Source organism: Alcaligenes sp. Me129 (assembly GCF_050487245.1).
GTDB classification, from domain to species: Bacteria; Pseudomonadota; Gammaproteobacteria; order Burkholderiales; family Burkholderiaceae_B; genus Alcaligenes; species Alcaligenes phenolicus.
This window is the reverse complement of the sequence record NZ_JBKQGX010000006.1, coordinates 1-115,343: the sequence shown is the minus strand read 5'-3', so window position 1 is coordinate 115,343 and position 115,343 is coordinate 1. Positions and strand designations below refer to the sequence as shown.

Here is a 115,343-nt window from a genome sequence, read left to right as displayed (position 1 = left end):
TGATCAAAAATCGCGGTATTGATGCCTTGTGCAATCAGCTTGTCAGCCACCAGTTTCGCCATACCCAGCTTGGCCAGATCGGTGTCAGTAATGATCAGGGCTTTTTTGAAGCCCATTTTCCCGACAATCGGCATGGCCTGGTCCAGTGCGCCGGGGCCAAGAATATTGTGCGAGGGGATAAAGAATTCGGAGACTGTCATGGTGCGTATTCCTTATTAATGATCGAAGAGAATCCCTGCGACCTCGGGGGTATACGAACTGAGAGCGCGCAAGGAGGGACTCCCCCCATATTGCATGGGGGGAGGTCTTACAACACTACGAATAGATCAAAGGATCAGAAGAAGCCCAGGGCGTTCGGGCTGTAGCTGACCAGCAGGCACTTGGTTTGCTGGTAGTTATTGAGGGCCATCTTGTGAGTTTCACGGCCAATGCCGGATTGCTTGTAGCCACCGAAGGCGGCGTGAGCGGGGTACAGGTGATAGCAGTTGGTCCAGACGCGGCCAGCTTCAACGCCACGGCCTACGCGGTAGGCACGCGAGCCGTCGCGGCTCCAGACTCCAGCACCCAGGCCAAACTCGGTGTCGTTGGCGATGGCGATGGCTTCTTCTTCGTCCTTGAAAGTGGTCACAGCGGCCACCGGTCCGAAGATTTCTTCCTGGAAGGTACGCATGCTGTTTTTACCCAGCAGCATGGTGGGACTGATGTAGTAGCCATTATCCAGACCCTGGCCCAGACGATTGCGTTCACCGCCAGTCAAGGCTTGTGCGCCCTCTTCCCGACCGATATTGATGTAGCCCAGGATGCGCTCCATCTGTTTCTCGGACACCTGCGCGCCCACCATTGTCCCGGCGTTGAGGGGGTTGCCGGTCTGGATACGTTTGACTCGCTCTACGGCACGCTCGATAAAGCGCTCGTAGATGGATTCCTGAATCAGGATACGCGATGGACATGTGCAAATCTCGCCCTGGTTCAGAGCAAACATGCTCAAACCTTCCAGGGCTTTGTCCAGGAAGGCATCATCAGCCTGCATCACATCTTCAAAGAAGATGTTGGGGCTCTTGCCGCCCAGCTCTACCGTAGCGGGGATCAGGCGGTCGGCAGCCGCGTGCAGGATTTCACGGCCGACGGGGGTGGAGCCAGTAAAGGCGATTTTGGCGATGCGCTTGGAGTTGGCCAAGGCATGGCCTGCTTCTTTACCGTAGCCGGTGACGACGTTCAGTACGCCAGCGGGCAGCAAGTCACCGATGATTTCCATCAGCAGCAGGATGGAAGCGGGAGTTTGCTCGGCGGGTTTCAGGACGATGGGGCAACCGGCCGCCAGGGCGGGGGCCAGTTTCCAGGCGGCCATCAGCAGCGGGAAGTTCCAGGGGATGATCTGGCCCACCACGCCGATAGGCTCGTGGAAGTGGTAAGCAACCGTGGTGCTGTCCACATCCGAGATGCTGCCCTCTTGTGCGCGCAAGCAACCGGCAAAGTAGCGGAAATGGTCGACGGCCAAAGGCAAGTCAGCCGCGCGGGTTTCACGGATGGGTTTGCCGTTGTCGATGGTCTCTGCCACCGCCAGACGTTCCAGGTTTTGTTCGATACGGTCCGCAATGCGCAGCAAAACGGCGGAGCGCTCGGCAGGCGGGGTATTGGCCCACTGGTGGCGCACCTTGTGCGCGGCGTCCAGAGCCAGGTCAATGTCCGCTGCACCCGAGCGGGCTACCTGGCAAAACACCTGCCCTGTGACGGGCGAGACGTTATCAAAATACTCGCCTTCGACCGGCGGCACCCAACGTCCACCAATGTAGTTGTCGTAACGGGATTTGAACGGGAATTCCAGATCCAGGCCCATGGATTTGAGATCGGACAGATTCATGATGTCTCCTTATTGATTTAGTTCGGTGCCACAAGACGTGCACCGCAGGGAAAGGTTAGGGGTGCCTTTATCCTGATTTAACTAAAGCAAATAACGTGCCAAACTAGCTAGCGATTGTCCCGACTCGATCCTGAGCTCGCCCGCCTCCATAATGGAACGACCTCCAGTCGCAGGCTGCGACAGCTACTGTCGCAAAAAGCGAGCACTGTCGCAGAATGCGACACCCCTCCCGGAGCACACTCATGACTTCTCTACACTCGTTTTGCCCGCAGACCAACGAAACCATGTGGCGTCAGTCCTGGGAGCGCTGTCAGACGATGGAGTCGGAGTTAAGCGCGGAACCTCGGGACATGAGCCAAGGTGCGCTGCGACAGTTGCTGGAACAACAGCATCACTTGTTGCATCACTCCTCGGCAGCGGTACAGGATCTGGCGGCGCTGGTGCACCCGCATCGCAGTCTGGTTTTATTGTGCGACGCACAAGGCACGGTGTTGCAACAGGCGGGGGACCCACACTTTCTGCAGCGGGCCGAACAGGTTGCCTTGCGTGCGGGTGTGAGTTGGGCGGAGAACCATCGCGGCACCAATGCTATCGGTACGGCTCTGGTCTGCGCACAGCCCATCAAGATTCACGGCAGCCAGCACTATCTGCCTGACAACCGGATTCTTAGCTGCCACGCCGCCCCCATTTACGACCCTTACGGCCAGATTATTGGAGTGCTGGATATCTCCGGGCCTTCGGAACTGGAACATCACTACGCGCTGGATTTGGCACAGCTGTACGCCCGCCAGATCAGCCGCCAGATGCTGGAGTCACTGTGCACGCCATCGCGCCGCCTGCTGCATCTGCATACAGACCCCAGCCTGCTCAATAGTGCTTTTAGTGGTCGACTGGTTCTGGAGGACGACACCATTGTGGCTGCCGATGAGTTGGCCGCCCGCATGTTGCGCCAGGACTGGCAGGAGTTGCCCGGCCAGGATTTAAGTTCGGTACTGGAACAGGCAAAAAGCACGAGTCGGCCCGTAACGCTGCACCTGAGCACGGCCGCTAAAACCCCGGCTCCGGCCCGTGCGGTACAGACTCGGACCAAGACAGCAGAAACGACACAACTGTCCCCTCAACAGGAAAAGGCGCTGGAACCGGCGTTGCGCGCCATGCAGATGGGCTTGTCCATCTTGCTCAGCGGTCCTAGCGGATCGGGCAAGGAGCGTATGGCGCGTGAGCTGCATCGTCGTCACAAGTCGCAGTCCGGTCCTTTTGTAGCGATTAACTGCGCCGCCCTGCCCGAAACCCTGATCGAAGCCGAGCTGTTTGGTTATGAAGCCGGTGCGTTTACAGGTGCACGCCGTCAGGGCTATGCAGGCAAATTGCGTCAGGCCCATGGCGGCGTGCTGTTTCTGGATGAGATTGGCGATATGCCTGTAGGCTTGCAAAGCCGTCTGCTGCGAGTCCTACAAGAGCGCGAGGTGCAGGCACTGGGCTCGGAACGCACACACAGGCTGGACTTCCAGCTGATCAGCGCCAGCCATCAACCGCTGGAAAAACTGGTGCGTGATGGCCGCTTCCGTGCCGACCTGTACTTCCGACTGCAAGACTATATCTGCACAGTCCCCAGCCTTAGGGAACGCAACGATCTGGGCGACTACATTTCCAAAGAACTGGCTATTCTGGCACAAGGCCAGGCTGCGCCCCAGCTACATCCCGAAGCCCTGCAAATACTGCAGGACTACGACTGGCCAGGCAATTACCGCCAGTTGCGATCGGTGCTGCTGCAAATCATTGTGCAAGATTCTCCGGGGCGGCTCTGGTTGGCCCAGGACCTGCCTGCCTTGCCATGCTTGAATGCAGAACACCCGGTGCTGGCTCAAGAACCTGCCATCCAGAAGGTCCGGGGCATTACGGAAGCCAGCTCCCTTGACTCCCCCAAGCCACAAACCCTGAAGGAACAGGAATACGCTGCCGTGCAGCAGGCTTTGAAACAGCATCAGGGAAATATTTCACAAGCGGCGCGCGCCTTGGGACTGCATCGCAGTACCTTGCACCGCAGGCTGAAAGAAATGTCGCAGTTATTTACTGCAGGCGGTCATCATCCAGAAAGTCCGGAATCGGCATGGCAATAATGCCGTCGTCGGCCAGTTCCTGATACTCCTGCACCGTGGCCTGACCACGGATTGCGCGCGGCTCAATGTCGCCCTCGTGCATGCGGCGTGCTTCCTGGGCAAACTGGGTGCCCACATTGTCTGACTTGCGTATCACCGAACGCAGCTCTTGTAAAAGCTGACCTTGAATCGCCCGCATTTGCGCTTCGGTAGGCATGGTTGAAGGCAAGGGAGGCGGAACTGGAGCACTGGCAGGAGCGCCAAGGCTTTCCTGCGCACCTACATTGATACGTGGAGCCGAAAGTTTGCGTTTGACCTCGTGGCTGTCGCAGACGGGGCAACACAAAAGCCCACGACTGATCTGCTCATCGTAACTTTCGCGTGAGCTAAACCAACCCTCGAACACATGGCCGTGTTCGCATTCAAGATCAAAAACCTTCAGACTCATAATGTGTTTATCAATGGGCGGACAGACCGCCGTATTGTGACATAGAAGTGCCGGACTAATTATGGCAAATCCGGCATGTGGCGCGGCTTAACGGGGAACAGCGGCCAGCAGACGCTGTGTCAATTCTTCCTGCGGATGGAACAGAACGTGCTGTGCGCTGCCCTGCTCCACGATGCGTCCCTTGGCCATGATAGCAATTCGATCGGCCAGATACTCCACAACCCCGAAATTATGGGTAATGAACAAATAAGCCAGACCCAGTTCCATTTGTAACTCACGCATCAAATCCAGAATCTGCGCTTGTACGGACACGTCCAGGGCCGAGGTGGGTTCATCACAAATCAGAACGGCGGGTTCGACTGCCAAAGCCCGCGCAATGGCGATGCGCTGACGTTGCCCACCAGAGAACTCATGCGCGTAACGATCCAGGGCATTCTTGGGTAGACCGACTTGGTCCACTAAAGTTTCAATTCGTTTGCGACGCGCCTTGGTGTCCAGCTCGGGACGCAGCGCGGTCAGGCCTTCCAGGAGAATATCCCCCACCATCATGCGCGGATCCAGCGACCCATAGGGATCCTGAAAAATGATCTGCAAACGTGAGCGCAGTTGCCGCAAGGCCTTGCCTTTCACTTGCAAGACGTTCTGCCCCTGCATCTGCACCTGCCCGCTAATCTGAGCCTGATGATCCAGCAAGCGCATCAAAGTACGTGCGACCGTGCTTTTACCGCAGCCCGACTCGCCGACCAAAGCCAGGGTTTCGCCCTTGTGCAGTTGCAGGCTCAAGTCTTTGACCACGGGAATGACAGGCAGGCGTCGCCACCAGGAGCCAGCCTGCTTATAGGAAACAGACAAGCCCTGAATATCCAGCACCAGCTCTTTGCCGCTATTGCGCGGTGGGACTGCTTCAATGGGCGCAGGGGCACGGGACAAGGGACGCCCACGTTTCTCAAAAGTGGGAATGACATTGAGCAATTCACGAGCATAAGGATGGCTAGGGCGTAAAAAGAACTGGCTTGCCAGCCCGGCTTCCACTATTTGTCCGTGCCGCATCAAGGCCACATAGTCGGCATACTGTTTGACCAGCAGCAAATCGTGCGTAATCAGCAAGATAGCCAGGCCCATCTCTTTCTGTATATCGGCCAACAACTGCAGAATCTGCGCCTGAACCGTTACATCCAGCGCGGTAGTTGGTTCGTCAGCCACCAGCAAATCAGGTTCCGCCGCCAAGGCAATGGCAATCATGATGCGTTGCTTCTGGCCGCCGGAGAACTGGAATGGAAAGTCATCGTAACGCTGTGCGGCACCGGGGATGCCGACACGTTCCAGCCATTTGATGGCCCTTGCCCTTTCCTGCCCCGCAGGAGCCACACCATGACGACGAATCACCTCGCTGATCTGCCGGCCAATGGACATGACCGGATTCAGGCTGGTGGACGGCTCCTGAAAAATCACGCTGATGCGTTTACCGCGCACATCCTGCATTTGCTGTTCAGGCAAAGGCGGCAGTTCCAACCCGTCCAAGGCAATTTGACCAGATTGCATCCAGGCGGCTTCGGGCAAGAGGCGTAGGATCGCCATGGCCGTCATGCTTTTGCCGCAGCCGGACTCCCCCACCAAGGCAAAGGTTTCACCGCGCTGCACGGCCAAAGACAGATTACGCACCACACTTTGCACACCGGCATCGGACTGTACACGCAGTTCCAGACCCTCGATATTCAGCACGGCAGGCGTGGCGGAGGGCTTTACGGCGGAGACATTTTCAAGCTCGCTCATACCTTGGCTCCTCCTGGACGACGTACTCGCAAAGCCTTGAAGCGGCGGGTGCGAGGATCAAACGCCGTTTGCACCGCATCGGCAAAAATGTTCGCAGACAGTACCAAACCCAGCATCATCACAAACGCCCCGGCCAGGCCCCACCAGATGATCGGGTCGCGGGACAGCTCGCTACGGGCGGCGTCAATCATGCGCCCAAAGGATGGCATGCTGGGGTCCACACCAATACCCAGATAAGACAACACAGCCTCGTACAGCACCAGGCCGGAGAACTCCAGAATCAGGGTGATCAGCACAATATGCATGACGTTAGGCAGCAGGTGACGGAACATGATGCGCAGATGACCGACACCAAAGGCTTGGGCTGCCTGAACGTAGTCCAGCTCGCGCAGCTTTAACACCTCGGCCCGCAGCAGGCGACACAGGCCCGCCCAGCCCGTTAAACCCAGAATCAGGCACAGCATGAACAAACGCAGATCTGCGCGAGCGGCCACGGTGTCGAAGCTGTCGGGATGGGTGTCGATATAGACCTGCATCATCAACACGCAAGCGGCGATCAGCAGCACGCCAGGGATGGAAGTCAGCGTGGTGTAAATGTATTGAATGACATCATCCACCCAGCCCCGGAAGTATCCAGCGGCCAAGCCCAGAATGATGGCAGGTGGCAGCATGGCGAAGGTGGTCAAAGTGCCAATCACCAAAGCCGTGCGTACACTTTTCAAGGCTTGCCAGATGATGTCGTTACCCGTGCGATCCGTGCCCAGCACGTAGTAATTCGCGCTCAGGCTCAGCACCAGGCATAACAGTATCACCAGCACGCAGGCACTGAACCAGACCAATCGCCAATTCACCAAACCCTGCCCTTGCCACCAATAACGCCAGGCCGCGCCCCAACCCGGCTCCATGGATTGCTTGCGCCCCCAAAGCGTCAGCAGAACAGCCAGTAGCACGCTGCCCAGCACACCCCAGGCCAAACCTTTGGCGCCTAGCTGCAAAATATCGTGTCTATGCGCGGCAGGCGTATCCATACCCACCCCGGCATTGACCAGACGCGGAAAGTCCCGCACGGGCTTGCCATCTATCAGCATGCTTTCTTTGGTCAGTTGAAAGCGGGCCAAGGGAGCAGAATAGGTTTTTTCCACCTCGGCCAGCCCGGCTTTCTTCAGAATATCGTCCAGCGCAGAGCGGGCGACGGGGGCATAGCTGGCTGTGCTGGCTTCCTGCCCAGGGGCAGCCGGCAATAAAGGCCGGTAGTGAATGGAGTCCAGTAAACCGATCAGCAGGAAAAAGACCAGAAAAACAGCAGCGCACATGGCCGAGGGCGTACGTGCCACACTGGCCCAGGCCGAGCGCAAGGCAGGCCGCTTGACGACGCGCCAGGTGTAGAGCGCCATGGCCAGAAACAGTGCCAGCACAAAGGTATCGGTCCAGAGAAAGACGAACTGTGGCATGGCGGGCTCAACTAAAACGAATGCGGGGGTCAACCAGGGTGTAGGAGATATCGGCCAGAATCAAACCGGCGATATAAAGCATTGATCCTAAAAACACCATGGCACGCACAATGGAGAAGTCCTGGGCATTGATGGCATCAATGGTGAAGCTGCCCAGACCCGGAATACCAAAAAAAGACTCCGAAATCAGGCTGCCCATGAACAGCAGGGGCAAAGCCGATACGGTGCCCGTCAGAATGGGCAAGAGCGCATTGGGCAAGACATGGCGGAACAAAACGGTAGATTCCGCCAGCCCCTTGGAGCGCGCCGTACGCACATAATCACGGCTGGCCTCTTCCAGAAACAGGCTGCGATAAAAGCGCGATTCCGCCCCGATACGCGACAAAATCCCCACCAGCACCGGCAAGACCAGAAAGCGCCAGTTATCCATCCCTTCCACCCAGCCCGAAAACGGCACCCAGCGCAGCACCCGTGCAAACAGCCATTGCCCGGCAATGATGTAGAACAGGCCCGAAATGGACATCAACACGACGCACAGCACAACGGCTGAAAAATCCAGTCGGGTTCCCCGAAAGAACACCATCAGCAAGGCAAAACTGATGCACACCCATAAGCCCAAAAAGAAGGTCGGCAAGGCCAGCGCCAAACTGGGCCCCATGCGTTGCTTGATCTGATAGGCAATATCCTGCCCCTGGTCGGACAAGCCAAAATCCAGGCGCAACAAAGGAACCGAGCGCTCGTAGAAAATCGTGTCGGTAAAGGTTTTGGAACCTTCCGCCTGCGCGTTATAAAACAGCGGCTTGTTATAACCGCGCTCTGCCTTCCAGTTTTCAATGGCCGTCTGACTGACGCGCTGTCCGCCAATGGACAAACGGGCCATATCGTCAGGCGTGTTCACGGCAAAGAACAACACAAAGGTCAGCAGATTGACCCCTATCAGAATCAGCACGCCATACAGAATGCGCCGCAGCATATAGGAAAACATCAGTCTTTCTCCTTGCGCAGAGCCACATGGCGACGACGCGCCTGAGCCTGCGAGCGCACCACCCACACCAGAATCAAGGCCAGCAAGCCCAGCGGAATGGCGGGCCACCAGACGGGGCGGTTCCAGCGATCAATGCGCTCCACACGCTGTTCGGGGTCGATACGGTAATACTGGATGCTGTCGCGCACCATCATGGACGGCTTGGCATTGCGCACCCAGCTTTGGTAGGCACCACCCGCATTGGGCACATAGCCAAACATCCAGGGGGCATCATGCTGGACCAGATGGATCATCTGCTGCACCACCGCCTGCTTGTCCGGGCCGTCGTTCAGAAAGCGCATTTGCTCGTACAGGCGATCAAACTCCGCGCTTTGGTAATTGGCGGCGTTCTCACCACCAAAATCCTTCTTGGCCTGGGGGCCATACAGCAAGGTGAAGAAGTTTTCGGCATCCGGGTAGTCGGCTACCCAGCCCCACAGAAATAGCTGTGCCGCGCCCCGCTTCATCTTGTCCTGAAAGCGGTTGTAATCGGTAGCGCGCACCTCCAGCTGCAAGCCTACCTGGGCCAGCTGACGGCGCATCCAGTCCACCGTGGCATCCGAGCCCATACCCATCATGGAGTCGTAATACAGAATCAAGGGCTTGCCGGTACGGCTGTCCCGTCCATCGGGATAGCCCGCCTGTCGCAGCAAATCACGCGCTTCGTCCAGACTGCGGCGTTTCACCACGCCATTGTCCTTGGTGTAGACATAAGGGTTGGCACCCTGGGGCAGCGGCTGATAGCCCGGCACGCCAGGCGGCAAAGGGCTATGCGCGGCTTCTCCTTGGTCATTCATGAAAATGGAAACGTACTGCTCCCAGTCGAACACAATGCTGATGGCCAGGCGCAGCTTGCGGTTTTTCTCGAACTGCTCGGGCGTATCGCCCTGACCGACCACCGGGTCGTGCCAGTTAAAGCCCATATAAAACAATTGCGCTTCAGGTGCCGTGCGCAATTGCAGGCCGCGCTCCTGATACAGATTGGCTTTGTCGACCGAGTCCTGCGCGGCCACTGTCATGGCGACACCGTACTCGCCCCGCTCCACCTGCGGAATGTCGTAATAGCCCTGCAGGAACTTGCCCATCAAGGGGACGCCCTCTTTTTCCAGAGAGAACACCACTTTGTCCAGAAAAGGCATGGGTTTGCCGCAATCTTCCAGTAAACCAGCAGCCTGGTCGCCGGGCTCGCCCACACAAGGGTATGGCTCCCCCCGGTAATTGGGGTTACGGCTCAGAACGTGACGACGATTGGTCAGGGATTCCGTCAGCATGAATGGGCCTGTACCCACGGGCCAGCTATCCAGTGTCAGATTGTGCTGCGCCATGCGCGGCTGGCTATAAAAACGCTCGGCCTCCCAGGCCATGGGCGCGGTAAAGGTCATGGCCAGCCAATACTTGAACTGTGGGTACTTGCCATTCACCTCGATGCGCAAGGTATGTTTATCCAGCGCTCGCACACCCGGCAAGGTGTAGGGCCGTAAATCCAGCCATTGTGGACGCGGCTCCTGCTTGTCGATACGGGCCAGTTCTTCGCTGAACTCCTTGAAGCCCCGGATGTGCTCGGCCATCACACCCAGCACAGGAGAGGCCAGGCGCGGGCTGGCCAAACGCTTGAAGGCGTAAACGTAATCGTGAGCCGTCAGCTCGCGCGAGCCGGTATGGGCGAAGTCGGCAATGCTGAAAGCATCGTTCAGGTCCGGCGCCCGCATGGGGTAATAGCGGTACTCGCCCTGCTCATCCAAGGCAAAGGCCGGATGCGGCTGAAAGCGAATGCCTTGCTTGATGGGAATATCGTAACGGCTGACTGCCACCTGTTCGCCCGGCACATCAGCAGGCAAACGATTACCCTGCTCATCAAGGTATACAGGCTCTACCAGCTCGGCCGCCGCCTTGGGAATCAGGCGGTAGGGACGGTCCAGATAGTGATAGCCGTACAGCGGCTCATAAATCGAATACGTAAACGGTGTCTCGTCACCGGAGTAGGACAAGGCCGGGTCCAGGTGATTGGGGGAGCGGGTCGTGAACGCGCTGTAGAGCGTGTTTTCTGCTGCGCTGCCTTCCTGATAAGGGCTGTTAACGGGTTTGGAGCAAGCTGCCAATCCGACGCACAACAAGGCCAGCCCCATCCGCCGCAAAGGGCTTAGCATTGCCCTTGCTGCCAGCAGTCATAACGCCATTTCCATGGCGGGACAGGACTGGGCTCTGACCAGATGCCTACACCGGCTTCCTTGGCTTCGCGCTCCAGCTGATCAATACGAGGGTCGCGCAGGAAGCGGCCGCGTTTTTCACGATTGGCCATGGCCATTCCAGCCCGTACCAGTTTCTGGTTGGCGGTTTCGCCATCGGCCAAAGGCACATCGCATACAGCGAGACCGTGGCGGTCGCGCTCATAGCAAGACAGGGTCAAATGTTTACCGGAAACCAAATCCGACAGGAAGCGCCGCGAGGCCACCGCAAAGGGCTGACCAGGGCGACGGCTGTCTTTGGTGGTTTCGGGGGCATCAATACTGGCCAGACGCACGCGCACCTGCCTGTTATTGCTGGGCAAAATCGTCAGCGTATCGCCGTCGGCCACCCGCACCACCCGCCCTGTCAGCTCGAAGTCTTGAGCCTGAACAGGCAAGGCCCAGACAGCCATCACAGCCGTCAAGCCAGCACAAACGGCTGTGCGCCGCGTCAAAGAAGAAAAGCCGGACAGGGAAAACACAGTCATGATGCGGACAACACTCCAGGCGGGTAGCAGAAACTAGGCTAACAAATTATAGATACTGCGCACCGCCTGTCCAGAGCAATGTCCCTAGTAGGCAAGACTGCGTCAAGACGCCTGCAGGCGGGGCCAGATGCGATGCAAATACCAGGAAGCCTGCTCCACACCTTCCAGCCCGAATACGGTAGCCGGACCTTGTTGCAGACGATGGGTCGCGAACAGATCCGCGACGGCATCGGGAGTCACCTGGCGCATCAGGCAGGCTTGGTACAGAAGGGCCAGTTTCTGCGTCCAGGCACGGCCTCCCGCCTGGGAAACCGTGCTCAACAAATCCTGTGCAACCTGACCCAGTTCCGCATCATCTCCCGTACGGGCACGCAAGTCTGCCTGCAAGGCCTCCAGGACACCTTCCTGACTCAAGGCGCGCTGCACATCCAGGCACATCACATTGCCGGAGCCTTCCCAAATCGAATTGACAGGAGCTTCGCGCAGCAAGCGCGGCATGGGGCCATCCTCGATATAGCCGTTGCCGCCCCAGGTTTCCATGGCTTCGGCACACAGGGCGATGGCCCGACGGCATACCCAGAACTTGGCAGCTGGAGCCAGCACGCGTAGCACCGCCTGCGCCACGGGATCATCAGCCCGCTCCTGCAAGTCCACCAGGAACAGGGCCAGATGGGTGGCCGCTTCGCTTTCCAGGCTCATATCCAGCAGTACTGCCTGCATCAAGGGCTGCTCGATCAATTGTTTGCCAAAGCAGCGTCGGTGCTGACAGTAATGCAGGGACTGCACCAAAGCCTGCCGCATCAGGGCGGCACTGCCCAGCACGCAATCAATACGGGTACGGGCCGCCATTCCGGCCAGCAAAGCAATACCGCGACCGGCTTGGCCCACGCGCCAGGCCAGCGCACCATCAAAATCAATTTCGGCACTGGCGTTGGAGCGGTTGCCCAATTTGTCTTTCAGCCTGCGTATATACCGGCGATTCAAGCCATATTCGGTATAGCGCGGCATCAGGAAACAAGAAAACTGCTCGTGCTCACGAGCCAGTACCAGATGCCCGTCCGCCTGCGGCACGGAGAAAAACCATTTGTGCCCGTAAAGACGAAACGCCTGAGCCTGAGGATGCGCTTCAGTGGAGCAGCCGCGCAGATCAGAGCCGCCCTGCATTTCCGTCATGCCCATGCCCAGCAGCACGCTGCTTTTTTCTGTCATCAACTGATCAGAAGAGTCGTACTGATTGATGTCCAGCTTGGCCGCCCATTCCTGAAACGGATCAGCCTGCAATAAGGGCGCAGCGGCGCGCGTCATGGTCAAGGGACACAAGGTGCCCGCCTCAATCTGACCATGCATGTAAAAGCCCATGGCTCGTTGCAGGTGCTGGCCAGATTCGGACTGATGGGGCCAGATATGCAGGCCCTGCTCCATGCCCAGGCTCATCAATTGATGCCATGCCGGATGAAAATCCACCTGATCGACTCGTTGCCCTTGAGCAGACCAGCCTCGCCATTGCGGCGGCTGGCGATTGGCCAAGGCACCTTGTTCGCGCCAATGGGCAGAGCCCAGTTTCTGGCCGTAGTCCGCCAGCGCTTGCCGGACCTCCTGGGAGGCCAGCTTGCTTTGCCAATGTTGTAAAGCCGGATCTTCGCCAAACAGATCGTCATTCATCAAATCCGGCACCTGATTCTGTAACTGCTGTTCCAGACCCATCTCGCCTCCTTGATTCCGGCCGTCTTGCCCCGTCTCTTAATCTAGAGCCATTTGGCCTTTTTGAATTTCCAGTACAAAAATCCGCACACGCTGCCCATCAGGCCCAAGGCCAGGGGGTAGCCCAGCGTCCATTCCAGCTCGGGCATGAATTTGAAGTTCATGCCGTAAATCCCCGCCACCGCGGTCGGCACGGCCAAAATGGCCGCCCAGGCCGCCAGCTTGCGGGTAGTGTCAGTCTGCTGCATCTGCCCTATCATCAAGCCACCTTCAAAGGCGAAGGCCAGGGCTTGCCGCAGGCTGTTAATAAATTCGGAAGTGCGGGCAATGCGGTCTGCCACTTCACCGAAATATGCCCGACTTTCCGCATCCACATACGCCAGCTCGATGCGCGACAAACGACGGCTTAGCTCCGCCAATGGCGTTACCGCGTTATACACGCGCAGCAAATCGCGCCGTAAACGGTAAATACGCCGTACATCGTTTTCCTTGAAGCCCCGAATCAGAAATTGCTGTTCAATGGCCTCTACCGCCTTTTCGGTTTGTTCCAGGCAAGTCTGGTACTGGTCCACAATCAGATCCAGCAACTCCGAGGCGACAAAATCACTGCCCCGCTCCAGCAAGGCCGGTGTGCTTTCCAGACGGGCACGCAGCTCTAAATAGCTGCTGTTGGAACCACGCCGCACCGTCAGCAACAAGCCGTGGGCAATCAGAATCTGCGTAGTACCAAAAAGTGGGCGCAGATCTTTCAGGCCCAAGGTTACCGCCACCACAATCAGGCAATTGCTGAACTCCAGCAATTTGGGACGACGATGAGGGGCAATCAATTCTTCAACGGCATTGTCTGGCAGACCCAGTTGCGCCCCTACTTCGCGCAAGGTCGCCTCGCTGGGGTCTTTCAAACCAATCCAGATAAAGCCGTCCTTCAAGGGATCGTGTACAGGCAGGTGATGAATATCCAAAGCCTGTGCTGGCTGGCCAGACTGATAGCGATACGCGGCCACCACAACGTCTTGTGCATCAGGGGCGACCGGAGCTATTTCTTGCATGCTGTCTCCTTGCAGACAAAGCCAATTTTTTTGTTCGATAATAGCACTGGCCTCCCTCCGCGCTGCGACCGCAGCGACTTGCAAGGAACGACATGAAATCACGATCCATTCTGTGCCTGGGCACACTGATTATGGCCTTGGGCGTAGGCCTGGGCGCGTTTGGTGCCCACGCCCTGCGCGCCATGGTTGACGCTTCGGCATTGGCAACCTGGCACACGGCCGTACTGTATCAATTGCTGCATGGTCTGGGCTTGCTGCTGATTGCCGCGTTGGGCTCGCAATTGAATGCGACCTGGCAGTCGCGCAGCGCAATTCTGATGCTGGCTGGCGTACTGATTTTCAGCGGCAGCCTGTACATTCTGGTGCTTAGCGGCGTGAAATGGCTGGGCGCGATTACCCCTATTGGCGGAGTAGCCATGATTCTGGCCTGGCTCTTTCTGGCCATTGCCGCCCTGCGTGGCAAGGACGCCTGACCCCAGGCCTTTGCCTTCGTATAATGGGGCGCATATTCTGCCTACCAGGAGCGCCCCGTGTCTGATTCCGCCTTTTCCCTACGCGAATTTACCCGCCAACTGCCCAAGGCTGAACTGCACCTTCATATCGAAGGCACGCTGGAACCGGACTTGATCTTCAAGCTGGCCCAGCGCAATCACATTACGCTGCCCTATCCCGATCAGGCCAGCCTGCACGCCGCCTATCAGTTCACCGACTTGCAGTCCTTTCTGGACCTGTACTACGCCGGGGCGGGGGTTCTGATCACCGAGCAGGATTTCTTTGACATGACCTGGGCCTACTTTCTGCGCGCCCAGGCCGATGGCATTGTCCACACGGAAATCATGTTTGACCCGCAGACGCACACGGCACGCGGGATCGCCATGGAAACCGTGTTTGCCGGGATTGCCCGCGCCGCCCGCCAGGCCAGATCCGAGTTGGGGATCAGCAGCTATCTGATCTTGAGCTTCCTGCGCCACCTGAGCGAAGCCGAGGCGTTTGACACCCTGGAAGCCGCCTTGCCCTTGCGCAATCAGTATTCCGACCTGTGGATTGCCATTGGCCTGGACTCCTCGGAAAAGGGCAACCCGCCCGCCAAATTCGAGAAGGTTTATGCCCGTTGCCGAGAGCTGGGTTTCCGACTGGTCGCCCACGCGGGTGAGGAAGGCCCGGCCAGCTATGTACGCGATGCCCTTCAGCTTCTGAAAGTAGAACGCATCGACCATGGCGTGCGCAGCCAGGACGACCCGGCCCTGATGCAGTATTTGGCCGACCACGCCATTTCCTTGACAGTCTGTCCGCTGTCCAACATCAAGCTCAAGGTTTTTGATAGCCTGCACCAGCACAATCTGAAGCATTTGCTGGATCGCGGCCTGAATGTCTGCGTGAACTCGGACGACCCAGCCTATTTTGGCGGCTATCTGCTGGACAACTACCTGCAAACCGCCCAGGCCCTGAATCTGCAGGAGGCCGATTTACGCACTCTGGCAGCCAATAGCTTGCGCTCCTCCTTTTTACCCAAGGAGCAAAAGCAGGCCTGGTTGAACAAGCTGGAGCAGACTCCCGGAAATGACTGAATCCGCGCTGTACCTGCCACGTGCGTTCTTTGCCCGTGATCCGCGTTACGTTGCCCTGGAATTGCTGGGCAAAACCCTGGTTTTGAATGACGAGCGCGGGGAGCGCTGCGCCACCATTGTAGAAACCGAAGCCTATCTGGGTCCCCAGGATCAGGCCGCCCACAGCCGACGCGGTATCACCGAGCGCACGCGACTGATGTTCGGCCCGGCAGGCTACGCCTATGTGTATTTGATCTACGGCCTGCACCACTGCATGAATATCGTCAGCGGTGTTGAAGGCGATGGTACGGCGGTCTTGCTGCGGGCGGCGCAATGGACGTCGCCCGAGGATGGCCCGTCCCTGTCAGGCCCCGGACGATTGTGCAAAGGGATGGGTATAGACAAAGCTTATAACGGTGCAGATGCCTGCGCCCCTGCCATGCATTGGCTGGACGCCCCCGCCCTGCCGCCGGAGCAAATTCTGATCAGCCCACGCATCGGCGTAGAGTACGCGGGCGCCTGGGCCAAGGCCCCCTTGCGCTACTCGATTGCCCAGCACCCCGAGGTGTCCGTCAAGCCGGGCAAAACCACCACAAAACGCAGTGTCAAAGGCCTTAAACGCCCCGCCTAGAACAGGTATTATTAATCCTTCAAGCTGAATGCTTCCCAGCTGCTTTTAAGGATTTCCCATGCGACTCTCCGTACTACTTAGCGTCCTTCCCGCCGTTTTGCTGGCTGCTTGCACGGCCACGGGCAATAGCGCGCAAACAAGCTCGACTTCTTCGTTCAGCGACTCTTCTGGTGGTCTGTGCAATGCGGACGCCTTGAATCCAGCCGGTCAAACCGCCAGCCAAAGCCAAGTTGAACGTCTGGTCAAACAGGCCGGTGCGGCAAAAGCCCGCGTCCTGGCTCCGGACCGCATGTACACCACGGACTACGACCCCACCCGTTTGAACATCCGCGTGGACGAACAAAACAAAATTACCTCTGTTTACTGCGGCTGATCCCTAATGACTCTTGAGCAAAGCCAACACTTGCTGGACACGCTATTTGCCCCTTGGGTGCAAGCCCTGAAATTGCGTGTAGAAAGCATGAATGAAGACGGCGTGGTTCTACGCCTGCCTTTTTCAGATCAATTGACGCACGTGGCCGGTGTGGTCTGCGGTCAGGTGTATATGGCGGCAGCCGATACCGCCATGGTGCTGGCCGTCAGTCAAAGTCTGGGGGAGTTTCGCCCCATGACTACAGTTTCACTGAACACCAGCTTTGTACGCCCGGTTAGCCAGGGGGATGTGCTGGTACACGCCCAAGTGCTGAAGCGTGGCAAAAGCATGGTCTTTGGCGACATCAAGCTGCTGGACGAGCAAGGTCGACTGGCCGCCCACGCCACCACCACCTACGCCCTGCTGCCAGGCTGATGCTCCTCGGGACGGCCACCCGCTTTGCAAGACAGACTCTGACACAAAACAATCCGTCCAGGGGTTTGGCAGAGCGGGCGTGGCACGACTATCATCGTCATAGCAGCTGCGCCCCGGCTTAGCCCTGTGGCCGCTGCCCCGTCCGATTCCTTGTTGATCGCTTTTCTGGAGAAGTTCAAATGGCAAAAGTCCTGGTTCTCTATTACTCCGCCTATGGCCACGTAGAAAAAATGGCCCAAGCGGTTGCCGAAGGTGCACAAAGCGCTGGCGCGACGGTGGACATCAAGCGTGTCCCCGAACTGGTCCCGGAAGCCGTGGCCCAGAAAGCGAATTTCAAGCTGGATCAAGCCGCCCCGGTCGCCACTATTGGCGACCTGGAAAACTACGACGCCATCATTGTCGGCACCGGCACCCGTTTCGGGCGCATCAGCTCGCAAATGGCCAGTTTTCTGGATCAGGCCGGTGGCCTGTGGGCGCGCGGCGCACTCAATGGCAAGGTAGGCGGTGCCTTTACCTCTACCGCCACCCAACACGGTGGGCAGGAGCTGACGCTACTGTCCATTATTCATAACCTGATGCACTTTGGCATGATTGTGGTGGGCCTGCCTTACAGCTTTGCAGGCCAGACACTGCTGAACGAAGTCACTGGCGGCAGCCCTTACGGCGCATCCACCATTGCCGGTGGCGACGGTTCACGTCAGCCCAGCCAGAACGAGCTGGACGGCGCCCGCTACCAGGGCCGTCATATCGCTGAAATTGCAATCAAGCTGAAAGGCTAAAACGGAGTACACAGATGGGCATGATGATAGATGGACAATGGCATAGCAAAGAGCCTGTCAGCAGCACCCAGTCCGATACATTTCAACGTGCCCAGTCTGCCTTCCGGGACTGGATTACCGCCGACGGCGGCCCCGGCCCGGACGGCCAGGCAGCGCAGCCTGCCCAGGCCAATCGCTATCATCTGTATGTCTCGCTGGCCTGCCCCTGGGCGCATCGCACCTTGATCATGCGCGAATTAAAGGGGCTGCAAAAGCTGATTTCAGTGTCGGTGGTGAACCCCATCATGGGCGATCAGGGCTGGACCTTTGAACCGGCGGAGGGCGTGGTGCCGGACCCGGTCATGGATGCGCAGTTCCTGCATCAGCTCTATGCCAAGGCGGACCCGCAATTTACGGGGCGCATTACCGTGCCCGTACTGTGGGACAAGCAGCGCGGCACAATCCTCAATAACGAGTCGGCCGAGATCATGCGTATTTTCAATAGCGCCTTTGATACTTTGGGCGCGCGCAGCCTGGATATGGCACCTGCCGAGCTGCTGGGCGAAATCGACCAGATCAATGCCCATGTATATGACACCGTCAATAACGGGGTATACAAAGCAGGTTTTGCCCGCTCACAAGCCGCCTACGACACAGCAGTTCATGCCCTGTTTGACAGCCTGGACGGGCTGGAGGCTCGCCTGAGCCAGCAGCGCTACCTGACTGGCACGCAACTGACCGAGGCCGACTGGCGCTTGTTCACTACCCTGATTCGCTTTGATCCGGTCTATGTTGGCCATTTCAAATGCAATCTGCGCCGTCTGATTGATTATCCGAATCTGTGGAACTACATGCTGGAGCTGTACCAAATGCCTGGCGTGGCCAGCACGGTCAGCCTGGATCACATCAAGACCCATTACTACAGCAGCCATCGTCATCTGAACCCGACGGGCATTGTTCCGGCTGGCCCTGTACTGGATCTGAACGGGCCCCACGGACGAGGTCATTTACCCGTCCAGCCAGGGCCCTTGCATATCGGTCTTCAGTAACCGGGGCGATCGAAAATATCGGGATTGAGCAAGATGGAGCGGTCTACCTGATTGATATCGGTACGACCGCAAAACGCCATGGACACGTCCAGCTCATTCGCCATCAGTTTCAGCAAACGGGCCACACCGGCCTGCCCCGCCGCACCCAAGGCATACAGGAAAGCACGGCCAATCATGGCACCTTGAGCGCCCAAGGCGCGGGCACGCAACACATCCTGACCGCTGCGAATACCGCCATCGACCAGCACTTCGATCTTGTCACCTACCGCCTTGCTGATCGCAGGCAGGCAGGAAATTGAGGATGGCGCGCCATCCAGCTGACGGCCACCGTGATTGGACACGATCAAGGCATCAGCCCCGCTATCCACGGCGTAACGAGCATCGTCGGCATCCATAATGCCTTTAACAATCAGCTTGCCGCCCCAGGCATTCTTGATCCACTCGATATCTTTCCAGTTCAGGCTCGGGTCGAACTGCTCGGCCGTCCAGGTAGACAAGGAGCGCAGATCCGACACCCCCTTGGCGTGGCCGACGATATTGCCAAAGCTACGACGGTGCGTGCGCAACATATTTCGGCACCAGTACGGCTTGGTCGCCAGATTCAGCAGATTAGGAATGGTGAGGCGCGGAGGTGTGGTCAGGCCATTTTTAATATCTTTGTGACGCTGCCCCAAAACCTGCAAGTCCAGGGTCAGGACCAGCGCCGAACAATTAGCCGCCTTGGCACGCGCAATCAGGTTTTCAATAAAGCTGCGATCACGCATCACATACAGCTGGAACCAGAACGGGGCACGGGTCGCCTGGGCAACGTCTTCCAGCGAGCACACGCTCATGGTGGACAGGGTGAAAGGAATACCAAAATCCCGTGCGGCCAAAGCCGCCAGCATTTCACCATCGGCGTGCTGCATGCCGGTCAGGCCGGTAGGGGCAATAGCCACGGGCATGGCAACATCCTGGCCCAGAAGCTTGGTCTTCAGACTGCGATGGTCAATGTCCACGGCCACGCGCTGTTTGAATTTCAGCTTGTGAAAATCCTGCTCGTTCGCATGATACGTGCCCTGCGTCCAGGAGCCGGAGTCGGCGTAGTCATAAAACATCTTGGGCACGCGGCGTTTGGCCGCCAGGCGGAAATCTTCAGTGCAGGTAATTTTCGACAGATCCATTACATTGGGCTCCAAAACAATGGCGTAATAATGCGACTTTGTGCCCTGTGGGGCAAGTCATCCGGGGCAGACTGTTCGAAGTTTCTGTCTGGCGCGCCTAAAGGACCACCAAGACGAGCCCCCAAGACCAAAAATAAAGAGATTCACTGTTGTCCCGCTGCATGCCTTGCCATCTCTGGCTTTAGAGCCTGCCCGCCGACCCCGAAAAACATAAAAAAAGACGATTTCAGTAAAATTTGTTGATATTTTGGTGACAAGTAAAAATAGCCGTGCTATATTTCTACTTCTTTAGCGGCTGTAGCTCAGTTGGATAGAGTACTTGGCTACGAACCAAGGGGTCGTGGGTTCGAATCCTGCCAGCCGCGCCATATTCAGTAAAAAAGCCATTTCTTCGGAAATGGCTTTTTTGCTTTCTGCTCTCGGACAACAGGCAGGGAAAAGACCCACTACCCCGCCAGGCACCACCCAAACCCCACCCACAATAGCAATACGAGCAGGCTGGAACGAAGAAATAGAATGAGCAGTAGTGGCTTTTTATGTAGACAGGAATAACTCCTGCACGACCTTATCGCCTTTCTGACAACTCAATACCCTCACCGTCCCCAAAGCCATCATGCACCCACACCGCCACGGGGACGGCATAGCTCCATCCACCCGCTTTCCACCAGCATTCTGCAAACCACGCTTTGGTGGTGTTAGCCGCGATACTCAGTCCATCCAAGCCTTCATCCAGGAAATAGTCTTCGTGGAAGGCGTCCATCTTGTCCAAACCCAGAGACAGTTCCAGGGCTCTACCGGGAAAGATGGAAGGGTCGCTGCTATCTACTTTATTATTTTCACCGCTGTAGTAAATCCATGCCGACGGGGTTTCCAGGCCATCTTCACCAAAAAAAATTTGCACCTGGGCATCCGCAACGCTATCTGGCACAGGCAAGGCGAACAAGGTACGTAACTCGGTAATGAGATGCTTTGAAGCTCGTTCCAGACACCGCCTGTAACGCTGCTGAAACTGTGCCGGACTTAAGCCGAATGGGACCATACCTGTAACTCCTGGGGCTTTGAAACTGCAACTAATTGACTTGGGGCTGCGTCATCATCACGCTTGATGTTGACGCAGCCGCCACGAAGAATAATAGTTCCTCTCCCCAGTCAGCAAGCCACTCTTGCATTGGCAAGACTCTGAATGCCACTGCTCACTCCTGATCTCGGCTATAGCTCAAATCACTCAGGTACCTGGCGACGAATCGGAGACCTGGGGTCACGTCCTGCCAGATGGACTATCCCTACAAACAAATAACAGACGTGCAAAAGCGGCGCTACCTGTTAGCGCCGCTTTTTTACAACCCAAAGCAGACGCGCTTAGAAGCGGGCTTGCACATTCACCATAAAGTTACGTGGCTCGCCATAAATCAGGCCGTTATAGAAACCGAACTCTCGATAGTATTCCTTATCGAACAGATTATTGACGCGTGCCGTCACGCTCAGATTCTTGTTCACGTCATAACGCGCCATCACGTGGGCCAGCATGTAGCCGGACTGACGAATCGGGCTGTTATCAAAGCCGCCGCCCGTCAAGGGACGACCGGGCATAGGCGTGGATGTCGTGGAGCTGTCATAGCTGATACTGGTCCCCAACGTCAGCTTGTCGGCCAGCACGTTCGGACGATACGTGGTGCTAACACGGAAGCTGTGACGCGGGTCCTGACGTGGACTGCTATTGGGACTGGAATCCACCACATTCATATAGGTGTAGCCAGCATACACATTCCAGCGATTGGTCAGCGCCCCCGCCAGTTGCAAATCCACACCCGTGGATTTGATACCCGTAGCATTGGCCACATACGCCTGATCGCCGGTATCCAGCACGGTGCGATCATCATCGGCCTTGGCGACGTTGGTCTGCTTGGCATGGAACACGGCCACGGTGCTGGACAAGCGATCATCCAGCCAGGAGCTCTTGATACCCGCCTCGTAGCTGGCCCCCGTAATTGGCTTGATGATATTGCCTGCCACATCGCGCTGGCTTTGCGGTTTGAACACGTCGGTATAGCTGGTGTAGAGCGTGTGATTCGGCGTGACATCAAAGGTCAGGCCTAGATAGGGTGTCCATACCTTCTTGTCCAGCTCGGAGCGACGGGCGCTTTTGAGATTGTCCTTGTCGTAATCGTAGGCATAGGTTTTGTAGTAGCTATAGCGCGAACCCAGAATGACTTTCAGATTGTCAGCCAGCTCCAGACGGGTGGCGATGTACGGGCCGTAATTAGTCGTCCGTGTCACACCGCGCGCATCGGTACGGAAAGTCTGCGGCGCACCGTACTCATTACCATTCCAGGTCTGCCAGTTGGCCGGCAGATCCAGACGGTACTGACATCCACGAGCAGGCACATGACCATCAATATGGCAGTTCCCCAAGGCCCCACTGAACTGATAGGAAGTCTCCTCTGAGCGCTGGCCGTTAAAACCCAGAATCAACTCATGCTCGCGACCCAATAGTTTGAATGGCCCGGTGACATTCAAGGAAAAGGCATGCTGCGTGCCCTCGCTCTCCGAATGCAGGCTGTTCAAATACGCCAGGCCCGTTTCCCTATCAAACAGGCCCCATTTGGAACCGGCGCTATTGGCTTTCAACACCCCAAAGCTGTTGATGCTTTCCAGGTCGCTATAGCTGTAGTTGGCGTCGGCATGCCAGCCACCGCCCAGGTTCTGCTCCAGGTTTGCAAACCAGGTGTGATTCTTGCGCTGGGTGTAGCTCCAGTCCGCAACCGGGTGATAGCTGCGATCGAAATCCGTACGAGTGCCGTCCGAGAACCAGATAGGCACGTTCGTGCCCCAGGATGTGCCCTTGTGCTTTTTATAGGTGTACTCGTAACCCGCCGTCACGCTGGTGTCGGGCGAGAAGTCGTAAGTCACGGTAGCCAGCAGGCCAAAGCTCCTGGGGTTTTCATTGTCGCGGAAGGTGTGGCTGTCATCCCCGCTGAGCACCAGGCGTGCCCGCAAATCCCCATCTTTGCTCAGGGGAGTATTGATATCCCCCATCAGGCGTCGTTTGCGCCAGCTGCCCAGCTCGACATTGCCCTGCAGGCCAAATTCCCGGTACGCCTTTTTACGGGACAGGGAAATACTGGCCGACGGATCACCCGTACCGCCCAGCAAGCCGTTGGCCCCGCGCAAGACGCTGACGTCTTCGTACAGGTCCATATTCACCGCCCCGCCTATGCCGGAAAAACCGGACTCGCCATTGAACTCCAGGCCATCAATCTTGTAGTTATTGATGTTGAAGCCACGCGCCCGGTAGGTTGTACGCGAACCAATATCCACCTCATTGACACTGATACCCGACACCGAGGTCAAGGCATCGTCCAGCGACTGAATGTTTTGATCCTCCATTTGCTGGCGCGTAATGTTGGTGATGGCCTGCGGCGTATCTTTTTCTTCCATGCGCAGCCCGGTCGAGCTTTTGCTGTAAATCTTTTGGTAGCTGTCTTCGGGCTCTGCCTGCTCGTGCCCCTTGACCGTAATGGGCTTGAGCATGGCGGGCGCATCTTGTGCCCAGGCTGCCTGCCCACTCAGGGCAAGAAGAATCAAGGCCGCAAGAGGCTTGAGTGGTGGACGGGATGAAGGGAACGGCAAAACATGACTCCTGTTTAATAATGAGAACAATTCTTGTTCGCCGTAAGATTAGCGTGTATGGTTTCAGGCGATGTTTCGCCTTATGTTCCCGCCCAATCGCAATGTAATGGTATGTAATGACAGGTTTTTCCAGCCCCCAACGCCGTGTATTAATCATTGAAGATGATGTAGAACTTGCCGAGCTGACTGCCCAGGAATTGAGCTTTGGCGGATTCACCACGTACATCGCCGAAAGCGGTGCTCAAGCGTTTGAACTGCTCAAGCGCCACCCGATTTCTCTGGTCTTGCTGGACCTGATGCTGCCCGGCGAGGATGGCCTGGAACTGTGCAAACAATTGCGCGGCATCGACGATCCTCCAGCCATCATCATGGTGACAGCCCGTAATGAACTGGCCGACAAGGTGGCGGGTCTGGAGCTGGGCGCGGATGATTACGTGGTCAAACCCTTTGAATCCCGAGAACTATTGGCACGCTGCAAGGCGGTGATTCGGCGCCATGCAGCTCCACAGGCCCAGGCAGAAACCGCCATCGCGGATGCTCCGCCCTCGCGCTATCACTTTCTGGGCTGGCAGCTGGACCTGAATGCACGCCAGTTGTATTCGCCCCAAGGCGTCACCATCTCCCTGCCCAATTCAGACTTCCATGTGCTGCTGTCCTTGCTGGAAGCCCCCAATAAAGTACTGTCACGCGCCCTGCTGCTGCGCCGCGCCTTTGGCCGCAATCTGAACTACGAAGACAGGGCTATTGATGTGTGCATCAGCCGTATCCGCCATTACATAGAAAAGGATCGTTCCAAGCCGGAGATCGTGCGCACCGTCCGCAACGAGGGCTATATCCTGTACATAGACCCGCAATCCCTGCACGCTGAATAAAGCATGGCTGTTTCACCCTCAAGCAGGTGGCCGGAGAAACTGCGCCGCAGCTTCTGTTTTTTCTACCCCGAACGATTACGCAGCAAGATCACTCTGGTCGTAGTCGTGGGGCTGCTGGTGGCCCAGATTCTGACCGGCACCATGTGGTCGCAAATGCGCCGGCAGGTCTTGATAGAAACCCCGGCCCGTATTGCTGCCGTGCGTTTTTCAGACTGGTATCTATATGCCGAGTCCCAGCTGGCCCATGGCGCGGACATTGACCCCAGCCTTCTGTCAGGCGTATCCGCCACACCCGTCAGCGCAGATCTGCCACTGGATTACCAGTCCAATATGGGGGAGGACTTTGGGCTGTTCTTTGAAAAAGTCATTCAAGAGCGCACCGGAGCCTGCAAGAATTTTCATCTGCTGTCGGTGAACAAGGCCAGACCTACAGACAAGGAGGCGGGCATTCCTTTGCTGGACACCTTTTCGCGCGAACTGAATCTGGTGGATGTGTCTTTCTCCGCCGTATTCAAGCTGTCCAATGGCCAGCACTGGCGACTGCATGTGGTGGAAAACCAGGGCTGGAGTTCCATCGGCAATCTGAAATTCACCTACGACTATTTCCTGCGCATCTATTTCTTCCGCCTGATTCTGGTGGTCATCGCCCTGACCCTGTGCCTGAACTTCATTTTTCGGCCACTGAAAAAGCTGGAAAAAAGCGTGCTGGAAATGGATGTGAACCGTAATCAGGAAAAGATACAGCTGGGCGGCTCCAAAGAGTTCAAGCGGCTGGGCGTGGCCTTTAACAATATGGTGGAGCGCGTACAAAAACATATTGAAGAGCGCGCCTATTTCTTCTCGGCCGTATCCCATGATTTGCGCACACCCATCACACGCCTGAAGCTGCGCGTACAGAAAGTGCAGGACGAGGCCTTGCGCCTGAGCCTGAAGCGGGATGTGGAACAGCTCAATGAACTGGTCAACTCCACGCTGGAACTGATGAGCTTTCAGACCTCTGACGAAGCCTTTGCCGAAGTCGATCTTGCCGCCCTGCTGACGGCAGTCAGCGTGAATCGTCAGGACCTGGGAGAAAGCATCGCGCTGGCAGAATTGGAACCGGCCATTCTGAACATACAGATTCAGCGCTTTCGCCGTTGCCTTGAAAACCTGATCTCCAATGGCTTGCGCTACGGGCAGCACGTATACATCTCCGCACATAAAGCAGCGACGGAATACATCATTACCGTGGCCGACGATGGCCCCGGCATTCCTCTGGACGAGCAAGCCAAGGTCCTGCGCCCTTACTACCGCCTGGAGACCTCCCGCAATCGCTCCACCGGGGGCTATGGTTTGGGCTTGAGTATTTGCGATGAAGCCCTGCGCGCCCATGGTGGACGGCTGGAGTTTGGACACCAGGAACAGCGTTTTTGTGTACGCATCCATTTGCCCTTGCAGCCAGCAGGATAAAGACATTACAAAGTGCCGGGTTAAATCTGTGCCACAAGGGGCTCCGGCCCCTCTCCAAGCCTGATTTTTAGTGCTTTTCCAAACTATTTTGCATTTATTTCTAGAAAAATGCTTTTTAGGCTTGCCATGCAGATAAATAGTCTGCTATAGTTTCACTTCTTTAGCGGCTGTAGCTCAGTTGGATAGAGTACTTGGCTACGAACCAAGGGGTCGTGAGTTCGAATCTTGCCAGCCGCGCCATATTCAAGTTGATTTCTTCACGGAAATCAGCGACCAGAGTTAGAACTCGTGGGGTCAAACCCAATGGATGAGACTCTGAAAAGATCAGCCCTGATGACGATGTCATCAGGGCTTTTTCTTTGCCTGCTGCTTTTACCCTGCATACCGCCGCTTACCTGCAAACAGATCAAAACTCCACGACTGCAGACCGGGCACAATGTCTGTTGCACTTTCCTGCCCCTGCGCCCTCAACCGCCACGGGACAAGCGGTGTAAAGTAGCGACTTCCGCCCAGACAGAGCCTGCCTGCTCTTGCTAGACCACAGCGTCTGCGCGGACCTCTTCTTAATCGACAGGATTGACCATGTTTGAGCGCACAAAACTTCTTTTGCCTTTAGCGGCCCTCCTTCTGGCCAGCGCCAATAGCTACGCCCAGGATAGCGGCCCTGCCATTCAACTGGCGCAAATGGGCGGAGCCATGCACGCTGCCGCCGAAGTTTGCGGTGACTACAGCCAGACCCAGCTTGATGAGATGAAAAAACAGCAGAAGTCTTCCATTCAAAGCATGGGCCTGAACGACGAGGACTTTGATAAAGCCTTTGAGCAAGGCCTGGACCGTGGCCGTCAGGATCTGCAAAAAGCCACTGCCGAGCAGCGCAAGCAGATGTGCGAGCAATTGCGCTCCGGCCCCAAGTTCTAAATTCGCTCTACTCAACAAGAAAGCGCTCTGGCCCGCAAGGAACCAGAGCGCTTTTTACTGCCAGCGCGAAGACGGACTCGTCTTACAGCGCTTTGACCATATCTTCGATGGTCTTTTTGGCATCGCCAAACACCATCATGGTCTTGTCCATATAGAACAGCTCGTTATCCAGACCAGCATAACCAGCAGCCATGGAGCGCTTGTTCACGATCACGGTTCGGGCTTTGTAGGCTTCCAGAATCGGCATGCCCGCAATCGGCGAAGCCGGATCGTTCTTGGCGGCCGGGTTGACCACGTCGTTGGCCCCCAACACCAGCACCACATCGGTCTGAGCAAACTCGCTATTGATGTCGTCCATTTCAAAGACCTGCTCGTAAGGCATTTCGGCCTCGGCCAGCAAGACATTCATATGGCCAGGCATACGACCGGCGACCGGGTGAATGGCGTAGCGCACATTCACACCCTGGCTGGTCAGCTTGTCCGACAGCTCTTTCAAGGCGTGTTGAGCACGGGCCACGGCCAAACCATAACCAGGCACAATCACCACGGACTCGGCATTGCTCATCATGAACGCGGCATCTTCAGCACTGCCGGATTTCACCGAACGATTGCCCTGATCTGCACCACCCGCAGCCGCTTCCGGATTGGCACCAAAACCGCCCAGAATCACGTTGAAGAAGGCGCGGTTCATGGCCTTGCACATGATGTAAGACAGAATCGCACCGGAGGAACCCACCAGCGAACCGGCAATGATCAGCATGGAGTTGTTCAGGGAAAAACCAATCCCTGCTGCCGCCCAACCCGAATAGCTGTTCAGCATGGACACCACCACGGGCATGTCTGCGCCGCCAATCGGGATGATCAGCATCACGCCCAACAGGAAGGACAAGGCCAACAGCACGCCAAAAGCCCACCATGCTTGCGTCATCACAAAAACCACGCCGCAGGCCAGGGCCAGCAGACCCAGCAGCAGGTTCAGCATGTGCTGACCTTTGAAGGTGACGGGGGCACCCTGGAACAGTCGGAACTTGTACTTGCCCGACAGCTTGCCAAACGCAATGACCGAACCGGAGAAGGTAATGGCACCGACCAGCGCGCCCAAAGCCAGCTCCACACGGTTACCCATGGGCAGAGCCACCTCGGCCGAACCAATCCCGAAGGCCACGGGTTCCAGCACCACGGCAATCGCAATGGCCACCGCCGCCAGACCAATCATGCTGTGCATGAAGGCCACCAGTTCCGGCATCTTGGTCATCTCGACACGGCGTGCCATGACGGTACCCAGCACGCCACCAATCACCAGACCAATCAGAACCCGCAGCAGGCCAGAGAGCTCCTTGCCTTCGGGAGCCAGGCTATAGATCAGCACGGCTGTGGTCGCAATGGCCAAGGCCATCCCCACCATGCCGAACAGATTGCCACGACGCGAACTGGCTGGATGCGACAAGCCTTTCAGGGCCTGAATGAAACACACCGAGGCCAGCAAATAGCACAAGGTAACGGTATTCATGGAAATCATGACTGCCCTTCCTTGGGCGTATTTTTAGCGCCCTTCTTTTTGAACATTTCCAACATGCGGCGGGTTACCAGGAAACCACCAAACACGTTTACCGAGGCCAGCGCGGTGGCAATAATGCCCATCGCCTGCGCCCAAGGGCTTTCGGTCAGGGCCGCTGCCAGCATCCCGCCCACAATAATGATGGCCGAAATCGCGTTGGTCACCGCCATCAAGGGCGTGTGCAAAGCGGGCGTTACTGTCCAGACCACGTGGTAACCCACGTAAATGGCCAACACAAAGATGATCAGGTTAATGACCAGGGGAGAAATAATATCCATGGCGTCAGGCTCCCTGCTGTGGAAAGAGTCGTTTGCCACCCTGCACAACACGGCTGGCATTCACAATGTCGTCGTCCGCAGGGATATGCAGCTCGTCAGACTGATCCTTGAGCATCAAGCCCAGGAACTGTTGAATATTGCGTGCATACAAGGCAGACGCATCCGCAGCCACACGGGCCGGGAAGTTGGTCTCGCCCACCAGGGTCACGCCATATTTCTCCACAATCTGGTCGGCTTCGGTCAAGGCGCAGTTGCCGCCACGGGCCGCAGCCAGGTCAACAATGACCGAACCTGCCCGCATGGACTGCACCACTTCCTCGGCAATCAGACGCGGGGCGGGCCGCCCCGGAATCAAGGCCGTAGTAATGATGACGTCAGCCTGGGCGCAACGCGCCGCCACCACCGCCGCCTGCCGTTGCAACCAGGAAGCGGGCATGGGACGGGCATAACCGCCTACCCCTTGTGCCGCTTCGCGCTCTTCATCGGTCTCGTAGGGCACATCAATAAACTTGCCGCCCAAGGACTCGATCTGCTCACGCGCGGCAGGACGCACATCAGAGGCTTCTACCACCGCCCCCAGACGACGTGCCGTGGCAATCGCCTGCAAACCGGCCACACCCGCGCCCAGCACCACGACACGGGCCGCTTTGACGGTACCCGCCGCGGTCATCATCATGGGAAAGAATCGGGGATATAAGGTGGCTGCTTTCAGCACAGCGGCATAACCCGCGATATTGGCCTGCGAGGACAGAACGTCCATGCTTTGCGCCCGCGTGGTACGCGGGATCAGCTCCAGGGCGAACGCCTGGCAGCCCGAAGAAGCCAGCCTGTCCAAACCCTGACTTTCGTAAGGGTCCAGCATACCGACGACCACATGCTCGGCACGCAAACGCGCCGAATCCACATCAGCCGGGCCCACTACCAGCAGCACGGTGGCTTGATAGGGATCTCCTATCGTTGCCCCTGCTGCCTCGTAATCGGCATCCGAGCTGGCAATCCCCTGTCCGGCACCCGCCTCGATAATCACATCATGGCCCGCCTTGCGGTAAGCCTTGATGGTATCGGGCGTGGCCGCTACCCTCTTTTCCCCGGTCCCCCGGGGGCTTAGTACACCCAGTCGCATCTTCAATCTCCAGTTAATTAACTAACTTCTACGATCTCTGACGACGTGCAGTACCCGGATGGGTGAGTCTGTCACCACGTGGACACGACCCAACAACCTCTCCGGCCCGGTGTGTGTTTGCCCTCAACACCGGAACACCATCTATAAATTCGGATGTGCAAAAAACAGGCCTGGTGCAGACCGGCCTGAACAGGATAGAAACCTACCCTTTAGTGTCCCTCTCCCACTCCTGCCCCTTGCAGGAAACTGTCATTCTTTTTGAACTCACTATAAGGGCCTTTATTTGACACAAGAAACCCCGACCCGCACTAGACCGCTTTAGACGAAAAAGCAAGACACATTACTACCACCTGATTATCGCAATATGATGCCTGTTCGACGGGATTTTTTTTGCTTGCCCACTGGGTAACACTGAGTAGATCAGCCTTTGCTACGGACTTAGACGCCTGATAATTAAAACTACAAGCATTGGCCTGCTGCTAAGATAGCAACTTCCTATAAAACTTGTCACTAACTTGTAATTAATGTTCGTGTTCACGCCCCGGTGATGTTTGCGTCGCTACTGGCCGCTGAACCACTTCTTTTTAAAGCCTAGGCAACCGCCCCCTTGATGCGCGGTTTACCTGCACTACTCAGTCCCAGGCTGATCTATCCCCATGGCAGACATCCACATCGATCACGTAGTGAAACGCTACGGCAACAATACCATCATCAATGAACTGAGCCTGCAAATCCGGCATGGCGAGTTCTTCACTTTATTAGGGCCCAGCGGCTGCGGCAAAACAACCTTGCTGCGCATGATTGCCGGTTTCATCATCCCCGATGAAGGCCGCCTGTTTCTGGACAAGGAAGACATTACCTACCTGCCCGCGCACAAGCGCGAGACCGGCATGGTGTTCCAGGACTATGCATTGTTCCCCGATAAAACCGTGTTTGACAATGTGGCTTACGGCTTGCGGGTACGCAAAGTCAGCAGCAGCGAGATCAAGAAAAAAGTCGCCTACATTCTGGAGCGTGTGGAACTGGGTGGCATGGGCGAGCGTTACCTGGCTGAGCTATCCGGAGGCCAACGCCAGCGTGTAGCCCTGGCCCGCGCCCTGGTGATCGAACCCCGTGTTCTGCTGATGGATGAACCTTTGTCCAACCTGGATGCCAAGCTGCGTATTCAAATGCGCCAGGTCATCCGCGAATTGCAGCAGGAATCCAATATCACGGCTATTTTCGTGACGCATGATCAGGAAGAAGCCCTGTCCATGTCGGACCGTATTGCCTTGCTGCGTCAGGGCCGTATCGACCAGCTCGATACCCCCGAAGCCATGTACTCCACACCACGCACTGCCTATGCTGCCGACTTTATTGGTGCGGCCAACCTGATCGACACCCTGGGCGTGCATGTGGAAGCTGATCACACCACCGTCAGCATTGCCGGTGGACACATCATGGTGAACAACCCGCCGCCTGCCGGCCAGGTACTGCTGGCAGTGCGCCCTGAAAACATCACTTTGCATACCGAAGCCCAGGCTAGCAGCATTCCGGCCCAGGTTGTGGCTCGCCAATATCTGGGAACCAAAACGGCCTACAGCCTGAAACTGAGCGATGGTAAGCAAATTATTGCCGACGTTGCCGCTGCCCAGGACCCGCATCTGTCTGCAGGTGCTTCGGTGAACCTGAGCTTTAGCCCTGAATGTCGACTGGTCGAGGCGTAAGACCCATGGCTATTGCTGCAAGACCCCTGGCCCTTCGTTCTCCCTGGTTCCTGCCCGCCCTGGTCTGTCTGGTGGTGCTGGTGTTCTGGGTTGTATGGCCACTCGCCTCCCTGTTCTATCAAAGCGTGATCGACCCGGCAACGGGCATGCCCAGCCTGCACGGCTTTGAAACCTTCTTTAGCGACCCTCGCTATGTTGAGGCCTTCTTCAACACCATCAAGCTGGGGCTGATCTCCACGATAGGGACGCTGCTGCTGGGTGCGCCGCTGGCCTATGTGGTGGCTCGCTACGACTTCCCCGGCAAGGCCATTGTGGCCATCCTGCCCCTGACCACCATTGTGCTGCCGGACATCATCGTCTCGCAGGCCTGGCTGATGCTGCTGGGCAATAACGGAGTGGTGCGTCTGGCCCTGGAAAGCATTGGTATTGACCTGCCCAGTTTCTACGGCTGGTTTGGCATGTCCTATGTGCTGATCCTGAACGATTACACCTATGTGTATATCGGCATGCTGGCTGCGCTCAAGGCCATTGACGGCACGCTGGAAGAAGCCGCCGTGAACCTGGGTGCCAGCAATTTCAAGCGCGCGCTCAGCGTCACCTTCCCGGTACTGATGCCTGCCCTGCTGGTCAATGCCATGATTGTGTTCACGCTGGCCGTGGACAACTTCTCCATCCCCATGATTCTGGGCGGTCAGGTCGATGTGCTGTCCTCGCTGACCTACACCACCTTCCTGTCCGAGATGAGCGGTAACCCCACCATGCAAGGTGTGCTGGCCGTGGTGTCCGTGATTCTGGTCGGTGCGGTGCTATTCATTCAGAAACGGGTACTGGAACGCAAGACCTTCCAGATGCAGCAAGGCCGCGCCCCACGTCCGGTTCGTGCTCAAGGGCTGGCCGGCATCTTGCTGACCGTTGGTGCGGTGCTGTTTGTGACCTTCTCGCTGATTCCGGCCTTTATCGTGCTGATTGGTGCCTTCACCAAAGCCAGCGGCCCGGTCATGCAATACGGCACCTTCACGCTGGACAATATGGAGCGTGCCCTGCGCTACGCTCCCGAGCCCATCTTGAACTCACTGATGCTGGCCAGTGTCGCCACTATTGCAGGCACCTGCTTTGCCACGATCTGCAGTTACCTGATCGTGAAAAAGCGCCTGTTCGTGGTCACCGCGCTGGACTATATGGTGATGCTGCCTTTGGCCATTTCCGGCACCGTGCTGGGTATTGCCCTGATCCAGACCTACAACAGCGGCATGCTGGTGCTGACTGGCACCTGGGTGATCATGGCCGGTGCGTACTTTGTGCGTAAAGTGCCCTTCTCCATTCGCTCGGCCTCGGCCTCGCTCTACAACATTCCCGACTCTATCGAAGAGGCCTCCATCAACCTGGGTGTCAGCCCCTTCAAGAGTTTCTTCAAAGTGGTTCTGCCCTTGATGAAGCCCGCCATTCTGGGTGCGGCCATCCTGATGTGGGTCACTTCGCTGGCTGAAATTTCCGCCACTATCGTGCTGTATTACGGTGGTATGGAGACCATGCCCATCCAGATGTTCCGTCAGATCGACGCCGGCTTCCTGGCCCGCGCTTCGGCTTACGGGGTGATCTTGATGGTCGTGATTCTGGTGCCGATTTATCTGGCTATCCGTTTTCTCAAGCTGGATCTGTTTTCCAGCCGCTAATCTAAAAAGGCTCACTATGCTGACTACACGTTTTCTGAAAACTGGTCTGGCACTCTCCCTCAGTGTCGGCGCCCTGTCCCTGTCCGGTGCCGCCATGGCCGCCAATGCCGTGATGTACACGCCTAACAATGTGCAAACCATTGATACGGCGCTGGAAATTGCTCGCAAGACCGCGTCTGACCTGTCCATTCAACAAGTGACCTCCGGCGCTGGTGCCTTGATGAAGCGTATCGAAGCCGAAGCACAGAACCCGCTGGGTGACGTGGTATGGGGCACTGGCTACGGCACCATGGCCGCTTTCCAGCAGAACTTCGAAGCCTACGAATCGCCCGAGAACAAGGCCATTCCTGAAGCTTTTCATGGCAAGGACAGCCTGTGGACCAGCTCCAACGCCCACGTCATGGTCATCATGGCCAACGAACGTCAACTGAAAGGCCAGGCCGCTCCCAAAACCTGGTCCGATCTGTTCGATCCTCAGTGGAAAGGCAAGGTCATTATTGGTGACCCAGCATCATCGGGCAGCGCCTACGACCAGGTCTATGGCATCTACCAACTGTACGGTGCTGAAGGCCTGCAAAAGCTGGCGGCCAATGTGATCGTGTCCAAGAGCTCGGGCCAGGTCTACAAAAGCGTGGCTAACGGCGAGTACCCCTTGGGCGTGACCATGGAATACGCGGCCTACGCCTACGTGGCCGGTGGTCAGAAAGGCATTGAGCTGATCTACCCTGAAGACGGTACCTTCATTGCTCCTGAAGGCGTGGCCGTGATCAAGAACCCCAAGAACGGCCAGGAAGCGGCTCGCAAACTGGTCGACGTTCTGCTCTCCAAAGAAGTACAGGAAGCTGAACTGGTGGAGAACTTCCGCCGTCCTACTCGCAGCGACATCAATGTGGCCGAGCTGACCAAGTTGCCTAACCTGGATCAGATCAAAGTGGCCAACATCGATCCTTTGAAGGCTGCTGCCGAGTACGAAACGGTCATCGAAGCCTGGAAACAGGCTTTGGCTGCAGCTGGCAAATAAGCCGGAGAAATTCAGAGCGCAACAGCAATGCGTGGTGGGCCTGCCCCACCCGCCTGCTGGTCCGCACTGAATGGACAAACCCCTTGATGCTGGATTCTCATCCGGCCCTCAAGGGGTTTTTTATTGCCTGAAATACGTGAGCAAAAACGGCTGCTGGGTGACGTATCCCAAGCACTCTCAGACCGGCTCCGAAACTGCGTTGCGCTCGGCAAGCAACAAGCCTGGAGAAAGACAGAGCTGCCTCATTTATCCACTGGATAAATCTGATCTTCACGCAGGCGTGGGCGATCGGCTTCCACTTCGGTCAAAGGCTCCACACGCTGCATGGTTGCCAGTGAACGCTGGGCCAGACGCTGGTACATACGTGTACCGAAAAACTTGCCATCAATGGCTTTCTGATCCAGTTCTTTGACCACCGTCGCGGGAGACCCGGCCACCAGACTGCGTGGCGGCACTTGCATCCCTTTCTTCACAAAGGCCATGGCGCCAATAATGCTGTCTGCACCAATATCCGCCGCGTCCATGACGACCGCATTCATGCCCACCAGCACGTTGCGGCCAATGACGCAGCCATGCAGCACGGCACCGTGCCCGACGTGGCCATCCTCATGCACCACCGTGTCCTGATAAGGCGTGCCATGAATAACACAGGTGTCCTGAATATTGGAACCGGCCTTCATGATGATGCGCCCGAAGTCTCCGCGCAAACTGGCCAAAGGACCGATATACACGCCCTCGCCAATAATGACGTCACCAATCAGTACAGCGGTAGGATGAACATAGGCCGTGGGGTGAACCACTGGCACCAGCCCATCAATAGAATAAATATTTTGCATACCTGCCTCGTACAAAAAGCCTGCACCCACAGCCGGCCCAAGGTCCGGCCAAAAATACGATCATAGCTGCTGCAGACCGATATAATGCGCCGTACTCTTTCTTTTTGCATCCTATGAGCATGTTGTATTACTGGCTGGCCTTTTCCCTGGGCATGGTGTTTTACGCCGCCTACTTGTCGCAGTCCTTTTTGCTGTCGCAAGGCATTATCTATATGAAGGAAAAAGATCAATCGCCGCCCCTGCTCTGGCTGTTCACCCGCCTGATCGGCTTTATCCTGCGTGCCATTCCCGGCCTGCTGATGCGCCCTGTCCCCCTGATTTTGTGGGTCGTGGGCCTGGGGTTGACGGTGCAATACAGTTTCGCGCTTTAAGCCAGACGAGCCGCACTTTTCTCGTTCACTGCACGGACATCCGGGTCAGGATTGAGGGCTTCCTGCCCCCCACGTCTGCGACTCTCAGTCAAGCCTTCTGCGCCTGTCAGTCAATTCAGCACTGCCCTCCCCTCCTAAACTGACACAAAACAGGATGGCCGGGCTCTGTAAGCAGCACGGCCTGGCGATCAAGATCGCGGATACCGCGACAAGGAGGATGTATGCAGACAAGGAAAATCGTCCGGGCAGCCGCCGTACAGGCCGCCTCTCCCAACTACGACCTGGCAGCAGGTGTTGATAAAACCATTGAACTGGCTCGACAAGCGCGTGATGAAGGCTGCGACCTGATCGTATTTGGTGAAACCTGGTTGCCAGGCTATCCCTTCCACGTCTGGCTAGGTGCGCCGGCCTGGTCACTGAAATACAGTGCTCGTTACTATGCCAATTCACTCTCGCTGGACAGTGCAGAGTTTCAGCGCATTGCCCAGGCTGCGCGAACCTTGGGCATTTTCATCGCATTGGGCTATAGCGAACGCAGCGGTGGCAGCCTGTATCTGGGCCAATGCCTGATCGACGACAAAGGCGAGATGCTATGGTCACGTCGCAAACTCAAACCCACGCATGTAGAGCGCACCGTATTTGGTGAGGGTTATGCCCGCGATCTGATTGTGTCCGACACAGAACTGGGACGCGTCGGCGCTCTATGCTGCTGGGAGCATTTGTCACCCTTGAGCAAGTACGCGCTGTACTCCCAGCATGAAGCCATTCACATTGCTGCCTGGCCGTCGTTTTCGCTATACAGCGAACAGGCCCACGCCCTCAGTGCCAAGGTGAACATGGCCGCCTCGCAAATCTATTCGGTGGAAGGCCAGTGCTTTACCATCGCCGCCAGCAGTGTGGTTACTCAAGAGACGCTAGACATGCTGGAAGTGGGTGAGCACAACGCCTCTTTGCTGAAAGTGGGCGGTGGCAGCTCCATGATTTTTGCACCGGACGGACGTACACTGGCTCCCTACCTGCCTCACGATGCCGAGGGCTTGATCATTGCCGATCTGGATATGGAGGAGATTGCCTTCGCCAAGGCGATCAATGACCCCGTGGGCCACTATTCCAAACCTGAAGCCACCCGTCTGGTGCTGGACTTGGGGCACCGAGAACCCATGACTCGGGTGCACTCCAAAAGCGTGACCAAGGCAGAGGCTTCCGAGCCAGGTGTGCAAAGTACGGCTACCTCAGTCGCTATCAGCCATCCCCAGGACTCGGACACACTGCTCGTGCAAGAGCCGTCCTGATCCCAAGAGATGACAAGGCCCGGACAGCTTGCCCGGGCCGTGATTCCTTCTGCTCCCCGGTCCTGCATCCGCGTCGTCCTGGTCGGAAATTATCGTCCCCCGCCACTCTTTCTGGTCTGGCTCAAACCAAAGATCTTGCCTGATACTTAGTCAGTCCAGTTGATCGCAGTCCCTGCCGTCAGCCTTTGGACCCACGACGGAGAGATCATCAATGGAGCAATGGTCCACCACGGCAGTTCCCGCTACCCGGCGCGCCCCCTATTGGATGGAGGCCGTCAACAAAGCTTATGTGCAGCTGGAATGCGCCGTCCCCTCCCGTTCCGCTACCCCTTTCTTCGGGGCCATTACGCGACGTGAACTGGCAGAGGTCAGCCTATCTCGTATCTCCTCGACCACCCAGACCGTGCTGCGCACGCCACTGCAAATTTCCAGAGCGTCCGAGGATATTTTTCTGCTCAGTATTCAAGTGGCAGGAGCGGGACAACTAGTTCAGGATGAAAAGATCGCCAAGCTGAAACCCGGCGATCTGGCCCTGTACGACTCCACCCGCCCCTATCAACTCCTGTTTGACCAGGACTTTGAGCAGTATGTCCTGTCTTTGCCCGGCTCCATCCTGCGCAAGCGTTTGCGCAATGCCGAAGATATGACAGCCTGCAAAATAACCAGCGCCCAATCCGGCACGGCACGCCTGCTCGCCTATATGGTGAGCGAACTGATGGCCTGCCCGCCAACCGGCGGACCTATTGTGGATCTATCACTTGCCGACAGCCTGGTCGGTATTCTGGTGGCAGCGCTGGCCGAGAATCTGGGCAGCCCGTCCTTAAAGGACGATACGGGAACCGTGCGGCGCGACCGGATCAAAGCCTATGTATTGGAGAATCTGCGCGACCCCGAGCTGAATATAGGCAAGATTGCCAATCGCCTGGGCCTGACAGCCAGCACTGTGCATCGCGCCTGGGAAGGCGAGGCCGATTCACTGACAAACTGGATTTGGTCCATGCGCCTGCAAGGCGCTGAACAGGATTTGCGCCGTCTAGCCCATCACCACAAGACCATCACTGAAATTGCGTATCACTGGGGCTTCAGCAGCTCTGCCCATTTCAGCCGGGCATTTCGGCAGCGCTTTGGTGTGCCGCCTAAAGAGGCCCGCGAAAGTATGCGGGCCCAGGTCCAAACAAACACGATGCCTATCTGATCCGGCGGTCCGGCGGTCCGGCGATCCGGCGATCAGGCAATCGCCTTGCCGTCATTCAGAGCCAGCAGGCCCTTGATCAGCCGATACAGAATCCACACGCTGACAATTACGATGGTCACAAAACCAACCAGAATCGCCATCAACAAGAAAGACAGCACCACGCCGACCAATCCCCACCAGAACGTACGGATTTGCCAATCAAAGTGCGATTCCAGATAGGTGCCGCGCACTTCATCGCGCTTGATGTAGTTGATGATGATGGCGACCAGGGCGGTGATGCCGCCAAACATGGACAAGATGTACAGCGCGTAATTGATCAGAGTCAGATTACGCAGACTGACCAACTGGTTTGTACCGTCGCCTTGTGGGACCGGGTTCCTTTCCTCATTCATCCGTAACTCCTTGGAAAAATAAACGGTAGCGTTACCTATCCCGTAACGCTACCGAAGAAAACCTGTTCAGGTCAGTGACTGCCTGGAGATTAACGCAGTCCAATAAATGGCATGGCGGAACCGGGAACCAGACTTTCTGGCAACTTACCGTCCCATTTTTCCACAGCATTCAAATTGACCAGATTGGTATTCTGAGCCAATGCCTGGGCCCTGGCTGAAATGGCCTTGGCTTCGGCGTCACCACGCAGGCGAATACCGTCAGCTTCAGCCATGTAGCGTTCGCGCTGAGCGCGGGCTTCTGCTTCAGCCTGAACCACTTTGATTTCAGCCTGAATGGAAGCAGTTTCTTTTTGCTGGCGGGTGGTTTCAATTTGAACCTGGGCCAACATGCGGTTTTCAATCGATTGCTCGTAGGCTTTGGAGAACGACACTTCCTCAACCTGCACACCCATCATTTGCAATGGAGCGGACTCCAGGGTCACGCGCATGGCTTCGTTGATGTCAGCACCCAGCTTCTCGCGATTCTGAATCGACTGAGCAGCAGTGTACTTACCAAACACGTTCTTGATCACGTCCAGAGCCTTACGTTCCAGCAAGCGAGCTTCCAGGGCATCGAGTGAACCGTACTCGGAGTACAGCTGAGCCACATCAGTTTCAGGCACGCGATACGTTACCGAAGCCACCATGGAGGCGGACTGCTGGTCAAAACTGTACGCCTCAAGCTGCATGCGAACCGTGTGATCACGTACCGAAATGGTACGTACCGTGTCAAAGAACGGAACCTTGAAGTCCAGGCCAGGTTCGGCCACGCGAACCAGCTTACCGTTACGCAGCACCACGCCACGTTCACCCTGGTCTACCTGCAAGAACGAGCCCATGGAGGCCACGATCAGGATCAGGAAAATAACAACCGCCGCTCCCAGGAAACCCAGTCCCTTGGAGTAGTTGGCAGTGCCACCTTCTGGCTTTGTTTTAGCAGCCAGTTTCGTAAATGGATTTTTATCAGTGCTCATCACGGCTTCCTTTATGTGGCTGACGCGTCTGGTCTTTTAATTGACGACGTTCCACCATAAGTTGCCGTATGCCTTTGGCAATCAGGTAGGCCAGCACAGCGGCCCCCAACAAAATCAAGATGATACGCATGACGCTTCAGTCTTCCCACTAGATTTCAGTCAGAGCGCAATTATCCCCGATTCCTTCTGTCACGCTCAGAAAAGAAGCGTCAAAATATGACAAATGGACAGTATTGCTGGTAACAAATCTTGAACAGACGCCATTGCGACGCCCGAGAAAATGGAAAAAAGCAGATTAGTTGCTTATTCGAGAGAAGCCAGGGCAGCGTCCAGTTCAGCCAGATGAGCCTGTACCGGCGGTACATCGCTACGGGTTGCAACCAGGCGCAGAATATGGTTTTTACTGATCTGGAAGGTGCGCATCAACTGCTCCAGTTCAGCCGTGGAGTATTGGCGTGCGTTATCGCGCAAGGCCGCTTCCAGCGCATCCAGCTGCTCGTAAACCGAGTCCAGATCTTCACGCTCCTGGATATAGAGACGAGTCAGCCAGATATGGCGTCCCACGCTATCCCATTGCTCCAGTCCGGCAAAGCCATACTTTTGCGTCAGACTGTTCAATTGACGGTAAATGTCGGAACCGCGCTCGACCTGATCCACCTCCAGCATGGGTGGGAAACCGTCTGGCAGACCGCCATCCCAAACCGGCTCGCTACGCTCCACGGTTTGCAGCACCGGCAAGATTTCACCCAGGCTTTGCACATAACGAGTCACGACCTGGTCATCCAATGCCAGCTCAGTTGACGATGCCAAAAAAGGCAGGCCCATCAAGGCCATGCTACAGATACAGAGGACTCGTTTAATCATCGCTCGCCCTAAAAAACAAGACCACCCGTCTTGAACGACGTAAAACACATTGGTCGATTGTAAGCACGGGAATGACTGCTTTTCTTTGCCTGTGCCAAAAACGACACAGCCTTTTCAATCCTCAACAGTCTTGGACTGAAAAGCCTTGCGCTTTAACAATCCATGCTGTTTGAAACGCTGCTGCCAAGGACACTCTACCGTTTCACTTCGCCTGAGTGGGCAAAATAAAAAAGTAACAATTATTTTTTGTTCTTGTGTTTGGAAAAGTGTGATGCCCGTCTTGTTGTCGCCATTACTGCCTGAACCAGGACCGGGTTTGCACAAAGACAAGCTTGAGCGTGGGTCCGAACATTGGCGACACTATGCGTCAGACAATAAAAAAAGCCCTTGAAAACAAGGGCTTAATTTAATTCCAGCTGGCGGAGACGGAGGGATTCGAACCCTCGATACGGGTATAAGCCGTATGCTCCCTTAGCAGGGGAGTACCTTCAACCTCTCGGCCACGTCTCCAGCTCTAGGAAAGAAGTAACTATAGCATTTTTAAAAAACCAATGCAAATAGCTAAAGGGATTATTTTTCCTGATCCAGCTCGAACGTCTTGTGCAGAGCACGCACCGCCAATTCCATGTACTTGTCGGCAATAATCACCGAGGTCTTGATCTCGCTGGTGCTGATCATCTGGATGTTGATGCCCTCTTCGGACAAGGCGCGGAACATGGAGCTGGCAATACCAGCGTGGTTACGCATGCCGATACCAACGATGGACACTTTGCACACGGCTTCATCAAACACGATTTCGCCAGCGCCCACAGCCGGGCCGACCTGGTTCATCAGCAGTTCCTTGGTACGCAGCGCGTCGTTGCGGCTGACGGTAAAGGAAAAGTCTGTGGTGCCCTGAACCGACAGGTTCTGCAAAATCATGTCGACTTCGATGTTGGCCGCTGCGATGGGGCCCAGAATGGAATAGGCCACGCCGGGGGTGTCGGGAACGGCACGCAGGGTGAACTTGGCTTCATCACGGCTGAAGGCGATGCCAGAGACAACGGCAGCTTCCATTTTTTGGTCTTCCTCGAAAGTAATCAGCGTACCCGAAGACATTTCTTCTTCGAGCGAAATCATGGGGTCGGTCATGGAGGACAAGACGCGCACAGGCACCTTGTACTTGCCAGCAAATTCCACAGACCGGATTTGAAGAACTTTGGAGCCCAAAGAGGCCATTTCCAGCATTTCTTCAAAGGACAGCACTTTCATGCGACGTGCTTCGGGCACGACGCGCGGGTCGGTGGTGTAGACACCATCCACATCGGTAAAGATCAGGCATTCGCTGGCCTTCATGGCAGCGGCAACAGCCACCGCGGAAGTATCCGAGCCACCACGACCCAGGGTCGTGATATTGCCTTCATCATCCACCCCCTGGAAGCCGGTCACAACGACCACACGGCCTGCGTCCAGATCCTGGCGAATGCGGGTGTCATCAATAGAACTAATGCGGGCACGAGTGTAGGCATTGTCGGTCTTGACGGGAACTTGCCAACCGGCGTAGCTGCGGGCGGGAACGCCCTGGGCAGCCAAGGCCATGGCCAACAAAGCGCTACTGGCTTGTTCGCCCGTAGCGGCCAGCATATCCAGCTCGCGTGGATCAGGCTGAATACTCAGTTCTTTGGCCAGGCCTAGCAAACGGTTGGTTTCACCGGACATGGCCGAAGGAACCACCACAACTTGGTGCCCGGCGGCATGCCATTTGGCAACCCGACGCGCCACATTCTGGATGCGCTCGATCGAGCCCATCGACGTGCCGCCATATTTATGTACGATCAGGGACATCTTTTACTCTGCATCAAAGGGCTAAGGTCTGGGATAGACACAAAACCCAACTATTCTAACGACTTTCTGTGCCCCAAGCGCAGGCTCTACCACATACACACGCAAAAAAACACATACTTTGTCGACTCAACACCATAGCCCACGCTCCTGCCACAGGCCACCCCAAACTACTTACTTGCTTGATCGGCCACCCGGCCTGCTTGCTGGTCGCCTGGACCGGCAGATTCGATCTGCACCCGGCCTCGCACACAGCGCACCAGGTTCTGTCCATGCTTCCACATCAAATTCCTGTCGTGCCCCCGGGCATGCAGCCCGCGCAGTTGCTTGAGCAGTTCTGCCAGACGCGCTTGCGTAGGCAAGCCAGCGCCCTGCTCCTGCAACCAATAACGGAGCACCAGGCTTTGCCGCGCTGGCTCCAGGCTACGCCAGGCCACCAAACTGAAACTACGTCCTGCTTCATCAGGTTCCAGTGTCAGCCAGTCCTGGCTGGCCACACTATCCAATACTTCCTGTGTTTCGCGGCTTAGCTGGGCTTGACGCTGCAAACGGCTTTGCCAGCCCGGCCAGCGCGCGTCGAGCACAGGCGTGAGCAAATCGCGCACTGCGCCACGGGTGTAATCAGGATTGATATTGGTGGGATCTTGTACCGCATGCCAGCCTGTGGCTGCGGCAAACGCATCACTGGCTTGAAGAATAAGTGCCCTGGGCTGCTCCAGCCAGGGTCGCCAGTACTGCAATTGATCGCGCTGCATACGGGGTGCCATCGCCCCCAGACCGGTTATACCCGTGCCACGCAGCAAACGCATCAGAACCGTTTCGGCCTGATCATCTTGATGATGAGCCAGCAGTACATGCTGCAAGCCAACAAAATGCGCCAGTTCAGCCAGGCCCTGATAACGGGCATCACGCGCGGCAGATTCCATGCCATCAGCGCTTAGACGGTGGGACTGCACCTGGACCCGCAAGCTGTGACAGGGTCGCTGCAAACGCGCAGCCAGGTCATGCACATGCGCTTGCCACTGATCGGCAATGGCTTGCAGGCCGTGATGAATATGGAAAAAATGAAGTGTGACTTTGCGGCGGCTGGCCCAAAGATGGGCATGTACCGCCAGCATTGCCGAGTCCGCACCACCACTCAAGGCTACCGCGACTGTGTCGCCGCTTTTAAAACTTAGGTGATGGTTAAGCGCCTCCAGCAGCGGGGGTGAGGGGCTAAAGCCCCCCAGCTGACTGGAAGGCAATGGATCAGGCACGAACTTCCTGATAACGGCCGTAGGCCAGGAGACGTTCCATACGCTGCGCCAGCAGTTGTTCGGTGCTCAGGCCCGAGACCTGACGCAAGGCATCAGCCAGGGCACGGCCCAATTGGCGCGCCATCATGGTGGGATCGCGATGTGCGCCACCAATGGGCTCGTTGATCACGCGATCGACCAGGCCCAGTTCTTTCAGACGGGGAGCGGTAATGGCCAGGGCCTCAGCCGCTACGGGAGCCTTGTCCGCACTACGCCACAGAATCGAGGCACAACCTTCGGGCGAGATCACGGCGTAGGTGGAGTATTGCAGCATGGAGACCACGTCACCCACGGCAATCGCCAACGCACCACCCGAACCGCCTTCACCAATAATGGTGGAGATGATAGGTACACGCAGTTTGGCCATGGCAAACAGGTTATGACCGATTGCCTCGGACTGGCCACGCTCTTCAGCGCCAATACCAGGGTAGGCGCCGGGAGTATCAATGAAGGTAAAGACAGGGATACCAAATTTTTCCGCCAACCTCATCAAGCGCAGGGCTTTACGGTAGCCTTCGGGGCGCGGCATGCCAAAGTTGCGACGGGCGCGCTCTTTGGTATCACGACCTTTCTGGTGACCAATCACCATGCAAGGCGTACCGTTGAAACGGGCCAGACCACCCACAATAGCCAGGTCGTCCGCATACATACGATCGCCATGCAGTTCGTGAAAGTCCGAGAAGATCTGGTTTACATAGTCCAGGGTGTATGGACGTTGTGGATGGCGAGCAACCAGGGCCGTTTGCCAAGGCGTGAGCTTGGCGTAAATGTTCTTGGCCAGCGTCTGGCTTTTTTGCTGCAGACGGCTGAGTTCCTCTGAAATATCCACAGCGGAATCAGATTGCACATAGCGGAGCTCTTCGATTTTGCCTTCGAGCTCGGCCAAAGGCTGCTCAAATTCCAGGAATGTATTTCGCATGTCGGTTCTTAAGGTTTAGGCCTAATTTAATATCGTACCGCAACTGTGTTCAGACTGCGCCACAGATGCCAGGTAGCCACCGTGCACCACGGTGCCCACGCTTGAGCAACTTCACGCGCCTCGAACCGGGATACCGGCTCGCCGCTGAAATAGTGCTGAGAGATTGCCTTGAGCAGGCCCGCATCATCCAAGGGGAGAACATCGGGTCTGTGCAAGTTGAAAATCAGAAACATATCTGCCGTCCAGCGGCCTACACCACGAATGGCGCACAGGTCCGCAATAACGGCTTCGTCAGACAGGGACTGCCATGCCTGGGGGTCGATTTTACGAGCATCAAAGTGAGTCGCCAAATCAACAATATATTCGGCCTTGCGTTTGGGCAAACCCAAACCATGCAGGGCCTCGTAACCCAGTTCCAAAATAAGTTCAGGCGAGAGCGCCTGGCCACAGCCGTCCAGCAGTTTGCGCCACAGCTGGTCCGCCGTACGCGAGGCCAGTTGCTGGCCCACGATGGAACGCACCAAAGTGGTGAAAGCCGGAGCCTGATGTTGCAGCCAGTAGTCGCCATGCTGGGGGATGAGCTTGCGCAAGATACGATCGCGCTTCATCAGCTGGGCGCAGGCGTCGTCCCAGTAATCAGGTTTGCCCACCAAACGAACTTGAGGGCCGGATTGAACGCCGCTTAGGCCCTGCGCCATTGTGTTGCTCCACCTGGCCGATCTTCCAGCTCTACGCCCTGCTCTTTAAGCTGCTCACGGATGACGTCGGCGCGCGCAAAGTCGCGATTCTGTTTAGCCTGGCCGCGTTCCGCCAGAAGCTCGTCAATCTGGGCGTCGCTCAAGGAGTCGGCACCGGCCACGCTGGCCGCCTGACCAAAGCGTGTGCTGGCGCGCCAGTAGACGGCGGGGTCCACCTGCAAAAGACCAATCACGCCACCCAGAGCACGCATCAAACCAGCGGCCTGCGCATCCTTGTCGCGGTTGGCTTGGCCAGCCAGCTCAAACAGAACGGCAATAGCACCGGCAGTATTGAAATCGTCATTCATGGCTTCGGCAAAAGCCAAAGCGGGGCCTTGAGTCCAGTCAATTTGGACGTCGGCGGCAGGAACATGTTGAAGGGTCTGGTACAGACGGTCCAAAGCCTGCTGAGCATCGCGCAGATTATCTGGTGCGTAGTTTTGCAGGCTGCGGTAATGGTTGCGCACAATAAAGAAGCGCAACATTTCAGCTTCACGCGGGTTGGCGATGTAGCTGCTTTCTTCGTCGGCCAGACCTTCGGGCGCCACGGTATCGCGGATGCGACGGAAGTTGCCCAGGGACTTGGACATTTTCTCCGAGTCCACCATCAGGGGGCCGCAGTGCATCCAGACATTGGCCAACTGACCGCCAAAAGCGCCTTCCGTTTGGGCAATTTCGTTTTCGTGGTGAGGGAACTTCAAGTCCGGGCCACCGCCGTGAATATCCAGGGGCAGGCCCAGCAGCGCCTTGCTCATGGCCGAACATTCGATGTGCCAGCCCGGACGGCCCAGACCGTAGGAGGACTCCCATTTGGATTCGGCGGGTTCGTCTTCTTTAGCCGACTTCCACAGCACAAAATCCAGAGGGTCACGCTTGGCCGAGTTCAGGGCAACACGCTCACCGGCACGCAGATCATCCAAAGAGCGACCCGACAATTTGCCGTAGCCGGGGAACTGACGCACGGCGTAGTTCACATCACCGTCTTCGGACTGATAGGCCAGGCCGTTTTCTTCCAGCTTGGCAATAATGCCCAGCATATCGGGCACGTGCTGCGTGGCGCGTGGTTCCGAGTCAGGGCTTTGCACACCCAGGGCCTTTTCGTCGGCATGCATGGCGGCAATATAGAAGTCCGTTACCTGAGACATCAGTTGCTTGCGCTCGACGGCACGGCGGATGATCTTGTCATCAATATCGGTAATATTGCGCACATAGGAGACGCGATAGCCGCTTGCTCGCAACCAGCGCTGCACGATGTCAAAGCTGACCAGCATACGAGCGTGTCCCAGGTGACAGAAGTCGTACACCGTCATGCCACAGACGTACATACGCACGTGGCCCGGTTCAACCGGAGAAAACACCTCTTTAGAGCGTGACAACGAGTTATAAATGCGCAACATGGCCTGTAATCGTCATAAAATCGGAACCTTGTGCCAGAACAATTGCCCTTGGATCAGGTTCCGTATTTCCCGCCCGGCAAGAGGCAAGGTTAGAATGATGGTCAATAAGTATAGCAAGCAGACCTCGTTAAAGGCAGCAATCTACCAACCTTCCTGGTCTTCAAGCCAGATTTTATAGGCGCCCCCTCTGTGTTCAGTACACCTAGACGGACTCGGTTTCTCGCTCCTTGCACCCTGGCCCTTTTTCTGGCCCTGGGTCAAAACGTGAGCGCCCAATCCCTGCCCGATTTGCCCCCGCCCAGTGCGCGGGTGAACGATCCCTTGCTGGATATCGCTCCCGAACCTGAACGTGGCTGGAAGGGTCTGGCCCGTGCTCTGGACGTGCTGGCCCCCAGCGTCGATACCTCTTTGCCGCTTAGCGCCGCTGAAGTCAGCCAGCGCATCAGCACCTTGATTGCCCAGGGCCGTCATGCCGACGCCTTGCAGGCGATCGAAAAACAGCTGGAGCAACGCAAGGACCGGGGCGAGCCCGGTGCCAATGTGCAGTTGCTGTTTTTGAAGGCACGCGCCCTGTCGGCCAGTGGTGACCACAATGGCGCCATCAGCCTTTACCAGAACATGACTACCTATTACCCGGAGTTGCCCGAGCCCTGGAATAATCTGGCGGCCGAGTACATTGCGCAGGACAAACTGGACCTGGCCCTGGAAGCCCTGAAAATGGCTCTGACCGCCGATCCCTCCTATGCACTGGCCCGCGCCAATATGGGTGAAGTCCAACTGATGCTGGCCAATGACACCTACCGTCAGGCCGCCGCCAATGGTGTGCCCAAAGCAGCCCAGCGTGCGCAACAAACTGGCCAAATTCTGCAACAATAAGATTTTTCTTTGACTGGGTTGTCCCTATCTTATGTTTGCAAGCACATTTCAATGGTGTGATCAGGCTCGCAGCTTGCGCACCCTGCTTATTGCTGCCTGTATGGCTATGCCTATGATGAGCAGTCCGGCTATGGCAGCAGATTCTTCCACTTCTTCTGAAGGCACTTCTATGAGCACCTCTCCACGCGTCCAACTGCAGACGAACCAGGGCACCATCCTGATCGAACTGAACGCAGAAAAAGCCCCCAACACCGTAGCCAACTTTGTGGACTACGTGTCCAGCGGTTTTTACGACGGCACCGTGTTTCACCGTGTGATCAACAACTTCATGATCCAGGGCGGCGGCTTTGAGGCCGACATGAAGCAAAAAGCCACCAACGCTCCTGTCAAGAACGAAGCCGACAACGGTTTGAAGAACGACAAGTACACCCTGGCCATGGCTCGCACCTCCGACCCACACTCGGCTACGGCTCAGTTCTTCATCAACGTGGCTGACAACGACTTCCTGAACTTCACCGCTCCTACCGCCAATGGCTGGGGCTACGCCGTATTTGGCCGCGTGATCGAAGGCATGGACGTGGTCGACAAGATCAAGACCGTGCGCACCGGCAACAAGGGCTTCCACCAAGACGTGCCCGTTGAGGACGTCGTTCTGGAAAAAGCCACGCTTGTCGAATAAGCTCACGCTTGCGGGCAACATCTGGATTGCTGCGGACCTGCATCTGGGTCCGGACAATCCAGACACCGTCCAGGATTTCCTGCAGTTTCTGCACTCCGCCCAGCATCAAGCTCATGCCTTGATCCTGGGCGGTGATATTTTCAATGCCTGGATTGGTGACGATCAAATCGCCCACCCTGCTCCCTGGCTTGCTCAAGTCAGTGAGGCGCTGCGCACATTCGCGCAGCAGCATCCGCTGTATCTGATGCGCGGCAATCGCGATTTCCTGCTGGGCCAAACCTACGCCCGCCATGTTCACGCCACGCTATTGCCCGATCAAGTCGTTCTGGACACTTCTGCCGGCCTGATTCTGATGTCGCACGGCGACGAGTACTGCCTGGACGATCTGGGCTATCAACGCTTTCGCCATTGGGTACGCAAACCCTGGCTCCAGAAACTCTATCTGGCCTGCCCTTTAAGCTTGCGTCAGCGTATTGCCGATTCAGCCCGCGCCGGTAGCCAGCGCGGCAAGCAATACAAGTCCAAAGACATCATGGATGTGCAGCCTGCAGCTATTGTGGCAGCCTGCGAGGCGCATCCTGTGCAGGCCATGGTTCATGGCCATACACATCGCCCTGCAGTACATGACATTCCTGGCTTTGAGCCGGTACGCCGCTGGGTACTCCCGGATTGGGAATCTGACTCCTCGGAAGGAGGACGACGGGGCGGCTATATCAGCATTGAAGGTGTACAGCTCTGCCTGCACCAGTGGGGGCAAGAGGATCAGTGTCAGACACTGGGACCTCAGTAAGAGTGACTTCACCTACAGCCAGCTAGGTTTAAGCTCCACGTCTTTTTATACCTTCTTGCGATAAAACCTGTTTTTCTTCACACGGTGCTGGTGGCAGGAATCAAGGTGGCTGCATAAGCATTTTTGAGGGGGCAATTGGGCTCGACTTGGCGGGTCTCCGGCCCGTGCTGCGCACGGGTTCCCTGGTCTCTTGCAGTATCCAGGCGCCCTGTGAACTCGCGGGGTGGCTCGTCCCCCGGACGAACCACAAGCGCCCCGCTCAAACAACACAGGGCTTGCATCCTGGATACTGCAAGAGCCTGCGGCCAGAGCCCTGACTCGCCCGTCGAGCCCAATTGCCCCCTCAAAAACGCAAAAAAGACCGTGATTTTTGCCAACAAGATACTTTCGCTCGCGGCAACCAAAGCGGACCACCGAAGGCTGGTCTCGTGCCCGACCACCGACTCTTGGCGCCATGAGCAGCAAGGCTGCTTGTCCCTTCCTCACTTTGAACCTCTCGGTTCGTCTGCCCCGGTATCCAGGCGGTTCAGACTGCTTGCCGCAGGCGGTGTTCGGATACGGGATGCAAGCGCCCTTCTGTTTGAGCGGGGCGCTTGTGTCTTGTCCGGTGGACAAGACACCCCGCGAGTTAAGGGCGCGCCCGTATCCGAACACCGACCAGGGTACCGGTGCGCAGCACCGGCAAGTAGTCAGCCCGGATACCGGGGCAGACGAACCGAGAGGCGTCTTGCTGAGACCAAGCTCCCTTCAATAAGCAGCAGCGTCTCGAAGCCAAGCCAGACCAAATGACGGGCGACAAACCCGCTATTTGCCAACAAACCCTTGAACACAATAATCACCAAAAAAGTCCCTATCAAATTGGTACATCGCTAGATACGCGGACAGACAGACGGATAGACAGCTAGACAGATAAGTAGATAGATATATAGATAGATAGGTAGGTAGGTAGGTAGGTAGGTAGGTAGGTAGGTAGGTAGGTAAAGTATGTGCGTGAAAAGACGACATTTACCGAGCCTCCCTGAAAAGAAAAATCCCCGCTGGCAGATCAAGCAAGCGGGGATTTCAAAACATCTTAGGCGGCAAAGGTCTAAGTCATCAGCCACACAAACAATACTCCGCCCAACGCAATCCGATACCAGGCAAAAGGACGATAGGTGCGACTGGACACAAAGCGCAGCACGGCCTTCACCAGGAACAAGGCGCTAAAGAAAGCAGCAACAAAGCCCACAATAATCGCGGTGCTTTGATCTGCACTCAAGGACGCACCGTTGCGATACAGGTCATAAACCGTAGCAGCCAGCATGGTTGGCATGGCCAGGAAGAAAGAAAACTCCGTGGCGGTCTTGCGCTGAATACCGGCCAGCATGCCGCCGATAATAGTGGCCCCCGAACGTGAAGTACCTGGCACCATGGCAATACATTGGGCAAACCCAACCACCAAAGCCTGCTTCCAGGTGATCTCTTCCAAGGCAAAGGCGGTAGCCTTTTGCGAGGTGGCGGTTTCACCCTGATCCAGCTCTGACGTGTTCTTCGCGTACTGCGGTTTGCGCTCGACCCACAGCATCAACAAACCACCCAATACCAGCGTGAACACAAACACAATCTGGTGATGGAACAAGGCTTTAACGTACTGAATCGTCAAGGCACCAATAACGGCAGCGGGCAAAAAGGCAATCAGTAGATTGCGAGTGAACATCAGCTCGGTACGATCTCCGCGCAAGACCCCGGTGATCAGCTGAATCAAACGGGCGCGAAAAATCCAGATCACGGCCAGAATCGAACCGAACTGAATCACGACCTCAAACACCTTGGCATCGCCCGAGGAAAAATCGATCCACGAACCCAGAATCAGCAAATGTGCCGTACTGGAGACAGGAATAAACTCCGTAATACCTTCGACAATCCCCAGGAACAGGGCCTTCAACAAATAAATGGTTTGCTCGGTCATGTTGTGTGAATCAAAGCCAATAAAAATTAAGACGCCAGGAAGGGATCGATTTGTTCATCATCATAGGGTGCACGTTCCAGACTGACCTGGGAAATACGACGCCCTTCCAGTTCTTCCACCTTGAAGCGATATACCGCATCGCTCTGTTCAAGAACACACACATCCCCCACCTTGGGCAACTGTCCGAAACGCGTCAGAAGATAGCCCGCCAACGTTGCATATTCTTCGTCCTCATCGACCAAACCATCCACACCCAGCATCTGTTCAAGATGGTGCAAGTCCGTCGAACCATCCAACAGCCAATGGTCTTGAGATTCCTGAACAATATCGGGTGTCTCATCCTCACTGGGAAAGTCGCCCGCAATCGCCTCGAAAATATCCAAAGGCGTCACCAAACCTTCAATAGTGCCGAACTCGTCCGTCACCATGACCAACTGCCCGCGGCTTTGCTTGATGGTTTCCATCAGGTCCAAAATCCCGATGGACTCATACACAAAAACCGGCTGACGCAATTGGTCCAGACGGATATGACCATGAATCAGCAGGTCTGCCAGTAACTCTTTGCTTCGACCAATGCCAATAACCTCATCGAGCGAACCGCGACACACTGGCACCATGCTATGGGGTTCATGTGTCATCTTTTCGCGCAGGACCTCAGGATCGTCCTGCACATTCACCCAGGTAATCGCATTGCGCGGCGTCATCACCGAATGCACGGTACGCTCGGACAAAGTCAGCACACCACTGACCATATTGCGTTCTTCCTGACCGAACACCATTTGCGCCGCCGCACCGGGCAGATCCGGCCCGATGGCCGTTTCACCGGAAGCGGGACGCTTGCCCAACATGCGCAGCACAGCCTCAGCCGTACGCTCACGCATGGGACGACCAGCCTGCAGCATACGCAACTTGCGACGCGCCAGCTGATTGAACATTTCGATCAGGATGGAGAAGGAAATGGCCGCATACAGGTAACCCTTGGGTACATGTACGCCAAAGCCTTCCACCAGCAAGGAGAAGCCGATCATCAACAAAAAGCCCAGGCACAGGATCACCACCGTGGGGCGACTATTGATATAAGCCGTCAAGGGTTTGGAAGCAACCAGCATGATGCCAATGGCAATGACCACCGCCGCCATCATGATGGGCAGGTGCTCGACCATACCCACCGCAGTAATGACCGCGTCGATGGAGAACACGGCATCCAGCACCACGATCTGCGCCACGATGACCCAGAAGCTGGCATACATGCGCGATCCGGAAGCATGAGCGCTGCGGTTCTCAATACGTTCGTGCAGCTCCAGTGTGCCCTTGAACAGCAGGAAAAAACCGCCCACGATCATGATCAGATCGCGACCTGAGAAATCCAGGCTGAATATGGAGAACAAAGGATCGGTCAGCTGCACCAGATGAGACATGACCGTCAGTAAGCCAAGGCGCATCAGCAAGGCCAGTGACAGGCCCAGCACACGAGCCCGGTCGCGCTGCGCCGGAGGCAGCTTGTCGACCAAAATTGCAATGAACACCAGGTTATCGATGCCCAGCACAATTTCCAGAACTACCAGTGTGAGTAACCCAACCCAGGCGGTCGGGTCCATCAACCACTCCATCTCAGCTCCTTGGCGCTGTGATTAAAAGAACACCCCGGCAATGCCGGGGTCTAGGTTCTTAATCTTGCAGGTGCGACAGCATCTGAATAAAGATCTTCGGACTGGCGGCAATCACATTGCCAGTCTCTTTCCAGGTTTGTTCGCCTTCAAAGTCGCCCACCAGACCGCCGGCTTCGGTCACCAGCAAGGTGCCGGCAGCCAGATCCCAGGGTTTAAGGTTAACGGCGCAGAAGCCATCCAGACGACCTGCAGCCACATAAGCCAGATCCAAAACCGTTGCACCCACGCGACGCACGGCAGCACATTCGGCCAGCATATCGGCAAATGGGGAGGTGGGTTTCACGCCTGCACCCGAATCCGGCACGTGTGCACCGATCAAGGCATCGTGGTAACGGGTCTGGCCCGACACACGAATACGACGGTCGTTCAGGAAGGCACCACCGCCCCGGCTGGCCGTGAACATTTCATTGCGGTTGGTGTCGTAAATGACGGCATGGGCAGCCTGGCCACGGTGCATCAAGGCAATCGAAATTGCGTAGCACGGAAAGCCGTGGATAAAGTTGGTGGTGCCATCCAGAGGATCAATGACCCACTGGTATTCGGGAGTACCTTCGCCTGCGGGTTCCAGCGGTGGGCGCTCGCCCGTTTCCTCGCCGATAAAACCGTGGTCGGGGTAGGCTTCGCTCAACACTTCAATGATGGCTTCCTCTGCTGCGCGATCCACTTCCGTGACATAATCTTTAGGGCCTTTACGCGCAACCGACAGGTGCTGGAGGTCCAGACTGGCGCGAGAGATAATGGTGCCGGCACGGCGAGCCGCCTTGATGGCGGTATTGAGCATCGGGTGCATGGAAATTCCGTTTTTTTAACAATAATTGAGCCTGCCTGGCGTGCCCTGTTGCAGGGCAAAATCGCGTGAGCAGACACAGGAAGCGTAGCTTCAAAGTAGCTATTTTAAATGACTCAGACGCAAGCATCGGCATTTGATGATAATTTTCACCGGGTTCGCTTCATTATGGTGCAACCCAGCCACCCTGGAAACGTGGGCGCAGCAGCGCGAGCGATCAAAACCATGGGCTTTGGCGACTTATGTCTGGTCGACCCGCTAGACCCGGACGTTGCACAAAACCCTCAGGCAATCTCGCTGGCCAGCGGTGCCGTCGACGTTTTGGAGCAAGCAACTATTGTTCCCACTCTGGCACATGCACTGGAACCGGTCACTCTGGCTTTTGCCCTGACGGCCCGCCCCCGCTATTTAGGACCGCCAGCCGCCGATATACGTCAGACTGCCGAACTGAGCCGTGAGCATCTGCGCCAGCACGCCGGAACCGTCGCCATTGTGCTGGGGACCGAACGCGTGGGCCTGACCAATGATCACATCAGCCAGTGCCAATACGTCTGCCATATTCCGGCCAATCCTGAATACAGTTCCCTGAATGTCGCCCAGGCTTTGCAACTGGCTGCCTGGGAATTGCGCTATGCCTTGCTGGCTGAAAGCGGTGCCAGCCTGCTGCCCAATACGGATGGCAAGGCAGACCCTGGCAAGGAGCTGGCTCCCCAAGCCAAGGTGCAAGCCTTGCTGCAGCACTGGGAACAGGCCATTGAAAGCGTCAAGTTCCTGGACCCCAAACACCCCAAGAAGCTGGTGCCCCGCATGCAGCACCTGTTCGGGCGCGCCCAGCTTAGTTTGGACGAAGTGGATATGTTGCGCGGCCTGTGTACCGCCATGATCAAGACCGCTAAAACAGCGGGCCACCCCATCCCTGAACAACGTAAAGACGAATCGGCAGGCCCGGAACATCGCTAAAACCTGCGTTCAAACGCGCTACCCCTCTTGCCCGCTGCACCCAGCGGGCACTGTCTTTTATGAGCGATCACACAGTGGACACTTTCTTGGCTGGCGTATATTCTTACTGAGTTACTTTTTCGGTAAGCAATAGCTGTTTTCAAGCATGAACACTCCCGAGACCGTAGAACCGCAGGATCAGGCCGGGCCGCGCACCTTGCAACGCGGCCTGCTGGTGCTCAAGACTTTGCAGAATCATCAAGGCAAAGGACTGAGCGTCACCGACCTGTCGCGCGCCACGCAATTACAGCGCCCCACCATCTACCGGCTGCTGGCCGCCCTGATCGATCACGGTCTGGTCCAGAACAGTAGCCATAGCCGTCGCTACAGCGCCACGCGCCAGGATCAGGGCCTGTTTGGACTGGACCCGCGTGTCACCATCATGCAGCCCATCATGCAAGAGCTGGCTCAACAGACTGGCGACGCGGTCTTTCTGGTGGGCCGCGATGGCGACGACTCCGTTAGCCTGTGGCGCGAAATTGGCCCCTACCCGGTACAGATTCTGGCCACTTATGTAGGCAAGCGTCAGCCTTTGGGCGTGGGTTCGGGTGGCATGGCCTATCTGGCCACACTTGGGGACGAAGCGATCGAGCAGATTATCGAACGCAATGCCAATCAGCTGGATCAGTACGGTGGCATGACCCAGCGCGAGATGCGCCAGCTGGTCACCAACACCCGTATCCGGGGCTACTCGGTTGTAGGCAATTACGCCGTACGAGGTGCTTTGGGTGTGGGCTGCGCGTTGTGCGATCACAAAGGCCGCCCCATTCTGGCCATGAGTGTCACGGCCATTACCGAGCGCATGCCTGCGCCACGGCAAAAAGAAATTGCCGGTTTGCTGCGCGACGCGCTGGATTCGGTCGCCGACAAGTTTTAAATCTGGGCGGATTTCTCCCCCTGAAGGGTGTCGGGATCGTTAACACCCTCATCCGCACACAGCCTGCCCTGTGTGCTTTTTTACGTCTCGAAGTTCATTCCCTCTGTCTGCTTTTCCAATCAACGCAGGTGGCTCCTCCAGGCTCAGCCTGTCAAAAAAAGAGAAACTACGCCGACGATAAGCCTGCGCCCTTCCCCAGCCGCATTCATCCCAGCTTGGCTTCTGAAAAAACAGCTCCATTTCAAACAGCGCCCTATCCACCATTCAAACTGATCCTCTAATCAGTTCGTTTTAGCTAAATATCCCCATCTCCCGTAAAACACACGGCTTTATACCCAAAGCCGCGTGTCGCAGCATTCGCAAGCCCTTTCCCCCTAGGGTTAACGCGTCATCGTTTCGCCGCGCGTAAATAAAACGACATTTGCTTTATTGATCCACGCACTAGCCTGTCGCTATCTTGTGGGCACAACGATAAGCCCCCTAAGGGGCACACCATAAAAAAGGAAGGCGAGATACAGGCAACAGTCATTACCGAGGAGTACGCGCTAGCGGGACTGTGTATCCAGCATCCACATCCATCAGCCGACCCACTAGCCAGGTCGGGGAGACAAAAACAAGGATAAGTTCATCATGAACACCACTGCTACCCTCTCGGCCAAACCCAGGCCAAACTTGCTGACCCGCTTTACCAATATCTGCGTGCGTTACGTAGAAAAGTGGATGCCGGACCCGTATCTGTTCGCCGTCATCCTGAGCTTGCTGGTTGTAGGACTGATTGCCCTGTTTGTCGATGGCGCCACCCCCGGAGGAATGGTGGATGCCTGGTATCGCGGGGTGTGGGGCCCCAAAAGCATTTTCACCTTTGCCCTGCAAATGGTGCTGATTCTGGTAACGGGCTACACCCTGGCCGAAGCACCGCCCTTGAAACGCGCCATCATCTGGTTGGCCTCCCGTGCCCGCACACAAGTTGAAGGTGCCCTGTTGTGCTTTGCCGTGGGCGCTATCTTCTGCCTGCTGAACTGGGGCCTGGGTCTGGTGGCCGGTGCCCTGGTTGCACGCCAGGTTGCCCGCCGTCTGCCCAATGTGCACTTTGGTTATCTGATTGCCTCGGGTTATATGGGTTACCTGCTCTGGACTCAAGGTCTGTCCAGCTCGATTGCCCTGGCCAATACCGATCCCAACAGCCCCATTAACGTCATCCATCAACTGACCAGCATGACGGTGCCGTTCAGCCTGACCATTTTCCAGCCCTATAGCTGGATTCCAGTTGTGGCCCTGATCATCCTGCTGTTTCTGACGATCTGGCGCATGGAGCCTGACTACGCCTTGCCGCCTGACCCCGCCGTCTTTGCTGACATTGAAAAAGACCTGCCCAAAACCAAGCCCAGCACCCCGGCTGAAAAGCTGGAAAACCTGTGGATTCTGAATGTGCTGTTCTTTGCCGCGGGTATGTACTACTTCGTGCGCAGCGGTTTTGCGCTGAACATCTCATCCATGATCATGCTGTTTACCGTCACCGGTGCCCTGCTGCACTGGACGCCTATCCGCTTTATCAAATCCTTTGTCGAGTCCGCCAAAACGGCAGGCCCGCTGATTCTGCAGTACCCGCTGTACGGCGGCATCATGGGCTTGCTGGCCTATATCCCCATGGAAGGCGGTCGCGCCCTGGAAGAAATTCTGTCCTCCGCGCTGGTGACTGGGGCCAATGAATACACTCTGCCCTTCCTGACCTTTATCGCCTCCATCATCATCTCGCTGTTTGTTCCTTCCGGTGGCGGACACTGGGGTGTGCAAGGCCCCATCGCCGTGCAGTCAGCCCTGGCCATTGGTCAGGACAGCCCCGCCTATCTGGGCCTGATGTCCATGGCCGTGGCTTTTGGTGAAGCGGTGGCCAATATGATTCAGCCCTTCTGGCTCCTGCCTGTGCTGGCCATTGCGCGCCTGAATGTACGGCAGGTCATGGGCTTTACCGTCGTGGCCTTTCTGATTGGCACCGTCATTTTGACGATTGCTATTCTTATCGCACCCTTCACGATCTAAGGACGCGCCATGTCTGTGAATGATTTCGCTACCCGAAACAGGACATCTAGCCAGGAGGCAGCAGAGGCAGCAATTGCCCGCTACGAACAAACCGAGGATCTGATTCAGGCCTTTGCCCATCTGGACAAGGAGCAGGTACGGCGTATCGCCCAAGAACAGGAGAACAACACCGGCCCTTTAAAGGGGCTGGTCATCGGCATCAAGGATTTGATCAATACGGCGGACGCTCCAGCCACCTATGGTTCGCCCATTTATCGCGACAACCGCCCCACCCAGGACGCTGCCATTGTGCAGGCCCTGCGTGCGGCCGGTGCCGTGCCTTTTGGCAAAACCGTCACCACGGAATTTGCGCTGTTCAGCCCTCCCAAGACACGCAACCCCTGGAATCTGGAACACACACCGGGTGGTTCGTCGTCCGGCTCGGCCGCTGCCGTGGCCGCCAATGTGGTGCCGGTAGCTTTGGGCACCCAGACAGCGGGGTCCGTGGTGCGCCCCGCCACGTTCTGCGGAATTTACGGCTTCAAACCCAGCTTCGGCGCCCTGCCCAGCAGCGGCTTGAAAACCATCAGTCCCTCTTTGGACACTTTGGGAATCCTGGGCCAGCGGCTGGAGGATGTGCGCCGTGTGTTCAACGCACTGCGCAGCACGCCGGAAGTATCGCAAGTCCTGCAGCAAGCCCCTTTGCGCCTGAGCTTTTTGCACACACCCTGGTGGGAGGACATTGCCGAGGATTTGCGTGATCGGCTGGAAGCGACCGTAACTCACCTGAAAACGGATGACGGCCAGTTTGAAGTTCAGCTTAGCGACAGGGACAGTCTGTTTGGTGAACTGACCCACGCGCAGCAAGCCATCATGGGAGCTGAAGTACTGGCCCATTTAAGCCATGAACGCCAGCAACACCTGGAACTGCTCTCGCCTGCTTTGCAGACTTATCTGGATAAATGCGCACAGACTCAACCTGCCGAACTGATTCAGGCTCAAGGCCTGATCAATCAGGTCAAGCGCCAACCCGAGCTGATCTTCGGCGACGCAGACCTGATCCTGAGCGCAGCCGCCTTGGGCGAGGCTCCCACACGCGACACCACGGGCGATCCCGTGCTGTGCCGTGCCTGGACGGCATTGGGCATTCCATGCATCAACTTGCCCATCGGCTTTGGCAGCCACGGGCTTCCTTTAGGACTGCAAGTGGCTGCCCGCCCTGGGCAAGATGACCTGCTACTGGAAGCGGCCACCCGCATTGCCCATCGCCTGGGCACATTAACTATCGCGCTGCCTGAACTCCGATCCTGAAGGGTCGGGCAGCTTACTCAACGGATCACATCGACAGAGGTAGGACAGGGAAACCCAATGACGGACAGCAACTGGAATCTTAAGAATCAAGCCCGCCAGCAAAGACTGCAACGTGCCAGCCGCGCACTGGGAGACTCTTTGCAAGGCAAGATATGCAGCACGGATAAAGCCAGCAGCTTGCTGGAAGCCGTATTACAAGTAGGAGATCGAGTATGTCTGGAAGGCAATAACCAGAAGCAGGCCGACTTTCTGGCCGACGCACTGGTGGGCGTCGACCCAGCGCAGATTCATGACCTGCACATGGTGCAATCCGTGCTGGCCTTGCCCCAGCATCTGGATGTGTTTGAAAAAGGCATTGCCAACCGCCTGGACTTCAGCTTTTCAGGCCCGCAAGGTGCGCGCCTGGCCAGGCTGGCCTCGGCAGGACGACTGAACATCGGTGCCATTCATACCTATCTGGAGTTGTTTGCCCGTTACTTTGTAGATTTGACCCCGAATGTCGCGCTCATCGCGGCCCAGGCCGCCGATGAGCACGGCAATCTGTACACCGGCCCCAATACCGAGGACACCCCGGCTATTGTGGAAGCCACCGCTTTTTCCGGCGGCATTGTCATCGCCCAGGTCAACGAGCTGGTCGACAGCAAGACCACCCGCCTGCCGCGTGTGGACATTCCCGCCGACTGGGTGAACTTTGTCGTGCCCGCTCCCCGCCCGCACTTTATCGAACCGCTGTTTACCCGCGACCCAGCCCAGATCAGCGAAATCCAGGTCTTGATGGCCATGATGGCGATCAAGGGCATCTACGCGGAATACGGTGTGCAACGCCTGAACCACGGCATCGGTTTTGATACCGCCGCCATTGAATTGTTGCTGCCCACTTACGGCGAATCACTGGGCCTGAAAGGCAAGATTTGCCAGCACTGGGCCTTGAATCCGCATCCTGCCCTGATCCCGGCCATCGAAGCCGGTTGGGTGCAATCGGTGCACTCCTTCGGCTCCGAGCTGGGCATGGAAAACTATCTGCGCGCCCGCTCCGATGTGTTCTTCACCGGCCCGGATGGCAGCATGCGCAGCAACCGCGCGTTCTGTCAGGCGGCTGGTCACTACGCCTGTGACCTGTTCATCGGCTCCACCTTGCAGATCGACCTGCATGGCAATAGCTCCACCGCCACGCTGGGCCGTATTGCCGGTTTTGGTGGCGCACCCAATATGGGCGCGGATGCACGTGGTCGTCGCCACGCCAGCCCCGCCTGGTTGAAAGCCGGGCAAGAGGCACGCCAAGGACGCCAAGGTGCAGCCGGTACGCCACGTGGTCAGAAGCTGGTGGTGCAGATTGTGGAAACCTTCCGCGAACACATGACGCCCGCCTTTGTGGACACCCTGGATGCCTGGACCCTGCAGGAGCAGACCGGCATGGATCTGCCGCCCATCATGGTGTACGGCGACGATGTCACTCACATCCTGACAGAAGAAGGCATCGCCAATCTCTTGCTGTGCCGTACCGACGAAGAGCGCGAACAAGCCATACGGGGTGTTGCCGGCTATACGCAAGTGGGCCTGGGCCGAGATGCCCGCATGGTGGAGAACCTGCGTGATCGCGGCATCATCCGTCGCCCTCAAGATTTGGGCATAGACCCACGCCAGGCCACCCGTAATTTATTGGCCGCACGCAGCATGCGGGATCTGGTTCAAGCCTCCCGCGGGCTGTATCAACCTCCGGCACGCTTCCGTAACTGGTAATGGCCCGTCACGCTATTTGCATTAGGAGATCACGATGACAAACATTCCTCACGGCCTGGAAACCCTGGCCTATAGCTTCAAAGGACAAGAGCCTATTGGCACCTTCCAGCCTGTGCTGGTGGGCGTGGTAGGTTCGGGCAATCTGGAAGTGCTGGCCGAGCCCAAGGACAGCGCCGAATGCACCATCCATATTCATACCTCGGCACGTGGTTTCTCCACGATCTGGGATGCGGTGGTGCGGGACTTTCACCAGCGCCATCCGCTGGCCGGTATTCACTTTGACATTAACGATATGGGGGCCACCCCTGCCGTGGTCAGTCTGCGTCTGGACCAGGCCGCCAGCGAAGCCCTGGCACGCAGCCAAGCACAAGGAACACAGTCATGAGCAGTTATCTGGAATGTTCTGCCCGCCAGCGCGTCCAGGCTCTGTTTGACGCCAACAGCTTTCACGAATGGCTGCCCCCTGCACAACGCTTGAGCAGCCCCCATCTGGCCCAGTTGGGAGTGCCTTCTTCCTTTGATGATGGCGTGGCTATCGGCCGTGCCTTGCTGGAGGGGCAGACCGTGTATGTGGCGGCGCAAGAAGGCGAATTCATGGGCGGTGGTGTGGGCGAAGTCCACGGCGCCAAGCTGGTGGGCCTGCTGCGTCGAGCCATGATCGACCGCCCTGCAGGCGTAGTGCTGCTGCTGGAGTCCGGTGGTGTGCGTCTGCACGAAGCTAACGCCGGTTTGATAGCCGTCTCGGAGGTGATGCGCGCCCTGCTGGACACGCGTAATGCCGGAGTGCCTGTGATTGCTTTGGTAGGCGGGCAAAACGGTTGCTTTGGGGGTATGGGCATTGTGGCCCGCTGCACCAACCACCTGATCATGAGCGACGTCGGCCGTCTGGCCATGTCCGGCCCGGAAGTGATTGAAGCCTCCCACGGAGTCGAAGAATACGACTCCAAGGACCGCGCTTTGGTCTGGCAAACCAGTGGCGGAAAACACCGCTGGCTGACCGCCGATTGCGACGACCTTGTATCGGACACCGTGGCCGCTTTCCGCGCCGCTGCCGTACAAGGCTTGAAGAATCCAGCTCGTGGTCCCGTCACCCTGGAAGAGCTGGAACAGGAACATCAGCTGCTGGCACACCGCGCAGCCCTGCTGCCTGTGGAGCAATGGGACCAAACTGAAAATCAGGCCCAAGCCTTGTGGCAAGCACTGGGGCTGGAACAAAGTGATCAAGTCGGGCAGATGGATGCTGCAGCCGTCAAAGCATTACGCAGCCAGGAGGCGCTGTCATGAAATGGGAAACACTGGTGCAATCGCTGTTCGATACGCAGCACAGCATTAGCGAACAGGATTTGTTCTTGCAGGGCGATGCCCAGTTTGATGGCGAGACCTTGGCCGTGATCGGCACGACGGAACACGCCCCCATCGGCGTGTCCCTGGCCTTGACCCAGGCACAGGCCGTGCTGGACACCATCAAGAACCATCCTGGCCGTAGCCTGCTGCTTTTGGTCGATACCCAGGGCCAGCAACTGCGCCGCCGCGATGAGCTGCTTGGCATCAACCGCGCCATGGCTCACTTGGGTATGTGCCTGGATCTGGCCCGACGCAAAGGCCACAAGGTCATTGGGTTGGTGTACGACCAGGCCCTGTCCGGTGGCTTCATCACCTCCGGTCTGATTGCCGATGCCTGCTATGCCGTGCCCGAAGCCGAAATTCGCGTCATGCGCATTCCTGCCATGGCCCGCGTGACCAAGCTGCCCGAAGCCATGCTGGAAGAGCTGGCGCAGTCCAATCCGGTCTTTGCGCCCGGCGTAGGCAACTACGTGGCCATGGGAGGCATTCAGTCTGTCTGGGACAGCAGTTCGCCAGAGCAACTGCGTGCTTCCTTGCGGGCAGCACTGGCTCAATCCAATGATCAGGATCGCCGCGCCAGCGATGGTGCCGAACGTGGTGGCCGCCGCCTGGCTGCCCAGATCATTGAACAGGTCTTGCAGGCATCCTGATGAACGCCCAGCTGCCCGCTCGCCGTCACCACCTGATCACGCTGGACAACACAGCCTGGGATCAGGTGTTGGCTGATCTGGAGCCGACCAGCCACGTCTGCCAGAGCCTGCGTCAATGGCAGGCTCGAGGCTGGCCGCTGGTCGTCAGCCGTCAGCCAGGCGAACTGCGTAGCGGACAGTTGCAAGTGGGCATTCCTTTACCGAGCGATTGGGGGCGGCAACGTCTGTCCCTGATCGTTTCCCAAAACCAGAGCCTGTCTTGGGGCAGTTTCCCCCCCGCCCATGAAGCCCAAACCTTATTGCCAGCCTCCTTGGCGCAAGACTGGCTGAGCTTATGTCAGCGTATGCAAGCACATGGCTGCACGGCTCAGGTCTATGGCAGTTATGGCTGGGAGCTGATCACAGGACAGGGCTATGTGCGTGAAGGTTCAGACCTGGATTTGCTGCTACCCGTGCAGAGCGCCACGCAAGCAGATCGTCTGGTGGAGCTATTAAGTGCAATCAGCGAATTGTCCGGTTTGCCCCGCCTGGATGGCGAGCTGCTGTTCCCCGATGACGCCGCCATTGCCTGGCGTGAATGGCAGCAATGGCGCAGCGGTGCCAGCAGCAAAGTGATGATCAAACGCACTCATGGTGTACGTATTCAGGCGCACTCGGACTGGCCCGAGCACGCTCCTGCTCCGGAGTCCTCTCATGCTGCTTGATGCAATTGAAACCAGAACATTGGCGCCTCGCCCCACTGCCGCCGACTTCATGGATCCATCCCGTTCCTGGAGTTGTGCGGCCATAGGCCGTGCGGCGGTTCTGGCGCTGTATGACGAGCTGATTCTGGCTCCCAAACCGGGGCTGGTTTCCTTGCTCGACAGCGGCAGCCATGACGATATGGATGCCAGCACTTTTTATCGCAGTCTGTTTGCCCTGCGCCATTATTTTTCTGACATGGCGGCTCTGGGCCAACAGCGTGTTCCATTCAGCCAGCTGCAAACTCGCGGGATTGCAGCGGAGGCTCGCATGCAGGCGGCAACCGGGGGCATCAATACCCACCGTGGCGCCATCTTCATGCTGGGCCTGCTGTGCGCAGCCGCAGGCGCTTGCCTACCTTTTCGCACCCTGACTCCCGCCACGATTCGGGACCAACTTCAAACATTATGGGGGGCGGCTTTACAGGCCCGCAGCCTGCAAGCTTCGTCCGCACTGCCGGGCGGACGGGCGGTACGCCGCTATGGCTTGCAAGGCGCGAACCAGGAAGCAGCCCAGGGCTTTCCCACCTTGTTTGAAACGGCCTGGCCCGCCTGGCAAGTCGCTGTCAAAACTTCGTCTCCGCACAGCACACCAGTGGCAGAACAGCAGTTGCAAACCGTAGGTCTGCATACCTTCTTTTCTGTTATGGCGGTCCTTGACGATAGTAATCTGGCCCATCGTGGCGGACTGGAGGGGCTACACTACGCGCGCCGCTGCGCCATGCACTACCTGCAAGCAGGCAGTGCATTCAGCCCCGATGCGGTGCAACGCGCGCAAGCCTTGCATCAAGCCTTCATGAAGCGTCGCCTGTCCCCCGGCGGCGCAGCCGACACCCTGTCGGCCTGCTGCTGGCTGGATCGCTTGCAAGCCTATGCACCCGGCAGTGCCAGCCAGCGTCGCCCTACTGGAGCCTGACTATGAAAATCGCCCTGCTGTTTTCCGGGCAAGGCATGCAATACGCAGACATGCTGCCCTGGATGAACCCGGCAAACCCCTTGCTGCTGCAAATGCAGGAACAGTTGCACGTTCCCGATTGGCGCGCTGCCATGCGCGATACCCGTTGGGCCAGCACCAATGCCCATGCCCAAGTTGTGCTGACAGCTTGCGCCTTGGCCGCTTGGCAGGAATTGCAGGAGCACGTCCCTGCCCTGCAAACCTCCAGGCGATCTTTGGTGGCCGTGGCGGGCTACAGCATTGGTGAACTGGCAGCCGCTTGTGTAGCGGGTGTGTCATCTGCCAGCAATACCATCCAGCTCGCCGGACAAAGAGCCGCCTTGATGGATCAAGCCGGGGCCGGACAGGACAGCAGCATGCTGGCGATAAGTGGGGTTTCAATTCGCACGATTGAACAATGGTGCCAAGCGCACGGCGCTGCCCTGGCCATACGCAATGGTCCTGATAGTGCTGTCTGTGCGGGACCACGTGACAAGCTTGCTGCCCTGGAAAAATTCGCTCAAGAAAAAGGGGCACGTTGCACACCCCTGGCCGTGAATATTGCCTCCCATACCCATTGGATGAGCAGCGCATCCCAGGCCTTTCAAGAGCAACTGAATCAAAGCGAACTGACTGCCCCGACCTTGCCTTGGCCCACCAATGCCGGTCTATGGGTGCATAACGCCACTACCGCTGCCCAGGCCTTATCAGCGCAGTTGATGCAAACCGTGCAATGGGATTCGTGCATGGAGCAGATTGAAGAGCGACAGCCCAATGTGGTGCTGGAGATTGGTCCGGGCCGCAGTCTGGCGACCATGTGGAATCAACGCTATCCGGAGATTCCTGCGCGCGGTGTGGATGAGTTCCAAACCCTGGATGGCTTGCAGCGCTGGCTGTCTCGCTGGGCTGGATAAACGCAAGACAGCGGCTTGCGCAGACCCGCATCAGCCCGACGTCGGCCCTTCTTTTTCCAACTGAGTACGCACGATCCGGCAGGCCCGTAACAAGCTCAAAACATTCGGGCTGCGCTCGCGCGACTTCATGCACACCAGGCCGATACGCTGTGAATGTCGATACTTCGGCTCCAGGCTCAGCCACTGAATCTTGTCAGAAAAAACCGCTTTGGCTCGCGCAGGTAAAAGGGAGCATCCCACACCACCACTGACCAGGCTCATCAAGGAAAAGATGTCTCCGGTGCGCATCACAATATCGGCATCAAACCCGGCTTTGGCCAACATGCGCTGCATGTCCCGCCCCGTTGCAAAATCATCGGTCAGCGACACAAAACGTTCCTTGGAACAACGCTCCAGATCCACCACGGACGAGTCCGATCCTCGCCAATCCATGGGAGCGGCAAACATCAGTTCATCATCAAAAATGGGCAATACTTCCAGATCATCCGGTTGCTCCTGCGGCAACTCGATCAGGGCTGCGTCAATATGACCACCCCGCAACTTTTGCAGCAGCTTCTCGTTGGAGTCCAGCACCAAATCAATCTGCAATAAAGGCTTGTGAACCTTCAGCTCTACCAAAAGGCGCGGCACCAAACGTATCGTCAGCGAATACATGGAGCCTATGCGCAACTGATCCGACGAATACCCCCCGGCTTCGCGGGCAGCATCAATGCCATGCTGCAAGGTACGTATGGTTTCCTTGGCCGCTTCGGCCAGCTCGCGCGCCGACTCCTGTGGCACCAGATTGCGGCCTTCCTGCAAGAACAGCGGGCAGCGCAACCCTTCCTCCAGGCTTTTCAAGGCCCGATGCACGCTCACCGCACTGGTGCCCAATTGTTCTGCGGCACGGGCAATCGTGCCGGCTTCCAGAAAAGCCAGCAGAACTTCCAGGCGTCGTACCGTGATTTTTTCGTCGATCAGAAACATCGTGAGGGCAGGTGGAAAAACAGCGCCAGAGCAAAGAGTACAGTATGGGAGAAGCCCGCAGTAAGTCCAATGCAGGCTAACCCGAAAAAAATGCCCCAAGCCGCTAAAAGCAAGGCTTGGGGCATTCATAACTTCTATCGGAACCGCATGGGCTTGAAGCCTGCAGGACACGGTTCAAAGCCGGAATCAGGCCTTGAACCCATCATGTTCACGCAGCCTTTTTCTCGCCAACCGACTGCACGATTTCACGTACTGGAACGGGCGTCTGCAAACCAGCCTGATTCAGCACTTGGACCGCACGGCGGAACAGATCAAAACGGGCATCCCAGAAGTCAGCAGCATTGATCCACGCACGCAGATTGACGGTGATTACGCTGTCCTTGTACTCCATGACCATGACCAGAGGAGCCGGGTCTTTCAGCACCTGAGGATGTTCATTGAGCAGGTCTTGCAGCAGCTTGATGGCCAGGTCCAGATCATCGCCATAACGTACGCCCACCCCGAAGTCCAAACGACGAGTGGTGTTACGGCTGTAGTTGATGATAGGGTTGCCCCAGATCAGGCTGTTGGGCAGCGTAAATTGAATGCCATCCACTTGCTCAAAGCGGGTCAGGAACAAACCCACTTCCTGCACGGTGCCGTCACCTTTACCAACAACCGACACAAACTCGCCCGCACGCAAGGGACGCAGCATCAGCAACATGATGCCGGCGGCGATATTTTGCAGTGTGTTCTGCAAGGCCAAGCCCACCGCCAAACCGGCGGCACCCAGTACCGCGATAATGCTGGCGGTCTGCACACCAAAACGGGCCAACACGGCAATCAGCACAAAGATGCGGATTGTCCAGACCGTTACGGACTGGGCCATAGGCACAATCGTCGGATCCACTCGAGGCGAGCGGGCTGCCATGCGCTTGATGGCACGACCGGCGACGGCAGACAGCCACCAGCCAATAATCAGAATCAACAAAGCAATCACGACGTTGAGCGCAATCGCGACAACGGCTGGAAACTCTGTCATCCAGGCTTGCAATTTTTCCACGTTTCAATCTCCTCAATTAAAAGGCAAAGCACCGAAGGGACTGGCCGCCAAGGGTAAACATTGCTAGTGCGCATCATAGCCTTGGGACGGGTCTGAACCCAAGTTGAGCAAGCCCACCATCTTATCCCCGAAAACTGTGGATAGCTCATAGGAAAAACTGGGCAAATCAGAAAAACCCTCCGTAGTATCAGCCACTTGAAAACCACGAACAGAAAACATCCAAATCCGGAAACAGACGCCAGCTTATCCCCATAAAATGTGGACAAGTCACAGGATAAACCGTGAATCACTGCACTTATCCCCGTGCAATCAAGCACTTAGAAATGGCGAGCAGAGAATCGACAATTCTTTACCATTTTTTTCCTCGGGCAAGCCTCTGCTTGTTGAAAACCGGCTTATCCACAAAAGATGTGCATAAAAATAGGGAAAACCCCTGTATTAGCAAAAAATAGGCTTATAAAACAATCACCTAAGTAGCCAGGTCAGGGATTCACCATTTTGCACCTGTTCAAGCCGGTACGCGCCACAGGGAAGCCAGCCAATGCTGCTCCTGCGGCGGCCTGTCTGTGGGGCGATAAAAGTGATCGATATAGTCAAAGCCCGCTTGCTCCAGACGCTCTGACCACTGCTCCCAACTGTAGTAGCAACCATAGCGCTGACCATTCCAGCCTTCTTGCCCCTGACCGCGCGGATTGGAGGAGAACAGCACGCCGCCCGGTCGCAGACTGTGCCGCAAAGCGGTCAAAACTGCAGGCAGCTCCGCGCTGGGTATATGGAATAGAACCGCATTGGCAAACACACCATCAAAAGCCGCAGCGGGCAAATTCAAATCCAGAAAGTCCTGATGCAGCACCGGCAAGCCTGTTTGCTGACGAGCCATCTCCACGAAAGCCGCACAGCCATCCAGGCCCATCGGGCGGTGACCCATGGCCTGAAACGCGACCAGATCCCGCCCCGGTCCACAGCCCAGATCCAGAATATCCACAGGCCCCGGCAAGCCGATGGCCGCCAGCAAAGCATCGCGATTCTGGCTGACATCATGGTCCCACGTGCCGTCCCGATAAGCCTGCGCATGGTCCTGGTAATGATTGACGGTGCGACGACTGGTTTCTTTCATCTGAACATCCTTGCCTATGCTATGGGTTTACTTGACGCTGCCTAACGATGGATCGACTATATCCTGAGTCCAATTTGAATCTGATGCCATGAAGCCAAGCTATCCGCTCTCCGTCCTAGACCTGTCCCCTATTGTTCAGGGCTCCACACCGGCCCAGTCCTTTCGCTGTTCGGCGGACATTGCCCGTCATGCCGAGCAGTGGGGCTATCACCGTTACTGGCTGGCCGAACACCACGGCATGCCCGGTATTGCCAGTGCTGCCACTTCAGTTCTGATCGGGTACATTGCCGGTCAAACCAGCCGCATTCGTGTAGGCGCGGGCGGCATCATGTTGCCCAACCACTCCCCGCTGGTAATTGCCGAGCAGTTTGGGACACTGGCCTCCCTGTACCCCGGCCGCATCGACCTGGGCCTGGGGCGTGCTCCTGGTTCCGACCCCGAAACGGCCCGCGCCTTGCGCCGCAATCTGAACAGCGATCCCGACCAGTTTCCACGCGATGTGCTGGAGCTGATGGACTACATGTCCGACGAGCCGCGTAACCGCATCATGGCCGTACCCGGTCGTGGTCTGAATGTGCCGGTCTGGATTCTGGGCTCCAGCCTGTTTGGTGCTCAACTGGCCGCTGCGCTGGGCTTGCCCTATGCCTTTGCTTCGCATTTTGCGCCTGCTCAGCTGATGGATGCTATTGAGGTTTACCGCCGTCAGTTCCAGCCTTCCGTGCATCTGGAAAAACCGTACGTCATGCTGGGCTACAACGTCTTTGCCGCCGACACGGAAGACGAAGCCAAACTACTGGCCTCCTCCTGGCAACAGTCTTTTGTGAACCTGCGCAGCGGTCGTCCCGGCCAACTGCCACCGCCCGTACGCGACTACTACGAGCAATGCAGCCCACCCGCCCAGCATTTGCTGGACTCCCTGCTCAGCTGTACGGCCATTGGCAATCCGGAGCAAGTGCTTGAGCAGATGAAAGGCTTCATTCAACTGACCGGCGCCAACGAACTGATGCTGAACGCCAATATCTTTGACCATAACAAGCGCTTGCGCTCCTACGAGATTGCCGCCGAGCTGCGCGGCAGTCTGGTATGAACCCACGCCATCTTCAGGAGACCGCACTGCGCTACTTCCAGGAAGTAGCGCGTTGTGGCTCTATCTCGCAGGCGGCCAGCAATCTGCATGTGGCCACATCGGCCATCAGCCGCCAGATCAGCGGACTGGAAGAAAACCTGGGCATGGCCTTGTTCGAGCGCCATGCCCGTGGCATGAACCTGACCGCTGCGGGAGAGCTGCTGCTGGCCCATGCTCGTCGCAGCGCCATGGATGCCGAGCGCACCCTGCACGATATTGCCGCCTTGCAAGGACTGCAAACCGGCCTGATACGCATCGCCTCTTCTGAAGGTTTGGCCGCCCAGCTACTGCCGCAATGCATTGCACAGTTTCGTGAAAAGCATCAGGGCATCCGCTTTCAGCTGGACGTACTGCCACCACACCGCATCACCATGCTGCTGCTAAGCGGCCAGATTGATATAGGCATCAAATTCACCCAGACGGCTGAAAAAGACATCAAGACCTTGTTCCGCCGCGATGCGCCCGTCATGGCTCTGGCGGTTCCCGGCCACCCGGTCACCCGTACCGAACGCATCAGCCTGAAAAGCCTTCTGGCACACCCTCTGGCCTTGCCCGGCCCCGACACCACCGTGCGGCAAATGATGGATGTGGCCTGCAGCGCACAGAACCTGAGTCTGGACCCGGTATTCAGCAGCAATCACATGCAGTCTCTGCATCAATTTGCCTTGTCCGGCGCAGGCGTGACGGTGTCGGCCCTGCTCTCGGCTCGTCACCTGATTGAGCAAGGTTTGCTGCAAGCCAGTTTCATTCATGAACGCGGCTTGCTGAATCGTCAAATTGAAGTGCAGGCCCTGGCTGGCCGCCGCTTGCCCTCTATTGTTCGCCGCTTTCTGGACGAGTTGCTGCCGCAGCTTGAAGTCGACCCGCAAGCCTTGCCAAAATAGCAACGCTGTCCTGCTTATTTGTTGCTGGTTCGGCATCATCGCCTTTCCTATCATCTCTTGATTGAGGAGATAGCCATGACAAGACCCAGCAACGCCGCAAGCAACGCGCAGCCCCCATCGACCCGTCGCCCCTGGCGGCGTCTTGCCCAAACCTTATTAGGTGCTGTTCTGGCCGTCAGTAGCGTGGCGGCCCATGCCAGCGATTGGCCTGATCGTCCCATTCGCCTGATCGTACCCTTCCCCACTGGCGGTGCCACCGACGTCATCAGCCGCCTGATTGCCGAAAGCGCGGCCAAAGCGATGAACGCCAACATCATTGTGGACAACCGCACGGGCGCGGGCGGCACGATCGGTTCAGGCGAAGTCGCTCGCAGCAAGCCTGATGGCTACACCCTCCTGTTCACCACCAGCAGCACCCACGCGATTGCTCCGCACCTGTACAAGTCCCTGCCCTACGATGCAGACAAAGACTTCACCCCTATCGCCCATTTGGGCGATGCCGCCAGCGTCCTGCTGGTGAACCCGTCCGTACCCGCACAAACGCTGCCAGAGCTGATTGACTATGCTCGCGCCCATCCTGATGAGTTGAACTACGCCAGCAGTGGCAATGGCACCATCGTGCACCTGGGCACCGAAGCCTTTTTGAATCAGGCCAATATCGTCATGTCCCACGTTCCATACCGCGGAACTGGTCAGGCCATTAACGATATGCTGGGCGGCTCCATTCATGTTTTACTGGACGCCATCCCCACCGGGATGCCCTATGTGAACAGCGGCCAGTTGCGCGCCCTGGCAGTAACCGGCCAGCAGCGCTCGCCGCTGGCACCCGATTTGCCCACCTTTCAGGAGTCCGGCCTGCCGGGCTATGAGTCGGTGACCTGGTTTGGCCTGTACGCCCCTGCAGGCTTGCCCGACGAAATTCGTGACAAGGCTTATGAGGCTTTTTCACATGCCGTTCAGGACCCCAAAGTACGCTCGCGCCTGCAAACATTGGGCGTGGACCAACCCCGCAGCACCAGCCGAGAAGAGTTTATCTCTTTGGTCCGCGAGGACAGCGCACGCTGGCAAGGCCTGATCCAACTGACTGGAATACAGATTCAATGAACAAGACTGACACCTGTATGGACTGGAACAACCCCTACCCGTCCGCCCGCTCTGCGGTACTTGGCCAGAACATGGTCAGCACCTCCCACCCCTTGGCCGCGCAAGCGGGCCTGCGCATGTTGCAGGCCGGTGGCAATGCCGTCGATGCCGCCCTGGCGGCCGCCATCACACTGACTGTGGTCGAACCCACGGGTTGCGGGATAGGCAGTGATGCCTTTGCCATTGTCTGGGACGGCAAAGAACTGCATGGCTTGAACGCCTCCGGGCGCTCGCCCCGTGGCTGGTCGCCGGATCGTTTCAAAGGTCACGATGCCATCCCCGACAAGGGTTGGGAAAGTGTCTCCGTTCCCGGTGCGGTCTCTGCCTGGGCCGAGCTATCCAGCAAGCTGGGCCGTCTGAGTCTGGAGCAAGTGGCCGCCCCCGCGATTCATTACGCCCGAGAAGGCTTCCCGGTCTCGCCCGTAATCGCGCGCTTGTGGGAGCTAGGTCGTCAGCGTCTGGGCGATCAACCCGGTTTTGCCGAAGCCTTTTTACGTGATGGCAAAGCCCCAGTCGCTGGCCAGTGGTATCAGAACCAGGACCAGGCCAATACGCTGGAACGCATTGCGGCCACCCAAGGACAGGACTTTTATACCGGCGAGCTGGCCAAACGCATTGCCGACTTCTCCCGCCAGCATGGCGGCGCCATGGACGAGCAGGATCTGGCCGAGCACCGCGCGAACTGGTGCGGCACCATCAGCCATCCTTTTGCCCAGTCCGTGATTCACGAAATCCCGCCCAATGGACAAGGTCTGGCGGCCTTGATGGCCTTGGGCATCATGGAACAAGCTGGTGTGGGCCAGCAGCCGCTGGACCATATCGACACGGTGCATTTGAGCATTGAAGCCATGAAGCTGGCTTTTGCCGATCTGTACGAGCACCACGCAGATCTGGAGCACATGATTCATCATCCCGAGCATTTGCTGGACCCGGCCTATCTGCGCGAGCGCGCCGCCCTGATTCAGATGGACAAGGCAGGCGACCCCAAGCACGGCCTGCCTGGCCCCTCCGGCACGGTCTATGTCACCGCCGCCGACTCCAGCGGCATGATGGTGTCCCTGATCCAGTCCAACTACATGGGTTTTGGTTCCGGCGTGGTCGTTCCCGGCACCGGCATCAGCATGCAGAACCGTGGTCATGGCTTTACCCTGCGCCCCGGCCATGTGAATGAAGTGGCCGGTGGCAAGCGCCCTTCGCACACCATCATTCCGGCCTTTGCCATGAATGCCGATGGCACCCCTCAAATGTCTTTTGGTGTGATGGGTGGCCCATTCCAGTCACAAGGCCACATGCAAATGGCACTGCGTGTTCTGCTGTACGGTCAGAACCCGCAGGCCGCTGCCGATGCCCCACGCTGGCGCGTGACGGGTGGCCGTGGGGTGGCAGTAGAACCCACTTTCGATCCGGCGCTGGTTCAGGCCTTGCGCGAGCGCGGTCATGAAGTCGTCGTTGAACCCGGCAGCGGTGTGTTCGCCTTTGGCGGTGCACAACTGATTCTGCGTCAGGGCAATCATTACGTGGGCGGCTCCGACCCACGTAAAGATGGTCAGGTGGTGGCTTACTAAGCCTATTTGCCTTCCAGAGATCACTGCCACTTTCTGATTGGGGTCTGGATAAGAACATCCAGACCCCAAATACCTTTGGGCCTCCCTATCTCTATTCAGACAAACCACTCGACGAAACAAAGACACGCTCACCAAGGCCCCATCCCTTCAGCCCCCTTCAAGGCTCAGCCCGGTCCACCAAAGAGCCAGGCACAGCCCCCAAAGCAGACTCCAGCATCGACTTGGCTCACTAAACGTACACCGTGGTCAATATCTGACACTTTCCCTACACAAAGACTGTGTTTTTATCAGGTTTTCTTCAGCCAGACAGAATGACTGCTGTACCATCAAAAATTGCCGCTTCATACCCCGGAAGCGGTTTTCTATTTGTCTAAACGGCCCTGTCATCCAGAGGGCCGTACGCTGGAGCCCATTCGGTGCTGTCATTCTTTGAACGTCGATTAGATCCCTATCCCGAACAACACGTCGCCCCTCCTCCCAAAGGATTTTTCCCCTTCATCTGGGCCTGTACGAAAAATTCACGCGGCTGGATTGGCTTGATGACCGTAACCTCGATTGGCCTGTCGGCCTACGAGGCCATGCTGTTTGCCCTGCTCAGCTATATCGTGGACTGGCTGCCCTCGATTGAACCTGCCCAGTTCTGGAGCCAGCAGGGTGGCACGCTGTTGACCATTGCCGCTGTTCTGCTGGGCAGCGTCGTGCTGATCAGCCTGCATACGCTGGTCATGCACCAGGTACTGGCCATCAACTTCCCCATGCGCCTGCGTTGGCTGTTTCACAAGCTGATGCTGAATCAGAGCATGTCCTTTTACGCGGACGAGTTTGCCGGTCGCATCACCACCAAGATCATGCAAACCGCTCTGGCGGTGCGTGAAACTCTGTTCATGGCCGTGGAAGTGGTCGTGGGCATGAGCGCCTACCTGATCGGTATTCTGATTCTGGCAGGCAGCTTTGACCGCCTGCTGATCCTGCCCTTCCTGCTCTGGCTGGTAGGCTACGCTTTGGCCTGCGTGTACTTTGTGCCCCGTCTGGGCAAAGTCGGGGCTGAACAGGCCGACGCCCGTGCGCTGATGACGGGCCGTATTACCGACGCCTACACCAATATCAATACGGTCAAGCTGTTTGCCCACACACGCCGTGAAGCTGACCATGCCAAGAACGCGATGCGCCGCTTCCAGGAAACCGGCCATGCCCAGATGCGTCTGATCAGCATGTTTGAAGTGACCAACCATGTGCTGGCTACTGTCTTGCTGATCAGTTCGGCAGGCCTGGCCTTGTACTTGTGGTCGATTGATCAATCCACAGCCGGTGTAGTGGCGGCCGTCATTGCCATGGCACTGCGTCTGTCCGGCCATTCCCATTGGCTGATGTGGGAGCTGACCAATCTGTTCGAGAACGTAGGCACGATTCAGGACGGCATCAATACCTTGACGCAAAAACCCACGGTGGTAGATGCTCCCGATGCCAAGCCCCTGCAAATCGAGCAAGGTCGCATCGAATTCCAGGACGTGAGCTTTGCCTACCGCGATAAAAGCCGTCAGGTGATCGACAAGCTCAATCTGGTGATCAAACCGGGCGAGCGTGTTGGTCTGATTGGCCGTTCTGGCGCGGGCAAGTCCACGTTGGTCAACCTGCTGCTGCGTTTCCATGATGTGGATAGCGGCACCATCCGCATTGATGGCCAGGACATTGCCCACGTCACGCAGGACAGTTTGCGTGCCGCCATTGGCATGGTGACGCAGGATACCTCCTTGCTGCACCGTTCCATGCGCGACAACATTCTGTATGGCCGCCCGGATGCCAACGACGAGCTGCTGCATATGGCGGTAGAACGTGCCGCTGCTGCCGACTTCATCCCGCAACTGCATGACCGCCAGGGCCGTGAGGGCCTGGAAGCACATGTGGGCGAGCGCGGTGTGAAACTGTCTGGCGGCCAGCGTCAGCGTGTGGCAATTGCCCGCGTCATGCTGAAAGACGCCCCCATCCTGTTACTGGATGAAGCCACCAGCGCGCTGGACTCCGAAGTGGAAGCCGCCATCCAGGAAAGCCTCAACACCCTGATGCACGGCAAGACGGTAATTGCCATTGCCCACCGCCTGTCCACCATTGCGGCACTGGACCGCTTGATTGTGCTGGATCAGGGCCGCATCATCGAGCAAGGCAGCCACCAGGAATTGCTGGAAAAAGGTGGTTTGTATGCTCGTTTGTGGGCACGTCAAAGTGGTGGCTTCCTGGGAGAGACTGGCAAACAAGATAGTTAAAACGTGTCACTTGCTTGCAAAAAAAAACTGACGTTACATCTTTGTCCCATTAGAATTTCGAAAGATCAAACTTCGCCGTGCTTGCGGCGAAGTTTTTTTTCAACTTATTCAGCCCATACATAGAACAAGATTATGTTTTTAGTCTTCCCCGATTCCGCCGCCATTGCGGCACACCTGAGCGCCCGTCTTCAGGAAATTATTCGTCAGGATCCACAAGCGACTCTGGGTCTGGCAACCGGGGGGACCATGGAACCCGTCTACGCCCGTTTCGTACAGGACGTACGTGCCAATGGGCTGGATGTCTCCAAGATCAACAGCTTCAATCTGGATGAGTATGTGGGTCTGGCGGCAGCGCACGAGCAAAGTTACGCCTACTACATGCGCCAGCACCTGTTCGGCCAACTGCCTTTTGATGCCGCTCGTTTGCATCTGCCCAATGGCCTGACCCAAGAGCTGGAGCAGCACTGCCAGGACTACTCCGCCGCGATTGCGGCCAGTGGGGGTGTCGCCTTGCAATTGCTGGGCGTAGGCACCAACGGCCACATCGGCTTTAACGAACCGGGCACCCCTTTTGACAGCCGCACCCATGTGGTGGCCCTGTCCGAGCGCACCCGTATCGACAACAGCCGCTTTTTTGATTCCATGGACGAAGTGCCTGCATCGGCCATCACCATGGGGATTGCCGATATTCTGAGCGCCCGTGAAATTGCCCTGGTGGTCACCGGCGAGCACAAGGCTCGCACCATGCTCAATTACCAGGAAGGCGGTGTCACGCCCGAGCTGCCTTTCACAGCCTTGAAGCAGCACGCCAACACCCACATCCTGCTGGATGAGGCGGCTGCCAGCCTGCTAGACCCCAGCCTCTGCCACCGTCCCCTGATCAGCCAGGCTGCCTGAGCCAGCTTGCCAGCCCCCGCCCAGTGCTCGGAAGAGCGCCGCGCGGGATTGCAGACGTGCCTGCATCAAACTGACGCGCACATCCTGAGCGGCGTACAAGGTACGCTGCGCATCCAGTAAAGACAGCAAGGTTTCCGAGCCAGAGCGATAACGTGCTTCGGCCAGTTGAAACGCCAGCCTGGCTTGCTCCCACTCCAGCTCCATAGTCTGCGCCTGGGCATCCAGGCTATGCAGTTGTGCCAGCACGCCTTCCACATCCATATAAGCTTGCACAATGGTCTGCCGATACTGCGCCAGCCATTCCTGCAAACGGGCGTCGCTCAAATCCTTGCCCGCCTCCAGACGACCGGCATTGAAGATAGGCGCCACCAGCCCGCTGATCAGACTGTAAACCGGATGGCGCAAGCTTTCTTCCCAATGATTGCCCGATGCCCCTGCCCGCGCCCCCAAGGTCAGGCTGGGATACAGGGCAGCGCGCGCCACATGCACATCGGCATGAGCCGCTGACAACTGGGCCTCGATGCGCGCAATATCAGGGCGCTGCGACAAGATCTGTGAAGGCAGACCTGCTTCCAGCTCTGGTACCTGCAAGCTGGCAATATCCTCCTGCGGCTCGGGCATGATTTCAGTACGGCCCAACAAGGTCGCCAGCTCCACCCGCGTGCGAATGGCCTGTTCTTCAATCACAAACAATTTGCGCTGTTGCGAAGCCAGCAATTGGCGTTGCTGTGCCAGCTCCAAAGGCGAAGCTGCCCCCGCCTGCAAGCGTGCTTCCAGCAGGCTCAACAAGCGTTGCGCAACGGCCAGGTTTTGACGGGCAATGGCCACGCGCTGTTTGTCGCCCAAGGCTTGCAGGCTTAAATGCACCACCTGCGCCTGCACGCTGACACGCAGCACATCCAGCTCGTAATTCGCCGCCTGAGCCAGGAACACGGCACTGTTGGCCTGGGCACGATTGCGTCCCCACACATCCAGCTCGTAGCTCATGAACACACCGGCCACATATTGCGAGCGAGAGTCTCCATGCGAGGAAGAAAACGGCGCATCTCTTTGCGCAGACAGATTGCCCTGCAATTCCGGCAGCAAACTGGCTCCGGCCATGCGTGCCTGAGCCTGCGCCTGCAAGACCCGGGCCTGTGCCTGACGCAGCACCGCCACATCCATCAAGGCTTCCTGCATCAGGCTGTTCAAGGCGGGGCTGTTATAAGCACGCCACCACTCCGGCTCTACCTGGGCCAGTACAGGACTGGGTGTCGCCTTGGCTTGCTGTTGATACGCCTGGGGCAGCGTCGGCGGGGTCTTGTCCAGATCAGAGGACAAGGAGCCGCACGCTTGCAGCACAAGCGTGCTCATGGCCCCTGCTATCCATCGGTAATGAGCCATGCTTACTCCCCTGCCAAAGCCTGAACGGGGTCCAGCGCGGCCGCCGTTCGTGCTGGCATATAGCCAAAAACCATGCCCGTCACCACGGCGCAGCCAAAGGCGCCCAAGGCCGCCCGCAAGGAAAACACCACATCCACCCCACCAAAAATCAGGCCAATACCCACCACAGCACCAGCCAGCACGCCCAGGCAACCGCCTGTAATCGTCAACAAAACCGCCTCAGTCAGAAACTGGCGCATGATGTCACTTTGCCGTGCACCGGTTGCCATGCGTATGCCAATTTCCCGCGTGCGTTCACGCACCGTCATCAACATTACGTTCATGACCCCGATGCCGCCCACCACCAAAGACACGGCGGCAATCAGGCCCAGCATCATGCTCATGGCCTGACGCGTGGAAGCCTCTGCCTGCAAGCGAGCCGCTGCATTCCCGATTGAAAAGTCTTCTCGCCCACCATGACGCTGTGTCAGCAACTGACGCATGTCTTGTTCCGCTTCCAGAACGGTGGAACTGTCCTGCGCATCAATCACCACATAGTCGGGCTGCGTCTGGGCCTGATACACACGGGCACGCGCCGCATGATAAGGCACAAACACCATATCGTCGTAAGCCTGCGCGCCCGAATCGGCACCGCGCTCCTGCATTACCCCGACCACCTCAAAAGGTGAATTGCCGATCAGGAGCTGCTGCCCCAACGGCACGTCCATATCGGGGAAGAATTGCTTGGCGGCACGATGTCCCAACACAACCAGGGGAGCCAGATCCCGGTCCTCGGCATCGGTGTAGTAGCGACCTTGTGCCAGCTGCCAGCGATGAATATCCGGCATGGTTTCATTGGCGGCAAACACATACACCTGGCGGTCCACGCTGCCACGCCGCACGGTAATCGGATCTCCAATCACCGGCATGACACGCCGTATCAATGGCAGCTCGCCAATCGCCTCCAGATCCTCTTCTGTCAGTTGTCCCTTGGCGACCCCATTGGGCGGTGATGAACTGCTCAAGTAAATGATCGTGGTCCCCATCGTGCCCATCTGATCCATGACACGTTGGCGGGCACCTTCACCCACCGCCAGCATCACGATGACCGAGGCCACCCCGATGATCACGCCTAACAAGGTCAAGGCCGTGCGATGACGGTTAATGAACATGCTGCGCAAGGCGCTGCGGGTAGCATCCTTGATCTCCGAAACCCAGGGCGAGCGGCGGTGCTCGGGCGGTGGTAAAGGCTGTTCAAGCTTGGGCTCGGTAGCCGTTTCTGGGCGGCTATCCGAGAGGATGCAGCCGTCACGAATTTCAATAATCCGGTCTGCCATCGCCGCGACTTCATGATCGTGCGTAATCAGGATAATGGTGTGACCAGAGTTCGAGAGCTTGCGCAGCAAGGCCATCACTTCTGCACCACTGCGCGAGTCCAGCGCACCCGTGGGTTCGTCGGCCAGAATGACACGGCCACCGTTCATCAAGGCACGAGCAATAGACACCCGCTGCTGCTGGCCGCCGGACAACTGATTGGGCCGGTTATCCAGCTTGTCCGCCAGACCTAGGCTACTGAGCAACTCTGCGGCACGTGCCGCACGCGCGCCCTCATCCATTCCCGCGTAAATGGCAGGCATCTGGACATTTTCACTGGCGCTTTCAGTCGGAATCAGGTGATAGCCCTGAAAGACAAAACCAAAGGTCTCACGGCGCAACTGGGCCAGTTCATCAGAACTGAGCTGTGCGACATCCCGACCTTGAAAAAGATAGGTGCCGCTGCTGGGTTTATCCAGACAACCCAGCAGATTCATCAGTGTCGATTTACCGGACCCCGAGGCCCCCACAATCGCCACAAACTCGCCCGGCTCAATACTCAAGCTGACATCGAACAGAACCTGCACAGCAGGCTTAGTGCTGGGCGGGCCGCCATAGATACGGTTAATGTCCCGCAGTTCAATCAAAGGAGGTGCAACCCCTACCATTGCAGCCACCGCCAGCCACGCTCAGGAGTGAGCACCGCCAGAACAACGTGCTCCCCTTTAGCCAGCCCGTTCACGACTTGTACCTGGTGACGATTACGCACTCCCAGGTCGACCGGCTTTTCCTGCACCTTGCCCCGCTCCAGCACCGGCACCGTAAAAGCATCAGGACCACGATCAGGGTCTGGGCGTAAAGCCACCAGGGGTATCAGTAAGGCCTGGTCGGCACGATCAATCTCAAACAGCACCTGCGCCGTCATCTGCGGCATCAATTCGCCGTCTTCATTGGCCACATCAAACAGCACCGTATACATGATGGCCTGTGTGGCAGTCGGTGCCGCCGCCGTGCTTTCATCCTGAGTGCTGCCCTCTGGCGCAGGCATGATTTGGCGAACCTTGGCCTGCCATTGACGCGCCCGCGTTTCGCCCTGCTCCCCCAAGGTTGTAAAGGTAACGCTCATACCGGGCTTGATACGACGAATGTCAGCCTCAGACACGCTGGTCCACACCGTCATGGTGCTCAGGTCTGCAATGCGCAGAATATTGGGAGTTTGATACGTGGCATTCAGCGTCTGACCTTCACGAGCCTGCACGCCAATGACCGTGCCACTCATGGGCGCGTAAATGCGCGTATAGCCCAAGCGTGCCTCATCGGCTTTCAGCGTGGCCTGAGTCTGCTCCATCTGCGCTTGTACATGCGCTACCCGAGCCTGCGCAGTCGCCAGATTGGCTTGGGCAATCTGAATATCTTCCTGACGGCTGGCCTGCTGGCGCTCCAGTTGACGCTGGCGAGCCAATTGCTGACGCGCCAATAAAAGCTGAGCCTGCTGCTCGGCCAACTGGGCCCGGAACGCAGCCAAGGAAGCTCGGCCTGCATCGACGGTGGCTTGCTGCACACTGGGATCGATTTCCACCAGCAACTGGCCCTGCTCAACCTGATCGCCCGGCGCAACCGGCAAAGCCGTAATCTGCCCGGACACCTGCGCACCCACGTCCACATAGCGACTGGGCTTCAAAGTTCCCACCGCAGCAACGGTAGCGCGTATATCACTTTGCTCCACGGCCACCGTTTCAAACTGCTCTGAAGAACGCCCGGCCTGTGCGGCAAGCGCCCCCAGCACCAGCACCGCCACCAGGGCCAACGCCCAGCGGCGCTTTACTGCTTTGGACTTCATAACTAATCCCAAAAAACCGTAGATCTGCACCCGCCGTATCATGCGCGGCAGGTGATCAAAAAAACAAAAGTGGTCAAGAAGGCAGGTACTTGCTTAGACCAAAACCGGCTCCACGCTACTTAGCAGACAAGGAGGTTCCCACCTAAACGGTGCAGTCAAGCGGACAGGGCAAGAGGTCCTTTTTCAGGCCTTCCTTATAAAGACGTTTGAGAGCCCACTTTCCGGACATTTATTTTGTAAAAGTTATAGCGATGGGCTTGAGATAAGGGCGTCAAACACTTGCTGGACGCCCTATGTGGTGGAGAACAGGCAGGACTGTGCCCCCTGCCCGGTCCTTTCCTTAAAACTCCGCCGAGACACTCAGCATGAACGTGCGTGGCTGCGACAAGACCAGATAGCCATTATTGGGATAGCCACCGACCGAAGCCCAATACGCCGTATCGGCCACATTCTCGACACTGGCCCTGAACGTCATGGGCACACCGGAAATCTTGCGCTGATAGCTGGCCCCCAGATCCCAACGCACCCAACCTGGCACACGGATCGCATTGGCCGAATCCGCGTAACGGGCACCGGTTGCCAGCAACTGCGTATCCAGCGACAAGCCTGTCACCTGCGGCACATCCCAGGTTAGGCCCAGACTGCCTTGCCAACGCGGCACGCCAATCACGCGCTGACCTTCGCTCAGCGGGTCACCCGTGTTTTTCTGCTTGGTGTCCAAGGCGGTCACCCCACCCAGAATGCGCAGGGAGTCCGTCAACTGGCCGTAGAAGCTCAGCTCCAACCCGTTATGGCGATCCTTGCCCGCTTCCACAAAGCGCAGATCGTCGTTCACCACACCACGCGGTTTGGTCGTGGTAAAGAAGGTCAGCCCACCCCCCAAGGAACCGTTGTCGTACTTGATCCCCAGCTCTTTTTGCTTGGCCACAAAAGCCGACAAGCGCTGCCCGGCGTTTTGAACCGGCTGATTGTTAAAGCGAGTCGGTGCCAGATCGCCTTGCGCCAGGCTTTCCGTGTAGTTGCCGTACAAAGCCCATTCATCTGTCAGCTTGAACACCACACCCGCAGCAGGGCTGGTATGTTGCTGACGATCTTTGCGCTGCAAGGCCTGGGTGCCATAGTCATAGCTGCGCGTTTCCATGATTTGATGGCGCAGCCCCAACATGACTTCCAGCCTGTCGTCCCAGAGATACATCAGGTCGCCCAGGGTATAACTGGTCAGTTTGGTGCGTCCCACCAAAGCGGGTGAACCCAAATCTCCCCCGGTATAAGCGAAGGGTGACAAGGCGTGATTCACAGGATCATAAAGATTACTTTCCTGCACGCTACCCATAGCCCAGGCATTTTTCTCTTTGTGGTCATACAAAGAAGCAGCAGCGACCAGCTCATGCAACACAGGCCCGGTCTCAAAACTGGCTCGCAAACCCAACTCGCCTGTTTTCACGTCATCACGTCGGGAATTGTTGAAACGCGAGAAGGTGGTTTTTCCAGAAACGGCATCCGTTACCGTCTGAGTCGCAAGCTGATTTTTTTCCTTGCCATCTTTCATACCGAAAGCAGCCCACAGGGTCATGGAATCATTCAGATCATATTCCCCGCGTACCGTCCCAAAAATGGTTTTCTCATTAGAGTAGGTCCAGGGCTGGGCGAAGTTGCGCGTGTGCGAAGGCAAGCCCGGCAAAGCGGACAAGCCCGCCTTTAAAGCCACATTAGGCCGGACTTCACGCAGCTTATGTTCTTGATAGCCCAAGTCCGCCGACAAACGTACACGCTCACCACGCCAATCCACCCCTACTGTGTACAGGTCCAGACTGGTGTGCTCATTGTCGACCGCCGTATCACCACTGCGTTTGATGGCATTGATACGAATGCCTGCCGCATCATCGGCAAAACGACGCGCAATATCCGCCTTGATCTGGCTTTGCCCGCCACTACCATAACCTGCACTGATCTTGGTCAGCGGGCTCTCGCCAGCCCGTTTGGGCAGCACATTGATCGTGCCCCCAATACCACCGCCGGAAGGCGCGGCACCGTACAGAAAGCCACCTGCGCCATGCAGCACTTCAATACGCTCGGCCAGTTCGGCAGCCGTCGCTTGCCGGGGCAGCAAACCAAACAAACCGTTGTAGGCAATATCATCGGACGCCGTCAAAAAGCCCCGAATGAAAAAACTTTCCTGAAAATTGCCAAAACCACGGGCCACGCGCACGGAAGGATCATGGCGCACCACATCGGCTACGGTCGACGCCTGCAATTGCTCGATATAGCGGCTGGTGTAGCTATTGACGCTGAAAGGCGAGTCCATGTTTTCAAGAGAACCCAATATCCCCACTCGCCCGCCGCTGGCGACCTGACCGCCCGCATACTCCGGCAACAAGCCCTGACGCGACGCATCCGCACTGGCATTAACGGTAATGGTGGACAACTCCTGCGGCTGGGCAACATCCCTCTGGTCTTGCGCCTGAGCCTGACAATGAAGAGCAAACAGAGACAGGACAAGAGAGCGTCCCAGGCAAGGCTTGAATAAGCTGGTCATCACGATTACCTATCAAGCCTTGATGTTCTTCAGGTCAATACGCACCACACTTTCGCGCTTGCTGGCTTTGTACTGCGGAGTGGAAGGAGCTTTAACGGTGACGTACAACTGGCTATCCGGGCCCAGCTCCAGGCTGTTGGGGTTATCAGGCAAGTTGTATTGCGCCTTGATCGCATAGCTGCCGCCATCCAGCACAGACACTTTGCCTTGCTCGCGGTGAGTCAAATACAGCTCGTCGCGATCAGCGTTATACAAGACATCCATGGCATCCCCCACCGGCAGTTCCTGCAGCAATTTGCCGTTGCGGGCATCCAGCACATACACGGTTTTCTGGTCTTTGGTCTCGGTCACGTACAGACGATTGCGCCTGGAATCCAGCGCAAAATTCAAGAGCAAGGCGGGTTTGGCGCCAGCCGGTTTCCAGCGCTGTTCGATCTTGTTGGTTTGGGTATTGATCACCATCACTTCGCCGTCGCCATTGGCGGCATACAGACGATGCGATCCCGAATCTATCAGCAGACCGGTCACCCATTTTCCTGCGTTTTCAATGGTGTCGATCAGTTCCAGATTACGATCATCCAGCACCCAGATCACGGCCGGCGCACCTACGGCCCCCACATACACACGGCCTTGCTGGGGGTCGTGACGAATCGTGCGTGGCCCCATTTTGGTGTCATCAAAACTGGTATTGCTAAAGCGGACTCGCTCCAGGCTCCCGTCCTCTTTCAGCTCAACTTTGGAGACGGCAGCAGCCAGACTATTGGTGACGTACAGGGTGTCGCCCGACGCGTTCGTCGCCAGGCCGAAGTTACTTTCATCGGTATAAATCGTCCCCTTCACATCCAGGGTGATGGGGTCCAGTTTATAGATCACACCACCCCGAACCGAAGGCGCACGCTCTGCCGAAGCCACATACAAGGACTTATCAAACGGGCTGTAAACCGTTTGATAAACCCCGTAAGCCAGATCCTTGCGCAAAGCCCCTTCTGCCGTAATTGACGTCTTTTGCGCCAGCTCCGGCGTCAAGGGCAGCGAGATCACCTCGGACGACTGGGCGTGGGCAAGAGATCCGGCACTTAGCAAAGCGGCAGACAAGACAGACAAAGCAAGGCGACGTGTGAACATTTCAATATCCCGTGTTAGAAATAGAAGTGATTATCATTTGTATTATTACATTAAGCACTTCCATGCTCAAAATCGGGATATCCCTGCACCTTAAGGAGAAACACGCGGGACTAAATCAGCCGCTTCCCTATCCCCCACTTGACTGCCCTCGCTACAATATCGACTCAGCCGCCTCCTGGGCGGCCTTGTTGTTGAATTCCCTGACCTGTACTGCGCTATGACTTCTGCTGCCGATCTGTCCGCCCACACGCCCATGATGCGTCAATACCTTCAGCTCAAAGCGGAGGCTGGCTCGCATCTGCTGTTCTATCGGATGGGGGACTTCTATGAGATGTTCTACGCCGATGCCGAACGCGGCGCTCGCCTGCTGAACCTGACGCTGACCAAGCGCGGTTCCTCCAACGGCGAGCCTATCCCCATGGCCGGTGTGCCTTTTCACGCCATGGAAGGTTATCTGGCGCGTTTGGTGGCCTTGGGCGAATCCGTCGCCATCTGTGAGCAGGTCGGTGACCCGGCTGCCAGCAAAGGTCCGGTCGAGCGCAAGATCATGCGTGTGGTCACCCCCGGCACACTGACGGATGACGCCTTGTTGCCTCCCAAGGCAGACCGCCTGATTGCCGCCTGCACACTGATCAAGGTGCAACGTCAGGAAATGGTGGGGCTGGCCTGGATGAACCTGGCCAGTGGCGAGTTTCTGGTCAGCCAGTGCGAACCCGACATGCTGGATACGGAGCTGAATCGTATCGGCCCGGTAGAACTGGTCTATCCCGAATCGCTGCGCCCTGCCCCGGAACTGCCGCAAGCCAGCTGCCACACCCTGCCGGATTGGCACTTTGCACAGGACGGTTCACGCGAAACCTTGCTGGACCATTTTGACCTGGATTCTTTAGCCAGCTTTGGTCTGGACGATCTGCCTGCGGCGACGGCGGCAGCCGGAGCCTTGCTGCGTTACGTCGGCAGCACACAATCTCAGTCCCTGGTCCACATCACCGCTATCCGCGTTCAGCACAGCTCGGACTTTCTGGTGCTGGATGCCGTCACGCGCAAGAATCTGGAAATTACCGAAACCATTAGCGGTGAAACCAGCCCAACCCTGTTCTCCACGCTGGATCATTGCCAGACCCCCATGGGCAGCCGTTTGCTGCGCCGCTGGCTGCATCACCCCTTGCGCTTGAACCACGCCGTTCAACAGCGTCAGGATGTGGTGTCCCTGTTCTTCCAAACCCAGCAAAGCGCCAGCTTGAATGCAGGCGATCCTTTGGGTGTGCTGCGCCATGCCCTGCGCCGCTTCCCGGACCTGGAGCGTATTGCCACGCGTATTTCGCTACGCAGCGTGCGTCCTCGGGAGCTGGCCAGCTTGCGCGATGCGCTGGTGACACTGCCTGAACTACGTCGGGAGCTGGAACAGAACTTTGCTCAGTCTGAACACTTGCATGGGCATTTGTTAAGTCTGGCTCTGGACCCGGAGCTGGCTTCCTTGCTGCAGTCTGCCATCGCCTCCGAGCCCGCCTTGCTGATACGCGATGGTGGTGTCATTGCCGATGGCTACGATGCGGATCTGGACGAGCTACGCAGCCTGGCCAGCGATAGCGGCGATGTGCTGGTAAAGATCGAAGCTCGCGAACGCGAACGCACCGGCATTGCTACCTTGCGCGTCGAATATAACCGTGTGCATGGCTTCTTTATTGAAGTCAGTCGCGGTCAGGCCGACAAGGTCCCCGACGACTACCGCCGCCGCCAGACACTGAAAAATGCCGAGCGCTTCATCACGCCTGAATTGAAAGAGTGGGAGGACAAGGTCCTGTCCGCCAAGGACCGCAGTCTGAGCCGCGAGAAGTTCCTGTTCGATGAATTGCTGGACAAGCTGCAAAGCTATGCAGGCCCCTTGGCCTTGTGCTCCAGCGCCCTGGCCGAACTGGATACCCTGTCCTCCCTGGCCTTGCACGCACTGGACAATAATTGGGTCGCCCCCGAGCTGACCGAGCAGGCTGGTATCTGGATTGAAGCAGGCCGTCACCCTGTGGTGGAGCACAGCATCGAGCGCTTCACGCCCAACCATTGTGAAATGCACGCACAACGTCGCATGTTGCTGATTACCGGCCCGAATATGGGCGGTAAATCCACCTATATGCGTCAGGTTGCCCTGATTGCCTTGCTGGCCCGCATCGGTAGCTTTGTACCGGCAAGCACAGCCCGTATTGGTCAGATCGACCGCATCTTTACCCGTATCGGTGCAGCGGATGATCTGGCCGGTGGCCGCTCTACCTTCATGATGGAAATGACCGAAGCAGCAGCCATTCTGGCCGGTGCCACCCCCTACAGTCTGGTGCTGATGGATGAAATTGGTCGCGGCACCTCCACCTATGATGGTCTGGCCCTGGCCTGGTCCATCGCGCATCGCTTGCTCAGCCACAATCAGGCACTGACCCTGTTTGCCACGCACTATTTCGAAATCACGCGCCTGCCCAACGAGCTGCCTGCCGCTGCCAACGTGCACTTGGCCGCCGCAGAATCGGCCTCCGGCATTGTGTTCCTGCACGAAGTTCAGGAAGGCCCCGCCAGCCGCAGCTACGGGATTCAGGTTGCACAACGTGCCGGCATTCCCTCTGCGGTCATCCGTCAGGCCAGTCGCGAGCTAAGCCGTCTGGAAGCACAAAACGATCCTAGCGCACAGTTGGATTTGTTCAATGCAGGCAGCGCTCCGGAAGCCACGGTCGCCGAGCCTGATCCGACCACAGAAAAAGCACTGGACCTGCTGGATCAGTTCAAGCAACTGGATGTGGATGACCTGAGCGCACGCGACGCCCTGGATTTGCTGTACCGCTGGAAAAAAGAGATGAAGGCGGCGGGTTAAACAGTCCTGAAGGGAGCCCAAGAGGCTCCTTTTTTTATGTGGTTTTCCGAGGACCGTTGGCGAGCAGATCGACAATCAATCATTCTTAGACTCCTACCGTGAGTCAATCACTCGATATCGCGAGTATTTCTCTGGATTCTTTGCGCTGGATACGCCTGATACGCAGGCTAGCCATACACCGGGACAGGCCGGATCAGTTAAGCTACGGGCTAATTTAATTCTTGTTCGGGCAGTCCATGACTATCGACCAGCCATTGACCCTTTTGGGCGGCATCAGCGCGCATGAGTTCATGCAAACCTACTGGCAACGCAAACCTTTATTGATACGCGGCGCCATCCCTAATTTCAAGCACTCGCTGAGCATAGACAATATCCGCGAGCTGGTAACGCGTGAAGAAGTCGAGTCGCGCCTGATCATCCATGACGGCGAAGACTGGGAAATGGAAACCGGGCCTTTTGACGAGCTGCCGCCCGCCTCGCAGCCCAACTGGACCGCCCTGGCACAAAGCGTGGATCTGCACGACGACAACACCGCCGCCCTGATGCGTCAGTTCCGCTTCATTGGCGATGCCCGTCTGGACGACGCCATGATCAGCATTGCTTCTGACGGCGGTGGCGTAGGCCCACACTTCGACAGCTACGATGTGTTCCTGCTGCAAGCCCACGGCAAGCGTCACTGGCGTATCAGCCAGCAAAAAGACCTGAGCCTGGTGCCCGACTTGCCCTTGAAGATTCTGCGCAATTTCCAGGTAGAAGAAGAGTTCACGCTGGAACCCGGCGACATGCTGTATCTGCCCCCGCACGTGGCACATGACGGGATTGCAATTGGCGACTGCATGACGATTTCCATCGGCTTTCGCTCGCCTACCCAGGCAACGCTGGCCCGTGGTTTGATGGATGCCGCCTCGGATCAGTTGGCCGCCGCCAGTGGCGAAGGCTTTGGCTTGTATGCCGACCCACCGATGCCCATGCCCGAGAGCCTGCAGCAGCGCTACACCGACCCGGATGCCCAGGCCAGCACCACACCTGCCGCCTTGCCGGAGAAGCTTGTTCAGAAGTCGCTGGATGCCTTGAACGCCATTCGTTTTGACGAAGCATTGGCCTCACGGTTCCTGGGCGTCTGGCTGACCGAATTGCCCAGTAATAGCTGGTTCGACATTGCCGAAGACCCGGTTGATCTGCATGACCCCGAGCTGCCTGCAGGCCGCTTGGCTTTGGATCGCTGCTCGCGCATGATGTATCGCGGCGATGAGCTGTATATCAACGGTGAGGTCGCCCCCTGCCCCGCCAGCCCGGCCCTGAAACAATTGGCTGACCAACGTGAACTCTTGATCCCCGGCGACAGTTTCGAAGCCCTGGATGAAGATGAGCGCGAAATGCTGAATGCCTGGCTGGATGACGGCTGGCTGCAGTTCAAGGAAAACTGAGCACTGAGCCACTAACTCTGGCGAGTTCAGAAAAGAAGCGGAGCAGCTTGCAAGCTGCTTCGCTTTTTTATTGCTAACACCTCAGGAATCGAAAAACCGATACATTTGCTGGTTGCAGTTGCAGTTGCAGTTGCAGTTGCAGTTGCAGTTGCAGTTGCAGTTGCAGTTGCAGTTGCCACAGTATTTTATTCACGCCATCCAGCAAGAAAAAGCACTATCATGAACAACGCGATGCACAAGACGAGCAATTCGTCATAAAGCCACCATTAGTGGCTTTGCAGCCGAGCTTCAATCCAGCTCGGGCCACATTCAAAATCACGTAGCCACCCCGCTCAATCTAGTCAGGCACCTACCCAACTCAAAAGTGGTCTGCCCTACATCCAGAAAGCGTCCTATCTGGCCAGTCCATTTAATCGCTATAAATAGTGCTCGTTTGTCATCTCTCCTTTTGGAAAGCGCAGAGCACTATGTCTACCTCCCGATCGACCTCATCCTCTCTAGTCAGCGACCTGATCCCGCCTATCGTGGCCGGTCTGATCTCGGTCATCGTCAACTACGGCGGCACCTTTATTCTGGTTTTCCAGGCCGCCAAAGTAGCCGGCCTCAGCCCTGAGCTGACCGCCTCCTGGGTCTGGTCAATTTCCATTGGTGTGGGTGTTACCGGTTTGCTCTTGAGCTGGGTTTCGCGCGAACCCATCATCACCGCCTGGTCCACGCCCGCCGCTGCATTTCTGGTTACGGCTCTGGCCACCACGCCATATGAAGAAGCCGTCGGCGCCTACCTGATCTCGGCAGCGGCCTTTGTGGTCCTGGGCCTGTCCTCCTACTTCGAGCGCCTGATCCGTCTGATCCCCAACGGCATCGCTGCCGGTCTGCTGGCCGGCATTCTGCTGCAATTTGGCATTGGCGCATTTGGCAGCATGACACTGGACCCGAAACTGGCAGGTCTGCTGATTCTGGCCTACCTGATCATCAAACGCTTTTCCGCACGCTACGCAGTGGTCGGCATTCTGATCCTGGGCCTGAGCTTTCTGCTGCTGGAGCATCGCGTAGACCTGAGTGGTCTGAAACTGGAACTGGCCGCGCCGGTATTCACCATGCCAGTATTCACCCTGAATGCCTTGCTAAGCGTCGCCTTGCCTTTATTCCTGATCACGCTGACCGGCCAATACATGCCCGGCATGCTGGTCCTGCGTAACGACGGTTTTCGTACCAGTGCCAACCCAATTGTCTGGGTGACAGGACTGGGTTCGTTGATCATGGCTCCTTTTGGCTCCCATGCCATGAACGTAGCCGCCATTACCGCCGCTATCTGCACCGGGCCGGAGGCGCACCAGGATCCTTCCAAACGCTGGGTTGCCGGGATTGCCGCCGGTGTGTTCTACATTCTGGTCGGCGTTTTTGGAGTAACCCTGGCCGCTGTGTTCATGGCCTTCCCTGCAAGCTTTATTACCACGCTGGCGGGCTTGGCTTTGTTGGGCACCATTGGCGGCAGCCTGGCGGGAGCCATGGCAGACGTCAAATCGCGTGAAGCAGCCTTGATTACCTTTTTGGCATCAGCCGCCAATATCACCCTGTTCGGGATTGGCGGGGCTTTCTGGGGCCTGGTGATCGGTCTGCTGGCGTACTTTATTTTGAATGGAAAGTTGCCGCAGCGTAAAACGGAAAAGCTGGGTACTGAGGGGCTTCCGGCGGCGTCTGATGCGCGGTAACTCATAAAAACCTATTCAGGCCAGAACAGAGTTTCTGGCCTGAATGGCAAAAACATTCCCCTTGCCCATGCAGGATTACTGCCTTGAATACCACTGATTTTATTGTAAAAACTAGTCACAAAAAACCCATCAATAAGCACTATAAACCTGCAACTTAGCCCTACTGCAGGCAAAAAACCCTGTAAGAATTAATAGACACAATCTATTGACTGCCTCTTCCACGCTCAAGTGCTAGCCTGCGCTGGCTTTGATCTTCAGGAAACGGTGTCATGTTTGGCGATTTCGATCTTGCGTCACCCTATGCGGCTTATGCCCGTCTTCGTCAGGGGCCGCCTTTGGTTTGGGATGCGGATTTCTGCGGTGGGGCGTGGTTAGTTCATAGACACAGCGATGTACAAGCCGCCCTGCGCAATCCCGATTTAAGTGTGCGGCGTGTTGGCGGGTGGGTGGCCCAGGCTGGCGCTGATCCTTCCCCTCGTTTGCAAGCCTTCAAGGGCTTGATGGCCAGGACACTGGTCTTTCTGGACCGCCCCCGTCACACACGCGTCAGACGAGTAGTGAATGCGGCTTTTAGTGCGAAGGCTTTGGAAACCCTGCACAGCACGATTGAAAAGCGCGTTACGCACATCCACCTGGAGTTAAAAGACAAGCTGCGGCACGGTTCAGTGGATCTGGTTGATGAGGTCTGTCGCCCGCTCCCCGCCTTGGTCATGATGGACGTGCTCGGTTTGCAGCACCTGCCTTTATCGGTGTTTCAGGCCTGGTCGGAGCAACTGGCAGGTTTTATCGGACAAGCCACGCCGGATATGCCTTTGCTAAGAAGCACTCAGGACGCCTTGCTGGATATGGCTGACTTTCTAGGCAACGGTGCCAATCTGCAAGAAGGCGGGTTGGCCTGGCGGCTTTTGCATGATGAGCAGCTTTCCCTTCAAGGCAGGCGCGAGCGCCTGGCACAGTCCTGTATGTTGCTCTTTGCAGGTTATGAAACCTCCCGGCATCTGCTTAGCTCCCTGTTTCAAGCACTGCTGGCCGACTCCACAACGCTGCAGGACTTGCTATCGAATCCGCAGAAAATTCCTGCCGCGATCAAAGAGGTGCTGCGTCACGACAGCCCGATTCAGTACACAGCCAGACGTTTGATGCATGACCAGCACTGGCATGGTCAGCATTTGCGCAAGGGGCAGTTGCTGCTTTTGCTCTTGGGCGCTGCCAACCGCGATCCGGCGGTGTTTGCCAATCCTGACACTCTGGACTTCAGCCGCAACAATCAGGCCGAGCTATCCATGGGACACGGAATTCATCATTGCCTGGGAGCCGGTTTGGTGCAGCTGGAAGCCAAGCTCGTACTTGAGCAATTCCTGCCTTTGCTCCCTCGCCTGCAATGGACGCAAGGTGAGCGTATTCGGCTCCCCGCCTATCGGGGCTGGAACCGCTTGCCGGTTCAATACCGGGCAGCACAGTCATGAGTGCTTTTCTCGTTCATCTGGATCAACAACTGGAGACTTTGAAGACCAGGAAACTGTGGCGCCAAAGAGCAATCAGCCGCCCCTTGTCAATCGCCCATATCGAACGCAATGGCCAGGTCTTGCTGAATTTCGCCAGCAATGACTATCTGGGCCTTAGTCAGCATCCACAACTCAAACTGCTTAAAACACAAGACGTCGCCGGAGCGACGGCATCCCCGCTGATTTGTGGGCATCATGCGCTGGCTGAAGCACTGGAGCAGGAGCTGGCAGAATGGAGTGGCTTCGAGGCCAGCCGTCTTTTTGTCAGCGGTTATCAAGCCAGCCTGGGCGTGATTCCCGCGCTGGTCGGAACGGGCGACACGATCTTTTGTGACAGGCTTAACCACGCCAGCCTGATTGACGCCAGCCGCCTATCCGGCGCTCGTTTACGTGTCTATCCCCATAGGGATATGGCACGGCTGGATGATTTGCTCGACAGGCCAACACCAGGCTTCAAACTGGTGATCTCGGACAGCCTGTTCAGCATGGACGGGACAATAGCCCCGGTCGATGAGCTGATCGCCTTATGCGAACGCCACGATGCCTTGCTGTATCTGGACGATGCACATGGCCTGGGAATTTTGGGTGAAAACGGACGTGGAGCGCCTGAGCTATTCCAGCTCACGACCACACAGCGTCGGCGTCTTATTTACCTGGGGACTTTTGGCAAGGCGGCCGGTCAAGGCGGTGCATTTATTGCCTGCTCCCACAAGCTGGCCGACTGGTTCACGCAATCCGCCCGCAGCTATGTGTACAGCACCGGCTTGGCCCCGGCGCATTGTGCGTCCTTGCTGGCCTGTCTGCAGCTGATCAAACAAGCCCAGCCCCAGCGGACCCTGTTGAAAGAGCATATCCAGACGCTGCAAACCTTGAGCCAGGATCTGCCCTGGCGTCTAGCTCCCTCCGATACGCCCGTGCAAAGCCTGTTGATTGGCGAGGTAGAACCTGCTTTGCAACTGGCCGAAACCCTCCTGCAAAAAGGTATTTGGGCACCGGCCATACGTCCGCCTACCGTTCCCCGCCATCAAGCCCGATTACGCATATCCCTGTCTGCCGCCCACCGGCAACAGGACATTGAAAAACTAGTCCAGGCACTACATGAAGCCGCCCACTCTTTACGGTGATTTGCCATGAACTCAAACTCCTTTCCCCCTTTGGCCCAACGCAGCCTGCAAGCGGTCTGGCATCCTTGCACTCAAATGCAGCATCACGATCAAGGCGTGCCGCTACTGGCAATCAAACGCGCCCAAGGCGCCTGGCTTCATGATGCCGACGGCAACGCCTATCTGGACGCTATCAGCTCCTGGTGGGTGAATCTGTTTGGCCATAGCCACCCGCATCTAGTGCAAGCCATTAGCGATCAGGTTCAGCAACTGGATCACATCATGCTCTGCGGACTGACCCATGAGCCGGTTGTGCAGCTTTCCGAACGATTGGCCGCCTTGAGCAGCCATCGTTTAGGCCATGCTTTTTATGCCAGCGACGGTGCTTCCGCGGTTGAGATTGCCCTGAAGCTGAGCGTGCACTACTGGCGCAACCAAGGCCAGGAACACAAGCACCGCTTTGTAGGCATCGCGCAGGGATACCACGGCGAAACACTGGGTGCTCTGGCCGTGACCGACGTGCCCTTGTTTCGGGAAAACTACGGCACACAACTGGGCCAGCAATACACCGCAGCCAGCCCCGATCTGCGTCAAGCCACTAGCCCGGACGAACACACGCAGGTCACCGAAAACGCATTGCGCTCGCTGGAGCAGATTCTGGCTGGTCATCAGGACATTGCCGCCGTCATTCTGGAGCCGCTAGTGCAATGTGCGGCTGGCATGCACATGCACTCCCCCGACTATCTACGCGGCGTGCGCGAGCTGTGTGACCGCTATCAGGTGCATTTGATCCTGGACGAGATTGCCGTGGGTTGCGGCCGTACCGGCACGTTCTTTGCCTGCGAGCAGGCCGGTATCTGGCCTGACCTGCTGTGCTTGTCCAAGGGAATTACCGGCGGCACGTTACCCTTGTCCGTAGTGCTATCCAGCCCCTCGATTTATCAAGGGTTTTATGACCAGGACTTGCGCCGAGGCTTTCTGCATTCCCATTCTTATACCGGCAATCCCCTGGCCTGCCGAGCCGCGCTGGCCACGCTGGACTTGTTCCAGCAATACCCCGTCTACGAGCTGCAAAAAACGCTGGGACAAGCACTTGATGAAGGTTTGCATAGACTGAACCGGCACTATCCCAAGATGCAGCATCTGCGCCGCTGCGGGGTAATCTGGGCCTTTGATCTGGACACGGGCCCAGCTCGCTACGATCACCAGGGCTTCGCCCGGCGCTTTTACCGCTCTGCTTTGCAACAGGGACTGATGCTGCGCCCTATCGGCAATACGGTGTACCTGATGCCCGGCTATCTCTGGGGCACAAAAGAGGTGGAGCATTGCCTGCATGGGCTGGGTCGTCTGCTGAAGGAATACGCATGAGGGCCTGCTTTGTGACGGGCACCGATACGGAAATTGGCAAAACGCTGATCAGCTCGGCTTTACTTCATTTACTAAGCCAAAGCGGCGCGCGCACGCTCGGCATCAAACCCATTGCTTCGGGGGCCGCAGAGGTAGAAGGACGTTTACAGAACGAAGATGTGGATGCACTGGCGCGGCATTCCAGCCTGAAGCTCGCTCCCGAAACCCTGACACCGTACTTGTTTAAGCCCGCTGCGGCACCCCATATTCTGGCTGAACAAGCAGGAATCGAAATAGACCCGACTCTGATCAAAAAAACGATTCAAACAGTGGCGAAGCAGGCCGATTATGCAATCGTTGAAGGAGTAGGAGGCTTCATGCTGCCCTTGGGGCAAGGGCGGACAGGCGTAGATTTAGCGCAAGTCTTGCAACTACCTGTGGTGCTGGTTATCGGTCTACGTTTGGGTGCCTTGAATCACGCTTTGCTGACGGCTCAAGCCATACGCGCCAGCGGCTTGAACTTGCTGGGCTGGGTCGCCAACCACATAGCGCCGGAGATGAGTTATGCCCAGGAGAACCTGCAAACGCTGCATGACTATCTGCCGAGCCCTTGCCTGGGTGTCATTCCCAGATTGGAAGCCACAACACTGGATGAGCGTATCCAGCAAGCTGCGCAATATTTACGCTCGCCATGGGGAGATAAGAACTAGGCGCTTTGCACAAGGCTTATAGAAAGTAGCTACCTACACTCCCCAGAAACGCCACGCCTAGCAGTAGACACACGGCGCCACCCAAGGCAAAGCGCAAGGCCGGGTTGGTGGACCAGGCGTCCAAACAGCTATTTAGCAAACGTTGACGCCATGTCCCCGACCCTGCCGCGCCTGCGGCTTGCCGGGAGTTTGCACGCAAACGACTCAGATGCTCCTCGCTGATTCCATCCATGGCTTCCCACTCCAGCTTCCAGCGCAAGAAGGCGGCCTGATGCTCGGGATCAATGGATAACCAGGCCCGGAAAGCAGACTGGCTGCGGGCATCGTTCTGATGTTTGGGGTCGTGCTGTTTGAGCAGCCAGTTCAAGGCCTGCTCATCAATGTGCTGCATGTGCTCGTCCTTAGACATACGAACCAGCCGGACGCGGCACTGCCCCGTCCGCCCGATTGAGCGGCGCCGGATTATGGCGGCACGCCAACATGGCCATGCGGATATAGTGCTCAACCACTCGGGGGCTGGTACCCATGCGTGTCGCAATTTCTTTGTAGTTCAGGCCCTCGAAGCGATGCAGCACAAAGGCTTCACGACGACGACGAGGCAAGGCCTCGATCATGGCCAGCATACGAGCACCCGGTTCTGAAGGAGCGTGAGCAGAGGCTTGTGTGCCACGCAGCATACGCAGGCAAAAACTTAAACCGTTACGGCAAAACGATTTCAGCATGGGCCACTCCCTAAAACACATTAAATGATAATGGTTCCTATTATCTTTACAGTTTTAGAGAAAGTCCAGCCCTGCTCAAGAAAGATTAACTCTGCTCACAAAATAAAAGATGGCCCCTCTCAAGTCTCTGCCAAAGAAAGGCTTTGCACCATTTCAGGGAGCACCGCAATACAGGCGCTACAAACAGAGCGCAGCGTAGCCTGGAAATGAGACTGTGTCCTTTCAGGAAATGCTCTCAACGACCTCTTCTTCTGTAGAGGAAAAGCCAGTGCTAATCGCGCTGACCTCGCCAGATTCCTGGGCCCTATTGGCTCCTCTTTGACAAGAGAAAAAGAGCCGAGGTAATTCAGAACAGGGCTAGGACATAAAAAAAGCCCTGGCATGAAACCAGGGCTTTTTCCAGACGGCCCGCAGGCCGACTCAAAACAATCAGTTGCCGGGGCGCAGATTGGTAGACAGCACATTGATGATGCGCTTGGCTGTCGGCGTGGTCTGCTCCTGACCTTGCTGATCCAGCACCGTTACGCGAGTGCCAGCACCTTGAGCGCTCAGCTTGATGCGGAAGGGTGTGGCTTCGGCGGTGTTGCGGCTGCCGAAGATGCGGCCAATGATGTTTTGCTGCTCAATCTTCTCGCCGGTATCCGAATCCAGATAGCGGATGAAGAACTCGCCAGCGGAACGGTCACGATCCTCAACCGAGAAACCGGCGGAGTCGATGGCTACGCCAACACGACGCCATGCACGATCAAAGGACTCGTTCAGCATCAACTCAGCCTGATCGCCCTTGTCCGACGCCTGGACCTGAACGCTGGAAGGATCCTTGGAAGCGTTGGCTACTTGTTCACGTGCTGTTTCAATATCCGAGCCCAGGAAGACCATCATGCGAGCCAGCATGGCCGCATTCAGACCTGGATCTTCTTTGGCGAACACCCATTTAAAGGCGGAACCGTCTGCCGTGGGTGTTTCTTCCATGTGCTGGTGGGACACATAGATTTCGGTCTTGTTGCCGACGCGCTCAAAGCGGGTACGGAAGCGGTCACGTTCGCCGCTATCAAAGACCTGGTCAATGATGGAACCCAAGGCACTGCGTATCCAGCTTTCTGGAATCTTGGCGCGGTTTTCAGCCCAGTCGGTCTGAATCAAGCCGGCACGGGGATCCTGGGACTGAATGGTAAAACCATGCTCACCCCAGAAATCGACGATGCGGGGGAACAGGTCTTCCACGGGGCGGTCTACGACCAGCCAGCGCAGATCGCCATCGCGCATCACCTTGATGGCATCAGACTGAGGCAGGATCGTATCGGCACCGCCCTTGGCCTGCTGCGCGGTTTGACCTTGCGAGTAGACCGAGTAAGACGTGGCACCTTCTGGCGCACGGTAATGTGCGTCGCGGTTGGCCTGGGTCAGATCCGGCGGAATGCTCAAGGGATCGCCTGCTACCGTACTCTTGTAATTAACCGACTCGCCCTGGCCCATAATCTGGTCCATCGTCGAGCAGCCCGACAGCACCAACAGGCTCAAAGACAGCCCGATCAGGCTTTTATTAACTGGCTTTGCAATCATGGAAGAAGATCCGCAAGTTTCAAAGATTGACGCAGCAACTCGTGATGCTGTGCATTTAACGGCGTCAATGGTAAACGATATCCCAGCTGAGTAAGGCCCATTTCTGCAACTGCCCATTTCACGGGGATGGGGTTAGCCTCAACAAACAGGTTCTTGTTCAGACCTGCCAGATAGGCATTCAAACGGCGTACCGTCGGTACGTCCATATCCAAAGCGGCCTGGCACAACTGGCTCATCAGACGTGGGGCCACGTTGGCTGTCACGGAGATATTGCCTTTGGCGCCCAGCAAGATATACGAAGCAGCGGTAGGATCATCGCCGCTGACCACTATGAAATCTTCGGGGGCATCACGCAGCAGCAAGCCGCCACGAGCCAGATCGCCCGTTGCGTCCTTGATACCGATGATGTTGGGGATTTGAGCCAGACGCAACACGGTGTCGTTCTGCAGATCAGCCACGGTACGACCCGGCACGTTGTACAGGAACTGCGGCAGATCCACCGCTTCTGCAATGGCGCGGAAGTGCTGGTACATGCCTTCCTGAGTAGGACGGTTGTAGTAAGGCACCACCGACAAACCGGCGTCTGCACCCACTTCCTGGGCGTGACGCGACAGTTCGATGGCCTCGCGAGTGGAGTTGCCACCCACACCGGCAATCACGGGCACACGGCCAGCCGCGTGTTCAACGGCTACCTTGATCAGTTCAGCGTGCTCATCAACCGACACCGTGGGCGATTCGCCCGAGGTTCCAACGACCACCAGCACACGCGTTCCTTCCTGAATGTGCCAGTCGATCAGCTTTCGGTAAGCGGCAAAATCCAGACCCCCATTGGGATCCATGGGTGTAACAAGGGCAACCATGCTGCCCTGAAAATTGGAAATAGCAGAGTCCGAACTTGCCATGATGAGATGAATCTCCGGGTTTAAGGCCCTATAGCCGAAAAAAAATATGACTCACAAGTTTAACGGATAAGCCGTTAAATCATAAGAACCATTTCAATATGCCTTCGCCCAGCGCAATCAAGGGACTCATCAGGGTCCACAGTACGCCGGTAAACATCAGCAGGATCAAAATGACCATGCCATAAGGCTCGATACGAGAATAATGATAGGCCAAACGATTAGGCAATAGACTAAATACAATGCGCCCGCCATCCAAAGGCGGCAAAGGCAGCAGATTCAGTGCCATCAGAACCAGGTTGACCTGCACACCGGCCACCGCCATGCCCATCCAGAAGCGGCTGTCACCCTGCCCGATCTTGACCATCAGATGGGCATACAGAACCCACAAAATAGCCATCAGCATATTGGAGGCCGGTCCGGCCAGAGCAACCCAGAGCATGTCGCGCTTGGGATTGCGCAGGCGGCCCCAATCCACAGGGACGGGTTTGGCCCAGCCAAACAGAATGCCGCCCATGCCCATCATGGCGCTGGACAGCAACAGCACCGCCGGCACCACAATCGTGCCGATAGGGTCGATATGACGCAGTGGGTTCAGGCTGATGCGACCGGCCAGCATGGCCGTCGGGTCGCCAAACATACGGGCGACGTAGCCGTGGGCAGCTTCATGCAGCGTAATACCGAAAATGACTGGTAAAGCATAGACCGTCAAGGTCTGTATAAAAGAGTCCATGGTGATCCTTGGTCCAGGCCGGGGACTTATCTCCTACTTTTTCAAGACGATAAGTCGCCTGTCATCAGCCTGTCTGATTGGGACAGCGAGTGCTGCCCCAAGGTTCAGAATTGAAACACGGATAGGCACCTGGACGCGAGTTTTGTGCAAGCCCGCAGATCAGGACAGGCCCAAAGTGGCAGGATCACCCGAGCCACGACGCAACACCTCCGGCGTAGGCCCGGTCAGATCGATCACGGTAGTGGCCTGCAAGGGGCAAGGCCCACCATCGACAACCGCCGCCAACTGATGGGCATAACGGTCCAGAATTTCCTGGGCGTCGTTCAAGGGTTCGTCTTCGCCCTCAGGAATCAGCGTGGTGGAAATCAAGGGGCTGCCGACTTCTTCCATCAGGGCCAGGGCCACTTTCTGGTCGGGCACCCGAATACCAATGGTTTTGCGCGAAGGGTGCGACACGCGGCGCGGCACTTCCTTGGTAGCTTCCAAAATGAACGTCCACGGGCCAGGGGTGGCCATCTTCAACAAGCGATACTGCGGGTTATCCACTTTGGCAAAGTGGCTGATCTCGGCCAGATCACGACACAGCAAGGTCAGATGATGACGATCATCCAAGCCACGCAAACGACGCAGGTTGTCAGCGGCGGACTTGTCATCCAGGCGGGCGACAACGGCATAACTGGAATCGGTAGGAATGGCGAGCAGCCCTCCTTTAGCCAATAGTTCGGCTGCTTGAGCCAATGCGCGGGGTTGAGGATTTTCGGGATGAACGACGAATAATTGAGACATTTCGCGCTTCCTTGCTATTACGAGGGGAAATCATTAAACCTGAGTCACGCTCTAACCGGCAAGACCGGAGCAAGACTCAGGGTCGAAGTATTCTTGCACGAGTGTTGCATTCTTTAAAAAAAGCATGCTAGAATACATTTTTTACTTCACAGCCCACCTTGATGTAGGCCGGAAGCAAAAAAGCAGTAAACAGTGGTGACCGTAGCTCAGTTGGTAGAGTCCCGGATTGTGATTCCGGTTGTCGTGGGTTCGAGCCCCATCGGTCACCCCAGAATTTTTTAATTTTCATGTGTAAAAACTACCAGCATGTGAAAATTAGAGTAAAAACACCCTTTTAGGACAGAGACCGCTGCTAGCGGTCTTTTTTCGTTTTCAATAGCAAGAACTAATATTACAGGGACTTGCTGACCCAAAATGCACCCTATACTATTATGACTAACTGGGTGTATTGGAGCAGTCGATTTAGCATCGACTTCCAAAAAACTCGAAACCTCACCCCAAAAAGCTAGCATTGCCAACGCACTACCGTCTTGGTTGAGAGCATACCAGTCTGGCCTGCGAGCAACTTATGATTAGGAGCGCGTATGGCATACGACTACAGCAAAACGCTAAACCCTCAAAAAGCCCTTATTTGGCGTATTGTGCACCGAGACAACATACCGTGGATCCTTGGGAATAATTTACATTGCGGCAACAGTTCAGCACAAGCCACTAGCTGGGTAACCATCGGTAATACTGAGCTTATTGGTAAGCGTGGTGAGCGCGAGGTACCTATAGCCCCAGGTGGTGTTTTGAATGACTATATTCCATTCTATTTCACCCCGTTCTCACCAATGATGATAAATATTCATAGCGGAAGGGGTGGAGTTCAACGCCGACCCAATGAGGAAATCGTAATTCTTGTTTCCGACTTGCACCGCATCAGTGCACAAAAAATACCTTTCGTTTATACCGACAAGCATGCTTATTATGGATGGGCTAATTTTTATACTGACATTCAACACCTTCATAATATTGATTGGAAAATTCTACAAACCAGAGACTTTAGGCGAGATCCTAATGACTTAGAGAAGTTTGAACGCTATCAAGCAGAAGCTTTGATTCATCAAATGCTGCCAGTATCCGCATTATTGGGAATGATTTGCTATACAGACGATACTAAAACCACCATAGAAAGATGGCTTCAAAAGCAGAAAATTAACATACCAGTTCACACTCGACCAGGATGGTACTTCTAATGATTAACTACACCAAAGGCAATTTACTTACCGCCGATGTTGAGGCGTTAGTCAATACAGTTAATACTGTCGGCGTAATGGGAAAAGGTATTGCCCTAATGTTTAAAGAGCGCTTCCCTAAAAACATGGCTGAATATGCACTTGCATGTAAAGAAAACCGTGTCACAACAGGGAAAATGTTTATCACTAGCACTGGGGAACTGAGCGGCGTAAAGTGGATTGTTAACTTCCCAACTAAGCAACATTGGCGCGCCAAGTCGAAAATCGAGTGGATAATCGATGGCTTAAAGGATCTACGCCTGTTTATAGAACAGAATGACATTAAATCTATCGCTATCCCTCCTCTTGGGGCTGGTAATGGGGGTTTAGATTGGAATGATGTTAAACCCCTTATAGAAAAAACCCTTGGTGACCTTCAAAACACTGAAATTCAAGTCTATGAACCAACGTCTAAATATCAAAATATCGCCAAAAATACAGGGGTAAAAAAACTAACGCCAGCAAGAGCAATGATTGCAGAGCTCATCCGCCGATACTGGATTCTTGGCATGGAATGCAGCCTGCTTGAAATTCAAAAACTATCCTGGTTCCTGCAGCGCGTTATCGAAGTTAACAATTTAAAAAATGAGCTCAATTTAAGATTTCAAGCCAAAAACTATGGCCCTTATGCTAGTAATTTGGGGCATCTATTAAATGCGCTTGATGGAAGCTACCTATCCTCTGACAAAAGGATTCCTGACTGCGACCCACTTGATGTCATAGCTTTCAATGACCCACAAAAAGAATATATACAAGCCTACCTTGCAAGTGAAGGAAAAATTTATTTACCTGCAATAGAAAAAGCAAGCGAAATAATCAACGGATTTGAATCACCTTTTGGTATGGAGCTACTGTCTACTGTTGACTGGTTACTTAGCACGGGAAGTAGTGAACCATCTCTTGATTCGATTAAAGAAGGCATAAAAAACTGGCCTGCGGGTGAACGATGGGCTCAGCGAAAACTAGTCATTTTCAATGATGAAAGCTTAAGCCTTGCTTTAAAACATATTATTTCAATTAATTTTCGATACAATTGAGTCATATAAAACTCATAGTTCTAATTATCATTCTTACGCATATAACTCGTTGACTTTAAACAAGCCTTAGAATCGTATTTCATATAGACCGGAGTCGCAGTTTTCGTGGACTCAAATCCCATCGACTACCCCTATATTTACTGAGTTTCACCTTTTGTCATATTTCTTGAAACAATGACAAACCCAAGCAAGCCAAAAAATTAAGAGCCCGCAAACAAGCAGGCTCTTTTGTGTTTTCTTCTCTTACGAGTTTGGCACATTGGTTCCACCCTGCATGCGTGCGAACTCTGTTCGAATGTGGGTTCCTACCCCCCACCCGCCCTTCTGTCTAAGACGCTGCTATTTAGCGGACAAACAGCCACTACCAAAGCCCTACTCTCAGGATAATCTGTGGCACAACACAGGACTTCTTTGTAATAGAAACTGGCACAAAACCACGCTTTCTTATACTCTAATCTGTCCCATTTTCTGGAAGTTTGCTGATGACACTCGGTTTCCCATGCTGGGATCAGGCACCCGCCAATTGGGACTGGCTTGCACAGGATGAAGACGGCCAATGGTTCTGGTATGGCGTCCAGCCCTCGCCTGGCATAGGCGGTGGCGTATGGCGCTCTCCCTCACGCCTGCAACAGTTTGCCGCCCGCGGCGAACCGAACCCGTCCTGGATGCACAGCCTCTACCAACGCCCGGACCTGCCTGACAAGAACCGTAGCACCTGAACCCATGCAAGAGCATCTGATACACCTGCGCTCCCTGCTGCACGATTACTGGCCGCATCTAGCCTTGGCGCTCAGCGTGATACTGGGCGCTTCAGCGGCCATTCATGCCGCCATGACCAAAAATGATGTCCGCGCCGCCATCAGCTGGGTGGGCGTCATCATCATGTCGCCCCTATTGGGACCGTTTCTGTATCTGATCGCGGGGATCAACCGCGTACGCAGACAAAGCCTTCTGGAACAAAGTGCAGACGTGTTCTATGAACAGGTCACCTATCTGCACCCTCCCGTCTCGGACATTGGTGCCCTGGTCGGCGCACCGTTTCGCTCTTTGCAAATTCTGGGTGACCGCGTCAGCCGCAGCCAACTACGCAATGGCAATAATGTGCGCGTTCTGGTCGGCGGCGATCAGGCTTATCCTGCCATGCTGGAAGCCATTGATCAGGCCCACAGCACCATTGCCTTGCAAAGCTATATCTTCGATAGCGATCGCCTGGGGCGTGAATTTGTCAGCGCCCTGTCGCGCGCCCATCAACGTGGCGTGCAGATTCGTGTGCTGGTCGATGCCATCGGGGCGAAATATTCGCGTACGCCCATTGTTCGATTGCTGCGCCGCGAAGGCATACGCTGCGCCCTGTTCATGACCAACCCCCTGGGCTTTCTGCGCATGCCCTACGCCAATCTGCGCAGTCACCGCAAATTGCTGATTGTGGATGGCACGGTTGGTTTTACCGGCGGCATGAATCTGCGTGAGTCCTTTATGGCGCAGTACAGCGACGGCAAGCCCTCTCAAGACACCCATTTCCGCCTGGAAGGCCCGGCAGTCATGCAATTGCTGGCTTCTTTCCGCCACGACTGGCAGTTCACGACTCGCGAAGACCTATCGCCCGCCTACTGGCATGCCAGCTCCTCGCCCGCCCCCAGACCTCACGTTCCGGCTCGCTGCATTGCCTCGGGCCCGGATCGTTTCATGGCCAGTACTCACCATATGCTGCAAGGGGCGTTTGCCATTGCCCAGCGCCATATCCGTATTCAGTCCCCCTACTTTCTGCCCGATCAGATCCTGTTGGGTGCCTTGAACACCGCCGCCCGACGCGGCATTCAGGTGGATATCGTCATCCCCGGGCAAAACAATCTGCGCCTGGTCAATTACGCCATGACAGCCCAACTGGATCAGGTGCTGCGCGCAGGCTGCCGGGTCTGGCGCGCCAGCGGCCCCTTCAACCACTCCAAGCTCATGACGATTGACGGAGTCTGGTCTTATATCGGTTCGTCCAATCTGGACCCGCGCAGCTTGCGATTGAACTTCGAGCTGGACGTAGAAATCTACAGCCGCGACACGGCCCGCCAAATCCAGAACCTGATTGATCTGGAAATTGAGGACGCCGAAGCCGTCAGCCTGGAGTCCTTAAGTTCAATTGGCTTTGGCAAGCGCTTGCGCAACCGCCTGATCTGGCTGGCCAGCCCCTATCTGTAATGTGTGCGCACCTGAAACTGCTGCAAGCTTCAAGAAAGCCCCTGGCTTGCACAATCTTTCAATCCGCTTGCGCACCCACCCTTTATAATCAAGCGCTTAAACGGTCTACACAGACAGGCGTGCCGTTCCAAAACAGACTTGAGCGCCATTAAAAAAACAATGTCCGAGCTTCCTTATTCCGACCTGGCCCAATGGGCCGCCCACCATCTGGAAAACCGCCCTCCCCGAGCCAAGTCCCTGGTCATGACCTTGTTTGGCGACGTAATTCGCCCACATGGCGGCAAACTTTGGCTAGGCAGTTTGATTCAGTTGCTGGCCCCCTTCGGGATCAGCGACCGACTGGTGCGCACCAGCGTGTACAGGCTGGCCGAGGAGGGCTGGCTGAGCGCGCAGCGCGAAGGGCGACGCAGCCAGTACACCTTGCGTCCCGAAGCCAGCCAGCGCTTCGAACACGCGTATCAACGCATCTACACCCCGACCTATCTGGCCTGGGACGGGCAATGGACGCTGATCTTCAGCATGCCCAGCTTGATGATGAACTCCAAGCAACGGGCAGACCTGCGCAAGGAACTGCTGTGGGAAGGCTTTTGCGCCTTGTCACCCACCGCTTTCCTGCACCCCAACCCGGATCACACGATTCTGGATTACATCCTGCAGGCGACACAGGCGCAGTCGCAGGTGTATGTGGGCAAGCTGGAACCTTCCCAACTGCCGCAAACCCGCCCTCTGTCCCAACTGATTCAGGACAGCTGGGATCTGGCCCAGGTGGCCAGCGGCTACGGTCAGTTCATCCAGCGCTTTGCGCCCGCTCTGGCCATGCTGGATGCAGGCCACGACTATAACGACGAGCTGGCCTTTGTGATTCGCACCCTGCTGATTCACGAGTTCCGCCGTATTCAGCTGCACGACCCTCAACTGCCTATTGAGCTGCTGCCAGCAGGCTGGGCAGGGAAACAGGCTTATGAGCTGTGCCGGGATGTGTATCGTCAAGTCTGCGGCAAGGCCGAGCGCTATATTCTGTCCACCTTGCGGGCCGAGGATGAACAGGCACCAGAGGCCGCCGCCTACTTCTATGAGCGTTTTGACGGCCTGCCCGTCCCGTCCGAGACTCAGGCCTGAAGCTGAATCCCTGAATAGAGAGACTGACTGCTGTGTGCTTGATATCCGCAACACACGACCAGCAGTACTGACAGCAATAGCGGCATGGGCAAATAAAAAACCCGGTGTGATCTGAATCACACCGGGTTTTTTTGCACCCTTAACAATCAGGCTCAGGCACGGACAAACAAACCCGGCCTGTCAGAGCAGATTAGTGCGCAGATGCTGCCTCTGCACCCACACCTGTCTCGGAGCGTACCGACTGAGCCTCGAAACCAGCACGGTCGATCTCGGCACGTGGGCTACGGTCAGTGATCGAGAAAAACCAGATCGCCACGAAAGCCAAAGGCATGGAGAACAAGGCTGCCGACGCATAAGGGAATGGCGAAGAACCGGCTGGATTGCCCAGCGTAGCTTCCCACACCGAAGGCGAGAGCAAAGTCAGCAGCAAGGCAACGATCAAGCCCAGGAAACCACCAATCGTGGCACCACGTGTCGTGCAGCCTTTCCACAGAATGGACAGGAACAGGACCGGGAAGTTAGCCGAGGCAGCAATCGCGAAGGCCAGAGACACCATGAAGGCGATGTTCTGCTTCTCGAAAATAATACCCAGCAACACGGCAACCACACCCAGGATCAAGGTGGTAGTGCGCGATACACGCATGACTTCCTCGTTCGTGGCTTCGCCCTTCTTGATCAGCGTGGAGTACAGGTCGTGCGACACGGCGGATGTACCGGAGAGCGTCAAACCAGCCACCACAGCCAGAATCGTGGCAAACGCCACTGCCGACATAAAGCCCAGGAACACGTCGCCACCAACAGCATCAGCCAAGTGCACAGCGGCCATATTAGAACCGCCAATCAGATCGCCGCCAACTTCCAGGAAGCGAGGATTGGTGGACACCAGCACGATAGCGCCGAAACCAATAATGAAGGTCAGGATGTAGAAGTAACCAATCCAGGTGGTTGCCCAGAACACGGATTTACGTGCTTCTTTTGCATCAGGCACGGTAAAGAAACGCATCAGAATGTGTGGCAGACCAGCAGTACCAAACATCAGAGCCATACCGAAGGAAATCGCGCTGATAGGGTCCTTGATGAAGTTGCCGGGGCCCATGATGGCTTGACCAATTGTGGAGGCCTGGACAGCATCTTTACCGGCTGCAATAGCGGCATCTGTCTTGACCTGCACAGCCGCGGCGAACAGTTTTTCTGGCGAAAAACCATATTGTGCCAACACCATGATGGCCATGAAGGAAGCACCGAACAGCAGCAGGCCAGCCTTGATGATCTGCACCCAGGTGGTGGCTGTCATGCCGCCAAACAGCACGTAAACCATCATCAACACGCCCACCAGCACCACGGCCACCCAGTACTCCAGGCCAAACAGCAGCTTGATCAACTGACCGGCGCCTACCATCTGTGCGATCAGATAGAACAGAACCACAACCAGCGTGCCCGAGGCGGCAAAGGCGCGGATAGGACCTTGACGGAAGCGGTAAGCGGCTACGTCAGCAAAGGTGAATTTACCCAGGTTACGCAGCTTTTCTGCCAGCAGGAATGTAATGATGGGCCAGCCGACCAGAAAGCCGATGGAGTAGATCAGGCCATCGTAGCCGTTGATCATCACCGCCGCCGAAATACCCAAAAAGGAAGCCGCAGACATATAGTCACCGGCAATGGCCAGGCCGTTTTGAAAGCCTGTAATACCGCCACCTGCCGTGTAAAAGTCAGAGACCGACTTGGTGCGGGCAGCCGCCCATTTGGTAATCCACAAGGTCGCCAGCACAAAGACCGCAAACATGCCGATGGCGGTCCAGTTGGTCGGCTGCTTTTGCAGCTCGCCCAGATCGCCGCCAGCTGCCAGCAAGGCAGGACTGGCCAGCATCAGGCCCAGAGCCAGGCCGGAACGAAGGTAGGAATGCTTCATTTACGCACCTCCTCAAGGACGTCCTTGGCCATTTGGTCAAATTTGGTATTGGCGCGCCAGACATAAATGCCCGTAATGACAACAGCCAACACAATGACTCCAAAACCAATAGGAATACCCAGGGTCATGACGCCATCACCCAAGCGCTCTGCAAACAATTCCTTGTCGAAAGCAATAATGCCGATGTAACTGTAGTAAGCCACCAGCATGACGATGGTGAGTATCCAACCCAGCCGCAACCGAGTCTTGACCAGATTCTGATAGCGAGGATTGGCCGTAATCCGACCTACAAGGGGGTCTTGCATAGTTTGTCTCCGCATTGTTCTGAACGCCTTATTTTGCTGGCGTATCTTATTGAACCGGCCCAGCCTGAAAAGGCTGAAAACGGCGCTATGAAGACGCCTGCCGACGTCTATGCGGTGAACATTAGAGCCCGACACTTACACCATACTTACTAAATGCATCGGCTCAGGGTAATGCCTAGGAGCAAAAAAGCACGCAAGAAAAAGGGAGTAAGGTTGGCGCGGGTGGAGGGGTTCGAACCCCCGGCCCCAGGCTTAGAAGGCCTGTGCTCTATCCAACTGAGCTACACCCGCCAGGTGATGGTGGCATCGTCAAAACCGTCAGGCGATGCAAGGTCCGAGATAACGGTCCGTAAGGAATAAGGACCGAATTCAAGGCCCATTTTTTGTAAAAAAACAGACCTGAAAAGGACAATCGAATATTCTAGCCTGAAAATCTGTTTTAGATAAGCAGCACTCTGGTCAGAGTGTCAATACTGTAAGAAAAATAATTATAGGTAGTATTTTTAGTCGCAAATGGTACAGTCGTGTACGGATTAACCCGTTTTCCTGGACTTTTCTCCATGCCGACCAAAAAGAAACTAAGTAAGCACTCTTTAATACTATCGGCCCCCCTTCTTATCTTGAGCGCAATCCTGAATACCGCACAGGCAGGTATCAGCTATCAGTTGCGCCAAGTACAGGCCAGTTCTGGTGAAACCGTCGATATTGACGCCATCGTCTACAACGACACAGGCAGCTTGATGAGCTGGACCGCCCCGCAAAACCTGGTTTTGCAGTGGCGCGACAATAACGGCAACGTCATCCGCAGCCTGGCCGAACTGGTCAACCCGCGGCCCCGAGCATCCATCCCTACCAACAACTTCACCGCCTACAGTTGGCGAGCCGTGGTCCCCAATGGTTTGACCGGTTTGCAGGCCGTCAATATTGAAGGCGAGCGTGTAATGTTGGCACTGGACACCAATCCGGAAGGCCAAAGCCCGATTACCTCGCAACCGGCAAACGCTGCCGTGGTGAACGCAGGTGCTGGCCATGACCCACGTGTCATTGACCCTGCCCTGCCCTATGCCCAGGCCGTCGCGGCCGGAGCACAACGCGAAGGGCCAGCCATCAATAACGGACAAGGCCTGAAACCCGCAAACTCCAGTTTCGAGAACTTCAGCAACGCGATTTCGGCTCACGACCCGACCTACTTTATTGTCGGCAATAAAGGCGGCACCAATGCCCGCTTCCAGCTGAGCTTCAAGTACCGTCTGCATTCGCCGGATGATCCTAGCAATCCGAAGTTCTACGATCACTTCTACATTGGCTATACGCAAACAGCCCTGTGGGATCTGCATGCCGACTCCAAGCCTTTTGTAGACACCACCTACCGCCCCAGCTTCTTCTGGCGTAAGGACTCCATCTGGGAATCCGAGCAGAAACGTCTGTTCATGGGTCTGGCCACCGGCTACGAACACGCTTCTAACGGCAAGGCCGGTGATGACTCGCGCTCCATGAACGAGGTCTTCATCCAGCCCGAGTTCAATTACCGCTTTGATCACGGTGCCACACTGACGTTTGCCCCACGCATCAAGCACTATGTGTTCATGGGCGAGAACGCAGACTGGGCACACTACCGTGGCCGTTACGACTGGAAAGTCCGCTACGCCCAGGACAACGGACTGGTACTGTCTGGCATGTACAACAAGGGCGCGGGCAGCCGCAATACGCATGAGTTCACGATTGCCTGGCCACTGAACCGCACACCTTTGAACATGAATGGCTATCTCTACGGCCAGTACTTCTCGGGCTATGCGGAAACCATGCTGGGCTACCGCGATCGCTCTTCGCAGTTCCGTATCGGTCTGGCGCTGGTGCCGTAAGCGCTTCTACAACAGTCCCCCACCGCGTCGGCTTCCCATGCCGGCGCGGGCCATATCATGATCACAGGCCTGAATCAGAAAGCGCTGAAACAAGGCCACCAATCCTTCCGGCTCACGTCCTTTGGGCCACAACAAGCCCACCTCTACCGACTCCACCGGGTCATGAATCCCGATCGCATGGATACGCTTGCCTTCCAGAGACCAGGGCCGGTAAACCATATCTGACAAGATTGTCACCCCAAAGCCATAAGCCACCAAACCGCGCACCGCCTCCAGGGAGCGGGTCCGCATAGCGACACGCTCCGGAAAGCCGGGGCTGCCCCAATGTCGCATGGCCGCCGTATCGGCATCGTCCACCGTCAGAAAGATGTAGGGATAGTTGTTGACCTGCTCCAGGGACACACTGGACTCATTGGCCAGGGCATGTTGATCCGACACCCATAAGCGCCGGCGGGAACTGCTCAGGCGATGGTGCCCGAACATGGCCAAATCGGTGATATTCGACAAAATAGCAACACCCAGATCGATACGCTCGCCCTCCAGTGCGGCCTCCATTTCGGGGCGCTCCATATCCACCAGCTCGATGTCGATATTCGGATAGCTGTGCTTGAAACGACTGATCAGATCAGGCAAGAAGTAGCCTAGAACCGTATAGCCCGCGGCTACCCGAATCTGCCCTTCAATATTTTGTCGCCGCAAATCTGCATGGTTCAGCGCATCGCTGACGGCATCAATCACGTGATGGGCGTGGTGAAAGAACGCCTGTCCCTGTGGCGTTAACTCCACACCATGGGGCAAACGCTCAAACAAGGCCACATTCAGCTGGCGCTCCAGACTTTGCACCGCATTACTGATGGCCGACTGCGAGACATTCTCCGCCTGGGCCGCCGCCGAGAACTGCCCGCTGACCGCCGCAGCAATGAAATATCGAAACTGCCTCAGAGTCACTTCGTGCTTCATAGCCATCCGTTTTTCAGATATCAGGTACACGTAAATTTGATTTTACGATAACAAAAAGCTGCCCTAGACTAAAGAACAAACGACAACAACTTGCACGAAAACCATCCTTCTTGCAGGAGACAAACTCATGAACGCCCCACTCAACAAACCTTACAAGGCCATGTTGGAATCCGTGTCCCTGGATGACAAATACACTGTCACCAAGGGCCGCGCCTATATGAGCGGCACCCAAGCCCTGGTGCGCTTGCCCATGCTGCAGAAAGAACGGGACCGGCGCGCCGGTTTGAATACAGCAGGCTTCATCTCTGGCTACCGGGGCTCCCCATTAGGGAGCGTAGACCAGGCTCTGTGGCAAGCCAGCAAACATCTGAAAGAACACGACATCGTGTTCAAACCCGGTCTGAACGAAGATCTGGCCGCTACCGCCGTCTGGGGTAGCCAGCAAACCAATCTGTACCCCAGTGCCCGTTTCGACGGCACCTTTGCCATGTGGTACGGCAAGGGCCCTGGCGTGGACCGCTCCATGGACGTGTTCAAGCATGCCAACTCGGCCGGTAGCGCCCGCCACGGCGGTGTGCTGGTACTGGCAGGCGATGACCACGGTGCCAAATCCTCCACCGTTGCCCACCAGTCCGATCACGTTTTCGCCGCCGCCGGTATTCCCGTGCTCTACCCGGCCAACGTGCAGGAATACCTGGACTTTGGCCAGCACGGCTGGGCCATGAGCCGTTTCTCCGGCCTATGGGTAGCCTTGAAATGTGTCACCGAAGTAGTGGAGTCAAACGCCTCAGTTGATCTGGACCCGGACAGCCTGAACATTGTCCTGCCCGAGATCGAGGACATGCCCGCCGATGGTCTGAACATCCGCTGGCCAGACCCGCCACTGGCGCAAGAAGCCCGCATGATGAACCACAAGTGGTACGCTGCTCTGGCTTATGTGCGCGCCAACAAATTGAACCGCGTCGAGATTGATTCGCCCGAAGCCCGCTTTGGCATCATGACGGCGGGTAAAGCCTATCTGGATACCCGTCAGGCACTGGCCGATCTGGGCCTGTCCGACGAGCTATGCGCCGAGCTAGGTATCCGACTATTTAAAGTGGGCTGTATTTGGCCCCTGGACGGGCAAGACGCCCGCCAGTTCGCAACCGGCCTGTCCGAAATTCTGGTGGTGGAAGAAAAACGCCAGATTCTGGAATATGCACTTAAAGAAGAGCTGTACAACTGGCGCGATGACGTACGTCCCAAGGTCTACGGCAAGTTTGACGAGACCGAACACGGTGGCGGCGAATGGTCCAGCTTGCGCTCGCCCTGGCTACTCCCTCCTCAAGGTGAACTGTCTCCTGCGATTATTGCGCGCGCTATTGCCCGCCGCCTGTGCACCATGGACATTTCCGAAGAGCTGCAAGCCCGCATCCAGGCCCGTCTGGCCATTCTGGATGCCAAGGACCGCGAAGCCCGTATGCCGCGCGTCAGCGTAGAGCGCAAGCCCTGGTTCTGTTCGGGCTGTCCGCACAATACCTCCACTCGCGTGCCCGAAGGCTCGCGCGCCATGGCCGGGATTGGCTGCCACTACATGACGGTCTGGATGGATCGCAGCACCTCCACTTTCAGTCATATGGGCGGCGAAGGCGTCGCCTGGATTGGCCAACAACCCTTTACCGATGAAAAACACGTCTTCGCCAACCTGGGCGATGGCACGTATTTCCATTCGGGAATTTTGGCGATCCGAGCCTCGATCGCAGCCAACTCCAATATCACCTACAAGATTCTGTATAACGATGCCGTCGCCATGACAGGCGGCCAACCCGTAGACGGGATCTTGAAAGTCACCGACGTCATTGCCCAGGTCCATGCCGAGGGCGCTCGCAAGATTGTGGTGGTCACCGACGAGCCCGAGAAATTCAAGGGCGTGACCCTGGCTGGCAACCCGCCTGTGTATCACCGTGATGAGCTGGACCGCGTACAGCGCGAGCTGCGCGAAGTGCCCGGCACCACCATCCTGGTCTACGACCAGACCTGCGCCACGGAAAAACGCCGTCGCCGCAAGAAAGGGACTTACCCGGACCCTGCCCTGCGCGCCTTCATCAACGACACGGTCTGTGAAGGCTGCGGTGACTGCTCGGTCAAATCCAACTGCTTATCCGTTGAGCCTCTGGACACCCCTATGGGCTCCAAGCGCCGCATCAACCAGTCCTCCTGTAATAAGGACTTCTCCTGCGTTAACGGTTTCTGCCCCAGCTTTGTCACGCTGAAAGGGGCGCAGGTACGCAAGCCGGAAGCTCAGGGCCGTTCGCTGGAGTCCTTCAATCTGGCCGATCTGCCTTTGCCCAAACTGCCGGATCTGGACAAGACCTACGGTATTTTGATCGCCGGTATTGGCGGCACAGGTGTCGTGACGGTAGGCGGCCTGCTGGGTATGGCTGCCCATATCGAGCAAAAAGGGGTCAGCGTCCTGGATATGGCCGGTTTGGCCCAGAAAGGGGGTGCGGTGCTAAGCCACGTGCAAATCGCACGCCAGCCCGATCTGCTCCATGCCACCCGCGTTCCAACGGGCGAGGCCTCCTTGCTGATTGGCAGTGATGCTCTGGTTAGCGCCTCCACGGATGTCCTGAGCCGTGTCAGCCGCGATCGCACCCACACCATTATCAACACCGCAGCCAGCCCGACTTCGGACCTGATCGGCAATGCGCACTGGAAATTCCCGCTGCAAACCGCCTGCACGGATATCGAAAATGCCGTAGGCAAGGAAATCCGCTATCTGGACGCCAATGCCCTGGCCGTACACGTTATGGGCGATGCGCTCTATGCCAACCCCATCTTGCTGGGCTATGCCTTCCAGCGCGGCTGGATTCCGCTGCATATGGACAGCTTGCTGCGCGCTATCGAACTGAACGGCGTCGCTGTCAAAGCCAACCGTGAAGCCTTCCAGTGGGGGCGTCTGGCGGCTGAAAAGGGTATCGAAGCCTTGATGGAAGGTGCGACACCCAAAGCCCGTGAAGTCACTTTCCCTGAAAGTGTGCAGTCCCTGATCAAGCGCATGGAAGAACACCTGACTGCGTATCAGAATCCGGCCTGGGCCAAGCGCTACCGCGACGCCATCAACAAGGTCATGGAACGCGAATCGCGCCTGAATCAGGACAAGGCTCTACCCCTGACTCGTATCGCCGCCACGCAGCTGGCCAAGCTGATGAGCTACAAGGACGAGTACGAAGTGGCCCGCCTGTACACCGACCCGGCCTTCCTGGACAAGCTGCGTGCCCAGTTTGCGGGTGAGCCTGGCAAGGACTACCAGATTGAGTACCATCTGGCCCCGCCCTTGCTCGGTCGCAAGAACAGCCAGGGTCAGCCAGTCAAGAGCAGGTTTGGCCCTTCGACCCGCAGCTTGTTCAAGATTCTGGCCCGTCTGCGTGGTTTGCGCGGTGGTGCGCTGGATATCTTTGGCTACACCCAGGAACGCCGTCAGGAACGTCAGAACATTGAGGACTATCTGGCCGACCTGAATGAAGTCAGTGCCCACCTGGATGCGGACAATATGGAAGTGGCCCAGCGCTGGTTGAACTACCCGGATCTGATCCGTGGCTACGGCCATGTCAAAGATGCGGGCCACGTCAAAGCCTACGCCCAGCGTGAACAACAACGCAGCCAGTTCCGTTCTCGTACCGAACCCAGCCAACGCGTTGCCTAAACCTATCGCCAGCCCTGGTAACACAGGGCTGGCTCCCCTTAACTCCTCCTTAGCGGCAGGCTGTCTTTCAAAGCGGCCTGCTTTTTTTTCGTCTTTAAACCCCGAACCGGCATGCGGCCACACTTCCCCGAGAAGCCCAAGCGTTTAGCAAGATAGTTTGCTCAGTAAACTGACATACAATCGTGCAATTCGATGCCAGTGCCACCGTCCGTGGCAATTAGGTCGACCAGGACCACATTTTATGCGCCATCTTGTTTACGTTTTTGTTCCTTCAGCCCTGATTTTGCTGACCGCTTTCAGGCTGGCTTTTGCCTTGTGGCAATGGCCGCGTGTGCGTCAGGCCGGAGGTCTGCTGCCCATCCTGATTGGCGGCTTGCGTATCGACGCCCTGATGATCGCCGCGCTCAGCGCCCCCGTGGTCTTGCTGGCCCCCTGGCTAGGACACTATCCCGTCATGACGACGATAGCCGCCATCTGGTTTACCTTCGCCTGGTTCCTGCTGACCTTGCTGGAAGTTTCCACGCCCCAATTCATTATTGAATACGACACTCGCCCCAATCGGCTGTATGTGGACTATCTGAAGCACCCTCAAGAAGTAGTGGGCATGCTCTGGAAAGGTTACAAGCTGATGATAGGCATCGCCCTGATTGGTCTGGGGCTGATTGTGTATTCGGGCTGGTCTATTTTTGGTCATGTGTCTGCCGACCCCGTGATGAGCTGGTGGCTGCGTCCTATCTGGATCGGCGTCTGTCAAGGCAGTTGGAACCTGATTCATGCGGCCTCTAATACTGGATCGGTGTCTTGCTCATGTTGATCCGGCTCGGGGTTGAGCCAGACGCTGCCGATGGGCTGCCAGTTGCGTAGTTTTCCCGACCATCGTGCTGGGTGGCGTTGCCTGGCTTGTTGGTACAGGCGCTGTCGGGCTTGCAGAATGGGGGCATCCAGGCCCGCATGACGCTGCGCCGGAGCCAAGTAGCGAATGGCGCTGTGGCGATGCTCATGGTTGTACCAGTGGATGAACTGATGCACCCACAGGCGTGCGGCCTGCACGCTTGCAAAGCCGTCGATCGGGTAACCGGGCCGGTACTTGCAGGTGCGGAACAGGGCCTCGGAATACGCGTTGTCGTTGGATACCTGGGGTCGGCTGTGCGAGGCGGTAATGCCCAGCTTCTCGAGCGTGACCTGCAAGGTCGAGCCTTTCATGGCGCTACCATTATCGGCATGCAATACCAGGGGTCGGTGCTGACACTGCTCGCGCAGCACGGCGCGCTGGATGATGGTGGCACTGTTGGCCATGTTCTCCGATTCAAACACCTCGGCCCCGACGATTTTCCGGCTGTAGATGTCCAGGATCAGATACAGGTAATAGAACCGGCCGCGGATACGCGTATGCAGGTACGTGACGTCCCAGCTCCAGAGCTGGTTGGGTGCGTCGGCACAGTGGCGCCGTGGTGCTCCAGCGTGACGTGGCGCGCGCGCCCGGCCACGGCGGTGCTGCTCATCGGCTTGGCGCAGCACGCGATAGAAGGTCGACTCCGACGCCAGGTACCGGCCCTCTTCATCGAGCAGCCGTACCACGATCTGCGCCGGCGGCAGGCTGGCGAACTCGGGACGGTGGCAGGCCTGCAGCACGGCCTGGCGCTCGGCGTCTGTCAGTGCATGCGATGGCGTGGCATGTATGGCGTGCGGGCGTCTGTCCTCATCGCCCGTCGCCCAGCGACGATAAGTGTTCAAGCCGATACCGAGTTCGATGCATGCGCTCTGC

General features: G+C 56.8%; 99 protein-coding genes and 5 tRNA genes (1 of these 104 running past the window's edge). 55 read left to right on the top strand and 49 right to left on the bottom strand.

What is annotated here, in order from left to right; translation table 11 throughout:
* Both ACLPGZ_RS08455 and exaC read right to left on the bottom strand, forming a co-directional pair.
* Positions 1–200, bottom strand: partial view of an iron-containing alcohol dehydrogenase gene (locus ACLPGZ_RS08455; protein ID WP_239055234.1) — the 5' end (the start) only. 949 nt of this gene lie to the left of the window's left edge; the window shows 200 of its 1,149 coding nt (coding positions 1–200); its start codon is at positions 198–200; the stop codon falls past the left edge of the window.
* 134 nt (positions 201–334) lie between these two features.
* On the bottom strand, positions 335–1,861 hold the full coding sequence (exaC, locus tag ACLPGZ_RS08450; RefSeq protein WP_239055233.1) for an acetaldehyde dehydrogenase ExaC: 1,527 nt from the start codon (positions 1,859–1,861) through the stop codon (positions 335–337).
* Positions 1,862–2,103: 242 nt separating this feature from the next.
* On the opposite strand from exaC, the gene ACLPGZ_RS08445 reads away from it, so the two are divergent.
* On the top strand, positions 2,104–3,981 hold the full coding sequence (locus ACLPGZ_RS08445) for a sigma-54-dependent Fis family transcriptional regulator (protein ID WP_239055232.1): 1,878 nt from the start codon (positions 2,104–2,106) through the stop codon (positions 3,979–3,981).
* Here ACLPGZ_RS08445 and ACLPGZ_RS08440 read toward each other — a convergent pair.
* The 8 genes from ACLPGZ_RS08440 to ACLPGZ_RS08405 form a co-directional block, all read right to left on the bottom strand.
* The gene (locus ACLPGZ_RS08440) at positions 3,932–4,408 is read right to left on the bottom strand and encodes a DUF1178 family protein (RefSeq protein WP_026484274.1); all 477 of its coding nucleotides are present in this window, start codon (positions 4,406–4,408) and stop codon (positions 3,932–3,934) included. The two genes, ACLPGZ_RS08445 and ACLPGZ_RS08440, sit on opposite strands and share 50 nt — an antisense overlap.
* A gap of 87 nt (positions 4,409–4,495) precedes the next feature.
* The gene (locus ACLPGZ_RS08435) at positions 4,496–6,181 is read right to left on the bottom strand and encodes an ABC transporter ATP-binding protein (RefSeq protein ID WP_429641127.1); all 1,686 of its coding nucleotides are present in this window, start codon (positions 6,179–6,181) and stop codon (positions 4,496–4,498) included.
* Positions 6,178–7,632 carry an ABC transporter permease gene (locus ACLPGZ_RS08430; protein WP_083054026.1) on the bottom strand — a complete coding sequence of 485 codons (1,455 nt, stop codon included), beginning with the start codon at positions 7,630–7,632 and terminating at the stop codon, positions 6,178–6,180. The genes ACLPGZ_RS08435 and ACLPGZ_RS08430 overlap by 4 nt, the downstream gene beginning before the upstream one ends.
* 7 nt (positions 7,633–7,639) lie before the next feature.
* Positions 7,640–8,617 (bottom strand): ABC transporter permease, encoded by a 978-nt coding sequence (locus ACLPGZ_RS08425; protein ID WP_009457740.1) that lies wholly within the window; start codon positions 8,615–8,617, stop codon positions 7,640–7,642.
* On the bottom strand, positions 8,617–10,803 hold the full coding sequence (locus ACLPGZ_RS08420) for an ABC transporter substrate-binding protein (protein ID WP_060185705.1): 2,187 nt from the start codon (positions 10,801–10,803) through the stop codon (positions 8,617–8,619). Before ACLPGZ_RS08420 ends, ACLPGZ_RS08425 begins: the two co-directional genes overlap by 1 nt.
* Positions 10,797–11,369 (bottom strand): thermonuclease family protein, encoded by a 573-nt coding sequence (locus tag ACLPGZ_RS08415; RefSeq protein WP_429641126.1) that lies wholly within the window; start codon positions 11,367–11,369, stop codon positions 10,797–10,799. Before ACLPGZ_RS08415 ends, ACLPGZ_RS08420 begins: the two co-directional genes overlap by 7 nt.
* Before the next feature lie 102 nt (positions 11,370–11,471).
* The gene (locus tag ACLPGZ_RS08410) at positions 11,472–13,073 is read right to left on the bottom strand and encodes an acyl-CoA dehydrogenase family protein (RefSeq protein ID WP_239055231.1); all 1,602 of its coding nucleotides are present in this window, start codon (positions 13,071–13,073) and stop codon (positions 11,472–11,474) included.
* A gap of 41 nt (positions 13,074–13,114) precedes the next feature.
* Complete coding sequence (locus ACLPGZ_RS08405) at positions 13,115–14,119, bottom strand: magnesium and cobalt transport protein CorA (protein WP_083054029.1); 1,005 nt, start codon at positions 14,117–14,119, stop codon at positions 13,115–13,117.
* A gap of 92 nt (positions 14,120–14,211) precedes the next feature.
* Between ACLPGZ_RS08405 and ACLPGZ_RS08400 the strand changes: the two genes are divergently transcribed.
* From ACLPGZ_RS08400 to ACLPGZ_RS08370, 7 genes are all read left to right on the top strand, one after another.
* Positions 14,212–14,592 (top strand): DUF423 domain-containing protein, encoded by a 381-nt coding sequence (locus ACLPGZ_RS08400; RefSeq protein ID WP_009457750.1) that lies wholly within the window; start codon positions 14,212–14,214, stop codon positions 14,590–14,592.
* Between the two features lie 57 nt (positions 14,593–14,649).
* On the top strand, positions 14,650–15,687 hold the full coding sequence (locus ACLPGZ_RS08395; RefSeq protein ID WP_239055230.1) for an adenosine deaminase: 1,038 nt from the start codon (positions 14,650–14,652) through the stop codon (positions 15,685–15,687).
* Positions 15,680–16,297 carry a DNA-3-methyladenine glycosylase gene (locus ACLPGZ_RS08390; RefSeq protein ID WP_009457754.1) on the top strand — a complete coding sequence of 206 codons (618 nt, stop codon included), beginning with the start codon at positions 15,680–15,682 and terminating at the stop codon, positions 16,295–16,297. Before ACLPGZ_RS08395 ends, ACLPGZ_RS08390 begins: the two co-directional genes overlap by 8 nt.
* Positions 16,298–16,355: 58 nt before the next feature.
* Positions 16,356–16,670 carry an I78 family peptidase inhibitor gene (locus ACLPGZ_RS08385; RefSeq protein ID WP_022983535.1) on the top strand — a complete coding sequence of 105 codons (315 nt, stop codon included), beginning with the start codon at positions 16,356–16,358 and terminating at the stop codon, positions 16,668–16,670.
* Between the two features lie 6 nt (positions 16,671–16,676).
* Positions 16,677–17,084: a PaaI family thioesterase gene (locus tag ACLPGZ_RS08380; protein WP_009457765.1), complete on the top strand. Its 408-nt coding sequence runs from the start codon at positions 16,677–16,679 to the stop codon at positions 17,082–17,084.
* Positions 17,085–17,263: 179 nt separating this feature from the next.
* Positions 17,264–17,863, top strand: a complete 600-nt coding sequence (wrbA, locus tag ACLPGZ_RS08375) for an NAD(P)H:quinone oxidoreductase (RefSeq protein ID WP_009457766.1) — start codon at positions 17,264–17,266, stop codon at positions 17,861–17,863.
* A 14-nt stretch (positions 17,864–17,877) separates the two neighbouring features.
* On the top strand, positions 17,878–18,891 hold the full coding sequence (locus tag ACLPGZ_RS08370) for a glutathione S-transferase family protein (protein ID WP_088450866.1): 1,014 nt from the start codon (positions 17,878–17,880) through the stop codon (positions 18,889–18,891).
* On the opposite strand, the gene ACLPGZ_RS08365 is transcribed toward ACLPGZ_RS08370, so the two are convergent.
* Positions 18,885–20,054, bottom strand: a complete 1,170-nt coding sequence (locus ACLPGZ_RS08365) for an alpha-hydroxy acid oxidase (protein ID WP_009457768.1) — start codon at positions 20,052–20,054, stop codon at positions 18,885–18,887. The genes ACLPGZ_RS08370 and ACLPGZ_RS08365 overlap by 7 nt on opposite strands.
* A 291-nt stretch (positions 20,055–20,345) precedes the next feature.
* Here ACLPGZ_RS08365 and ACLPGZ_RS08360 point away from each other — a divergent pair.
* A tRNA-Arg gene (locus tag ACLPGZ_RS08360) sits at positions 20,346–20,422 on the top strand.
* 197 nt (positions 20,423–20,619) lie between these two features.
* Here the strand turns inward: ACLPGZ_RS08360 and ACLPGZ_RS08355 are convergent.
* On the bottom strand, positions 20,620–21,093 hold the full coding sequence (locus tag ACLPGZ_RS08355; RefSeq protein WP_137431288.1) for a hypothetical protein: 474 nt from the start codon (positions 21,091–21,093) through the stop codon (positions 20,620–20,622).
* A 320-nt stretch (positions 21,094–21,413) separates the two neighbouring features.
* A complete protein-coding gene (locus ACLPGZ_RS08350) occupies positions 21,414–23,684 on the bottom strand; it encodes a TonB-dependent siderophore receptor (RefSeq protein ID WP_429641125.1) in 2,271 nt (756 codons plus the stop codon).
* 116 nt (positions 23,685–23,800) lie between these two features.
* Between ACLPGZ_RS08350 and ACLPGZ_RS08345 the strand changes: the two genes are divergently transcribed.
* From ACLPGZ_RS08345 to ACLPGZ_RS08330, 4 genes are all read left to right on the top strand, one after another.
* Positions 23,801–24,556 (top strand): response regulator transcription factor, encoded by a 756-nt coding sequence (locus ACLPGZ_RS08345; protein ID WP_035270868.1) that lies wholly within the window; start codon positions 23,801–23,803, stop codon positions 24,554–24,556.
* Between the two features lie 3 nt (positions 24,557–24,559).
* Positions 24,560–26,005, top strand: coding sequence for a sensor histidine kinase (locus ACLPGZ_RS08340; protein WP_088450870.1), 1,446 nt, complete (start codon positions 24,560–24,562; stop codon positions 26,003–26,005).
* 163 nt (positions 26,006–26,168) lie between these two features.
* Positions 26,169–26,245 (top strand) — tRNA-Arg (locus ACLPGZ_RS08335).
* A gap of 342 nt (positions 26,246–26,587) precedes the next feature.
* Positions 26,588–26,923 carry a hypothetical protein gene (locus ACLPGZ_RS08330; RefSeq protein WP_035270874.1) on the top strand — a complete coding sequence of 112 codons (336 nt, stop codon included), beginning with the start codon at positions 26,588–26,590 and terminating at the stop codon, positions 26,921–26,923.
* A gap of 82 nt (positions 26,924–27,005) precedes the next feature.
* Here ACLPGZ_RS08330 and ACLPGZ_RS08325 read toward each other — a convergent pair whose 3' ends face one another.
* From ACLPGZ_RS08325 to ACLPGZ_RS08315, 3 genes are read right to left on the bottom strand one after another with little or no spacing between them, the layout of a single operon-like run.
* A complete protein-coding gene (locus ACLPGZ_RS08325) occupies positions 27,006–28,442 on the bottom strand; it encodes an NAD(P)(+) transhydrogenase (Re/Si-specific) subunit beta (protein ID WP_088450874.1) in 1,437 nt (478 codons plus the stop codon).
* Complete coding sequence (locus tag ACLPGZ_RS08320; RefSeq protein WP_009457776.1) at positions 28,439–28,759, bottom strand: NAD(P) transhydrogenase subunit alpha part 2; 321 nt, start codon at positions 28,757–28,759, stop codon at positions 28,439–28,441. The genes ACLPGZ_RS08325 and ACLPGZ_RS08320 overlap by 4 nt, the downstream gene beginning before the upstream one ends.
* A 4-nt stretch (positions 28,760–28,763) precedes the next feature.
* Positions 28,764–29,882, bottom strand: coding sequence for an NAD(P) transhydrogenase subunit alpha (locus ACLPGZ_RS08315; RefSeq protein ID WP_026484257.1), 1,119 nt, complete (start codon positions 29,880–29,882; stop codon positions 28,764–28,766).
* A gap of 656 nt (positions 29,883–30,538) precedes the next feature.
* Here ACLPGZ_RS08315 and ACLPGZ_RS08310 point away from each other — a divergent pair.
* Genes ACLPGZ_RS08310 through ACLPGZ_RS08300 form a run of 3 tightly spaced genes read left to right on the top strand, consistent with a single transcriptional unit; the run spans position 30,539 to position 34,282 of the window.
* Positions 30,539–31,588 carry an ABC transporter ATP-binding protein gene (locus ACLPGZ_RS08310; RefSeq protein WP_429641124.1) on the top strand — a complete coding sequence of 350 codons (1,050 nt, stop codon included), beginning with the start codon at positions 30,539–30,541 and terminating at the stop codon, positions 31,586–31,588.
* A gap of 5 nt (positions 31,589–31,593) precedes the next feature.
* Positions 31,594–33,261, top strand: a complete 1,668-nt coding sequence (locus tag ACLPGZ_RS08305) for an ABC transporter permease (protein ID WP_115634110.1) — start codon at positions 31,594–31,596, stop codon at positions 33,259–33,261.
* Between the two features lie 16 nt (positions 33,262–33,277).
* The gene (locus ACLPGZ_RS08300) at positions 33,278–34,282 is read left to right on the top strand and encodes an extracellular solute-binding protein (RefSeq protein WP_083054036.1); all 1,005 of its coding nucleotides are present in this window, start codon (positions 33,278–33,280) and stop codon (positions 34,280–34,282) included.
* Positions 34,283–34,524: 242 nt separating this feature from the next.
* Here ACLPGZ_RS08300 and ACLPGZ_RS08295 read toward each other — a convergent pair whose 3' ends face one another.
* Positions 34,525–35,118, bottom strand: a complete 594-nt coding sequence (locus ACLPGZ_RS08295) for a phenylacetic acid degradation protein PaaY (protein ID WP_035271432.1) — start codon at positions 35,116–35,118, stop codon at positions 34,525–34,527.
* 113 nt (positions 35,119–35,231) lie between these two features.
* Here ACLPGZ_RS08295 and ACLPGZ_RS08290 point away from each other — a divergent pair, with 113 nt between their 5' ends.
* From ACLPGZ_RS08290 to ACLPGZ_RS08280, 3 genes are all read left to right on the top strand, one after another.
* The gene (locus ACLPGZ_RS08290) at positions 35,232–35,489 is read left to right on the top strand and encodes a hypothetical protein (RefSeq protein WP_088450882.1); all 258 of its coding nucleotides are present in this window, start codon (positions 35,232–35,234) and stop codon (positions 35,487–35,489) included.
* Between the two features lie 221 nt (positions 35,490–35,710).
* Positions 35,711–36,781 (top strand): nitrilase, encoded by a 1,071-nt coding sequence (locus ACLPGZ_RS08285; protein WP_060185692.1) that lies wholly within the window; start codon positions 35,711–35,713, stop codon positions 36,779–36,781.
* 211 nt (positions 36,782–36,992) lie between these two features.
* Positions 36,993–37,976 carry an AraC-like ligand-binding domain-containing protein gene (locus tag ACLPGZ_RS08280; RefSeq protein WP_239055226.1) on the top strand — a complete coding sequence of 328 codons (984 nt, stop codon included), beginning with the start codon at positions 36,993–36,995 and terminating at the stop codon, positions 37,974–37,976.
* Between the two features lie 32 nt (positions 37,977–38,008).
* Here the strand turns inward: ACLPGZ_RS08280 and ACLPGZ_RS08275 are convergent, their stop codons facing one another.
* The 10 genes from ACLPGZ_RS08275 to cysS form a co-directional block, all read right to left on the bottom strand.
* Complete coding sequence (locus ACLPGZ_RS08275) at positions 38,009–38,368, bottom strand: DUF4870 family protein (RefSeq protein ID WP_254002790.1); 360 nt, start codon at positions 38,366–38,368, stop codon at positions 38,009–38,011.
* An 89-nt stretch (positions 38,369–38,457) separates the two neighbouring features.
* Complete coding sequence (locus ACLPGZ_RS08270) at positions 38,458–39,381, bottom strand: prohibitin family protein (protein ID WP_080655542.1); 924 nt, start codon at positions 39,379–39,381, stop codon at positions 38,458–38,460.
* The gene (locus ACLPGZ_RS08265) at positions 39,371–39,511 is read right to left on the bottom strand and encodes a hypothetical protein (RefSeq protein WP_022983530.1); all 141 of its coding nucleotides are present in this window, start codon (positions 39,509–39,511) and stop codon (positions 39,371–39,373) included. Before ACLPGZ_RS08265 ends, ACLPGZ_RS08270 begins: the two co-directional genes overlap by 11 nt.
* A 173-nt stretch (positions 39,512–39,684) precedes the next feature.
* Entirely contained in the window at positions 39,685–40,245 is a 561-nt protein-coding gene (locus tag ACLPGZ_RS08260; protein WP_230940584.1) for a hypothetical protein, read from the bottom strand.
* A gap of 417 nt (positions 40,246–40,662) precedes the next feature.
* Positions 40,663–40,755: transfer RNA gene (locus ACLPGZ_RS08255), tRNA-Ser, on the bottom strand.
* A 60-nt stretch (positions 40,756–40,815) separates the two neighbouring features.
* The gene (locus tag ACLPGZ_RS08250) at positions 40,816–42,069 is read right to left on the bottom strand and encodes an aspartate kinase (RefSeq protein ID WP_022983529.1); all 1,254 of its coding nucleotides are present in this window, start codon (positions 42,067–42,069) and stop codon (positions 40,816–40,818) included.
* A 167-nt stretch (positions 42,070–42,236) separates the two neighbouring features.
* Positions 42,237–43,184: a tRNA lysidine(34) synthetase TilS gene (tilS, locus tag ACLPGZ_RS08245; protein ID WP_429641138.1), complete on the bottom strand. Its 948-nt coding sequence runs from the start codon at positions 43,182–43,184 to the stop codon at positions 42,237–42,239.
* Positions 43,185–43,314: 130 nt separating this feature from the next.
* Positions 43,315–44,280: an acetyl-CoA carboxylase carboxyltransferase subunit alpha gene (locus ACLPGZ_RS08240; RefSeq protein ID WP_022983527.1), complete on the bottom strand. Its 966-nt coding sequence runs from the start codon at positions 44,278–44,280 to the stop codon at positions 43,315–43,317.
* 26 nt (positions 44,281–44,306) lie between these two features.
* Positions 44,307–44,978, bottom strand: coding sequence for a DNA-3-methyladenine glycosylase family protein (locus ACLPGZ_RS08235; RefSeq protein WP_042483969.1), 672 nt, complete (start codon positions 44,976–44,978; stop codon positions 44,307–44,309).
* Positions 44,963–46,414, bottom strand: a complete 1,452-nt coding sequence (gene cysS, locus ACLPGZ_RS08230; RefSeq protein WP_429641123.1) for a cysteine--tRNA ligase — start codon at positions 46,412–46,414, stop codon at positions 44,963–44,965. The genes ACLPGZ_RS08235 and cysS overlap by 16 nt, the downstream gene beginning before the upstream one ends.
* A gap of 264 nt (positions 46,415–46,678) precedes the next feature.
* On the opposite strand from cysS, the gene ACLPGZ_RS08225 reads away from it, so the two are divergent.
* The 3 genes from ACLPGZ_RS08225 to ACLPGZ_RS08215 all read left to right on the top strand — a co-directional run bounded on the left by ACLPGZ_RS08225 (position 46,679) and on the right by ACLPGZ_RS08215 (position 48,759).
* Positions 46,679–47,290: a tetratricopeptide repeat protein gene (locus tag ACLPGZ_RS08225; protein ID WP_321388035.1), complete on the top strand. Its 612-nt coding sequence runs from the start codon at positions 46,679–46,681 to the stop codon at positions 47,288–47,290.
* Positions 47,291–47,459: 169 nt separating this feature from the next.
* Positions 47,460–47,969, top strand: coding sequence for a peptidylprolyl isomerase (locus tag ACLPGZ_RS08220; protein WP_045931048.1), 510 nt, complete (start codon positions 47,460–47,462; stop codon positions 47,967–47,969).
* Positions 47,959–48,759 (top strand): UDP-2,3-diacylglucosamine diphosphatase, encoded by an 801-nt coding sequence (locus ACLPGZ_RS08215; RefSeq protein ID WP_321388033.1) that lies wholly within the window; start codon positions 47,959–47,961, stop codon positions 48,757–48,759. The genes ACLPGZ_RS08220 and ACLPGZ_RS08215 overlap by 11 nt, the downstream gene beginning before the upstream one ends.
* A 1,087-nt stretch (positions 48,760–49,846) precedes the next feature.
* Here the strand turns inward: ACLPGZ_RS08215 and ACLPGZ_RS08210 are convergent.
* The 3 genes from ACLPGZ_RS08210 to ACLPGZ_RS08200 are packed head-to-tail and all read right to left on the bottom strand — an operon-like array spanning position 49,847 to position 53,167.
* Positions 49,847–50,707, bottom strand: a complete 861-nt coding sequence (locus ACLPGZ_RS08210) for an undecaprenyl-diphosphate phosphatase (RefSeq protein ID WP_429641122.1) — start codon at positions 50,705–50,707, stop codon at positions 49,847–49,849.
* A gap of 26 nt (positions 50,708–50,733) precedes the next feature.
* Complete coding sequence (locus tag ACLPGZ_RS08205) at positions 50,734–52,317, bottom strand: TerC family protein (RefSeq protein WP_429641121.1); 1,584 nt, start codon at positions 52,315–52,317, stop codon at positions 50,734–50,736.
* 58 nt (positions 52,318–52,375) lie between these two features.
* A complete protein-coding gene (locus tag ACLPGZ_RS08200) occupies positions 52,376–53,167 on the bottom strand; it encodes an inositol monophosphatase family protein (RefSeq protein ID WP_035270898.1) in 792 nt (263 codons plus the stop codon).
* 108 nt (positions 53,168–53,275) lie between these two features.
* Between ACLPGZ_RS08200 and ACLPGZ_RS08195 the strand changes: the two genes are divergently transcribed.
* From ACLPGZ_RS08195 to ACLPGZ_RS08145, 11 genes are all read left to right on the top strand, one after another.
* The gene (locus ACLPGZ_RS08195; protein WP_088450892.1) at positions 53,276–54,124 is read left to right on the top strand and encodes an RNA methyltransferase; all 849 of its coding nucleotides are present in this window, start codon (positions 53,276–53,278) and stop codon (positions 54,122–54,124) included.
* Positions 54,125–54,269: 145 nt separating this feature from the next.
* Positions 54,270–55,040, top strand: coding sequence for an IclR family transcriptional regulator (locus ACLPGZ_RS08190; RefSeq protein ID WP_022983524.1), 771 nt, complete (start codon positions 54,270–54,272; stop codon positions 55,038–55,040).
* A gap of 630 nt (positions 55,041–55,670) precedes the next feature.
* On the top strand, positions 55,671–57,080 hold the full coding sequence (locus tag ACLPGZ_RS08185; protein ID WP_404831425.1) for a short-chain fatty acid transporter: 1,410 nt from the start codon (positions 55,671–55,673) through the stop codon (positions 57,078–57,080).
* 9 nt (positions 57,081–57,089) lie between these two features.
* Entirely contained in the window at positions 57,090–58,370 is a 1,281-nt protein-coding gene (locus tag ACLPGZ_RS08180) for an amidase (protein WP_429641120.1), read from the top strand.
* Positions 58,371–58,427: 57 nt separating this feature from the next.
* The gene (gene mdcA / locus ACLPGZ_RS08175) at positions 58,428–60,110 is read left to right on the top strand and encodes a malonate decarboxylase subunit alpha (RefSeq protein ID WP_247965852.1); all 1,683 of its coding nucleotides are present in this window, start codon (positions 58,428–58,430) and stop codon (positions 60,108–60,110) included.
* A 34-nt stretch (positions 60,111–60,144) separates the two neighbouring features.
* Positions 60,145–60,495 carry a malonate decarboxylase acyl carrier protein gene (mdcC, locus tag ACLPGZ_RS08170; RefSeq protein ID WP_009457832.1) on the top strand — a complete coding sequence of 117 codons (351 nt, stop codon included), beginning with the start codon at positions 60,145–60,147 and terminating at the stop codon, positions 60,493–60,495.
* A complete protein-coding gene (locus ACLPGZ_RS08165) occupies positions 60,492–61,394 on the top strand; it encodes a biotin-independent malonate decarboxylase subunit beta (protein WP_247965853.1) in 903 nt (300 codons plus the stop codon). Before mdcC ends, ACLPGZ_RS08165 begins: the two co-directional genes overlap by 4 nt.
* The gene (mdcE, locus tag ACLPGZ_RS08160) at positions 61,391–62,104 is read left to right on the top strand and encodes a biotin-independent malonate decarboxylase subunit gamma (protein WP_022983522.1); all 714 of its coding nucleotides are present in this window, start codon (positions 61,391–61,393) and stop codon (positions 62,102–62,104) included. Before ACLPGZ_RS08165 ends, mdcE begins: the two co-directional genes overlap by 4 nt.
* Complete coding sequence (gene mdcG, locus ACLPGZ_RS08155) at positions 62,104–62,808, top strand: malonate decarboxylase holo-[acyl-carrier-protein] synthase (protein WP_429641119.1); 705 nt, start codon at positions 62,104–62,106, stop codon at positions 62,806–62,808. Before mdcE ends, mdcG begins: the two co-directional genes overlap by 1 nt.
* Positions 62,798–63,760 (top strand): triphosphoribosyl-dephospho-CoA synthase, encoded by a 963-nt coding sequence (locus tag ACLPGZ_RS08150; protein WP_429641118.1) that lies wholly within the window; start codon positions 62,798–62,800, stop codon positions 63,758–63,760. Before mdcG ends, ACLPGZ_RS08150 begins: the two co-directional genes overlap by 11 nt.
* Before the next feature lie 2 nt (positions 63,761–63,762).
* Positions 63,763–64,692, top strand: coding sequence for an acyltransferase domain-containing protein (locus tag ACLPGZ_RS08145; protein ID WP_429641117.1), 930 nt, complete (start codon positions 63,763–63,765; stop codon positions 64,690–64,692).
* A gap of 30 nt (positions 64,693–64,722) precedes the next feature.
* Here the strand turns inward: ACLPGZ_RS08145 and ACLPGZ_RS08140 are convergent, their stop codons facing one another.
* The 3 genes from ACLPGZ_RS08140 to ACLPGZ_RS08130 all read right to left on the bottom strand — a co-directional run bounded on the left by ACLPGZ_RS08140 (position 64,723) and on the right by ACLPGZ_RS08130 (position 67,817).
* Positions 64,723–65,658 (bottom strand): LysR substrate-binding domain-containing protein, encoded by a 936-nt coding sequence (locus ACLPGZ_RS08140; protein ID WP_254002781.1) that lies wholly within the window; start codon positions 65,656–65,658, stop codon positions 64,723–64,725.
* A 208-nt stretch (positions 65,659–65,866) separates the two neighbouring features.
* Positions 65,867–66,679, bottom strand: a complete 813-nt coding sequence (locus ACLPGZ_RS08135) for a mechanosensitive ion channel family protein (protein ID WP_035271438.1) — start codon at positions 66,677–66,679, stop codon at positions 65,867–65,869.
* 529 nt (positions 66,680–67,208) lie between these two features.
* Positions 67,209–67,817, bottom strand: coding sequence for a class I SAM-dependent DNA methyltransferase (locus ACLPGZ_RS08130; protein ID WP_429641116.1), 609 nt, complete (start codon positions 67,815–67,817; stop codon positions 67,209–67,211).
* Positions 67,818–67,905: 88 nt separating this feature from the next.
* Here ACLPGZ_RS08130 and ACLPGZ_RS08125 point away from each other — a divergent pair, with 88 nt between their 5' ends.
* The 6 genes from ACLPGZ_RS08125 (at position 67,906) to ACLPGZ_RS08100 (ending at position 75,693) form a co-directional block, all read left to right on the top strand.
* Complete coding sequence (locus ACLPGZ_RS08125; RefSeq protein WP_429641115.1) at positions 67,906–68,904, top strand: LLM class flavin-dependent oxidoreductase; 999 nt, start codon at positions 67,906–67,908, stop codon at positions 68,902–68,904.
* Positions 68,901–69,827: a LysR substrate-binding domain-containing protein gene (locus ACLPGZ_RS08120; RefSeq protein ID WP_026484229.1), complete on the top strand. Its 927-nt coding sequence runs from the start codon at positions 68,901–68,903 to the stop codon at positions 69,825–69,827. The genes ACLPGZ_RS08125 and ACLPGZ_RS08120 overlap by 4 nt, the downstream gene beginning before the upstream one ends.
* Positions 69,828–69,902: 75 nt before the next feature.
* Positions 69,903–70,931 (top strand): Bug family tripartite tricarboxylate transporter substrate binding protein, encoded by a 1,029-nt coding sequence (locus ACLPGZ_RS08115; RefSeq protein WP_088450907.1) that lies wholly within the window; start codon positions 69,903–69,905, stop codon positions 70,929–70,931.
* Positions 70,928–72,535 carry a gamma-glutamyltransferase family protein gene (locus ACLPGZ_RS08110; protein ID WP_026484227.1) on the top strand — a complete coding sequence of 536 codons (1,608 nt, stop codon included), beginning with the start codon at positions 70,928–70,930 and terminating at the stop codon, positions 72,533–72,535. The genes ACLPGZ_RS08115 and ACLPGZ_RS08110 overlap by 4 nt, the downstream gene beginning before the upstream one ends.
* 416 nt (positions 72,536–72,951) lie before the next feature.
* On the top strand, positions 72,952–74,796 hold the full coding sequence (locus ACLPGZ_RS08105; RefSeq protein WP_009457855.1) for an ABC transporter ATP-binding protein: 1,845 nt from the start codon (positions 72,952–72,954) through the stop codon (positions 74,794–74,796).
* Between the two features lie 132 nt (positions 74,797–74,928).
* Positions 74,929–75,693, top strand: a complete 765-nt coding sequence (locus ACLPGZ_RS08100) for a glucosamine-6-phosphate deaminase (protein ID WP_203145019.1) — start codon at positions 74,929–74,931, stop codon at positions 75,691–75,693.
* Here the strand turns inward: ACLPGZ_RS08100 and ACLPGZ_RS08095 are convergent.
* The 5 genes from ACLPGZ_RS08095 to ACLPGZ_RS08075 form a co-directional block, all read right to left on the bottom strand.
* Positions 75,646–77,046: an efflux transporter outer membrane subunit gene (locus ACLPGZ_RS08095; protein ID WP_429641114.1), complete on the bottom strand. Its 1,401-nt coding sequence runs from the start codon at positions 77,044–77,046 to the stop codon at positions 75,646–75,648. The two genes, ACLPGZ_RS08100 and ACLPGZ_RS08095, sit on opposite strands and share 48 nt — an antisense overlap.
* A gap of 32 nt (positions 77,047–77,078) precedes the next feature.
* Positions 77,079–79,037, bottom strand: a complete 1,959-nt coding sequence (locus tag ACLPGZ_RS08090; protein WP_429641113.1) for an ABC transporter permease — start codon at positions 79,035–79,037, stop codon at positions 77,079–77,081.
* A complete protein-coding gene (locus ACLPGZ_RS08085) occupies positions 79,031–80,209 on the bottom strand; it encodes an efflux RND transporter periplasmic adaptor subunit (RefSeq protein WP_035270918.1) in 1,179 nt (392 codons plus the stop codon). Before ACLPGZ_RS08085 ends, ACLPGZ_RS08090 begins: the two co-directional genes overlap by 7 nt.
* Before the next feature lie 340 nt (positions 80,210–80,549).
* Entirely contained in the window at positions 80,550–82,745 is a 2,196-nt protein-coding gene (locus tag ACLPGZ_RS08080) for a TonB-dependent receptor (protein WP_247965863.1), read from the bottom strand.
* Between the two features lie 12 nt (positions 82,746–82,757).
* Entirely contained in the window at positions 82,758–83,870 is a 1,113-nt protein-coding gene (locus tag ACLPGZ_RS08075) for a YncE family protein (RefSeq protein WP_247965864.1), read from the bottom strand.
* 217 nt (positions 83,871–84,087) lie between these two features.
* On the opposite strand from ACLPGZ_RS08075, the gene mutS reads away from it, so the two are divergent.
* From mutS to bioD, 7 genes are all read left to right on the top strand, one after another.
* On the top strand, positions 84,088–86,724 hold the full coding sequence (mutS, locus tag ACLPGZ_RS08070) for a DNA mismatch repair protein MutS (protein WP_022983514.1): 2,637 nt from the start codon (positions 84,088–84,090) through the stop codon (positions 86,722–86,724).
* Between the two features lie 236 nt (positions 86,725–86,960).
* Positions 86,961–88,151, top strand: a complete 1,191-nt coding sequence (locus ACLPGZ_RS08065; protein WP_137431301.1) for a JmjC domain-containing protein — start codon at positions 86,961–86,963, stop codon at positions 88,149–88,151.
* A 467-nt stretch (positions 88,152–88,618) separates the two neighbouring features.
* Positions 88,619–89,863 carry a benzoate/H(+) symporter BenE family transporter gene (locus tag ACLPGZ_RS08060; RefSeq protein ID WP_115634127.1) on the top strand — a complete coding sequence of 415 codons (1,245 nt, stop codon included), beginning with the start codon at positions 88,619–88,621 and terminating at the stop codon, positions 89,861–89,863.
* A 269-nt stretch (positions 89,864–90,132) separates the two neighbouring features.
* Entirely contained in the window at positions 90,133–91,329 is a 1,197-nt protein-coding gene (locus tag ACLPGZ_RS08055; protein WP_429641112.1) for a cytochrome P450, read from the top strand.
* A complete protein-coding gene (locus ACLPGZ_RS08050; RefSeq protein ID WP_429641111.1) occupies positions 91,326–92,492 on the top strand; it encodes an aminotransferase class I/II-fold pyridoxal phosphate-dependent enzyme in 1,167 nt (388 codons plus the stop codon). Before ACLPGZ_RS08055 ends, ACLPGZ_RS08050 begins: the two co-directional genes overlap by 4 nt.
* Before the next feature lie 6 nt (positions 92,493–92,498).
* Positions 92,499–93,839: an adenosylmethionine--8-amino-7-oxononanoate transaminase gene (gene bioA, locus ACLPGZ_RS08045; protein WP_247965867.1), complete on the top strand. Its 1,341-nt coding sequence runs from the start codon at positions 92,499–92,501 to the stop codon at positions 93,837–93,839.
* Positions 93,836–94,528 carry a dethiobiotin synthase gene (gene bioD / locus ACLPGZ_RS08040; protein WP_415708961.1) on the top strand — a complete coding sequence of 231 codons (693 nt, stop codon included), beginning with the start codon at positions 93,836–93,838 and terminating at the stop codon, positions 94,526–94,528. The genes bioA and bioD overlap by 4 nt, the downstream gene beginning before the upstream one ends.
* Before the next feature lie 16 nt (positions 94,529–94,544).
* Here the strand turns inward: bioD and ACLPGZ_RS08035 are convergent, their stop codons facing one another.
* The 6 genes from ACLPGZ_RS08035 to ACLPGZ_RS08010 all read right to left on the bottom strand — a co-directional run bounded on the left by ACLPGZ_RS08035 (position 94,545) and on the right by ACLPGZ_RS08010 (position 99,231).
* On the bottom strand, positions 94,545–94,919 hold the full coding sequence (locus ACLPGZ_RS08035; protein ID WP_429641110.1) for a FecR/PupR family sigma factor regulator: 375 nt from the start codon (positions 94,917–94,919) through the stop codon (positions 94,545–94,547).
* Positions 94,920–94,929: 10 nt separating this feature from the next.
* Positions 94,930–95,250: a sigma factor-like helix-turn-helix DNA-binding protein gene (locus ACLPGZ_RS08030; RefSeq protein WP_009457891.1), complete on the bottom strand. Its 321-nt coding sequence runs from the start codon at positions 95,248–95,250 to the stop codon at positions 94,930–94,932.
* 429 nt (positions 95,251–95,679) lie between these two features.
* Entirely contained in the window at positions 95,680–96,813 is a 1,134-nt protein-coding gene (bamC, locus tag ACLPGZ_RS08025) for an outer membrane protein assembly factor BamC (protein ID WP_009457893.1), read from the bottom strand.
* A complete protein-coding gene (gene dapA / locus ACLPGZ_RS08020) occupies positions 96,810–97,715 on the bottom strand; it encodes a 4-hydroxy-tetrahydrodipicolinate synthase (RefSeq protein ID WP_009457899.1) in 906 nt (301 codons plus the stop codon). Before dapA ends, bamC begins: the two co-directional genes overlap by 4 nt.
* A 79-nt stretch (positions 97,716–97,794) precedes the next feature.
* Complete coding sequence (locus ACLPGZ_RS08015; protein WP_022983510.1) at positions 97,795–98,445, bottom strand: site-2 protease family protein; 651 nt, start codon at positions 98,443–98,445, stop codon at positions 97,795–97,797.
* A 159-nt stretch (positions 98,446–98,604) separates the two neighbouring features.
* Positions 98,605–99,231: an L-threonylcarbamoyladenylate synthase gene (locus tag ACLPGZ_RS08010; RefSeq protein ID WP_009457902.1), complete on the bottom strand. Its 627-nt coding sequence runs from the start codon at positions 99,229–99,231 to the stop codon at positions 98,605–98,607.
* Between the two features lie 195 nt (positions 99,232–99,426).
* On the opposite strand from ACLPGZ_RS08010, the gene ACLPGZ_RS08005 reads away from it, so the two are divergent.
* The 6 genes from ACLPGZ_RS08005 to paaX all read left to right on the top strand — a co-directional run bounded on the left by ACLPGZ_RS08005 (position 99,427) and on the right by paaX (position 104,857).
* Positions 99,427–99,502: transfer RNA gene (locus tag ACLPGZ_RS08005), tRNA-His, on the top strand.
* A gap of 313 nt (positions 99,503–99,815) precedes the next feature.
* Positions 99,816–100,469, top strand: coding sequence for a type II toxin-antitoxin system toxin DNA ADP-ribosyl transferase DarT (gene darT / locus ACLPGZ_RS08000; RefSeq protein WP_239055204.1), 654 nt, complete (start codon positions 99,816–99,818; stop codon positions 100,467–100,469).
* Positions 100,469–101,545 carry a type II toxin-antitoxin system antitoxin DNA ADP-ribosyl glycohydrolase DarG gene (gene darG / locus ACLPGZ_RS07995; RefSeq protein ID WP_239055203.1) on the top strand — a complete coding sequence of 359 codons (1,077 nt, stop codon included), beginning with the start codon at positions 100,469–100,471 and terminating at the stop codon, positions 101,543–101,545. The genes darT and darG overlap by 1 nt, the downstream gene beginning before the upstream one ends.
* Positions 101,546–102,027: 482 nt before the next feature.
* Positions 102,028–102,264 (top strand): hypothetical protein, encoded by a 237-nt coding sequence (locus ACLPGZ_RS07990; protein WP_153229335.1) that lies wholly within the window; start codon positions 102,028–102,030, stop codon positions 102,262–102,264.
* Positions 102,265–102,268: 4 nt separating this feature from the next.
* The gene (locus tag ACLPGZ_RS07985; RefSeq protein ID WP_026485269.1) at positions 102,269–103,738 is read left to right on the top strand and encodes a phospholipase D-like domain-containing protein; all 1,470 of its coding nucleotides are present in this window, start codon (positions 102,269–102,271) and stop codon (positions 103,736–103,738) included.
* Positions 103,739–103,897: 159 nt separating this feature from the next.
* The gene (paaX, locus tag ACLPGZ_RS07980; RefSeq protein WP_022983507.1) at positions 103,898–104,857 is read left to right on the top strand and encodes a phenylacetic acid degradation operon negative regulatory protein PaaX; all 960 of its coding nucleotides are present in this window, start codon (positions 103,898–103,900) and stop codon (positions 104,855–104,857) included.
* 190 nt (positions 104,858–105,047) lie between these two features.
* Here the strand turns inward: paaX and ACLPGZ_RS07975 are convergent, their stop codons facing one another.
* The 3 genes from ACLPGZ_RS07975 to ACLPGZ_RS07965 all read right to left on the bottom strand — a co-directional run bounded on the left by ACLPGZ_RS07975 (position 105,048) and on the right by ACLPGZ_RS07965 (position 107,362).
* A complete protein-coding gene (locus ACLPGZ_RS07975) occupies positions 105,048–106,766 on the bottom strand; it encodes a cation acetate symporter (protein ID WP_035270945.1) in 1,719 nt (572 codons plus the stop codon).
* On the bottom strand, positions 106,763–107,071 hold the full coding sequence (locus ACLPGZ_RS07970; RefSeq protein WP_009457917.1) for a DUF485 domain-containing protein: 309 nt from the start codon (positions 107,069–107,071) through the stop codon (positions 106,763–106,765). Before ACLPGZ_RS07970 ends, ACLPGZ_RS07975 begins: the two co-directional genes overlap by 4 nt.
* Before the next feature lie 214 nt (positions 107,072–107,285).
* Positions 107,286–107,362 (bottom strand) — tRNA-Arg (locus tag ACLPGZ_RS07965).
* 329 nt (positions 107,363–107,691) lie between these two features.
* On the opposite strand from ACLPGZ_RS07965, the gene ACLPGZ_RS07960 reads away from it, so the two are divergent.
* Positions 107,692–108,933, top strand: a complete 1,242-nt coding sequence (locus tag ACLPGZ_RS07960; protein WP_226348566.1) for a phospholipase A — start codon at positions 107,692–107,694, stop codon at positions 108,931–108,933.
* 6 nt (positions 108,934–108,939) lie between these two features.
* Here ACLPGZ_RS07960 and ACLPGZ_RS07955 read toward each other — a convergent pair whose 3' ends face one another.
* Entirely contained in the window at positions 108,940–109,893 is a 954-nt protein-coding gene (locus tag ACLPGZ_RS07955; protein ID WP_022983505.1) for a LysR family transcriptional regulator, read from the bottom strand.
* 127 nt (positions 109,894–110,020) lie between these two features.
* Between ACLPGZ_RS07955 and ACLPGZ_RS07950 the strand changes: the two genes are divergently transcribed.
* Positions 110,021–113,578 (top strand): indolepyruvate ferredoxin oxidoreductase family protein, encoded by a 3,558-nt coding sequence (locus tag ACLPGZ_RS07950; RefSeq protein WP_239055202.1) that lies wholly within the window; start codon positions 110,021–110,023, stop codon positions 113,576–113,578.
* Positions 113,579–113,819: 241 nt separating this feature from the next.
* A complete protein-coding gene (locus tag ACLPGZ_RS07945) occupies positions 113,820–114,392 on the top strand; it encodes an LTA synthase family protein (protein WP_429641109.1) in 573 nt (190 codons plus the stop codon).
* On the opposite strand, the gene ACLPGZ_RS07940 is transcribed toward ACLPGZ_RS07945, so the two are convergent.
* Positions 114,350–115,343, bottom strand: a 994-nt coding sequence (locus ACLPGZ_RS07940) for an IS3 family transposase (RefSeq protein WP_143244074.1), incomplete at its 5' end; no start/stop codon positions are given. The two genes, ACLPGZ_RS07945 and ACLPGZ_RS07940, sit on opposite strands and share 43 nt — an antisense overlap.

Coding starts and splice junctions, on each gene's coding strand:
- ACLPGZ_RS08420 (WP_060185705.1), bottom strand. CDS start 10,803: ATGCTAAGCCCTTTGCGGCGGATGGGGCTGGCCTTGTTGTGCGTCGGA.
- ACLPGZ_RS08145 (WP_429641117.1), top strand. CDS start 63,763: ATGAAAATCGCCCTGCTGTTTTCCGGGCAAGGCATGCAATACGCAGAC.
- exaC (WP_239055233.1), bottom strand. CDS start 1,861: ATGAATCTGTCCGATCTCAAATCCATGGGCCTGGATCTGGAATTCCCG.
- ACLPGZ_RS08085 (WP_035270918.1), bottom strand. CDS start 80,209: ATGAAGTCCAAAGCAGTAAAGCGCCGCTGGGCGTTGGCCCTGGTGGCG.
- ACLPGZ_RS08190 (WP_022983524.1), top strand. CDS start 54,270: ATGAACACTCCCGAGACCGTAGAACCGCAGGATCAGGCCGGGCCGCGC.
- ACLPGZ_RS08365 (WP_009457768.1), bottom strand. CDS start 20,054: ATGGATCTGTCGAAAATTACCTGCACTGAAGATTTCCGCCTGGCGGCC.
- ACLPGZ_RS07950 (WP_239055202.1), top strand. CDS start 110,021: ATGAACGCCCCACTCAACAAACCTTACAAGGCCATGTTGGAATCCGTG.
- ACLPGZ_RS08010 (WP_009457902.1), bottom strand. CDS start 99,231: ATGTCTCAATTATTCGTCGTTCATCCCGAAAATCCTCAACCCCGCGCA.
- ACLPGZ_RS08130 (WP_429641116.1), bottom strand. CDS start 67,817: ATGAAAGAAACCAGTCGTCGCACCGTCAATCATTACCAGGACCATGCG.
- bamC (WP_009457893.1), bottom strand. CDS start 96,813: ATGATTGCAAAGCCAGTTAATAAAAGCCTGATCGGGCTGTCTTTGAGC.
- mdcC (WP_009457832.1), top strand. CDS start 60,145: ATGACAAACATTCCTCACGGCCTGGAAACCCTGGCCTATAGCTTCAAA.
- ACLPGZ_RS08235 (WP_042483969.1), bottom strand. CDS start 44,978: ATGGCGCAGGGCCTAAGCGGCGTTCAATCCGGCCCTCAAGTTCGTTTG.
- mdcE (WP_022983522.1), top strand. CDS start 61,391: ATGAAATGGGAAACACTGGTGCAATCGCTGTTCGATACGCAGCACAGC.
- ACLPGZ_RS08290 (WP_088450882.1), top strand. CDS start 35,232: ATGAGCATGTTGTATTACTGGCTGGCCTTTTCCCTGGGCATGGTGTTT.
- cysS (WP_429641123.1), bottom strand. CDS start 46,414: ATGTTGCGCATTTATAACTCGTTGTCACGCTCTAAAGAGGTGTTTTCT.
- bioA (WP_247965867.1), top strand. CDS start 92,499: ATGAACTCAAACTCCTTTCCCCCTTTGGCCCAACGCAGCCTGCAAGCG.
- ACLPGZ_RS08050 (WP_429641111.1), top strand. CDS start 91,326: ATGAGTGCTTTTCTCGTTCATCTGGATCAACAACTGGAGACTTTGAAG.
- ACLPGZ_RS08030 (WP_009457891.1), bottom strand. CDS start 95,250: ATGCTGAAATCGTTTTGCCGTAACGGTTTAAGTTTTTGCCTGCGTATG.
- ACLPGZ_RS08115 (WP_088450907.1), top strand. CDS start 69,903: ATGACAAGACCCAGCAACGCCGCAAGCAACGCGCAGCCCCCATCGACC.
- ACLPGZ_RS08220 (WP_045931048.1), top strand. CDS start 47,460: ATGAGCACCTCTCCACGCGTCCAACTGCAGACGAACCAGGGCACCATC.
- ACLPGZ_RS08125 (WP_429641115.1), top strand. CDS start 67,906: ATGAAGCCAAGCTATCCGCTCTCCGTCCTAGACCTGTCCCCTATTGTT.
- ACLPGZ_RS08390 (WP_009457754.1), top strand. CDS start 15,680: ATGACTGAATCCGCGCTGTACCTGCCACGTGCGTTCTTTGCCCGTGAT.
- ACLPGZ_RS08410 (WP_239055231.1), bottom strand. CDS start 13,073: ATGGGTCTGGAACAGCAGTTACAGAATCAGGTGCCGGATTTGATGAAT.
- ACLPGZ_RS08370 (WP_088450866.1), top strand. CDS start 17,878: ATGGGCATGATGATAGATGGACAATGGCATAGCAAAGAGCCTGTCAGC.
- ACLPGZ_RS08165 (WP_247965853.1), top strand. CDS start 60,492: ATGAGCAGTTATCTGGAATGTTCTGCCCGCCAGCGCGTCCAGGCTCTG.
- ACLPGZ_RS08430 (WP_083054026.1), bottom strand. CDS start 7,632: ATGCCACAGTTCGTCTTTCTCTGGACCGATACCTTTGTGCTGGCACTG.
- ACLPGZ_RS08090 (WP_429641113.1), bottom strand. CDS start 79,037: ATGGTAGGGGTTGCACCTCCTTTGATTGAACTGCGGGACATTAACCGT.
- ACLPGZ_RS07955 (WP_022983505.1), bottom strand. CDS start 109,893: ATGAAGCACGAAGTGACTCTGAGGCAGTTTCGATATTTCATTGCTGCG.
- ACLPGZ_RS08250 (WP_022983529.1), bottom strand. CDS start 42,069: ATGTCCCTGATCGTACATAAATATGGCGGCACGTCGATGGGCTCGATC.
- ACLPGZ_RS08060 (WP_115634127.1), top strand. CDS start 88,619: ATGTCTACCTCCCGATCGACCTCATCCTCTCTAGTCAGCGACCTGATC.
- ACLPGZ_RS08180 (WP_429641120.1), top strand. CDS start 57,090: ATGTCTGTGAATGATTTCGCTACCCGAAACAGGACATCTAGCCAGGAG.
- ACLPGZ_RS08185 (WP_404831425.1), top strand. CDS start 55,671: ATGAACACCACTGCTACCCTCTCGGCCAAACCCAGGCCAAACTTGCTG.
- ACLPGZ_RS08260 (WP_230940584.1), bottom strand. CDS start 40,245: ATGATTAAACGAGTCCTCTGTATCTGTAGCATGGCCTTGATGGGCCTG.
- darT (WP_239055204.1), top strand. CDS start 99,816: ATGGCATACGACTACAGCAAAACGCTAAACCCTCAAAAAGCCCTTATT.
- ACLPGZ_RS08120 (WP_026484229.1), top strand. CDS start 68,901: ATGAACCCACGCCATCTTCAGGAGACCGCACTGCGCTACTTCCAGGAA.
- ACLPGZ_RS07975 (WP_035270945.1), bottom strand. CDS start 106,766: ATGAAGCATTCCTACCTTCGTTCCGGCCTGGCTCTGGGCCTGATGCTG.
- ACLPGZ_RS08055 (WP_429641112.1), top strand. CDS start 90,133: ATGTTTGGCGATTTCGATCTTGCGTCACCCTATGCGGCTTATGCCCGT.
- ACLPGZ_RS08300 (WP_083054036.1), top strand. CDS start 33,278: ATGCTGACTACACGTTTTCTGAAAACTGGTCTGGCACTCTCCCTCAGT.
- ACLPGZ_RS08205 (WP_429641121.1), bottom strand. CDS start 52,317: ATGGAGTGGTTGATGGACCCGACCGCCTGGGTTGGGTTACTCACACTG.
- ACLPGZ_RS08380 (WP_009457765.1), top strand. CDS start 16,677: ATGACTCTTGAGCAAAGCCAACACTTGCTGGACACGCTATTTGCCCCT.
- ACLPGZ_RS08340 (WP_088450870.1), top strand. CDS start 24,560: ATGGCTGTTTCACCCTCAAGCAGGTGGCCGGAGAAACTGCGCCGCAGC.
- ACLPGZ_RS07990 (WP_153229335.1), top strand. CDS start 102,028: ATGACACTCGGTTTCCCATGCTGGGATCAGGCACCCGCCAATTGGGAC.
- ACLPGZ_RS08445 (WP_239055232.1), top strand. CDS start 2,104: ATGACTTCTCTACACTCGTTTTGCCCGCAGACCAACGAAACCATGTGG.
- wrbA (WP_009457766.1), top strand. CDS start 17,264: ATGGCAAAAGTCCTGGTTCTCTATTACTCCGCCTATGGCCACGTAGAA.
- paaX (WP_022983507.1), top strand. CDS start 103,898: ATGTCCGAGCTTCCTTATTCCGACCTGGCCCAATGGGCCGCCCACCAT.
- ACLPGZ_RS08200 (WP_035270898.1), bottom strand. CDS start 53,167: ATGCACCCGATGCTCAATACCGCCATCAAGGCGGCTCGCCGTGCCGGC.
- mutS (WP_022983514.1), top strand. CDS start 84,088: ATGACTTCTGCTGCCGATCTGTCCGCCCACACGCCCATGATGCGTCAA.
- ACLPGZ_RS08075 (WP_247965864.1), bottom strand. CDS start 83,870: ATGTTCACACGTCGCCTTGCTTTGTCTGTCTTGTCTGCCGCTTTGCTA.
- ACLPGZ_RS08285 (WP_060185692.1), top strand. CDS start 35,711: ATGCAGACAAGGAAAATCGTCCGGGCAGCCGCCGTACAGGCCGCCTCT.
- ACLPGZ_RS08195 (WP_088450892.1), top strand. CDS start 53,276: ATGACTCAGACGCAAGCATCGGCATTTGATGATAATTTTCACCGGGTT.
- ACLPGZ_RS08140 (WP_254002781.1), bottom strand. CDS start 65,658: ATGTTTCTGATCGACGAAAAAATCACGGTACGACGCCTGGAAGTTCTG.
- ACLPGZ_RS07945 (WP_429641109.1), top strand. CDS start 113,820: ATGCGCCATCTTGTTTACGTTTTTGTTCCTTCAGCCCTGATTTTGCTG.
- mdcG (WP_429641119.1), top strand. CDS start 62,104: ATGAACGCCCAGCTGCCCGCTCGCCGTCACCACCTGATCACGCTGGAC.
- ACLPGZ_RS08305 (WP_115634110.1), top strand. CDS start 31,594: ATGGCTATTGCTGCAAGACCCCTGGCCCTTCGTTCTCCCTGGTTCCTG.
- ACLPGZ_RS08275 (WP_254002790.1), bottom strand. CDS start 38,368: ATGAATGAGGAAAGGAACCCGGTCCCACAAGGCGACGGTACAAACCAG.
- ACLPGZ_RS08400 (WP_009457750.1), top strand. CDS start 14,212: ATGAAATCACGATCCATTCTGTGCCTGGGCACACTGATTATGGCCTTG.
- ACLPGZ_RS08310 (WP_429641124.1), top strand. CDS start 30,539: ATGGCAGACATCCACATCGATCACGTAGTGAAACGCTACGGCAACAAT.
- ACLPGZ_RS08080 (WP_247965863.1), bottom strand. CDS start 82,745: ATGACCAGCTTATTCAAGCCTTGCCTGGGACGCTCTCTTGTCCTGTCT.
- mdcA (WP_247965852.1), top strand. CDS start 58,428: ATGACGGACAGCAACTGGAATCTTAAGAATCAAGCCCGCCAGCAAAGA.
- ACLPGZ_RS08210 (WP_429641122.1), bottom strand. CDS start 50,707: ATGACCGAGCAAACCATTTATTTGTTGAAGGCCCTGTTCCTGGGGATT.
- ACLPGZ_RS08385 (WP_022983535.1), top strand. CDS start 16,356: ATGCGACTCTCCGTACTACTTAGCGTCCTTCCCGCCGTTTTGCTGGCT.
- ACLPGZ_RS08315 (WP_026484257.1), bottom strand. CDS start 29,882: ATGCGACTGGGTGTACTAAGCCCCCGGGGGACCGGGGAAAAGAGGGTA.
- bioD (WP_415708961.1), top strand. CDS start 93,836: ATGAGGGCCTGCTTTGTGACGGGCACCGATACGGAAATTGGCAAAACG.
- ACLPGZ_RS08035 (WP_429641110.1), bottom strand. CDS start 94,919: ATGCAGCACATTGATGAGCAGGCCTTGAACTGGCTGCTCAAACAGCAC.
- ACLPGZ_RS08110 (WP_026484227.1), top strand. CDS start 70,928: ATGAACAAGACTGACACCTGTATGGACTGGAACAACCCCTACCCGTCC.
- ACLPGZ_RS08325 (WP_088450874.1), bottom strand. CDS start 28,442: ATGATTTCCATGAATACCGTTACCTTGTGCTATTTGCTGGCCTCGGTG.
- dapA (WP_009457899.1), bottom strand. CDS start 97,715: ATGGCAAGTTCGGACTCTGCTATTTCCAATTTTCAGGGCAGCATGGTT.
- ACLPGZ_RS08270 (WP_080655542.1), bottom strand. CDS start 39,381: ATGAGCACTGATAAAAATCCATTTACGAAACTGGCTGCTAAAACAAAG.
- ACLPGZ_RS08265 (WP_022983530.1), bottom strand. CDS start 39,511: ATGCGTATCATCTTGATTTTGTTGGGGGCCGCTGTGCTGGCCTACCTG.
- ACLPGZ_RS08355 (WP_137431288.1), bottom strand. CDS start 21,093: ATGGTCCCATTCGGCTTAAGTCCGGCACAGTTTCAGCAGCGTTACAGG.
- ACLPGZ_RS08095 (WP_429641114.1), bottom strand. CDS start 77,046: ATGAGCACGCTTGTGCTGCAAGCGTGCGGCTCCTTGTCCTCTGATCTG.
- ACLPGZ_RS08065 (WP_137431301.1), top strand. CDS start 86,961: ATGACTATCGACCAGCCATTGACCCTTTTGGGCGGCATCAGCGCGCAT.
- ACLPGZ_RS08345 (WP_035270868.1), top strand. CDS start 23,801: ATGACAGGTTTTTCCAGCCCCCAACGCCGTGTATTAATCATTGAAGAT.
- ACLPGZ_RS08425 (WP_009457740.1), bottom strand. CDS start 8,617: ATGTTTTCCTATATGCTGCGGCGCATTCTGTATGGCGTGCTGATTCTG.
- darG (WP_239055203.1), top strand. CDS start 100,469: ATGATTAACTACACCAAAGGCAATTTACTTACCGCCGATGTTGAGGCG.
- ACLPGZ_RS08280 (WP_239055226.1), top strand. CDS start 36,993: ATGGAGCAATGGTCCACCACGGCAGTTCCCGCTACCCGGCGCGCCCCC.
- ACLPGZ_RS08435 (WP_429641127.1), bottom strand. CDS start 6,181: ATGAGCGAGCTTGAAAATGTCTCCGCCGTAAAGCCCTCCGCCACGCCT.
- ACLPGZ_RS08320 (WP_009457776.1), bottom strand. CDS start 28,759: ATGGATATTATTTCTCCCCTGGTCATTAACCTGATCATCTTTGTGTTG.
- ACLPGZ_RS07985 (WP_026485269.1), top strand. CDS start 102,269: ATGCAAGAGCATCTGATACACCTGCGCTCCCTGCTGCACGATTACTGG.
- ACLPGZ_RS08405 (WP_083054029.1), bottom strand. CDS start 14,119: ATGCAAGAAATAGCTCCGGTCGCCCCTGATGCACAAGACGTTGTGGTG.
- ACLPGZ_RS08135 (WP_035271438.1), bottom strand. CDS start 66,679: ATGACAGAGTTTCCAGCCGTTGTCGCGATTGCGCTCAACGTCGTGATT.
- ACLPGZ_RS08100 (WP_203145019.1), top strand. CDS start 74,929: ATGTTTTTAGTCTTCCCCGATTCCGCCGCCATTGCGGCACACCTGAGC.
- ACLPGZ_RS08015 (WP_022983510.1), bottom strand. CDS start 98,445: ATGGACTCTTTTATACAGACCTTGACGGTCTATGCTTTACCAGTCATT.
- ACLPGZ_RS08295 (WP_035271432.1), bottom strand. CDS start 35,118: ATGCAAAATATTTATTCTATTGATGGGCTGGTGCCAGTGGTTCACCCC.
- ACLPGZ_RS08330 (WP_035270874.1), top strand. CDS start 26,588: ATGTTTGAGCGCACAAAACTTCTTTTGCCTTTAGCGGCCCTCCTTCTG.
- tilS (WP_429641138.1), bottom strand. CDS start 43,184: ATGCTGGCGGTACATGCCCATCTTTGGGCCAGCCGCCGCAAAGTCACA.
- ACLPGZ_RS08150 (WP_429641118.1), top strand. CDS start 62,798: ATGCTGCTTGATGCAATTGAAACCAGAACATTGGCGCCTCGCCCCACT.
- ACLPGZ_RS08240 (WP_022983527.1), bottom strand. CDS start 44,280: ATGCGAAATACATTCCTGGAATTTGAGCAGCCTTTGGCCGAGCTCGAA.
- ACLPGZ_RS07970 (WP_009457917.1), bottom strand. CDS start 107,071: ATGCAAGACCCCCTTGTAGGTCGGATTACGGCCAATCCTCGCTATCAG.
- ACLPGZ_RS08415 (WP_429641126.1), bottom strand. CDS start 11,369: ATGACTGTGTTTTCCCTGTCCGGCTTTTCTTCTTTGACGCGGCGCACA.
- ACLPGZ_RS08440 (WP_026484274.1), bottom strand. CDS start 4,408: ATGAGTCTGAAGGTTTTTGATCTTGAATGCGAACACGGCCATGTGTTC.